Origin of the sequence: Nocardia sp. NPDC050630 (genome assembly GCF_044457245.1) — a bacterium.
Taxonomy (GTDB): domain Bacteria; phylum Actinomycetota; class Actinomycetes; order Mycobacteriales; family Mycobacteriaceae; genus Nocardia.
Window position 1 is genome coordinate 1 of the sequence record NZ_JBITGN010000008.1, and the last position, 112,161, is coordinate 112,161.

The 112,161-nt window shown below is 65.3% G+C and carries 111 protein-coding genes (1 of these 111 only partly in view); 59 read left to right on the top strand and 52 right to left on the bottom strand.

Annotation, left to right across the window (positions count from 1 at the left end; all coding sequences use genetic code 11):
- Positions 1-385 precede the first annotated feature (385 nt).
- The gene (locus tag ACIBG0_RS21095; protein WP_397034648.1) at positions 386-1,075 is read left to right on the top strand and encodes a TetR/AcrR family transcriptional regulator; all 690 of its coding nucleotides are present in this window, start codon (positions 386-388) and stop codon (positions 1,073-1,075) included.
- On the opposite strand, the gene ACIBG0_RS21100 is transcribed toward ACIBG0_RS21095, so the two are convergent.
- From ACIBG0_RS21100 to ACIBG0_RS21115, 4 genes are all read right to left on the bottom strand, one after another.
- Complete coding sequence (locus ACIBG0_RS21100; RefSeq protein ID WP_397034649.1) at positions 1,062-1,655, bottom strand: hypothetical protein; 594 nt, start codon at positions 1,653-1,655, stop codon at positions 1,062-1,064. The two genes, ACIBG0_RS21095 and ACIBG0_RS21100, sit on opposite strands and share 14 nt — an antisense overlap.
- 16 nt (positions 1,656-1,671) lie before the next feature.
- The gene (locus ACIBG0_RS21105; RefSeq protein WP_397034650.1) at positions 1,672-2,607 is read right to left on the bottom strand and encodes an NADP-dependent oxidoreductase; all 936 of its coding nucleotides are present in this window, start codon (positions 2,605-2,607) and stop codon (positions 1,672-1,674) included.
- Between the two features lie 16 nt (positions 2,608-2,623).
- Entirely contained in the window at positions 2,624-3,517 is an 894-nt protein-coding gene (locus ACIBG0_RS21110) for an SDR family oxidoreductase (protein ID WP_397034651.1), read from the bottom strand.
- 101 nt (positions 3,518-3,618) lie between these two features.
- The gene (locus ACIBG0_RS21115; RefSeq protein ID WP_397034652.1) at positions 3,619-4,320 is read right to left on the bottom strand and encodes a TetR/AcrR family transcriptional regulator; all 702 of its coding nucleotides are present in this window, start codon (positions 4,318-4,320) and stop codon (positions 3,619-3,621) included.
- Between the two features lie 243 nt (positions 4,321-4,563).
- On the opposite strand from ACIBG0_RS21115, the gene ACIBG0_RS21120 reads away from it, so the two are divergent.
- From ACIBG0_RS21120 to ACIBG0_RS21215, 20 genes are all read left to right on the top strand, one after another.
- Positions 4,564-5,538: an enoyl-CoA hydratase/isomerase family protein gene (locus tag ACIBG0_RS21120; RefSeq protein WP_397034653.1), complete on the top strand. Its 975-nt coding sequence runs from the start codon at positions 4,564-4,566 to the stop codon at positions 5,536-5,538.
- 5 nt (positions 5,539-5,543) lie between these two features.
- Complete coding sequence (locus ACIBG0_RS21125) at positions 5,544-6,482, top strand: alpha/beta hydrolase (protein WP_397034654.1); 939 nt, start codon at positions 5,544-5,546, stop codon at positions 6,480-6,482.
- A 3-nt stretch (positions 6,483-6,485) separates the two neighbouring features.
- On the top strand, positions 6,486-7,052 hold the full coding sequence (locus tag ACIBG0_RS21130; RefSeq protein WP_397034655.1) for a hypothetical protein: 567 nt from the start codon (positions 6,486-6,488) through the stop codon (positions 7,050-7,052).
- A gap of 1 nt (position 7,053) precedes the next feature.
- Complete coding sequence (locus tag ACIBG0_RS21135) at positions 7,054-8,634, top strand: hypothetical protein (protein WP_397034656.1); 1,581 nt, start codon at positions 7,054-7,056, stop codon at positions 8,632-8,634.
- Between the two features lie 25 nt (positions 8,635-8,659).
- Entirely contained in the window at positions 8,660-9,337 is a 678-nt protein-coding gene (locus ACIBG0_RS21140; protein WP_397034657.1) for a DUF169 domain-containing protein, read from the top strand.
- A gap of 97 nt (positions 9,338-9,434) precedes the next feature.
- A complete protein-coding gene (locus tag ACIBG0_RS21145; RefSeq protein WP_397034943.1) occupies positions 9,435-10,187 on the top strand; it encodes an MlaE family ABC transporter permease in 753 nt (250 codons plus the stop codon).
- Positions 10,188-10,198: 11 nt separating this feature from the next.
- A complete protein-coding gene (locus tag ACIBG0_RS21150) occupies positions 10,199-11,086 on the top strand; it encodes an MlaE family ABC transporter permease (RefSeq protein ID WP_397034658.1) in 888 nt (295 codons plus the stop codon).
- Entirely contained in the window at positions 11,083-12,249 is a 1,167-nt protein-coding gene (locus tag ACIBG0_RS21155) for an MCE family protein (protein WP_397034659.1), read from the top strand. Before ACIBG0_RS21150 ends, ACIBG0_RS21155 begins: the two co-directional genes overlap by 4 nt.
- Entirely contained in the window at positions 12,246-13,265 is a 1,020-nt protein-coding gene (locus tag ACIBG0_RS21160; RefSeq protein WP_397034660.1) for an MCE family protein, read from the top strand. Before ACIBG0_RS21155 ends, ACIBG0_RS21160 begins: the two co-directional genes overlap by 4 nt.
- A gap of 7 nt (positions 13,266-13,272) precedes the next feature.
- On the top strand, positions 13,273-14,262 hold the full coding sequence (locus ACIBG0_RS21165; protein ID WP_397034661.1) for an MCE family protein: 990 nt from the start codon (positions 13,273-13,275) through the stop codon (positions 14,260-14,262).
- Entirely contained in the window at positions 14,262-15,452 is a 1,191-nt protein-coding gene (locus ACIBG0_RS21170; protein WP_397034662.1) for an MCE family protein, read from the top strand. The genes ACIBG0_RS21165 and ACIBG0_RS21170 overlap by 1 nt, the downstream gene beginning before the upstream one ends.
- A complete protein-coding gene (locus ACIBG0_RS21175; protein ID WP_397034663.1) occupies positions 15,449-16,567 on the top strand; it encodes an MCE family protein in 1,119 nt (372 codons plus the stop codon). The genes ACIBG0_RS21170 and ACIBG0_RS21175 overlap by 4 nt, the downstream gene beginning before the upstream one ends.
- The gene (locus tag ACIBG0_RS21180; RefSeq protein WP_397034664.1) at positions 16,564-18,033 is read left to right on the top strand and encodes an MCE family protein; all 1,470 of its coding nucleotides are present in this window, start codon (positions 16,564-16,566) and stop codon (positions 18,031-18,033) included. Before ACIBG0_RS21175 ends, ACIBG0_RS21180 begins: the two co-directional genes overlap by 4 nt.
- Positions 18,009-18,596 (top strand): hypothetical protein, encoded by a 588-nt coding sequence (locus tag ACIBG0_RS21185; protein WP_397034665.1) that lies wholly within the window; start codon positions 18,009-18,011, stop codon positions 18,594-18,596. Before ACIBG0_RS21180 ends, ACIBG0_RS21185 begins: the two co-directional genes overlap by 25 nt.
- Positions 18,593-19,123, top strand: a complete 531-nt coding sequence (locus ACIBG0_RS21190) for a hypothetical protein (protein ID WP_397034666.1) — start codon at positions 18,593-18,595, stop codon at positions 19,121-19,123. The genes ACIBG0_RS21185 and ACIBG0_RS21190 overlap by 4 nt, the downstream gene beginning before the upstream one ends.
- Positions 19,124-19,576: 453 nt before the next feature.
- Entirely contained in the window at positions 19,577-21,088 is a 1,512-nt protein-coding gene (locus ACIBG0_RS21195) for a long-chain fatty acid--CoA ligase (protein ID WP_397034667.1), read from the top strand.
- Positions 21,089-21,139: 51 nt separating this feature from the next.
- Positions 21,140-21,568, top strand: a complete 429-nt coding sequence (locus ACIBG0_RS21200; protein ID WP_397034668.1) for a tautomerase family protein — start codon at positions 21,140-21,142, stop codon at positions 21,566-21,568.
- A gap of 12 nt (positions 21,569-21,580) precedes the next feature.
- Positions 21,581-22,600 (top strand): PucR family transcriptional regulator, encoded by a 1,020-nt coding sequence (locus ACIBG0_RS21205; protein ID WP_397034669.1) that lies wholly within the window; start codon positions 21,581-21,583, stop codon positions 22,598-22,600.
- A gap of 9 nt (positions 22,601-22,609) precedes the next feature.
- On the top strand, positions 22,610-23,194 hold the full coding sequence (locus ACIBG0_RS21210) for an NAD-dependent epimerase/dehydratase family protein (protein WP_397034670.1): 585 nt from the start codon (positions 22,610-22,612) through the stop codon (positions 23,192-23,194).
- Between the two features lie 222 nt (positions 23,195-23,416).
- The gene (locus ACIBG0_RS21215) at positions 23,417-23,782 is read left to right on the top strand and encodes a hypothetical protein (RefSeq protein ID WP_397034671.1); all 366 of its coding nucleotides are present in this window, start codon (positions 23,417-23,419) and stop codon (positions 23,780-23,782) included.
- 256 nt (positions 23,783-24,038) lie between these two features.
- On the opposite strand, the gene ACIBG0_RS21220 is transcribed toward ACIBG0_RS21215, so the two are convergent.
- The 6 genes from ACIBG0_RS21220 to ACIBG0_RS21245 are packed head-to-tail and all read right to left on the bottom strand — an operon-like array spanning position 24,039 to position 30,803.
- Positions 24,039-26,726: a fumarate reductase/succinate dehydrogenase flavoprotein subunit gene (locus ACIBG0_RS21220; protein ID WP_397034672.1), complete on the bottom strand. Its 2,688-nt coding sequence runs from the start codon at positions 26,724-26,726 to the stop codon at positions 24,039-24,041.
- Complete coding sequence (locus tag ACIBG0_RS21225) at positions 26,723-27,460, bottom strand: ABC transporter ATP-binding protein (RefSeq protein ID WP_397034673.1); 738 nt, start codon at positions 27,458-27,460, stop codon at positions 26,723-26,725. The genes ACIBG0_RS21220 and ACIBG0_RS21225 overlap by 4 nt, the downstream gene beginning before the upstream one ends.
- Positions 27,457-28,350 carry an ABC transporter permease gene (locus ACIBG0_RS21230; RefSeq protein ID WP_397034674.1) on the bottom strand — a complete coding sequence of 298 codons (894 nt, stop codon included), beginning with the start codon at positions 28,348-28,350 and terminating at the stop codon, positions 27,457-27,459. Before ACIBG0_RS21230 ends, ACIBG0_RS21225 begins: the two co-directional genes overlap by 4 nt.
- Positions 28,347-29,774, bottom strand: a complete 1,428-nt coding sequence (locus ACIBG0_RS21235; protein WP_397034675.1) for an ABC transporter substrate-binding protein — start codon at positions 29,772-29,774, stop codon at positions 28,347-28,349. The genes ACIBG0_RS21230 and ACIBG0_RS21235 overlap by 4 nt, the downstream gene beginning before the upstream one ends.
- Before the next feature lie 16 nt (positions 29,775-29,790).
- Positions 29,791-30,018 carry a ferredoxin family protein gene (locus tag ACIBG0_RS21240; protein ID WP_040689749.1) on the bottom strand — a complete coding sequence of 76 codons (228 nt, stop codon included), beginning with the start codon at positions 30,016-30,018 and terminating at the stop codon, positions 29,791-29,793.
- On the bottom strand, positions 30,018-30,803 hold the full coding sequence (locus ACIBG0_RS21245; RefSeq protein WP_397034676.1) for a GntR family transcriptional regulator: 786 nt from the start codon (positions 30,801-30,803) through the stop codon (positions 30,018-30,020). Before ACIBG0_RS21245 ends, ACIBG0_RS21240 begins: the two co-directional genes overlap by 1 nt.
- Before the next feature lie 595 nt (positions 30,804-31,398).
- Here ACIBG0_RS21245 and ACIBG0_RS21250 point away from each other — a divergent pair.
- The 4 genes from ACIBG0_RS21250 to ACIBG0_RS21265 are packed head-to-tail and all read left to right on the top strand — an operon-like array spanning position 31,399 to position 35,219.
- Positions 31,399-33,087 carry a hypothetical protein gene (locus ACIBG0_RS21250; RefSeq protein WP_397034677.1) on the top strand — a complete coding sequence of 563 codons (1,689 nt, stop codon included), beginning with the start codon at positions 31,399-31,401 and terminating at the stop codon, positions 33,085-33,087.
- Positions 33,084-33,524 carry a FixH family protein gene (locus tag ACIBG0_RS21255; RefSeq protein ID WP_397034678.1) on the top strand — a complete coding sequence of 147 codons (441 nt, stop codon included), beginning with the start codon at positions 33,084-33,086 and terminating at the stop codon, positions 33,522-33,524. Before ACIBG0_RS21250 ends, ACIBG0_RS21255 begins: the two co-directional genes overlap by 4 nt.
- 31 nt (positions 33,525-33,555) lie before the next feature.
- Positions 33,556-34,674, top strand: a complete 1,119-nt coding sequence (locus ACIBG0_RS21260) for a hypothetical protein (RefSeq protein WP_397034679.1) — start codon at positions 33,556-33,558, stop codon at positions 34,672-34,674.
- On the top strand, positions 34,674-35,219 hold the full coding sequence (locus ACIBG0_RS21265; RefSeq protein ID WP_397034680.1) for a hypothetical protein: 546 nt from the start codon (positions 34,674-34,676) through the stop codon (positions 35,217-35,219). The genes ACIBG0_RS21260 and ACIBG0_RS21265 overlap by 1 nt, the downstream gene beginning before the upstream one ends.
- Before the next feature lie 4 nt (positions 35,220-35,223).
- Here ACIBG0_RS21265 and ACIBG0_RS21270 read toward each other — a convergent pair whose 3' ends face one another.
- Positions 35,224-37,020 carry an acyl-CoA dehydrogenase gene (locus ACIBG0_RS21270; RefSeq protein WP_397034681.1) on the bottom strand — a complete coding sequence of 599 codons (1,797 nt, stop codon included), beginning with the start codon at positions 37,018-37,020 and terminating at the stop codon, positions 35,224-35,226.
- A 110-nt stretch (positions 37,021-37,130) separates the two neighbouring features.
- Here ACIBG0_RS21270 and ACIBG0_RS21275 point away from each other — a divergent pair, with 110 nt between their 5' ends.
- The gene (locus tag ACIBG0_RS21275) at positions 37,131-37,739 is read left to right on the top strand and encodes a QsdR family transcriptional regulator (RefSeq protein WP_397034682.1); all 609 of its coding nucleotides are present in this window, start codon (positions 37,131-37,133) and stop codon (positions 37,737-37,739) included.
- Here the strand turns inward: ACIBG0_RS21275 and ACIBG0_RS21280 are convergent.
- The 3 genes from ACIBG0_RS21280 to ACIBG0_RS21290 all read right to left on the bottom strand — a co-directional run bounded on the left by ACIBG0_RS21280 (position 37,724) and on the right by ACIBG0_RS21290 (position 39,575).
- The gene (locus ACIBG0_RS21280) at positions 37,724-38,716 is read right to left on the bottom strand and encodes a 1-aminocyclopropane-1-carboxylate deaminase/D-cysteine desulfhydrase (RefSeq protein ID WP_397034683.1); all 993 of its coding nucleotides are present in this window, start codon (positions 38,714-38,716) and stop codon (positions 37,724-37,726) included. The genes ACIBG0_RS21275 and ACIBG0_RS21280 overlap by 16 nt on opposite strands.
- A 177-nt stretch (positions 38,717-38,893) precedes the next feature.
- Entirely contained in the window at positions 38,894-39,358 is a 465-nt protein-coding gene (locus tag ACIBG0_RS21285; protein ID WP_397034684.1) for an NUDIX hydrolase, read from the bottom strand.
- Between the two features lie 22 nt (positions 39,359-39,380).
- A complete protein-coding gene (locus ACIBG0_RS21290; protein ID WP_397034685.1) occupies positions 39,381-39,575 on the bottom strand; it encodes a hypothetical protein in 195 nt (64 codons plus the stop codon).
- A 104-nt stretch (positions 39,576-39,679) separates the two neighbouring features.
- Between ACIBG0_RS21290 and ACIBG0_RS21295 the strand changes: the two genes are divergently transcribed.
- Positions 39,680-40,273 (top strand): GNAT family N-acetyltransferase, encoded by a 594-nt coding sequence (locus ACIBG0_RS21295; RefSeq protein WP_397034686.1) that lies wholly within the window; start codon positions 39,680-39,682, stop codon positions 40,271-40,273.
- A gap of 178 nt (positions 40,274-40,451) precedes the next feature.
- On the opposite strand, the gene ACIBG0_RS21300 is transcribed toward ACIBG0_RS21295, so the two are convergent.
- Positions 40,452-41,681 carry a multiprotein-bridging factor 1 family protein gene (locus tag ACIBG0_RS21300; protein WP_397034687.1) on the bottom strand — a complete coding sequence of 410 codons (1,230 nt, stop codon included), beginning with the start codon at positions 41,679-41,681 and terminating at the stop codon, positions 40,452-40,454.
- 197 nt (positions 41,682-41,878) lie between these two features.
- Here ACIBG0_RS21300 and ACIBG0_RS21305 point away from each other — a divergent pair, with 197 nt between their 5' ends.
- From ACIBG0_RS21305 to ACIBG0_RS21325, 5 genes are all read left to right on the top strand, one after another.
- Complete coding sequence (locus ACIBG0_RS21305) at positions 41,879-42,205, top strand: hypothetical protein (protein WP_397034688.1); 327 nt, start codon at positions 41,879-41,881, stop codon at positions 42,203-42,205.
- A complete protein-coding gene (locus tag ACIBG0_RS21310) occupies positions 42,202-42,474 on the top strand; it encodes a hypothetical protein (RefSeq protein WP_397034689.1) in 273 nt (90 codons plus the stop codon). The genes ACIBG0_RS21305 and ACIBG0_RS21310 overlap by 4 nt, the downstream gene beginning before the upstream one ends.
- On the top strand, positions 42,471-42,869 hold the full coding sequence (locus tag ACIBG0_RS21315) for a hypothetical protein (RefSeq protein WP_397034690.1): 399 nt from the start codon (positions 42,471-42,473) through the stop codon (positions 42,867-42,869). Before ACIBG0_RS21310 ends, ACIBG0_RS21315 begins: the two co-directional genes overlap by 4 nt.
- A 215-nt stretch (positions 42,870-43,084) precedes the next feature.
- Positions 43,085-43,723, top strand: a complete 639-nt coding sequence (locus tag ACIBG0_RS21320) for a histone-like nucleoid-structuring protein Lsr2 (protein ID WP_397034691.1) — start codon at positions 43,085-43,087, stop codon at positions 43,721-43,723.
- Between the two features lie 353 nt (positions 43,724-44,076).
- Positions 44,077-45,006, top strand: a complete 930-nt coding sequence (locus ACIBG0_RS21325) for a MerR family transcriptional regulator (protein ID WP_397034692.1) — start codon at positions 44,077-44,079, stop codon at positions 45,004-45,006.
- Here the strand turns inward: ACIBG0_RS21325 and cysC are convergent.
- The 3 genes from cysC to ACIBG0_RS21340 are packed head-to-tail and all read right to left on the bottom strand — an operon-like array spanning position 45,003 to position 48,693.
- Entirely contained in the window at positions 45,003-46,841 is a 1,839-nt protein-coding gene (cysC, locus tag ACIBG0_RS21330; protein WP_397034693.1) for an adenylyl-sulfate kinase, read from the bottom strand. The genes ACIBG0_RS21325 and cysC overlap by 4 nt on opposite strands.
- On the bottom strand, positions 46,841-47,773 hold the full coding sequence (gene cysD, locus ACIBG0_RS21335; RefSeq protein ID WP_397034694.1) for a sulfate adenylyltransferase subunit CysD: 933 nt from the start codon (positions 47,771-47,773) through the stop codon (positions 46,841-46,843). The genes cysC and cysD overlap by 1 nt, the downstream gene beginning before the upstream one ends.
- 32 nt (positions 47,774-47,805) lie before the next feature.
- Complete coding sequence (locus ACIBG0_RS21340) at positions 47,806-48,693, bottom strand: helix-turn-helix domain-containing protein (RefSeq protein WP_397034695.1); 888 nt, start codon at positions 48,691-48,693, stop codon at positions 47,806-47,808.
- An 89-nt stretch (positions 48,694-48,782) separates the two neighbouring features.
- Between ACIBG0_RS21340 and ACIBG0_RS21345 the strand changes: the two genes are divergently transcribed.
- Genes ACIBG0_RS21345 through ACIBG0_RS21355 form a run of 3 tightly spaced genes read left to right on the top strand, consistent with a single transcriptional unit; the run spans position 48,783 to position 51,895 of the window.
- On the top strand, positions 48,783-49,946 hold the full coding sequence (locus ACIBG0_RS21345; RefSeq protein ID WP_397034696.1) for a hypothetical protein: 1,164 nt from the start codon (positions 48,783-48,785) through the stop codon (positions 49,944-49,946).
- A complete protein-coding gene (locus ACIBG0_RS21350) occupies positions 49,946-50,722 on the top strand; it encodes an SDR family oxidoreductase (protein ID WP_397034697.1) in 777 nt (258 codons plus the stop codon). Before ACIBG0_RS21345 ends, ACIBG0_RS21350 begins: the two co-directional genes overlap by 1 nt.
- A gap of 9 nt (positions 50,723-50,731) precedes the next feature.
- Positions 50,732-51,895, top strand: a complete 1,164-nt coding sequence (locus tag ACIBG0_RS21355) for a sulfotransferase family protein (protein WP_397034698.1) — start codon at positions 50,732-50,734, stop codon at positions 51,893-51,895.
- 308 nt (positions 51,896-52,203) lie between these two features.
- Here ACIBG0_RS21355 and ACIBG0_RS21360 read toward each other — a convergent pair whose 3' ends face one another.
- Entirely contained in the window at positions 52,204-52,875 is a 672-nt protein-coding gene (locus ACIBG0_RS21360) for a PaaI family thioesterase (RefSeq protein WP_397034699.1), read from the bottom strand.
- Positions 52,876-52,961: 86 nt separating this feature from the next.
- Between ACIBG0_RS21360 and ACIBG0_RS21365 the strand changes: the two genes are divergently transcribed.
- Positions 52,962-53,357, top strand: a complete 396-nt coding sequence (locus ACIBG0_RS21365; RefSeq protein WP_397034700.1) for a hypothetical protein — start codon at positions 52,962-52,964, stop codon at positions 53,355-53,357.
- A 146-nt stretch (positions 53,358-53,503) separates the two neighbouring features.
- Positions 53,504-54,157, top strand: a complete 654-nt coding sequence (locus ACIBG0_RS21370; protein WP_397034701.1) for an HAD family hydrolase — start codon at positions 53,504-53,506, stop codon at positions 54,155-54,157.
- 339 nt (positions 54,158-54,496) lie between these two features.
- Here the strand turns inward: ACIBG0_RS21370 and ACIBG0_RS21375 are convergent, their stop codons facing one another.
- On the bottom strand, positions 54,497-55,090 hold the full coding sequence (locus tag ACIBG0_RS21375; protein ID WP_397034702.1) for a TetR/AcrR family transcriptional regulator: 594 nt from the start codon (positions 55,088-55,090) through the stop codon (positions 54,497-54,499).
- Between the two features lie 21 nt (positions 55,091-55,111).
- Between ACIBG0_RS21375 and ACIBG0_RS21380 the strand changes: the two genes are divergently transcribed.
- Together ACIBG0_RS21380 and ACIBG0_RS21385 are read left to right on the top strand one after the other, a co-directional pair.
- Positions 55,112-55,480 carry a hypothetical protein gene (locus ACIBG0_RS21380; RefSeq protein WP_397034703.1) on the top strand — a complete coding sequence of 123 codons (369 nt, stop codon included), beginning with the start codon at positions 55,112-55,114 and terminating at the stop codon, positions 55,478-55,480.
- A complete protein-coding gene (locus tag ACIBG0_RS21385; RefSeq protein ID WP_397034704.1) occupies positions 55,477-55,965 on the top strand; it encodes a hypothetical protein in 489 nt (162 codons plus the stop codon). Before ACIBG0_RS21380 ends, ACIBG0_RS21385 begins: the two co-directional genes overlap by 4 nt.
- Positions 55,966-55,983: 18 nt before the next feature.
- Here ACIBG0_RS21385 and ACIBG0_RS21390 read toward each other — a convergent pair whose 3' ends face one another.
- The 4 genes from ACIBG0_RS21390 to ACIBG0_RS21405 all read right to left on the bottom strand — a co-directional run bounded on the left by ACIBG0_RS21390 (position 55,984) and on the right by ACIBG0_RS21405 (position 59,202).
- Positions 55,984-57,240 (bottom strand): RNA polymerase sigma factor, encoded by a 1,257-nt coding sequence (locus tag ACIBG0_RS21390; protein WP_397034705.1) that lies wholly within the window; start codon positions 57,238-57,240, stop codon positions 55,984-55,986.
- Positions 57,241-57,248: 8 nt separating this feature from the next.
- The gene (locus ACIBG0_RS21395) at positions 57,249-57,596 is read right to left on the bottom strand and encodes a YciI family protein (RefSeq protein ID WP_397034706.1); all 348 of its coding nucleotides are present in this window, start codon (positions 57,594-57,596) and stop codon (positions 57,249-57,251) included.
- A gap of 110 nt (positions 57,597-57,706) precedes the next feature.
- Positions 57,707-58,510 carry an ABC transporter ATP-binding protein gene (locus tag ACIBG0_RS21400; RefSeq protein WP_397034707.1) on the bottom strand — a complete coding sequence of 268 codons (804 nt, stop codon included), beginning with the start codon at positions 58,508-58,510 and terminating at the stop codon, positions 57,707-57,709.
- Between the two features lie 20 nt (positions 58,511-58,530).
- Positions 58,531-59,202 carry a FadR/GntR family transcriptional regulator gene (locus ACIBG0_RS21405; protein ID WP_397034708.1) on the bottom strand — a complete coding sequence of 224 codons (672 nt, stop codon included), beginning with the start codon at positions 59,200-59,202 and terminating at the stop codon, positions 58,531-58,533.
- 240 nt (positions 59,203-59,442) lie between these two features.
- On the opposite strand from ACIBG0_RS21405, the gene ACIBG0_RS21410 reads away from it, so the two are divergent.
- Positions 59,443-61,110: a 2-isopropylmalate synthase gene (locus tag ACIBG0_RS21410; protein WP_397034944.1), complete on the top strand. Its 1,668-nt coding sequence runs from the start codon at positions 59,443-59,445 to the stop codon at positions 61,108-61,110.
- Between the two features lie 79 nt (positions 61,111-61,189).
- Positions 61,190-63,463, top strand: coding sequence for a LuxR C-terminal-related transcriptional regulator (locus tag ACIBG0_RS21415; RefSeq protein ID WP_397034709.1), 2,274 nt, complete (start codon positions 61,190-61,192; stop codon positions 63,461-63,463).
- 4 nt (positions 63,464-63,467) lie between these two features.
- Here ACIBG0_RS21415 and ACIBG0_RS21420 read toward each other — a convergent pair whose 3' ends face one another.
- The 4 genes from ACIBG0_RS21420 to ACIBG0_RS21435 all read right to left on the bottom strand — a co-directional run bounded on the left by ACIBG0_RS21420 (position 63,468) and on the right by ACIBG0_RS21435 (position 66,977).
- Positions 63,468-63,983: a DinB family protein gene (locus tag ACIBG0_RS21420; protein ID WP_397034710.1), complete on the bottom strand. Its 516-nt coding sequence runs from the start codon at positions 63,981-63,983 to the stop codon at positions 63,468-63,470.
- A gap of 94 nt (positions 63,984-64,077) precedes the next feature.
- Positions 64,078-64,926, bottom strand: coding sequence for an alpha/beta fold hydrolase (locus tag ACIBG0_RS21425; protein WP_397034711.1), 849 nt, complete (start codon positions 64,924-64,926; stop codon positions 64,078-64,080).
- On the bottom strand, positions 64,926-66,146 hold the full coding sequence (gene hsaA, locus ACIBG0_RS21430) for a 3-hydroxy-9,10-secoandrosta-1,3,5(10)-triene-9,17-dione monooxygenase oxygenase subunit (RefSeq protein WP_397034712.1): 1,221 nt from the start codon (positions 66,144-66,146) through the stop codon (positions 64,926-64,928). The genes ACIBG0_RS21425 and hsaA overlap by 1 nt, the downstream gene beginning before the upstream one ends.
- A 126-nt stretch (positions 66,147-66,272) precedes the next feature.
- Entirely contained in the window at positions 66,273-66,977 is a 705-nt protein-coding gene (locus ACIBG0_RS21435; RefSeq protein WP_397034713.1) for a response regulator transcription factor, read from the bottom strand.
- Between the two features lie 278 nt (positions 66,978-67,255).
- Between ACIBG0_RS21435 and ACIBG0_RS21440 the strand changes: the two genes are divergently transcribed.
- A complete protein-coding gene (locus ACIBG0_RS21440) occupies positions 67,256-67,897 on the top strand; it encodes a maleylpyruvate isomerase family mycothiol-dependent enzyme (protein ID WP_397034714.1) in 642 nt (213 codons plus the stop codon).
- 13 nt (positions 67,898-67,910) lie between these two features.
- Here the strand turns inward: ACIBG0_RS21440 and ACIBG0_RS21445 are convergent, their stop codons facing one another.
- Entirely contained in the window at positions 67,911-68,846 is a 936-nt protein-coding gene (locus tag ACIBG0_RS21445; RefSeq protein ID WP_397034715.1) for a tyrosine-protein phosphatase, read from the bottom strand.
- Between the two features lie 58 nt (positions 68,847-68,904).
- On the bottom strand, positions 68,905-71,322 hold the full coding sequence (locus ACIBG0_RS21450; RefSeq protein ID WP_397034716.1) for a PEP-utilizing enzyme: 2,418 nt from the start codon (positions 71,320-71,322) through the stop codon (positions 68,905-68,907).
- Positions 71,323-71,492: 170 nt separating this feature from the next.
- On the opposite strand from ACIBG0_RS21450, the gene ACIBG0_RS21455 reads away from it, so the two are divergent.
- Positions 71,493-72,968 carry an FAD-dependent oxidoreductase gene (locus ACIBG0_RS21455; protein WP_397034945.1) on the top strand — a complete coding sequence of 492 codons (1,476 nt, stop codon included), beginning with the start codon at positions 71,493-71,495 and terminating at the stop codon, positions 72,966-72,968.
- A 266-nt stretch (positions 72,969-73,234) separates the two neighbouring features.
- On the opposite strand, the gene xylB is transcribed toward ACIBG0_RS21455, so the two are convergent.
- Complete coding sequence (xylB, locus tag ACIBG0_RS21460) at positions 73,235-74,644, bottom strand: xylulokinase (protein WP_397034717.1); 1,410 nt, start codon at positions 74,642-74,644, stop codon at positions 73,235-73,237.
- Positions 74,644-75,642 carry a zinc-dependent alcohol dehydrogenase family protein gene (locus ACIBG0_RS21465; RefSeq protein ID WP_397034718.1) on the bottom strand — a complete coding sequence of 333 codons (999 nt, stop codon included), beginning with the start codon at positions 75,640-75,642 and terminating at the stop codon, positions 74,644-74,646. Before ACIBG0_RS21465 ends, xylB begins: the two co-directional genes overlap by 1 nt.
- Positions 75,643-75,727: 85 nt before the next feature.
- On the opposite strand from ACIBG0_RS21465, the gene ACIBG0_RS21470 reads away from it, so the two are divergent.
- Positions 75,728-76,222 carry a hypothetical protein gene (locus ACIBG0_RS21470; protein ID WP_397034719.1) on the top strand — a complete coding sequence of 165 codons (495 nt, stop codon included), beginning with the start codon at positions 75,728-75,730 and terminating at the stop codon, positions 76,220-76,222.
- On the opposite strand, the gene ACIBG0_RS21475 is transcribed toward ACIBG0_RS21470, so the two are convergent.
- From ACIBG0_RS21475 to ACIBG0_RS21490, 4 genes are all read right to left on the bottom strand, one after another.
- The gene (locus ACIBG0_RS21475; RefSeq protein ID WP_397034720.1) at positions 76,208-77,239 is read right to left on the bottom strand and encodes a glycoside hydrolase family 172 protein; all 1,032 of its coding nucleotides are present in this window, start codon (positions 77,237-77,239) and stop codon (positions 76,208-76,210) included. The two genes, ACIBG0_RS21470 and ACIBG0_RS21475, sit on opposite strands and share 15 nt — an antisense overlap.
- 124 nt (positions 77,240-77,363) lie before the next feature.
- Positions 77,364-78,848 carry an FGGY-family carbohydrate kinase gene (locus ACIBG0_RS21480; protein WP_397034721.1) on the bottom strand — a complete coding sequence of 495 codons (1,485 nt, stop codon included), beginning with the start codon at positions 78,846-78,848 and terminating at the stop codon, positions 77,364-77,366.
- On the bottom strand, positions 78,845-80,257 hold the full coding sequence (locus tag ACIBG0_RS21485; RefSeq protein ID WP_397034722.1) for an L-fucose/L-arabinose isomerase family protein: 1,413 nt from the start codon (positions 80,255-80,257) through the stop codon (positions 78,845-78,847). Before ACIBG0_RS21485 ends, ACIBG0_RS21480 begins: the two co-directional genes overlap by 4 nt.
- A gap of 93 nt (positions 80,258-80,350) precedes the next feature.
- Positions 80,351-81,193 carry an SDR family NAD(P)-dependent oxidoreductase gene (locus ACIBG0_RS21490; RefSeq protein WP_397034723.1) on the bottom strand — a complete coding sequence of 281 codons (843 nt, stop codon included), beginning with the start codon at positions 81,191-81,193 and terminating at the stop codon, positions 80,351-80,353.
- 107 nt (positions 81,194-81,300) lie between these two features.
- On the opposite strand from ACIBG0_RS21490, the gene ACIBG0_RS21495 reads away from it, so the two are divergent.
- Entirely contained in the window at positions 81,301-81,891 is a 591-nt protein-coding gene (locus ACIBG0_RS21495) for a TetR family transcriptional regulator (protein WP_397034724.1), read from the top strand.
- Here ACIBG0_RS21495 and ACIBG0_RS21500 read toward each other — a convergent pair.
- The 5 genes from ACIBG0_RS21500 to ACIBG0_RS21520 all read right to left on the bottom strand — a co-directional run bounded on the left by ACIBG0_RS21500 (position 81,869) and on the right by ACIBG0_RS21520 (position 88,035).
- Positions 81,869-82,750, bottom strand: a complete 882-nt coding sequence (locus tag ACIBG0_RS21500) for a glycosyl hydrolase family 32 (RefSeq protein WP_397034725.1) — start codon at positions 82,748-82,750, stop codon at positions 81,869-81,871. The two genes, ACIBG0_RS21495 and ACIBG0_RS21500, sit on opposite strands and share 23 nt — an antisense overlap.
- A gap of 209 nt (positions 82,751-82,959) precedes the next feature.
- Positions 82,960-83,760, bottom strand: a complete 801-nt coding sequence (locus tag ACIBG0_RS21505) for a hypothetical protein (protein WP_397034726.1) — start codon at positions 83,758-83,760, stop codon at positions 82,960-82,962.
- Positions 83,761-83,821: 61 nt separating this feature from the next.
- Positions 83,822-84,586 (bottom strand): tyrosine-protein phosphatase, encoded by a 765-nt coding sequence (locus ACIBG0_RS21510; RefSeq protein ID WP_397034727.1) that lies wholly within the window; start codon positions 84,584-84,586, stop codon positions 83,822-83,824.
- 4 nt (positions 84,587-84,590) lie between these two features.
- Positions 84,591-86,789, bottom strand: a complete 2,199-nt coding sequence (locus tag ACIBG0_RS21515; protein WP_397034728.1) for a pyruvate, phosphate dikinase — start codon at positions 86,787-86,789, stop codon at positions 84,591-84,593.
- A gap of 199 nt (positions 86,790-86,988) precedes the next feature.
- Positions 86,989-88,035: a zinc-binding dehydrogenase gene (locus ACIBG0_RS21520; protein WP_397034729.1), complete on the bottom strand. Its 1,047-nt coding sequence runs from the start codon at positions 88,033-88,035 to the stop codon at positions 86,989-86,991.
- A gap of 150 nt (positions 88,036-88,185) precedes the next feature.
- Here ACIBG0_RS21520 and ACIBG0_RS21525 point away from each other — a divergent pair, with 150 nt between their 5' ends.
- Both ACIBG0_RS21525 and ACIBG0_RS21530 read left to right on the top strand, forming a co-directional pair.
- On the top strand, positions 88,186-88,869 hold the full coding sequence (locus ACIBG0_RS21525; protein WP_397034730.1) for a helix-turn-helix domain-containing protein: 684 nt from the start codon (positions 88,186-88,188) through the stop codon (positions 88,867-88,869).
- 68 nt (positions 88,870-88,937) lie between these two features.
- Positions 88,938-89,708, top strand: a complete 771-nt coding sequence (locus ACIBG0_RS21530; protein WP_397034731.1) for a maleylpyruvate isomerase family mycothiol-dependent enzyme — start codon at positions 88,938-88,940, stop codon at positions 89,706-89,708.
- On the opposite strand, the gene ACIBG0_RS21535 is transcribed toward ACIBG0_RS21530, so the two are convergent.
- Positions 89,652-91,928 (bottom strand): ATP-binding cassette domain-containing protein, encoded by a 2,277-nt coding sequence (locus tag ACIBG0_RS21535; RefSeq protein ID WP_397034732.1) that lies wholly within the window; start codon positions 91,926-91,928, stop codon positions 89,652-89,654. The two genes, ACIBG0_RS21530 and ACIBG0_RS21535, sit on opposite strands and share 57 nt — an antisense overlap.
- A gap of 63 nt (positions 91,929-91,991) precedes the next feature.
- On the opposite strand from ACIBG0_RS21535, the gene ACIBG0_RS21540 reads away from it, so the two are divergent.
- The gene (locus tag ACIBG0_RS21540; RefSeq protein WP_397034733.1) at positions 91,992-92,957 is read left to right on the top strand and encodes a helix-turn-helix transcriptional regulator; all 966 of its coding nucleotides are present in this window, start codon (positions 91,992-91,994) and stop codon (positions 92,955-92,957) included.
- Positions 92,958-93,017: 60 nt separating this feature from the next.
- On the opposite strand, the gene ACIBG0_RS21545 is transcribed toward ACIBG0_RS21540, so the two are convergent.
- From ACIBG0_RS21545 to ACIBG0_RS21560, 4 genes are read right to left on the bottom strand one after another with little or no spacing between them, the layout of a single operon-like run.
- Positions 93,018-93,833, bottom strand: a complete 816-nt coding sequence (locus tag ACIBG0_RS21545; protein WP_397034734.1) for an SDR family NAD(P)-dependent oxidoreductase — start codon at positions 93,831-93,833, stop codon at positions 93,018-93,020.
- Positions 93,834-93,848: 15 nt separating this feature from the next.
- A complete protein-coding gene (locus tag ACIBG0_RS21550) occupies positions 93,849-94,580 on the bottom strand; it encodes a glucose 1-dehydrogenase (protein ID WP_397034735.1) in 732 nt (243 codons plus the stop codon).
- 1 nt (position 94,581) lies between these two features.
- Positions 94,582-96,258, bottom strand: coding sequence for a 3-oxosteroid 1-dehydrogenase (kstD, locus tag ACIBG0_RS21555; protein ID WP_397034736.1), 1,677 nt, complete (start codon positions 96,256-96,258; stop codon positions 94,582-94,584).
- A 14-nt stretch (positions 96,259-96,272) separates the two neighbouring features.
- Entirely contained in the window at positions 96,273-97,010 is a 738-nt protein-coding gene (locus ACIBG0_RS21560; RefSeq protein WP_397034737.1) for a glucose 1-dehydrogenase, read from the bottom strand.
- A 214-nt stretch (positions 97,011-97,224) separates the two neighbouring features.
- Between ACIBG0_RS21560 and ACIBG0_RS21565 the strand changes: the two genes are divergently transcribed.
- The 8 genes from ACIBG0_RS21565 (at position 97,225) to ACIBG0_RS21600 (ending at position 104,794) form a co-directional block, all read left to right on the top strand.
- On the top strand, positions 97,225-98,457 hold the full coding sequence (locus tag ACIBG0_RS21565; protein WP_397034738.1) for an LLM class flavin-dependent oxidoreductase: 1,233 nt from the start codon (positions 97,225-97,227) through the stop codon (positions 98,455-98,457).
- Between the two features lies 1 nt (position 98,458).
- Positions 98,459-99,244: a glucose 1-dehydrogenase gene (locus ACIBG0_RS21570; RefSeq protein ID WP_397034739.1), complete on the top strand. Its 786-nt coding sequence runs from the start codon at positions 98,459-98,461 to the stop codon at positions 99,242-99,244.
- A gap of 2 nt (positions 99,245-99,246) precedes the next feature.
- The gene (locus tag ACIBG0_RS21575) at positions 99,247-100,194 is read left to right on the top strand and encodes an alpha/beta hydrolase (RefSeq protein ID WP_397034740.1); all 948 of its coding nucleotides are present in this window, start codon (positions 99,247-99,249) and stop codon (positions 100,192-100,194) included.
- Positions 100,191-100,535: a hypothetical protein gene (locus ACIBG0_RS21580; RefSeq protein ID WP_397034741.1), complete on the top strand. Its 345-nt coding sequence runs from the start codon at positions 100,191-100,193 to the stop codon at positions 100,533-100,535. The genes ACIBG0_RS21575 and ACIBG0_RS21580 overlap by 4 nt, the downstream gene beginning before the upstream one ends.
- Positions 100,536-100,622: 87 nt before the next feature.
- A complete protein-coding gene (locus ACIBG0_RS21585) occupies positions 100,623-101,135 on the top strand; it encodes a hypothetical protein (RefSeq protein WP_397034742.1) in 513 nt (170 codons plus the stop codon).
- 102 nt (positions 101,136-101,237) lie between these two features.
- Positions 101,238-101,654: a nuclear transport factor 2 family protein gene (locus ACIBG0_RS21590; RefSeq protein WP_397034743.1), complete on the top strand. Its 417-nt coding sequence runs from the start codon at positions 101,238-101,240 to the stop codon at positions 101,652-101,654.
- A gap of 153 nt (positions 101,655-101,807) precedes the next feature.
- Positions 101,808-103,802, top strand: a complete 1,995-nt coding sequence (locus ACIBG0_RS21595; protein ID WP_397034946.1) for a TRAP transporter permease — start codon at positions 101,808-101,810, stop codon at positions 103,800-103,802.
- Complete coding sequence (locus ACIBG0_RS21600; protein ID WP_397034744.1) at positions 103,799-104,794, top strand: TAXI family TRAP transporter solute-binding subunit; 996 nt, start codon at positions 103,799-103,801, stop codon at positions 104,792-104,794. The genes ACIBG0_RS21595 and ACIBG0_RS21600 overlap by 4 nt, the downstream gene beginning before the upstream one ends.
- A gap of 117 nt (positions 104,795-104,911) precedes the next feature.
- Here the strand turns inward: ACIBG0_RS21600 and ACIBG0_RS21605 are convergent, their stop codons facing one another.
- Positions 104,912-105,778: a helix-turn-helix domain-containing protein gene (locus tag ACIBG0_RS21605; protein ID WP_397034745.1), complete on the bottom strand. Its 867-nt coding sequence runs from the start codon at positions 105,776-105,778 to the stop codon at positions 104,912-104,914.
- Between the two features lie 90 nt (positions 105,779-105,868).
- Here ACIBG0_RS21605 and ACIBG0_RS21610 point away from each other — a divergent pair, with 90 nt between their 5' ends.
- Together ACIBG0_RS21610 and ACIBG0_RS21615 are read left to right on the top strand one after the other, a co-directional pair.
- On the top strand, positions 105,869-106,663 hold the full coding sequence (locus ACIBG0_RS21610) for an SDR family oxidoreductase (protein WP_397034746.1): 795 nt from the start codon (positions 105,869-105,871) through the stop codon (positions 106,661-106,663).
- Positions 106,660-107,733 (top strand): diacylglycerol kinase, encoded by a 1,074-nt coding sequence (locus ACIBG0_RS21615; RefSeq protein WP_397034747.1) that lies wholly within the window; start codon positions 106,660-106,662, stop codon positions 107,731-107,733. The genes ACIBG0_RS21610 and ACIBG0_RS21615 overlap by 4 nt, the downstream gene beginning before the upstream one ends.
- Before the next feature lie 87 nt (positions 107,734-107,820).
- Here the strand turns inward: ACIBG0_RS21615 and ACIBG0_RS21620 are convergent, their stop codons facing one another.
- Both ACIBG0_RS21620 and ACIBG0_RS21625 read right to left on the bottom strand, forming a co-directional pair.
- The gene (locus tag ACIBG0_RS21620; protein ID WP_397034748.1) at positions 107,821-108,867 is read right to left on the bottom strand and encodes an aminotransferase class V-fold PLP-dependent enzyme; all 1,047 of its coding nucleotides are present in this window, start codon (positions 108,865-108,867) and stop codon (positions 107,821-107,823) included.
- A gap of 78 nt (positions 108,868-108,945) precedes the next feature.
- Entirely contained in the window at positions 108,946-109,422 is a 477-nt protein-coding gene (locus ACIBG0_RS21625) for a nuclear transport factor 2 family protein (RefSeq protein ID WP_397034749.1), read from the bottom strand.
- A 275-nt stretch (positions 109,423-109,697) separates the two neighbouring features.
- Between ACIBG0_RS21625 and ACIBG0_RS21630 the strand changes: the two genes are divergently transcribed.
- Positions 109,698-109,949 (top strand): three-helix bundle dimerization domain-containing protein, encoded by a 252-nt coding sequence (locus tag ACIBG0_RS21630; RefSeq protein WP_397034750.1) that lies wholly within the window; start codon positions 109,698-109,700, stop codon positions 109,947-109,949.
- Here the strand turns inward: ACIBG0_RS21630 and ACIBG0_RS21635 are convergent.
- From ACIBG0_RS21635 to ACIBG0_RS21645, 3 genes are all read right to left on the bottom strand, one after another.
- A complete protein-coding gene (locus ACIBG0_RS21635) occupies positions 109,946-110,908 on the bottom strand; it encodes an NAD(P)H-dependent flavin oxidoreductase (protein WP_397034751.1) in 963 nt (320 codons plus the stop codon). The genes ACIBG0_RS21630 and ACIBG0_RS21635 overlap by 4 nt on opposite strands.
- 71 nt (positions 110,909-110,979) lie before the next feature.
- On the bottom strand, positions 110,980-111,867 hold the full coding sequence (locus ACIBG0_RS21640; protein WP_397034752.1) for a VOC family protein: 888 nt from the start codon (positions 111,865-111,867) through the stop codon (positions 110,980-110,982).
- Positions 111,868-111,874: 7 nt separating this feature from the next.
- Positions 111,875-112,161, bottom strand: partial view of a 2Fe-2S iron-sulfur cluster-binding protein gene (locus tag ACIBG0_RS21645; RefSeq protein ID WP_397034753.1) — the end only. It continues 718 nt past the right edge of the window; 287 of the gene's 1,005 nt are visible here — the last part of the coding sequence; the start codon falls outside the window, past its right edge; it ends in the stop codon at positions 111,875-111,877.

Genomic DNA, 112,161 nt, shown 5'->3' on the forward strand with positions numbered 1-112,161 from the left:
AGTTCAACGAGCTGGTCGACCGCGTCACGGTTGCCATCAGCAGCCAGGTGCCGTAGTTCGTCCATATCGCCACGCTCACCAGCGAGTTCGACGAGCTCGTCAGCCGCGTCACTATCGCCGGCGGCGGCCCTGGCTCGCAGGTCGAACAGATCAGAATCGGTCATAAAAGCCACCCTATCGGTGGTTCGGATTGCTCTCCGGGGCTTCTACAACCCAACCATCGACTAGTCCGGACCACCTCCGGCGACCGCGCCAGGCCACGGGGACTGTAAGAACAACGGTGCCAATAACGAAGTTACACGACTAATATAACGAAGTTACAGGGCGGGTGGCAATAGCCATGCGCCGGTCTCGCGGCCCGGGTGGTGTGAAGTCAGGTGGAAATATGAGGAACGTGTCAGAAGATTCGACGATCGAAAGCGTGCCGGACCGACTCGTCAAGGCGACCATCGGTCTGCTGGCCGAGCAGGGCCCTTCGGCCATCAAAGCGCGGACTGTGGCGTCGGCGACCGGGCTCTCGACGATGGTGGTCTACAGCCACTTCGGCGGGATCCCCGAACTCGTTCGAGCCGTCGTCGATCAGGGATTCAAGGAACTGGACAGGGCGTTTTCCCGGATGCCGGTGACCGCGGATCCGATCGCGGATCTCTTCACGATGGCGCTGACCTGTCGGCGGGTCGCCAGGGAGAATCCACACCTCTATGACCTGATGTTCGGATTGTCCACGCGCGCGACGTACCGGCCGATGGGGGCTTCCGACATTCGGTTCAGCGGGCGATCGCCCGCCTTCCGAGATGCCTACCTGCACATGGTCGAAGCATGCCAGCGGCTCGTGGCCTCCGGCCGGATCGAGCAGCAGGATCCCGAGGTGGTCGCCGCGCAATTGTGGAGTTACGTGCACGGCTATATCACCCTCGAGCTGGCCGAGCACTTCGCCGACTTCAGCGACGCCGTTGCACAGGTGATGCTGCCGATGGGGGTCAACTTCTCGGTCGGACTCGGCGATGAGCGGGCTCGGGCCCAGTCCTCGCACGAGGCGGCCCTGCGCTGGTATGACTCGATCAATCCTCGGTGAGGATCATCGGCGTGGCCTCCATGGCGTAGTCGCGTAGCTGGTCGGCGATGGCGTCCGCCTTGTCTGTGGCCGGCGGCGTCGTATCGGGGTCGGCGATGGCACGCACCGTCACCGGCACGGTCAGGCCGAGTCGTGCACCTTCGGCGACCACCGCCGCTTCGAACGCGGCGATATAGCGCTGGTGGCGATGCAGTATTTGCGTGGTCGGATCGCTGGGCTCGTCGATTCCTGTGCGGCCGAGGACGTCCCAGAGGTTCAACTGCACGATGACCGGTGCCGTTCGACCCGGCGCCAGCCACTCGGGAGTCGCCGATTCGCCGCCTGCGAGGCCTTGGATCCAAGCCGCCTCCTTGCTGTTCGATCGCCCTGCGACGAGCCGGGCGACACTGCCGACGTTGGCAGCCACGGTTTCCAGCACACTGGCGAGGAATTCGCCGAAGTCGATCGGTTCGCCGCCGGGCTCGTACCGAACCGCCTCGGTCAGGATGTTGACGGCGGCGCCGTGCAGTTCGGCCCAGCGATCTCGGATCGGAGTCGCGGTTGCCGGGGCCAGTGGTGCGGAGTGGTTCGGGTCTGTCATTTCGGGTGTTGGTGCGTCAGGCCGCCGTGAGTACGGTCTTGCCGGGTCCGCGCTTGGTGGCGTGGGCGGAAGCAGCCTGATCGAGGGGAAAGGTCGCGGCGATGGCGGGAATGAGTTCGCCGGTGGCCGCGAATTTGGCCAGGGCGGTCATGCCGAGCCGGTCGGCCTCGACGAGCAGCCCGGCCACCCGGATGCCGCGCGCGGCCGCATCCTTTTCCAGCGGAGCGACCGAAGGCGGCAATGTCGAAACCAGGACCCCACCGGGTTCGAGAACGTCCAGGGCTCTGGCGGCATAGTCGCCGCCGATGACCTCCAGGACGACGTCGACTTCCTTGACGGCCTGGGTGAAGTCGGTTGTGGTGTAGTCGATCACCTCGTCGGCGCCCACCGCGGTGACGAAGTCGGCGTCCTGTGCCGAAGCCAATGCGATGACATGAGCGCCACGGGTTTTCGCGATCTGCACCGCGAGATGTCCGACACCTCCGGCTGCGCCGGTGATCAAGATGCGGCTGTCCTGATCGATGCGAGCCGTATCCACCAGGGCCTGCCAGGCGGTGAGCCCGGCCAGGGGGAGGGCCGCGGCCTGGATGTGTTCGAGGTGTTTGGGTTTCGCGACGAGTGTGCGGGCCGGGGCGAGGGCGTACTCGGCGTGGGCGCCGTGGCCGTGCGGGAAGGGCAGCATGCCGAACACTTCGTCGCCGACCTGATGCACGGTCACGCCCGGGCCGACAGCCGCCACGTGCCCCGAGATATCCCAACCGAGCACGAACGGCAGTGCGCTGACGAACAGACCGCTCTGCCGTGCCAACGCGTCGACCGGATTGAGCGCGGCAGCATGTACTCGGACGACGACCTCGCCGATGCCGGGCTCGGGAATCGGCAAGGTGACCAGCCTCAGCGTCTCGGGGCCGCCGAGTTCGTCCTGGCTGATGGCCCACATCGTGTCGGTCATGTCCGCCTCCTGATGGTCACGAGTGTTGTGCCGGACGGGTTTTGTCGGTACCCGGCGTGAGTTGGTCATGTCGCCCCAGTGCCGCGACCTCACGTTCCATGGTCGGAACCAGTTCGGCCGCCAAGCGCCTTGCCCAACGCCAGGTCAGCGGTGAGTTCATGGCGCCTTTCGCCCAATTGGCCACGCCGACCGCGCGCGGCACATAGACACGGGCACGTCGGCGCGCGAGTCCATCGACGATCGCGGTGGCTGCCTCGTCGACGCTCGTGGTGACATTGCCCGGATAGGGCAGCTTTTCACGTATTCCCTGGAAGGAGGGGATGTCGGCTTCCGCACCTCGGACGAGATCGGTGTCGATCCACGAGGGATGGACCACGCCGACCGTGATGCCGAGGTGCGCCACCTCTTGGCGGTAAGTCAGGGCGAGTATTTCGACTCCGGCTTTGCTCGCAGCGTAGGAGGCCATTCCTGCCAGGGGCATGAAGGATAGTGCGGACGCGATGACCAGCACGTGACCTCGGGTGCGCTCGAGATGCGGTGTCGCGTGCTTGAGGGTGCGGAAGACGCCGTTGAGGTTGATGTCCAGAACTCGATCGAACGACGCCTCGTCCATCTGCCGCACCGTCCCGTAGGCCGCTACCCCGGCATTGGCGACAAGGAAGTCGATGCCACCCATGATCTCCGCGCAGTCATCGATCGCCGACCGCAGTGCGGTGCCGTCGCGCACGTCGGCCTCCCGCCAGCATGCGGTGGGACCCAGGTCGGCAGCTAGTGCGCGCAATTTTTCGGGCTCGAGTCCGATCAAGGCCACGCGCGCGCCGCGGGCGGCGGCAAGACGTGCCACCTTCTCCCCGATGCCGCGTGCTGCCCCGGTAACTACCAGTCGTCGACCCGCCAAGCTTCGTTGCATCAGCCGAGGATAACTTCGTTATAGATGGAAGGCAATAGGACTCGGTGATTACCGCGGCATGGTTCGAAGCCGGGTGCCGCAGTCGTTCGGTGGCTGTCCGCCTATTTCGAGTCGGCGCTCAGCGAGCGCGACGCGGCGCTCTCGGAGGCTTTCGCCGACTCGGCGGTATCACCCAACCCGACCAGCAGGTTCACTGTCATTGGTTGCAGTATCCAGCGAACGGGGTCGGGGACGTGGGTGAAGGAACCGCCCAATTCCAGCGTGATGAATCCGTGCACACAACTCCACAGTTGGGTGGCGATCGCGTCGGGGTCCTCGTCGCTGCGAACGCGGCCGCTGCGCACGAGTCGAGCGCATGTCTCGACCAGATGTGCGTAGTCCGCCTGGAATTCCTTGGATCGCCTGATGGTGCCGGAGTTCGAGGTTTCCAGTGCTCGATAGCTTCCGCGTGTCGAGAGGCCGAACATCGCGTCGTAGAGGTGGGGATTGTCGTGGGCGAACCCGCGGTAGGCCAGCGCCATCGCGAACAGATCGGTGACCGGATCGTCGCTCGGTGGCACTGCGACGAGGGTTCGGCCGAGGTCTCGGAATCCTTGCTCGACGACGGCTCGGAGTAACTCGGGCACGCCACCGAGGTGGTAGTACACCGCCATCGTCGATACCTGCGCGGCCTCGGCGACCGACCGTGCCTTGATCTGCGACGGTCCCTTCTCGGCGAGCAGTCTCGTTGCCGCCTCGACCAGCCGTTGGACAATCTGATCGGGCGTCAATCGAGCGGCGGCTTCCTTGCTTGGTTTCGGCATCGGAGCCGCGCACCTCCCTGTTCGGACTGCCGTGGGTTTGTGAAACGAGGCTACCGGGCATCCGCCCAGTTCGACTCGGCGAAGGACGACGAAAAATGAGTCGGCGATCACGAGTCTTGCTCAATGTGACCTAGTGCACTATCGTCCCATAACGAAGTTCATAACGAAGTTCCAAACTTCGTTCTCGCACCCTGTCCTCGGTGCGGTTTCCCCACATCGGATAGGTAAGGAGGAGTCGGCGCCATGTCGCAGCCACGTCCCGGGGCGCAACGCATCCAGACCGAAAAACTCGACGGTGGAGTGATCGTCGCGCGTTTCGCCGGCAATGAGTTGGGCCTGTTCGGCCGCGAAGATGCTCCCGAACTGTTCGATCTCGTCGAGCGCGCCGACCGCGATTCCGAGGTTCGCGTGGTGGTGTTCACCGGGTCGCATCCGGGGCGGTTCATCAGCCATGCCGATCTGGCGTGGCTGCAGGAAGACGGTTCGGTCATACCGCCGGTGGGCCGCGGTATCACCAATGTGGTGGCGCGGATCGCCCATCAATTCGGCCGGAACAGGTTCACCAGATGGGTGGCGCGCAAGACGCCGTTGACCGGGGCGGTCCAGCTCGATCTCATGCACGAGACATTGCTGCGGATGAGCTCCAGTTCCACGATCTTCGTCGCGGCACTCAACGGGTCGGTGCTCGGTGTGGGCGCCGAGATCTCATGGGCGTGTGACCTGCGATTGATGGCCGAAGGCGACTATTTCATCGGACATCCGGAAGTTCTGCTGGGCTTTGCGCCCGGCGCCGGTGGCACCCAGCGCCTGCCTCGGCTCATCGGTTCACACCGGGCGCTGGTCGCGATCTTGGAGGGCAAGCCTTTCCCGGCCGAGGAAGCACTGGCGATCGGAGCGCTCGACGAGATCGTCCCCGCCGACCGGCTCATTTCCCGGGCCGTCGAACGGGGCACACATCTCGCGGCCCGGCCGACCGAGGCGATCGCCGCCATCAAGCGGGCGGTGAATGTCGGTGGATCGCTGTCGATGGCGCAGGGCCTACACCTCGAGCGCACCGAATTCCTGGCAGCGCTGCCGCAGCGGCAGGCACAGGAGATCATGCTGCGCTACCTGCGTGAGACCGCCGACAGCGGTGAGCTGCCGCTGTATCGGCCCGGCGGCTATGACGCGGCGCTACGGCACGGCAGTGCCGCGCTCGGTACCACATCCAGGAAGTGAAAGAAATGGCTCGCAAAGCACCTCACGCATTCGGCCGCCGCACCGTGGATTTTCCCTCCGGCGACTCCTTCTGCTCGGCTTGGTTGTACCTGCCCGATATCGCCGTCGATAAGCCAGTGCCCGTGGTTGTGATGGGGCACGGTTTGGGTGCCACTCGGGAGATGGGGCTGGCGCCCTACGCCGAGCGATTCGCCGCGGCTGGGCTGGCGGTGTTGGTGTTCACCTACCGCAATCTCGGGGACAGCGGCGGCGCACCACGCCAGGTGTTGTCGATGAGCAAGCAGCTCGCCGACTGGGATGCCGCGATCGAGTACGCGGTCAGCTTGCCGGAAGTCGATCACGCTCGGGTCGCGGTGTGGGGGAGTTCCCTCGGTGGCGGACATGCCATTTCGGTTGCCGCTCGGCATCCGGAACTTCGTGCCGCGGTCGCCCAGTGCCCATTCACCGACGGACTTGCTTCGGCGGCCGGTCTGGGTTTGGGCGAGACGCTGGCGCTGTTGCGCGTGGTGGCTCGCGACCTGCTGGCGGCGGCGCGGGATGAGGAGCCGATCTGCGTTCCGGTCGCCGCGGCACCGGGCGAGATGGCCCTGATGAACGCACCCGATGCGCTACCCGGGATGCACGCGCTGCTGCCTCCCGGCTTCCAGTGGATCAACCGTGCCGCGGCCCGCAGTGTGACGAGCATGATCCGGTATCGGCCGGGTCGATCGGCCAAGCGCATCGTCGCGCCGATCCTGATCTGTATCAGCGCGACCGATTCGGTCGCCCCGCCCAAACAGACCGAGCGCTACGCCCGCCAGGCACCGCGCGGCGATGTTCGGCTGTACGACGCAGGACATTTCGATTTCTACCTCGGAGAGGCATTCGAGCAGTTGGTGACCGATCAAACCGCGTTCTTGGTCCGCCACCTGCAACCCGCGCCGGTCATCGGGACGGTGCGGTAACCGATGTCGAACGCGGCCATGCGCCTGCTGCTGTGGTTTCTCGGGCAGTGCATCGCCCGGGGATCCCGGTTCATGCCGTCTGTGCGGTCGCAGATAACCCGCTCGCTGACCTTCGAGATGTCCGCTGGTGACGGGGTCGCCCGGCACTGGATCTTCGACACGCAATTGCGCAGGGCGACATCACATTCCGGCCATGCCGCCGCGGCGGACTGCGCGGTGCACATCGGCTCGAGTCGGCAAGCGCTGCGCATTCTCAGTTCCCCGAGGGCGGTCGACAAGCTGGTCGAAGCAAATCACCAGGGCACAGTCGAGATTCACGGCAGTGCATTCGTACTGCTGTGGTTCTTCGGCCTTACTCGGAAGTTCATCAAGATCGGGCGCTCGAGTGGACCCCGCCACCGGATCCCCGATGCCTACGTTGCCCACGACCCCGCTGCGAGCGGGGACGAGACCATCCTCATCGAGCCAGCGGTCGTGCGCCTCGATCCCGAGTGGAAGGCCGCCTGGAAAGCCAGGTCCACGTTGTGGATGGTCCGTGCCACCACCGACGAACCTATGCCGGAGCCATGAGATGACACAGCTGGCAGCAATGCCGATGACCACGACACCCGCAACCCATGCGACGACGACAACAACCGCTGCGGCGGGACTCAACGACCGATCGCTGGGCTGGCTGAGATTCATGTGGGAGAAGGCCACGACCGACGACGACTGGTCCGATCAGGGCGAGCCGCATCCGTGGTGGGATCGCTACAGCGAGCCGCCGATGTGCGCGTTCCCGCGCTTCGACCTTGCCGAGATGGGCTACGTGCTGCCCATGATGGTGGAAGCGACTCCGGCGTGGCGGGAAGGCTATACCCGCATCCTCGATGAACTGGCGCGCCGCTACGTCACCTTCTGGGGCGGTATCGATTGGAACACCCTTATCGGGCCCGACCCCAATGTCGACAAATATCCCCCTGAATGGTTGATGGTTGTACCCGAGCACCTGCGTGGCCGGTATGCCCTGCCCGGCTGGACCGGCAACGGCATCGAACCATGGGGACTGCAACCGGACCCGGTCGGCTGTGACGGGAACCTCTTCTACCGTGGCTGGCTCAATCTGCTGCTGGGCATGCGCCACTACGTCTCGGGACAGCCGACCCAAACCACTCCATTCGAGGTCTCCGGATACCAAAACCGCAAATTCACCTGGACACACCGGCGGATGGCAAAGTTCATTTCCGATCAGATGGCGGCGCGGCCTCAGGGACCGCACTGCGAGAACACCAAGATCTGGCCGTTCTGTGTGACCGCCGCCGGTCTCGGCCTCAAGATGTACGACTCACTGCTGCACACCTCGCTCAACGAACCGTTCCTGGATTGGATCGAATTCGCCAAGAAGCACTACATGGGACGGGACCGGCAAGGCCGCATCGATTGGGTGGCGTTCTTCTACGACCCGATCGAAAACGCGACGATGACCTTCCCCGGGCCGGTAAACGGCTACAGCGCGCTCACCCTTGTGCACTACATCTATCCGCAGGATCCCGAACTCGGGATCGAGCTGTATGAATCGGCGATGCGCCAGTTGGGCTGGAACAACCCCAAGGTGCCGGTCGTCCAGTTGGCCGATGACCCGCAGATGTTGTCCATCGGTCTGTGGATGGCCCGCGAAATCGGTGACACCACAACCTGGGAACGCTTGCGCGCGGTGTCCGAAAGTCAGTTCGAGCCAAGGTATTTCGGCGAAGACGACAGCCGCTTCGCGTTCTGGTGCGGGCTGGGCGAGCAATGGCCTCGCGGCCAGATCAACGCCACCATGATGATGATCGAATGCGCGGAACCCGGTGCCTGGTCCCGGGTTTTCAACTCCCCGAACACCACCATGTACGACGAGCCGACGGTCTCCGGCCTCGACTACCCGCTTATCGGTATCCGACGCACTCACAACGACATTCGGCGCCGAGTTCTCGAGATCGACACCTTCGCCGCGACCCCGTCGCGTCGGGGAGCGCCGACTTCGTTCACCGTCGACAACTTGCCGCACAAGGCGCCGGTCTCGCTCGAGGTCGACGACCGCCCCTGCGACACCTGGCGCCGTTCACAACCCGGTGCGGTGGCCATCGATCTCGACATCGATACCCACCGGGTTCGCCTCACCTACGCATGACAAACCCTTCTGAAAGGTCCTGATCATGAGCACCTACGCCGCATCGGCCCGCCGATTGTCCGAGCTTCTCGGCGTCACCGAAACACCTGTCGCGGTAAGTTTCGATGCGACCACGGATGTACCCGGTCCGGTCCCGGCCCAACCGGCCGGATGCTGTTTCTGGACACCGGCGCAGCAGCAGCGTCTCGATACTGTCGCCGCCGATCACGCACATTGCAGCGTCGGCAGCTACACCCATGGGCTGATCCCGCTCGAACAGGCCGCCGCTGGCGCGGACACCGCAGCCCTGGTGGGCAGCGGCTGGGTCGGCGAGGCCGACCTGATGGCCGCCGCGGCGTTGCAGTTCCGTCCGTCCTCGATCACCTATCAACCGCTGGCCGAGGCGGAGAACCCGGACGTGGTCCTGGTCAAACTGTCGCCAACGGCGTTGATGACCCTGCTCGGTGCCGTCCCCGATCTCACCTTGGCCCGCAAGCCGCAGTGTGTGATCGTCCCACTCGCCCAGGCCGGGCAGGTCGCGGTGAGCCCCGGCTGCGCGGTCAGCCGGACCCGAACCAACCTCCCCGAGGACGAGCTGACCTGCGCGCTTCCGGCGGGCGAGCTGGCATCGATCATCGAACGGCTGGAGGTCTCGACCGCCGCGGACCGTGCCGTCAGCGAGTTCGCGGCCGCCGATATGGCGAGCAACTTCAGCCCGGCGTGAGCGCCGGTCATCCCGGTCAGTGATTTTCGAATAATCGGAAGGTTCGACGATGGTGGACACCGGCAGCGAGATTTCCTCGCGCGGGCGATGGGACGCGATGCTGTCCGTGACGGCGGTCGCGCCGCGTGCGGTGGGGGAGTTCTTCGCAACGGTGTTGGATACCGCTCGGATGCTGCCGCGACGCCCGTTCCAATTTCGGGAGTTCGTGCACCAGGCCTGGTTCATCGCCAGTGTGTCGATCGTTCCGACCTTGCTGATCGCGATCCCGTTCTGCGTGATGGTGATCTTCCAGATCAACGTGCTGCTGAACGAGATCGGTGCCATTGATCTGTCCGGCGCGGGTGCCGGTATCGCGGTGATTCGCGAGATCGGTCCGGTGGCAACGGTTTTGGTGGTGGCGGGCGCCGGTGCGACGGCGATCTGCGCGGATCTCGGTGCCCGCACAATCCGCGAGGAGATCGATGCGATGCGGGTGCTTGGCATCGACCCGATTCAACGGCTGGTCGTGCCACGGATACTCGCCTCTACGACGGTCGCGCTATTTCTCAACGGCCTGGTCACGGCGGTGGGTTTGACCGGCGGCTACCTCTACGCGGTCTATCTGCAAGGCGCGACCCCGGGACAGTTCATCACTGCGATTCCGCTGCTCACCGGGGTACCGGATCTGCTGGTCAGTGAGCTCAAGGCCGGGATATTCGGGCTGTTGGCCGCGCTGGTGGCCTGCCATCTGGGTCTGCATGCCAAGGGTGGGCCGAAGGGAGTCGGTGACGCCGTCAATCAGACCGTCGTCTTCAGCTTCGTCTTGTTGTTCCTGGCCAACTCCCTCATAACCACGCTGTGGCTGCAATGAACGGATCGATATTGACCACCACCAGCAAAGAGCCGGGGGCCATCGAGCTGATTCGGCGAAAGTCATGGGGACGTCGGCTCACCACGACCGCGGCTCGCCCCGTCGACGCCGTCGGCGGCCTCGGCCACCAACTGTCGTTTCATCTGCACGGAATCGGCTGGATTCCGCGCACCCTGCGCCGCTACCGCGGTGAGGTGGTCCGCCTCATCGCCGAGGTGAGCCTCGGGACCGGCGCCCTGGCGGTCATCGGCGGAACCGTCGTCATCGTCGGATTCCTCACCGCCGCAGCTGGTTACGAGGTCGGCCAGCAAGGCAGCAACTCGCTGGGGCGGGTCGGTGTCGAGGCGATGTCGGGATTCATCTCCGCGTTCTTCAATACGCGGGAGGCCATTCCTGTGGTCGCCGGGGTCGCGTTGACCGCGACGGTCGGCGCCGGATTCACCGCGCAACTCGGTGCGATGCGGGTGAGCGAAGAGATCGACGCCTTGGAGGTTATGTCGATTCCCTCCGTCCCATATCTGGTGACGACCCGCATCCTGGCCGGGCTGATCGCGATCATGCCGCTGTACGGTATCGCGCTGTTCATGGGCTACGCCTCGACCCAGTTCGTGAGCATCGTCCTGTCCGGGCAGTCGCCGGGCACCTATGAGCACTACTTCAACGTCTTCCTCGTACCGAGCGACGTGCTGTGGTCACTGGTGAAAGTCATTGTGTTCTCGGTGATCATCATGTCGGTGCACTGCTACCACGGCTACCACGCCGCCGGTGGTCCCGCCGGTGTCGGGGTGGCGGTCGGCCGGGCGGTACGCACTTCGCTGATCGCGATCATGATCGTCGACCTGATCGTCGGCGTCGCGGCCTATGGCGGTGTCCACTCGACTGTGCGGGTGTCCGGATGAACGTCGAAGTCTCCCGCCGCCGTGCCGTGCTGTTCGGCATCAGCGCTCTGGTCGCGTTCGTCCTCGCCTGGACGGGCGCCATCGCTTCCTGCAGTGGCGAATTCGTCGCGAGCACCCGCGTCTACTTGGTCGCGGATCGGGCCGGGCTGCTGATGGGGCCCGGATCCGATGTCAAGGTGCACGGCGTGGTCATCGGACGGGTGAACGCCGTCGATTTCGACAACGACCGTGCGAGGCTGACCTTGGACCTGAATCCAGTTCAGGCGCACCGGATTCCGGACAACGTCGGTGCCCAGATAGCACCGACCACCCTGTTCGGACGCAAGTTCGTCACGCTGGTCTGGCCGGAGCAACCGTCGGCGACGACATTGACCGCCGGATCGGTGATCGACGACTCGAAGGCGCCCGTCGAGGTGAACGACGTATTCGAAGCGTTGCTGACCGTCCTGAAAACGATTGAACCGCAAAAGGTCAACGCGACTCTTACCGCCCTCGGGACCGCGCTGGGTGGGCACGGTACGCGATTCGGCGACCTGATGGTGTCCACGGATCGCTATCTCGGGCAGTTCAACGAGGCCATTCCGACATTGCGCCGCGACGTCCCGCTGCTCGCCGACAATCTCGACACCTTGGCAGCCGCGACACCGGATTTCATGACCACACTGCAGAACCTGTCGACCACCGGCAACACCATTGTCGAGAAGCAAGCGAGCCTGAGTGCTTTCCTGCTGTCGTTCACCGAATTCGGCAATACCGGTAAGGCATTCACGGATGCTTCGGCCACACCACTGATCGGCGCTGTCGAAGCATTGGAACCGAGCGTTCGGGTGCTCGCCGAGCAGTCGCCGTCGTTCCCGTGTCTGTTCTCGGCTCTCAACCAGGACCGCAAAATCCTCGAACGTGCGCTCGGCGGCGGACGGCCGGGCCTGAACATCCTGAGCACCCTGCTGATGGGCGACGCGCCCTACCGCTACGACAAGGATCTGCCCGTGAACGGTGCCGATAACGCACCCTCCTGCCATGGATACCCGTACACCCCGGACGGTCCCGCCCCCGGTCACACCGACTTCAACACCGGTACAACGGTTTACGGCCCGATTCGTGGTCCGGAGGATCTGCTGGGCAACCCGTTCGCGGCACTGATCTACGGACTGACCCGATGATCGCCCGTCACGCAGGCATCAAGTTGGTGGTCTTCCTAGTGATCACCTCGATCATTTCGGCCATGCTCGTCGTGCTCGTCGGCGAGTTGCGATTCGTGCCGACCCGCACCTACCGCGCGCTGTTCACCTCGGTCTCGGGGATGAAGTCCGGGAATGACGTGAAGATCGCCGGTGTCCCGGTGGGCAAGGTGAAGTCGGTGGACTTCGCACACGACCACCTCGTCGAGGTCGTTTTCACCGTCGACCGTGACATCGAGGTGCTGACCAGCTCCACCGCCGCGGTCCGATACAAGAATCTGGTCGGCGACCGGTATCTCGAGGTGGGCGTCAAACCCGACCACTCCGGGTTGCGCTCCGAAAACGATCCGATTCCGGTCACCCAGACCGCACCCGCACTCGATATCGACAGCTTGGTCAATGGATTCAAGCCGCTACTGCAGGGCCTGGATCCGGACCAGACGAACAAGCTGTCGGCATCGTTGATTGCCGTGCTCAACGGCCAGGAACAGAACATCGCCACCCTGGTGGAGCAGATCGGCGAGCTCGGCAACACGCTGGCCGATCGTGACCAGGTCATCGGTGAGACGATCGACAGCCTCGCCGCCGCCCTCGGCGTAATCCAGCAGCGCGGCACACGATTCGATCAGTTGGTGGTCGACCTGCAGCAGGTCGTCAGCGGTCTCGATGCGGACCGGACCACACTGACCACTGGTTTGGAGCGGATCGACGCGGGCACCGCGGAGGTCGCACAGCTCTTCCAGGACAATCGACCCGCCATCGGCGCCGACATCGCCGAGTTGCAGCGCTTGGCGCACAACCTCAACACCGATTCCGGCACCCTCTCGTTGCTGCTGGCGAAGCTGCCGACCACCTACAACCTGGCCGGGCGCGCCAGTAGTTACGGCAGTTTCGCCAACTTCTTCGTCTGCGGTCTCGCCATCCGGTATCCGGCGATCGGCGGCACCGGCTATCAGGACACACCGATGTTCACCGCGCCCGCCGAAAGGTGCAGGTGATTCCGCCATGAAATCGTTCTCCGAACGCGATCCCCTGCGCTTGGGGCTGGTGGGCATCGCCATCGTCGTCGCCCTGCTCGTTGGTGTGTTCAATTACGAGCGCATTCCCGAATGGCCGGGCCACAAGACCGTGGTGGCCGAATTCGCCGACGCCAGCGGACTGAACACCGGGGACGCCGTGCAGATTTCGGGCATCGAGGTGGGCAAGGTCGACAGCATCGCCCTCAGCGGCGATCACGTCGACATCGCTCTGCGGGTCGACACCCACGGACAGCACCTCGGCATGCACACCACCGCGGCGATCAAGGTCGAAACGGCTCTCGGGCGTCGCTATGTCGAGCTGCGGCCTGACGGTGACGGCGCCATCGGGGGCCGAATTCCTTTGGACCACACCAGCTCCGGCTTCGACATAACCGAATCGCTGAACCAACTGACGACCCGGTTGGCCGGCACCGACAAAAAGCAACTGACCGACGCGGTCGACAGCGTGTCGAAAGTGCTGACTTCGCTACCGGAGAATCTGCGCCCTTCGCTCGACGGTGTGTCGCGACTGTCGGAGACCATCGCCTCCCGCGACGGAGCCGTACGGGATCTGCTCGATCGCACCCAATCAGTGACCGGCATTCTCGCGCAACGAAATCAGAACCTGACCGCACTGCTGACCGACGGTGGTTCGCTGTTCGCCGCACTCAACGACCGGGCCGCCACCATTCGCACCCTGCTGGTCAACGTTCGGGCCGTCAGCGCCGAACTACACGGATTGGCCCAGGACAACAAGCAGACACTCGCACCGATGCTCGCCGAACTCGACCGGGTCTTGGGTCTGCTCAACACCAACTACGACAACATCAACGCCGCGATCACCGGCTTGAAACCGTTCGTAACCCAACTCGGTGAGGTCGTCGGCAGTGGACCGTTCTTCGGTGTACTGCTGCACAACATCGCCCCCGCAAACCTCAACGGGCAGCAGCCCGGCGGCCCCGGAGGAGGACGCTGATGGCGTCGCCACGCGCGGGCTGGTCCCGCATCCCGGTCCCTGGACGGATTCTCGCCGTCCTGATCGTCGCGGCGATCATCGGCACCGGTGCCACCTGGTGGATGACGCGAGATGCGACCGTTCGGGTCACCGCCTACTTCACCAACTCGGTTGGCCTCTATCACGGCGACCGCGTTGCGCTACGCGGTGTGCCGATCGGCGACGTCGACGACGTCACGCCGATGGGCGATCGCGTTCGCGTCACCATGCATTTCGATTCGTCGCATCCGGTGAACGCCGACACCCACGCCGTGATCGTGGCCCCCACGCTGGTGTCGGGCCGCTACATCCAGCTCATCCCGAAACGTGGATCCGAGCCGGAATTGCGCGATGGCGCCGTCATCCGGCTCGAGCGCACCGCTGTCCCGGTCGAATACGAGCAGATCAAGCAGCAGGTCACCGATCTCGCCACCCAGCTCGCGCCCAAACCCGGCGACCCGACCGGGACCTTGGCCCGATTCACCGACGCCACCGCGAAAGCACTCGAGGGTAACGGCAAAACGCTCAACGACACACTGGTCGACCTGTCCAAGGCGATGCAGACGCTGGCCGAGGGCGGACCCGATCTCTTCGCCACCGTGCGGAACCTGCAGACGGTGATTTCCGCGCTCGCCGCCAATGACACTCAGGTCCGGAACTTCATCGGTCAGCTGGCCGGGGTGTCGAATCTATTGAACGACAACCGGACTCAGCTCGACGCGGCACTACAGGCGGTCCAAGCGATGCTGCCCGAAATCCGCGGCTTCGTCGCCGACAACCGTGACGCGCTGAAATACGATGTCACATCGCTGATTCGGATCACCTCGTTGCTGGTGAACCGGGAGGACGACCTCGCCCAGATCCTGCATACCGCGCCGACCGCGCTGGACGATCTCTACAACATCATCGACCCGTCTTCGAAGTCGGTGACCGCGAATCTGATCATCCCGGATCTACCGGACCCGATGTCGCTGATCTGTGCCCTGCTCACCACGGTGGACGCGCCGAAAGCCGAATGTTCGCGTGTCAGTTCACAATTCGGTGACCTTTTCGGCGCTGCTGTGCGTGCGGCGATAGGGGCGGGCTCGGCGCCGCAGCCCACCGTGGGCCTGCCCGGGTTACCGGCCGTCCCCGGACTGACCGACCTTCTCATCCCCGGAGCCCGACGATGAAACCCTCGATACGACGCCAGGCCAGTGGCGTGCTGCTACTGGGTGCGTTGCTGAGCGCCGGTTGCCGATTCGACGGAGCCAATTCGATCCCACTGCCCGGCAACGTGATTCACCACGGCTCCTATACGGTGCGGGTGCAGCTGCGTGACACCCAGAATCTGATCGCCAACTCGCTGGTCAAAGCCGACAACGTGACCGTCGGTACGATCACCGCGATCACCGTCCGCGATTACCTCGCGGACATCACCCTCGAAATCGACAACAACGTCCGACTGCCTGCGAACAGCACCGCCCGACTCGCACAAACCAGCGTGCTCGGCGCGCAATATCTAGAGCTGAGCAGCCCCAACAGCGGTAAGTCGGACCGGCCGCTGCGTGACGGCGACGTGATCCCGCTCTCGGCGACCACGGAGTATCCCGCGACCGAGGATGTGCTCGCCGCGTTATCGTTGGTTCTCAACGGCAGTGGGCTGGAACAGATCCGGACCATCATGACCGAACTGAACGACGCGTTCGGCGGACGCGAGAACGCGATCAATCGGTCCTTCGCTCGACTGGTCACCTTCGTCGACGGCCTCGACAGCCAACGCGACAACATCGTGCGTGCCATCGACAGCCTCGACGCACTCTCGAAAGAGCTTGCCGCGCAGAAGGACACACTCGGCGCCGGGATCGAACAGATCCAACCGGCGCTGGCCGTGCTCGACGAGCAGAAGACCCAGCTGACGACCATGCTCGACCGCGTCGGCGCCTTCGGTGCGCAAGCCGCGCAGGTTCTGCACAGCAGTCGCGACGACCTCACCGCCGACCTGCACAACCTGCAGCCCACGCTCACCCAACTCGCGGCAGCGGGTTCCGATCTCGCCGGGGGACTGCTCGTCGCCCTGAGCTTCCCATTCCCGGTCACCGTCACCGACAAAGCCATCAAGGGCGACTACATCAATTTGTTCCTCACCCTCGACCTCACCGTCGAAGGCATCCAGAACAAGGTCATCGGCAGCATCCCGTTCAACCGACTGATTCCGATGTCCAACCGCGCGGTGAACCCGCTCATCGCACCGACGCAACCCGCGCCGGGCGACCTGCCCGCCGATCCGAACGGGGGACCCCGATGAGAACCCGTCTGGTCAAAGGTCAGCTCATCGTCTTCGCGATCCTGGCCGTGGTGAGCCTGGTCTACGGCTTGCTCCACTACATCGGCATCCAGCGCCTCACCGGACTCGGAACCTACACGGTCACAGCCGATTTCACAGATTCGGGTGGTCTGTACGAAGCGGCGTCGGTCACCTACCGCGGCGTGGAGATCGGCCGCGTCACCGGCATAGACCTCAACGGCGAGACCGTCCGAGTCCACATGCAGTTGCGTGACGACCACAACGTCCCAGCCTCGGCCACGGCCGCGGTCAAAAGCATGTCCGCCATCGGCGAACAGTACGTGGACCTGATACCTTCCGATGACACCGCGCCCTATCTGCGCGACGGCAGCTCGATCCCACTGTCGAAGACGACCGTGCCGATCCCGACCGTCGACGTGCTGGACAAAACGCAGACCCTGCTGAAGAGCGTGTCCACCGACTCGCTGCGAACCGCGATCGACGAGACCTTCAACGCCGTCAACGGCGCCGGGCCCGCCCTGGCCACCCTCATCGAATCCTCCGCGAAGCTGCTCGACCTCGCCCAAGCTGATATCGGCCCCACCCTCACCCTGCTCGAAGACGCTGAACCGCTGCTGCGCACCGGAAATTCGGTCCGGACCGAAATTCGTTCCACGACAAGCGATCTGGCATCCTTCACCACGCAGCTGGCACTGAACGACGCGCAGTTGCGCGATGTGCTGGATCAGGGCCCCGCCACCGCCGCCACCGTTTCCGGCACACTCGCCGACCTGACGACGCCGCTGCCGGTGCTGCTGGCCGATCTGCAGACCGTGGGACAGGTGCTGCGGGTCAATGTAGCGGGACTGCGCCAGATCCTGGTCGTGTATCCGGCGCTGGCGACCGGCTTGAACTACACCGACGCCGCCGCGGGCCTGCAGACCACCGCCGACACCAGAGGGCCGCAGCTGCCGCTGGATGTCAAATTCGGCAATACCGAGAACCCGCCACCTTGCACGGAGGGATATCAGAGCACGCAGCGCCGCGACCCATCCGACACAGGTCCCGCGCCGGTTTCATCGACGGGCGACTACTGCCGGGTCGCCCCGGACAACCCGAAAGTCATCCGCGGGGCCCGCAATACCCCCTGCGTCACCGATCCCTCGGTCCGCACCGCCGACATCGCGAATTGCCCGGGCGGACTGCCCTCGACCTGGCCGGACATGCTCGCACACCCCCGTGATCCCGATCCGGCGGCAGCCTCGCAACGCCCGGCGCCCGAACCGGTCGCGCCGACCGGACGCGCACGCACCCCCGACCCGGCCGCGTCCGCACCGGTCGCACCCGCCGCCATGACCGCACCATACGCGGAGCGCGACGGAACCTTCCATGGACCGGACGGTCTCACCTATGTCGTCGGGCAGCTGGCCCAATCGGCTGCCGAAGCAAAGGAGTACCAGGGATGGCAATCGCTATTGATCAAATAGACACCGACGAGGCCACATCCGAGTCCGCCTCGGCTTCCGACTCGGCTTCCGGCTCGGTGGACTCACCGCGCCGCCCAGGGGCACCGTGGAGGGTCTGGGCGATCACGATTGCCACCGCAGTAGTGGTGACGCTCGTCGCGGTGAGTTCGCAGCTCTGGCTGACTGTCCACCACAACCACCAGGACGACACCCGCGATCGTGCCGTGCTCGATACCGCGCGCCGTATCGCCGTCCAGTTGGTCACGCTCAGTCACGATTCGGCCAAACAGAATCTCGCTGCGATCGCCGCCGATTCGACCGGATCCTTCCGTGACCAGTGGGACAAGATTTCGGGCAACTTCGTCGCCGTACTGCAGAACGGCAAGGTCGAATCCACCGGCGAGGTCAAGGAAGCCGGGATCGTCGCGGTCGACGACGCGCATGCCACGGTGCTGACCGCTGTCACCTCCACGGTCAAGAACACCGAAGCCCCCGAGGGACAGCAGCGGGTCTACCGCATGAAGATGACCCTCGACCACACCGACGGGCGCTGGCTCGTCTCGAACGTGGAGTTCGTCGCATGAAAATCCGTCCACGCCAATGGTTCCGGCGTTTGTCAGCGATCGGCAGGCGGGCCACCATCGCCACATTCGTTGTGCTCGCGCTCATATTGGGTACGGCGATCACCACGATGGTCCTGTTCGGACGCAGTGTCTCCGACCACAGCGCGACAGCGACCGCCGCACGGGCGGCCCGGGATTCGGCACAGTCGCGAATTCCCACCGTGCTGTCCTACGACTTCAACACCATCGACACCGAATTCCCCAAGGTCACCGACAATTTGACCGGCACCTTCCGCGACGATTTCGCCAAGCTGAGCTCGAGTGTGATCATTCCTGCGGCACATCGCGATTCGATTATCACCACTGCGAAGGTCGTCGAATCCTCGGTGGTCACCGCAGCCGTCGACAAAGTCACGATGCTGGTGTTCCTCGATCAGGAGACCACCAGCAGCAAGTATCAGGGACCGCGCCTGGACGGCAGCCGCATACGAGTCACCATGACTCCGGCCGGCGACCGATGGCTCATCTCCGACATCACACCCGTCTGACATCGTTGCCCGAGGAGGCGAGAGTCCATGTCCGCCAAAAATGGTTCGCACCCGAAGGTGATGTGCACCTGCGAATCTGGATGTCCGACTTGGTCTTCAACTGTGCGGTAACCGGGGTGGCGGTGCGCAATTTTATCCACGATTGGAGGCGAAAGCCCTGGTGCGCAATCGAATTGATCGGCCACACCGCCGAGGGCGGTAGATTGCTGCCGCGCCTGCCGTGTGAGCGATCGTTCGTTGGGCCGTGACCAGCGGTGCCGAGATGTCAGCAGGTCAGGTTGATCGGCGAGTTGCGATCGAACTCGGAGTGAACCGACACACTGACGATCGGCTATCTTCAATAACAAAGTTTTAAACGAAGTTCTACGAATGCCTTGGATATGCACTATGTCCCCGGGGCGACGTGCCGACGTACCGAAGCCGGACCTTCGGCACCCGACGAAAGCAACTGAAATGAATCTCGCCGAAAATCTCGTGATCTCTGCCCACAACCGTCCCCACCATGTCGCGATTCGGCTCGACGAGACAGTCGTTTCCTACGCGCAATTGGACACGCTCAGTCAACGCGTCGCCGGTCTACTGGCCGCATACGATGTGGCACCGGGTGATCGGGTCGCGATCATGCTCCCGAACGTCCCGCATTTCGCCGCTCTCTACTACGCCATCCTGCGGGTGGGCGCGGTCGTGGTACCGATGAACCCGTTGCTCAAGGAACGTGAAGTCGCCTACTACCTGCGCGATTCCGGCGCCAAGCTGATATTCGTCTGGCCGGACTTCGCCGCCGAAGCCGCCGCGGGTGCCACGCAGGTGGGCAGTACCGCGATACCGGTTGCTCCGGCCGAATTCCTCGATCAAATGATGGCCATCGAGCCGCGAGAGGAAGTGATCGATCGCCGCCCCGACGACACCGCGGTAATCCTGTACACCTCTGGCACCACCGGCTTGCCGAAGGGCGCCGAGCTGACCCACGCCAACCTCGGGAGCAACGTCGACGTCTGCACACAGACCCTGCTCGAGCTCAGCGCCGAGGACGTGATCTTCGGCGGGCTACCGCTGTTCCATGTGTTCGGGCAGACATGCGCATTGAACGCCGCTGTGCGCGTCGGCGCGACGCTGACGCTGCTGCCGCGGTTCGACCCGGCCAAGGCATTGGAGCTACTGGTCCGGGACCAGGTGACGATCTTCGAAGGGGTGCCGACGATGTACTCGGCGCTGCTGAATCATCCGGGTGCCGCCGACATCGACCTCGGCGCGCTGCGGATCTGCGTCAGCGGCGGCTCCGCGCTGCCGGTGGAGGTGCTGCACGCCTTCGAGAAGCAGTTCGGATGCGTGGTGCTCGAAGGGTACGGGCTATCGGAGACCTCGCCCGCCGCTTGCTTCAATCACCCCGATCGGCCTCGTGTACCCGGTTCCATCGGTACCCCGGTCCGCGGCGTCGAACTACGGGTGGTCGACGACGAGGGCGGCGAGGTGGCCGACGGCACGGTCGGTGAGATCGTGATTCGCGGCGACAACATCATGAAAGGCTATTGGAACAAGCCCGAGGAGACCGCCGAGGCGATCACCGATGGCTGGTTTCACACCGGCGATCTGGGTCGGAGCGATGCGAACGGCAACTACTTCATCGTCGACCGCAAGAAGGACATGATCATTCGCGGCGGCTACAACGTCTATCCCCGCGAGGTCGAGGAGGTGCTCTACGAGCACCCCGATGTCGCCGAGGCGGCGGTCGTCGGTATCGCGGACGCCGAGCTCGGTGAGGAGGTCGCTGCCGCGGTCGCCCTCAAGCCCGGCGCATCGATTGGTGCCGACGAACTGCGTGACTTCGTCAAGGAACGCGTCGCCGCCTACAAATACCCCCGGCACCTGCACATCGTCGACGCCTTGCCGAAGGGGCCGACCGGAAAGATCCTCAAGCGCGAAATCAATCTGCATGCCGACCACGGCGGATCGACCATTCACTGACGCTCTTTGCGGAATTACGTTCGGCCGCTGATCAATTCGAAAGGAAAGCCCATGCCTTTGTATCAAGTTCTGGTTCCCGCGGGGTCGCTGGCTGAGGACCACCGCGCCGAGTTGGCCGAAGCAATCACCGCCATTCATACCTCGGTCACCGGCGCGCCTCGGGGATTCGTCAACGTTGTATTCGTCGAATACGAGCCGTCGGCGTTTTTCACCGCCGGTAAGCCCAACACGGTATCGGTGATCAGCGGAAATATCCGGGCCGGTCGGGATCGCGCATCGCGAGCCGAACTGCTCACCCAGCTGTCGGCGGCGTGGACCGCCGTCACCGGCCAGGACGCCCGAAGTCTGCTGCTCGGACTCAACGAGATGGATCCCACTTCCATCATGGAGGCGGGGCTGATCATGCCCGCTCCCGGCGAGGAAGCGGAGTGGATCGAACAGCACAGGCAGGAACTCGGCGATGTGCTGTCGACCCAATAGCTGATCGCGCATATGGGGTACCCGCGATCGACGGACCTCGCCACACAGGTCGCCGCCTGTGTGGCAGAGGTCGGCGCGGCACTGAGCCATAACCGTGCCGCCTTGATTCGCGATCTCTACCAACGACTTTCGAGCGAGATCGCGGAGTTGCGCGGCGACGAGAGTCTGCAAGCATCGCTCGTCGCGAGCATCGAGGACAACGTCGAGACCTCCCTGCCCTTCCTGCAATACGGCGTCGATATCGGCCAGGCGGAGGCGCCACCCGCGGCGATCGAATACGCCCGACGCCTCGCCCAACACGGCGTTCCGGTTCGAGCTCTCGTCCGCGCTTATCGGCTCGGCCAGGACACGGTCCTGCAGCGAGCCTTGGCAATCCTCAACACCAAGGTCAGCGACCCGTACCTGCTGACCGCCGTCGCGCAACGGCTGGCGGCGGCGAATTTCGCCTACATAGACCACGTCACCGAACAGGTACTCGAGGCCTACGAAGAAGAACGGGACCGCTGGCTACAGCACCGCAACGCGACTCGTGAGGCGTTGATCCATGAACTACTTCGCACCGACCCAGGCGACCTCGCCGGGGTGGAAGCCATACTGGGCTACCGGCTGTCCCACCGTCGACATCTCGGTCTGGTCGTTTGGACCGCCCATACCGGAAAGGCCGACCCGCAAGCCTCCAGTCTGGCCCGGTTCACCAGTGATCTCGCCGATGAACTCGGTTGCCCATATCACCCGCTGTTCCTGCCCCGCGATCAGGCCTCCGGCTGGGCCTGGCTCTCGCTGGCGCACAGTCCGACCGCCGAGACACTGGCGGCCGCGGTGCAAGTCCTCGCCCGCGGGGTCACTGTCGCGGCGGGGGAACCCGGTAACGGCGTCAAGGGATTCCGCCGCAGCCATCACCAGGCGAGCCAGGCGCACAAGGCCATGCTCGCAGCGGCGGATAGCGCACCGAGCGTGGCCACATTCGGTGAGATCGGCGCCGTTGCCCTGCTGTGCGATGACCAGCTACGCGGTACTGATGCGGGAAATTAGGGTGGGGTGATGCGGATCTATTTGGCCGGTGCGACCGGCGTCATCGGAACACGATTGTTGCCCTTGCTGATCGAGGCCGGACACGAGGTTGCGGGGATGACCCGGTCCGCGGCCAAGGCCGACCTGGTCAGCGCCGCCGGTGCGGAGCCGGTGGTCTGCGATGTGTACGACCTCGACGCGCTCACCGCGGCGGTCGTCGCCTTCCGGCCGGATCTGGTGATGCATCAGCTCACCGATTTGCCCGACGATGCCGCGCTGCTCCCGGAACTCGCCGGTGCGAATGCGCGCATCCGATCCGAGGGCACCCGCAATCTGATCGCCGCCGCGCAGGCCGCGGGCGCGAAACGCTTTCTCGCCCAGAGCATTGCGTGGGAGCCGCCCGCCGGCCGCGGTGCAGGCATCCAGGAATTCGAGGCGGCGGTACTCGGTATCGGCGGCGTGGTCGTGAAGTACGGCCAATTTTATGGTCCGGGTACATATTACGAATCCGAGTTGCCCGACCATCCGCGTGTGCACGTGGATGATGCTGCCGCGCAGACGGTTCCGCTGATCGATGCGCCCAGTGGTGTGGTTGTTATCGCGGACCCGGTCTGATCCTTGCCGCGACTCTGGACGCCATCGCATCAGGTGCGAAAACTATCAACGGCCCGGCGGTAGTGATCAGCCGCCAGCGACACTGTGTTGCCGCCGACCCGCAGCCAGGCCCGGTGACTCTGATCGGCAGATGGCCTCGGGTCATGGCCGTGCCGGTCGGTTTGGAATACGGTGGCAGGGGCGATCACCCGGATCCGCTCACATCGGCCGAAGGAGACTCGTTTGCGCAACACGCTGCTCGTCACGTCCGTACTCGGTGCCGCACTGGTGGCTATGCTGCCCGAAGGCACGGCCCGTGCTCAGGCGCCGAGCGACGGTCCGCTGAAGGTGCGAGCGAGTACCGGCACCGATCAACTGCCGGTGACGGGTGTCGGGGTCGGCATCACCACATGCGCCGCCGGTCCGGTGCTTGCCACCTTGACGACCGGCGGTGATGGAACCGCGACGCAGGCCTTCCCGAACGGCTGCTACCAGGCGCAGGTTACCTCCGTGCCCTCCGGCTGTGAGCTGGCGAGCATCGCCTACGTCCAGGTCGACGTGGCACCCGGCGCGATACCGGTCGCAAGCTTCCAATTCCGCTGCGCGTAAACCGATTTCGACTCAAAACCGGGCGATGTTGTCCGAGGTCGGGGAGGCCCGCCAGCAGGACTGACCTCCAAGGCCGGACAGCAGGATGACCAGACCTGACCCGCACATCATGGTGAGAATCCCGAAGCTGCTCGAAGTACGTCGAAGTCGGCTGATCCGATGGTGATGCGCCTACAGATCAGCCAGCACGAGGGACCCGATAGCGAGCATGTCGCAGCGCTGGTGCCCCTTGCCCGCGTCACGAAACGGTGTGCGGCTACGACAGCGGGTGTGTGCTGTCCAACGCGCGGCGCGCATACGCACGCACGTCCGCATCGGTGTCATCGATCGCCAGCTTCAGCGCATCGTGTGCCGCCCCGCTGTGCGGCCAAGTGGCCAGCGCCAGTACCGCTGCCTTGCGCACATCGAGGTGCGGATCGTGCAAGGCTTCGGAAAGCGGGTTGACGCCGAAATCGGGGTCCGCACCCGCGAGACCCCGCGCGGCACCCACCCGGACCTGCCAGGCAGAGTGTGCGAGCGCGCCGACAAGTAGCGCCATATCATCTTGTGCGACACCGAGACTCGCGAAGGCGGCCAATGCGGCGGCACGCACGAGCGGATCCGGATCCTCGGCTAGGGCGCGCGCGGTTTCGGTGCCCTGGCCGCCGATCGCCGACAACCCGTGTGCGACGGCAATGCGCACCTCGCGGTTCTCATCGGTCGCCGCGGCGGAAACGGCCCGCCAGTCATCGAGCGACACCAGCGCCCGCACGGCCTCGATGCGCACCCGGTGATCCGAATCAGTCAGCGCCGCGACGAATTGCGCCGCGGATCCGGCTCGCAGCGCGCGCAGCAGATCCACGACGGTCGCCCGGACGACGGGATCGGGGGAGTGGAGTCGATCGGCGAGACCGGTCGAATCGGGAAGCACCTCAACGAGTTCGCGCAGACTCGCCGCGGCGGCCGCGCGAACGGATGCCGCGTCATCATCGAGCGCGCCGATCAGTACCGAGGTGAATGCCTCGGGGGTGTTCTCGGTCAGGACCGACAGTGCCGCCACCCGAACACCGGCATCGGCATCGGACAGATAGGTCGAAAGGTCCTGCACGGTAGGCGAATCCAGGGCCAGCAGGCTGACCAGTCGCGGTGACGGCGGTGTGGTCGAGGCGCGGACGGTGCGCGGTGTGTCGGCCGGCGCGCGCCCACCGACGAGTTCCGGTTGCGTTACCGGGACCACGGTGCTGTCGGTAGAGGGCAGGTCATCGAGACCTGGCACCGGTACCAGATACGGCGCCACCGGCCGCTTCAGGAATTCCATCGCGCCATCGGAGTTCTTGCGCAGGTTCAGGTGATAGCGCCACTCGTTGTCGTCGCGCTGCGGTAGATCGGCCCGTTCGTGATAGAGACCCCACCGTGATTCGGTGCGGGTCAGCGAACTGCGCGCCGCCATTTCGGCGCAGTCGCGGATAAAGGAAACCTCGACCGCGCGCATGAGCTCGTGCGGTGTGCGGGCACCGATGTCGGCGATCTCGCCGCGCATCCGCTCGAAAGTCTCGACCGCGATCGACAGCTTCGCGGCCGTCTTCGGCGGCGCCACATAGTCGTTCACGAATCGGCGCAGCTTGTATTCGACCTGTGGCTGCGGCGGGCCGTCCGGCTGCCGCAGTGGCCGGTAGATAAGCTCGTGGGCCGCGGCCAGCTGGTCTTCCGGAAGGTCGGCCGGTGCAGTGACTTCCGACAGTGTGGATGCGGCATGTCCGCCCGCCAGATCGCCGAAGACGAAAGCGCCGATCATGTAGTTGTGCGGTACACATGCCAGATCACCGGCCGCATAGAGTCCGGGGACGGTGGTGCGGGCATGTTCGTCGACCCACACGCCGGACGCGGAATGTCCACCGCACAAACCGATTTCAGAGATATGCATCTCGATATCGTGGGTGCGGTAGTCATGGCCGCGGTTGGCGTGGAAGGTGCCGCGCGTCGGGCGTTCGGTGGTGTGCAGAATGCCTTCGAGGGTAGTGAGCGTCTCATCGGGCAGATGCGACACCTTGAGATAGATGGGCCCGCGCGCGGATTCGATTTCGCGCTTGACCTCCGACATCATCTGTCCCGACCAGTAATCGGAGTCGACGAAGCGTTCACCCTTGGCGTTCACCTGGTACCCGCCGAATGGATTGGCCACATAGGCGCAGGCCGGGCCGTTGTAATCCTTGATGAGCGGATTGATCTGGAAGCATTCGATACCGCTGAGCTCCGCACCGGCGTGATAGGCCATCGAATACCCATCGCCCGCATTGGTCGGGTTTTCATAGGTGCCATACAGGTAACCCGATGCGGGCAGCCCCAAGCGGCCGGACGGACCGGTCGCCAGGATCACTGCCTTGGCGGCTACCGCCACGAATTCGCCGGTGCGCGTATTCAATGCGGCCGCACCCACCGCGCGGCCCGCGTCGGTGAGCACCCGAACCGGCATGAGCCGGTTCTCGATGCGGATCTTCTCGCGCATCTTGCGTTGGCGCAGTACGCGATACAGCGCCTTCTTCACATCCTTGCCCTCGGGCATGGGCAGCACATACGACCCGGAGCGGTGCACCCGGCGCACCGCGTACTCGCCGTACTCGTCCTTCTCGAACTTCACGCCGTAGCGTTCGAGTCGCTGCACCATGGCGAAGCCGCGGGTGGCCGTCTGATATACGGTGCGCTGGTTGACGATTCCGTCATTGGCCCTGGTGATCTCGGCGACGTAGTCCTCGGGCTCGGCCTTGCCCGGAATCACCGCATTGTTGACCCCGTCCATGCCCATGGCCAACGCACCGGAGTGCCGCACATGCGCCTTCTCCAGCAGCAGTACATCGGCGCCCGCTTCGGCGGCGGTCAGTGCGGCCATGGTTCCCGCGGTGCCGCCGCCGATGACGAGCACATCGCAGTCGAGCCGGATCCGATCGGATAGCTCGGGAATATTCACAACTTCTCCAGGATTTCGGCCTTCACCGACCGGCGATCCGCCGGAGTGCGGGGTTCGGGCACATCTACCACGGTGTGCAGTACGCCGCCGCCGAGTACCGCGATGCGGTCCCCGAGCAGCAGCGCCTCGTCCAGGTCATGGGTAACGAATACGACGGTGGTGGGATGGGCGCGCCAGGTATCGATCAGCAAGCGCTGCATGGTTGTCCGGGTCTGGGTATCGAGTGCGCCGAACGGTTCGTCCATCAGCACCGCGCGCGGCGATCCGGCGAGACTGCGCGCCAACTGAACTCGCTGGCGCATACCGCCGGAGAGATCACGCGGAAGATAGTCGCCGTAACCGGTGAGCCCGACCTCCTCCACCCAATGTCGGGCGCGCGCCTTGCGTTCGCTGCGCGGGACCTTGCGCAATTGCAGTGCGAGCTCGATGTTCTGACGTACCGTGCGCCACGGCAGTAGCGCATCGTCCTGGAAGACCAGGGCGCGATCGGCCGACGGACCGGTCACCGCACTGCCGTCGGCGCGGATCAGACCCTGGTCCGGCTTGCGCAGTCCGGCGATCGCCCGCAGCAGCGTCGACTTGCCGTAGCCGGATTTGCCGACCACGACCAGGATTTCGCCGGGCGTAATGGCCAGCTCGAGGTTGTCGAGCACCGTTTTGCCGCCGTAGGCGATGCGAACTCCGTCCAGGCTCAATCGCATTCCGGTGGTGGCGGGTGCGGTTGTCGTGGTCATTCGGCGACCTCTCTCGGCAGCCAGCGGGTGATCCGACGACCGGCAAGTTCCACAATTCCGGAGGTGCCGAAGCCGAGGATGCCGATGGTGATCATGCCGACGAATACCGCCGGATAATCGACGATGGTGTAGGCCTGCCAGGTCCGGTAGCCGATACCGAGCCGCCCGGAGATCATCTCGGCCGAGATGAGGCAGATCCATGCCACGCCCATACCCACCGACAGACCACTGAATACGCCGGGCAGAATGCCTGGAAATACCACTCGCACAAGCACATCGGTGCGCGATGCGCCCAGCGTGCGTAGTGCGTCCTCCCAGATGGTCGGCAGCGCGCGCACCGCGTGCCTGGTGCTGACCAGCACCGGGAACAGCGATGCCATGAAGGTGATGAAGACGATGCCCGATTCGTCGCTCGGAAACAGCAGAATCGCCACCGGCACCAGTGCGATGGCCGGAATCGGCCGGGCCAATTCGGTGAGCGGTCCGAATACCGCGGCGAAGAGCCCGGAGCGGCCGAGGGCGATGCCCGCGACCACCCCGACCACGGCCGCGAGCCCGAATCCGGTGAGAATCCGGATCAGCGATTGCGCGACATCGACATAGAACTGGTCCGATTGCAGCTGCTTGCCGAATTCGCGGATGATCTCGGTGACCGTCGGCAGCGTGTCGAAGCGCAGCCACCACCGCACATTATCGGCGGTGAGCAGCTGCCACAGCCCGATCGCGGTCGCGACCGACGCCACTTGGAGCACTCGGGTGCGCCATACGGAACTTCCACGTACTTCAGTGGTTTCAGCACGTTCGACTACAACGGGGCTGGCCGGTGCGGTGGTGGGCTCGGCTGTTGCCCGGTCATCGGTCAGCACCGAAGCGCTGTGTGATGCGGTCATGGCCGGACTTCCGTGACGGCCTGATCGTAGGAGATCGCGGTCGCGGCCGGATGCGTCTGCCGATAGCGCTGCGCGGCGGCGGGCGTCGTGAACGGCAGGAAACTGTCCCCATCTCGCAGCCACACCGCCTTATCGGCGAACCAGCGCGTGCCGAGTTCGGCATCGGGCACATACGCGGCGCGGATCACTTTGCCCTGTGCCTTGGCGGCCTGGACCGCGCGCAGCAGGCAGGTCGGATCGGCGGCGGGCTGCGGTCGATCCGTGCCGTCGAGCCACAGCTCACCGGCCTGCGCGGCATTGCTCACCGGACGTGTGCAAATCGGATCGGTTCCGGTGACACGGCTCGGGTTGACGGTGGAGGCCACCGCCTGGTCATAGTCGCCGACGCCGTTGTCGGCGAAGGCCTTGCGCAGCGGAGCGGGGTCGACGAACTTATCGATATCGAGTTCGGCGAAGTCACCGATCGACTTCAAGTACTGCACATCGGCTTTGAACGCATCGATCAGACTGGGCTTGAGGGTGGTATCGAAAGACGTTCCGCCGGGCCCGTTGTAGAGGTAGACGACTTCCTGCGGCAATCCGGAACCGTCGGCGACGATCTTGGCGGCTTCGAACGGCTTGTCGTTCAGGAACTTCGTGGCATCGAGTTGGGCGGCGAGGAAGGCCTGCAGCACCTCGGGGTGATCGGCGGTGTAGGAGCGCCGCGCGACCACGCCATGGAAGGTGGGCACACCCAGTTCCGCACCGTCGTAGAGCAATTTCGCCTTGTTCTGGAAGACCAGCAGCCCGGGCCAGGCCACGAACTGTGCCAGCGCGCCGACCTGGTGCGATTCCAGAGCGGTCGCCCCGATCTGTGGCTGCTGGTTGAGCACCTCGACGCCCTTGGTCGGATCGACGCCCGCCCGCGAGAGCGCCTGCACCAGGGTGCCGTGTCCGGCCGAGCCGACGCTGGCCGAAATCTTCTGCCCGGCCAAGTCGCCGACCCTGGTCGCCGTCGAATCTTGCGGGACCACAACCATATTGAGCGCACCCTTGGGGTTGTAGCCGGTCACTGACACGAACGCTGTCTTCGCGCGCTCATTGGACTGGGTGCGAGATCCGTTGATCAACAGCGGATAATCGCCCATCGATCCGATATCGATCTTCTCGGCCAGCATCTGCGCGGTGATGGGCGCGCCGGTGTCGTAGTCCTGCCACTCCACCTGGTACTTGGCACCGCCGCTGTCGGTGATCTTCTGTAGCCGCTGTTCCAGATAACCCTGGGCGCGCAGCAGAGTGCCCGCGGTGACGGTGTTGATGGTCTTGGACTGGTAGCCGACGACGACCTTGACGGTTCCAGCGGGGGTGCTGTCGGAACTCTGCAGGGAGCAGCCCGCCGCGGCGAGCGCGACGGCGAGGAGCAGCGGAGCGAGGCGTTTCTTCATGGGACTTCCGGATCGTTCAGCGCAACAGATAGGGCATATTGACGGTGACGGCACCCGTGGGACACCGGGCGGCGCACGGGCCGCAGTACCAGCACTCGTCCACGTGCATGAAGGCCTTACCGTTTTCCGGATTGATGGCCAGCGAGTCGAGCGGGCAGATCTCCACGCAGAGCGTGCAACCCTGGATACATAGTGATTCGTCGATGGTCACCGGAATGTCGGTGCGTTGGTTCGCCAGTGCCATCAGATGACCTTCCATTCGGATGCGCTGCGGATCAGGCTGCCGCGCATGGTGATTCGGTCCCCGCGCATGCGGATGTACTCCAGATCCACCGGTCTGCCGTCGTCGAGCCGGGTCAGCCGTTCGAGCATCAGCAGCGCGGCGCCCTCGGGTGCTTCCAGGGTGGCGGCGGTGTGCGCGTCGGCGGTAATCGCTTCCAGCGCGAGGTCGGCCGAGCCGAGCGGTCCGCCGCTGATCTGTTCGATGAGTACGAAGATGTCGTTGGTCTCGAGATCGTGGCCGAGGATCTCGGTGCCGATATCGGGTGCCAGGTAGGTCAGATCCAGGCTCAGCGGTAGGTCGGCGAGATAGCGCAGGCGTTCGATATACACCACGCGCTCACCGGGATCGAGCCCGAGCTTGCGTGCGACGGCGGGGGGTGCGGTGATGTGCATGGCCGCGCGCACCTCGTTGCGCACGGTGCCGTGGCCCTTGAGGGTTTCCTGTAGGCCGAGCAGTGCGTCGAGCCCGTGATCGTATTTGCGCCGGGCAACCCGGGTGCCCACCTTCGGCACCCGATCGATCAACCCGTCATCCTTGAGCAGCGCGAGCGCGTCGCGCACGGTATTGCGCGACGCGTCGTATTCGGCGACCAACTCCTGCTCACTCGGCAGCACATCGTCGAACGCGCCCGCATGTATCTGATGACGCAGCACGTCGGCTATCCGGCGCGCCTGGTCGGCCCGCAACCGTCGCACGGGCGTCGCCTCGGCTCCCACCTCCGCCACCTTTCTTTCGCTGACCTGCATGGATAGCGACGATAGCTGCCGCTCGGCCGCCCAAATGCGCGCAAGTGAGCGCCCTAAATCAGCGGATGTTATTGCGCCGCCTCCTATCGCCTCTGACCTGGGCGGATGGGGCTCGGAGTGGCCATTGCGCCACCCTGTTCGCGGCCGACGAGTTTCGATCACACAGATTCGAATGCCGGGTGATCCGGGCGGAACAGTACCGTCCTCGGTTGGCCCGGGGCACTGGGTTCCCCAGCGCGGTCCGGCACCCAGGATGCGCTGACCAAGCGAGCCCACGCTGCTGGAGCAGCCACTTCTCGTTGGTATTCCCTTCGTTGTCGGGTCGAGGGCACCGTCGTCCATGGCGCCAACACCGAAGGTGAATTCGTGCACTCGCCACGGTCCGCCCGCATGGGCGTCCAGGGGCGGCGTGTCATCACCGGCGTTGTCGTGCAGCCCGGTAATCAGTTCGCGCAGTGCCTCGGTGCATGGTGCAGCGGTCAGCGCGTCCGCTGGCGGCGATTGGCGCAGCCGAAGCGCGCACCTAGATTCTGGTGCTATTGAATCAGCAGATGGCCCAGCGGTGGTTTCGGCCGTGAGCTGGGGGATTATCCGGATGCCGGTCCAGGGCGGCATCACTCCGGCGGGGGAGGCGAAATCCCCACTGGGGGTGATGTTCTGGCAGACACGCACACCTACCATGACGGGCGTGGCTGTTGTCGCCGGTGTTGGTCGCGCTCTGCTGGTAGCGGGGGTTTGTGCGTTGTTGATGGCGATCGGGGTGGGCTCGGTGTCGGCGGATTCGGCGTCCTCCGGTTCGGATATTTCGGTCGCGCAGTCGCTCGGTGATCGGGAGCTCACGATCATCTTGCGCCGGGTGACCAGTGTGCCTGGGCCATTGCGGGTGGATGTGGTCACCCATGCTGGCACCGCTGCGGGGCGGCTCACGCTCGCGGCGACGCCGACGGGGGCATCGACGCAGTCGACGCGGCCCGCACCGGGCGCGCCCACCGCCGATGCGGTTGTCGAACTCGGCGGCACTGCGGGGATGTACTCGGCGACTGTCCCGATGGACCGCGCCGGTCCGTGGGAGCTGGCCGTCGGTGACGGCACGCGGGTGACGCGGATTCCGTTCATCGTGCCCGCACAGGTGACCTCGCCGCCGGAGCGCTTGGTGTACGGCGGGTTTCTGGTGGCGGGTGTCCTGCTTCCCGTCGCCGTGGTGATCGCGATTCGTGCTCGGCGCAGCGGGTGGGCACTGGTTCCGGCCGCCGGAATGGTGGCCGGGGTGGCGGTTTCGGTGACGGCCGCACTGCTTTCGGCATCGCTACCGCTGCCGCCGCAACCCGGCGGTCAGCTCGATCCCACGCTCGACAATGTCACCGATCCCTACGCCGTGAATCAGCCATTGATTTCGGACTTTTCGCGGCCGCCGGTACTGCTCACGGTCGCCGGTGGGCCCGTGACCGCCGGACAGCCGGGCGATCTCGACCTCGTTCTGATCGATGCCGCCACCGGTGCGCTCGTCGACGATCTGGTCGTGCACGACAGTGCGCTCATGCATCTGCTGCTGGTAGGCCCGACCGGTCGCCTGTCGCATCTGCACCCGATCCGGATCGGACCAGGTCGGTACCAGGTTCATCTGGCAGCGCCCGAGCCTGGGCGATACGCGCTGTCCGCCGAGTTGGCGCGGCGCGGCGGTGGTGTGCAAATGGTGCGCGCGGCAAGTGGGTTCACAGTCTTGCCTGGTGCTGCGGCACCGGAATCGGCCAGTGCCGCAGTGCATCTCGGGGGCGGTGACAAGGCGTCGTCCGCCGTTGTCGACGGCAACCAGGTCACTGTCCGGACGACCACACCGGTCGTGGGGGTGCCGACCACCATCACCGCCGAATTCGGCGACGCCGCCGATCTGCAGCCATGGCTCGGCATGGTCGGCCATCTGATAATGGCGGGTCCGCTGCCCGACGACCCGAATATCGGTGCGGCCGTGCAGAGTTCACCGATCTGGGGGCACGGCCACTCGATGGGCGCGACGTCCATGCATGGTATGTCCGACATGCCTGGCATGGATATGCCGGGAATGGATATGACCGAGCCCGCCGCGAGCCGCGGCGCCATGCTCATGCCACCGGCCAACGGTGAAAGCGCTCCCGACGAGACGGTCGCCGCCTACGGTCCCGATGTGCCGTTCACGTACACCTTTCCCCTCCCGGGCCGCTATCGCCTCTGGATCCAGGTCGAACGCCGCTACACCGTGCTCACGGTCCCCGTCGTACTCGATGTCGCCGCGGGAGCACGGCCATGAGCGAGCAAGCGGAGAACACCGCGGCACCCCGGAAAGGTGTACTTCTCGCCGGGGGAGCGGTGGTCGTCATCGTGCTGGCCGCCATCGCCTGGTTCGTCTGGCCGCGCCCAGCTGGTCCGCTCGTATTGAAAACCGGTTCCCCGCAACATCTCGTCACCATCTCCATCGACAGCGTCCGAATCGGCAGCACCGCAATCGATATCACCGTCACCGACCGCAGTGGCGCTACGAAAGACCATGCCGCGGTGAGTATTCAGGCGAACCAGCCGCTCATGGGCCACGCCGGAGAACCGGTCGCGGCGATGGCCACCGGTCCGGGACATTTCCACGCCGCAGCGGTGCCACTGATGATGACCGGCCCGTGGGAACTTCGACTATCGATCGACGAACACGACAGCATCGACGAACTCGCGGTGCCGATCTGGGTCGGCGGCTGAAACCATGCACATATCAGGAGGAATGAGCACCATGAGCACGGCAGCACCGGTCGAAGCCGACACTGGACCCGAGATCTCGAATGACACCACCGCGGCTCGCGTCGGCGCATGGGGCGTACTACTCGGTACCGCGGTCACATTGATCGGCCTCAGCTGGGATATCGAGTGGCACGACGAAGTCGGCCCCGATACCTTCTTCACCCTCCCGCATCTGTTCCTGTACTCCGGCAGCGCGATATCCGGATTCCTCAGCCTGGCCATGGTTCTCATCGCGACCTCGGCGCAACGTGCGGGTCGGCCGGTGCCCCGCCTCGGCGGCACCCCCATCCGAGTCTTCGGCAGCAACCTCACCGCACCGCTCGGCTATATGATCGCCGGAGCCGGTGCGGCACTCTTCCTGCTCTACGGCCTGCTCGATCTGGAGTGGCATTCGATCTACGGCTTCGACGCGGTGCTCAATACCCCATCACATGTGGCGCTGTTCCTGTCCATCTTGCTCACCATGATCGGCAGCATCATCGTTTTCGCCGCGCACCGCGATCACCGCTGGGGCCGGATCGGCATCGTCGTCGCGATTCCGATCCTGATCACCTTCGCCCCGATTCCCACCAATGCGTTGAACAACCTGCATCTGCCCGTCGATCCGACCATCCTGGGCATCGTGGGGTTCGGGCCGATGCTGCTCACCCTCGGCGCGGCACTGTTGGCTCGTGCGGGCGCGGCCATCGCGATCGCGGTTTCGCTCGGTGCGATGCAGGCGTTCCTCTGGTGGTTCTCGCCCTGGGCCGCGGAAGTCTATGCGTCGGCGATCGGACTTCCGCTGCGTGACGGTCTGACCGGGCGGCCACCGGCTCTGCCCGCCATGATGCCGATGTTCCTGATCATCGCGGCGGTCGCGGTCGAAGGGTTGTTCTGGCTGGCCCGTACCCGTGGTTTCGATGCGCGCAAGATCGTCTTGGTGACCGGTGCCGTGACCGGTGTCATCATCGGCGTGACATTCCCGCTGCAGTTGAATCTGGTCCGCGCCACCTCGCATATCGCCCTCGGCGACATCGTGACGATTACGCTGCTCGGCATTCCGCTCGGCCTGCTCGCGGGATTCCTCGGCGGGCGCTTCACCACCATGCTGCCCGCGACGAAGGAAGCGTGATGACCGTACTGCGCAGGCTCGCCGTCACCGTGCTGGCCGTGCTCACCCTGTCGCTGATCGCCGTCGCCCCCGCCTCCGCCTACGCGCCGGTCGAGATTGTGCACACCGAGCCTGTCCAGGTGGGGCCGTACGGCGTGACCGTCGGCTTCTCCACCTGGCCGATCCGTGCGATGAAATCGCTGGACTTCACCTTCATGCCCGATGGCGGCATCGCCGACAAATCCGGGACGCTGCGCTTGACCGGACCAGCGATCAGGCCCGGTCGGCGCGCCGCGCCCCTGGTCCGCCATCCCCGTAAACGCGACTCGTGGGGTCTGGACGTCAGGGCCTTCGACGCCCCCGGCACCTACACCTTCACCTTCGCGATCGACGGGCCACTCGGACACGGCGAAGGGACCCTCGGCGATGTCACCGTGCTCGACCAGCCCGGACCGCCGCTGCCGCTGAGCTGGACGATCGGCACCCTGCCGCTGATCGGCCTGCTGGTCTTCCTCGTGGTGGTCTGGCGCCGCACCCGCCCGGGGCGGCGACCACTGGTCCTCTGACGGGTCAGAACCAGGCGTCGCGCATTTCCAGCGTGGTGCGGTCCATCAGCTCCAGCAGATCCAATTGCGGTGTGGTCTTGGGCAATTCGTAGCGGAAGAAGTAGCGGGCCGCGGCGCGCTTGCCGTCGTAGAAGTCGCCGTCCTTGCCGTGGGCGGCCAGTGCCTGCTCCAGCCAGATCCAGGCGACCACGACGTGGCCGAATGCCTCCAGGTAGATGCTGGAATTGGCCATGGCGGCGGCGATGTCGCCGGAGGCGAACATCCAGCCGGTGACGGTGAGCAGCCGCTGCCAGACCGCATCGAGCTGTCCGCCGAATTCGGTCCACTCGCCACCCGCCTCGCTGGCCGCGAGTACGGTCCGCTCGATCTGCGCGGCGAGCAGCCGCAGGCTCGCGCCGTCATGCTGGATCACCTTGCGGCCCAACAGATCCAGGCCCTGAATGCCGTGCGTGCCTTCGTGGATGGGATTGAGGCGGTTATCCCGGTAGTGCTGTTCGACGTCGTATTCGCGGGTGTAACCGTAGCCGCCGTGCACCTGGATGGCGAGGTTATTGGCCTCCAGACACCATTGCGACGGCCAGCTCTTCGCCACGCCGGTGAGAATTTCCAGCAGCAAGGTGTGTTCGCGTTCGGCCGCCGGATCTGTTGCGGTGCGTTCCAGATCGACGAGGCGGTTGCAGTAGAGCAGCAGAGCGAGCGCGCCTTCGACATAAGCCTTCTGCGCCAACAGCATTCGTCGTACATCGGCATGCTCGATGATCGGCGTCTGCGGCGCGGACGGATCTTTGGCGGTGACCGCGCGGCCCTGTCGGCGTTCCCGGGCATAATCGAGCGACTTCAGATATCCGGTGTAGCCCAACGCCGTCGCGCCGAGACCGACGCCGAGGCGTGCCTCGTTCATCATGTGGAACATGTAGGACAGGCCGCGATGCGGTTCGCCGACGAGGTAACCCACCGCGCCGGGCGCGCCGTCCGGACTGTGCTTGCCCTCACCAAAATTCAGCACCGTATTGGTGGTGCCCCGATATCCCATCTTGTGGTTCAAACCGGCCAGCACCACGTCGTTGCGCGGGCCCAGCGAACCATCGTCGGCCACCAGGTATTTCGGCACGATGAACAGCGAGATGCCCTTGGTTCCGGCAGGTCCGCCCGGAATCTTGGCCAGGACGAGGTGCACGATATTGTCGGTCAGCTCGTGATCGCCGCCCGAAATCCACATTTTCGAGCCGAACAGCCGGTAGGTGCCATCGGCCTGGGGTTCGGCGCGGGTGACAATATCGGCCAGCGACGAGCCCGCCTGCGGTTCGGACAGACACATCGTCCCGGTGAACCTGCCCTCGACCATGGGCTTGACGAAGCGGTCGATCTGCTCCGGGGTGCCGTGCGCGGCGAGCAGGTTGGCATTGCCGACGGTCAGGAACAGATAGCCGGTGGTGCCGACATTGGCGGCCTGGAACCAGCAGAATCCGGCGGCCTCCACGGTTGCGGGCAGCTGCAGTCCGCCGATCTGCTCATCCATCGCGGCGCCGATGAGATTGGCCTTGGTGAAGGCTTCGATCGCGGCCTTCACCTCCGGGATGATGGTGACCTTCTCGCCGTCGAAGGTCGGCTCATTGCTGTCGTTGCGCTTGTTGTGGGTGGCGAAGTGCCGGGTGGCCAGATCCTCGCAGAGGTCGAGAAAGCCGTCGAAGGTCTCCCGGGAGTGTTCGGTGAACCGGGGCAGCGCCGTGAGTTCCTCGACCCGCAGCCATTCGTAGAGCAGGAAGTCCAGGTCCCTACGGGAGATCAGGTTCGAGCGCACGGGCACATCCTCTCGCGGTGGCGGAGCACTGGCCCAGACGGGCGCGGTACTCGCTCGGGTCGGTTTGGTACATTACTACGCATGTGTCGCGAATCGACCCCAGGGCTGGGATGACCACAACCACCGGTGCCGCCCGACCTGTCGGTCGTCCCGCCGCCGCCTCCCAGGACCAGGTGCTCGCCGCGGCCAGCGCCCAGTTCCTGTCCTGTGAGCGGGTCGATGTGCAGGCGATCGCGGCGGGACTCGGTTTATCGCGCGCGACCATCTACCGCTGGTTCGGTTCGCGTGACGGTCTGCTCGGTGCGGTCATGGTGTCGGAATTCGAACGGATGGTCGTGGCGGCGCAGACCCGCGTGGACGGCACCGGCGCGCGGCGGGTGCTTGCCCTGCTGGACCAGGCGGCACAATGGCTGACGCGCAGCGAGGCATACCGCTATTTCATCGCGACCGAACAGGCCACCGCGGGCCGCATCATCACCACCAGCGACGGGCCGGTACAGCCGAAGGTGGTCGGGGTGGTCGCCGAAATTCTCGACAGCGCGATCGCGGAGGGCTACCAGAACCGGGTCGACACCCACACCTTCGCCTATGCGCTGGTCCGGCTCATCGAGGCCTTCCTGTATCAGGATGCGGTGACCGGTCTTCGCGGCGATGTGGAGCGGTTGCGCGCGGTGCTGGCGGTCATCCTGGGGCTGGATCCGGATCAGCGCGGCCCGTAGGTGTCGAGGAACAGAACGGGTCCGTTGCCGAAGTCGCCGCGGGTATCCATCGCCAGAAGTCCGGCCAAAGCCTTTGCGGTGTAGACGGTTTCCAATTCCAGCCCGTTGGTCGCGGCGAGCTCCTGCGCGGCAATGGCGGCCGGGGTTTCATAGCCGTAGCCAGGACCGAGCCAGTCACGCACCATCGTCACGTCGTCCGGGCGCAGCTCGGGCGCGGTGAATTCCGCGCCGCGTGCGCGCAGCACCCTCGCGGCGCGGTTCGCCAGCTCGACAATGTGTCGCGCGTCGAGGGGGAGCGAGTCGTTGACGACGACACCGACGACGCGGCTGTGTAGTCCGGCAAGCCGTAGACCGAGGGCCAAACCCGCTGCCGTGCCACCGGATCCGACGGCGGTCACCAGATGTGTCGGTTGCGGTAGCTCGCCAGCGCCGATCTGCGCCGCCAGTTCCAATGCGACCTCGGCATAGCCGAGCGCGCCGATCGGCGATGATCCGCCGACGGGCAGCAGATACGGTGGGGTGCGCCCGTGCATATGCCGCAGCAGCAGCCACGGTGCGGCCACCACGGTGCGCAGCTTGCTGTGCGTGAAATGCAAGGAGGCGCCAGAGTTTTCCAGTCGTCGCAGCTGCGCGCGGACGTGGTCGTCCACCGGTTGGTCGACCAGCGCCAGCGCGGTGTCGATGCCGAACTCCCGGGCGTAGAGCGCCGTCGCCAGACCCCAGTTGGTTCCGGTGCCGCCGAAGGTGAGAATGGTGCGGGCACCGCGCCGTCGGGCCTCGGGCAATAGCCACTCCAGCTTGCGAATCTTATTGCCACCCCAGCCGCCGGACCCGTACCCGCTTTCGTCCTTGCACCACACAGCGCTGTTGGTGCCGAGGTCCAGCGGGCGGACCGGCGTCGGCGCGACACCGAGCCGGGCGAACGGCAGTGTGCTGGCCAGTTCGGGGAAGCACTGGTGGAGTAGGGATTCGGTCATAGTTCGACCATTATCGGGGGTCAGCCTGCTTCGGTGAGCAGTTGGTCGAGGCGGTGTCGGGCGTGATCGCACGCGGCCAGCCGAAACCGAGAGCTTCCATGGCTGCGATTTCGGGACCGTCCGGGCGTACGCGGATGTGCTGGCTCGGTGTAATGCGGTACAACGATGTATTGGCAGCTACAGCCTCGTGAGGCCCTCACCCTTCTTGACCAGCTCGCCGATCTCGGTTGCCCAGCGGACCGCTTCGGGGATCGTCTCGATCATCGGGCTGAATGACTCCAGTTGATCCTTGGGCAGCCACAAGTAATCGGAGTATTCGTCGTTCAACTCGATCTCTCCGCCCTGGTACTCGGCGTAGAAGTGCGGCAGGATCATGCTGTTGCCGTCCTTCTTCTTGAAAAGGACGTTGTACGAGAGGGCTTCGGCGATCGCGATGATGGCCGCCTTGCCGATCTCCTCTTCCTTTTCGCGACGGATCGCATCCAGGATGGAGCCGTCGGTGGTCTCCATCTTCCCGCCGATGAGGGAGTAGACGCTGTCGTAGTCGGCTTCTCCCTTGCGCCGAGCCAGCAGGACGCTGTCGGTAACGGGGTCGATGACCACGAGCTTCTGACAGTACTGAAAGTGAGTGGTGTCGCTCATGCGGCTGTGTCCAATTCCTTTCTTACCGTAGCTTCTTCGGTTGGGTGGTGCGGCTGCCGTCCACGTATACCGTGATCCCGCTCAAGTCTGCCTGGTAGCCAGCGAGATAGGCGGCCTTGACATCGTCGGCTGTGGAACCGGCCGGGAGGTTGATCGTCTTTGCGATGGCCTCATCGGTGTAGCGTTGCAGAACTCCTTCGGTGAGTAATTGGCCCAAGCGGCGCGCAGGCCTGGGAGAGGTCGCCCATGCCGAGATGTCTGGACATGCACAGCAAGCGTGGCGGAAAGTAGGGGTCGGGCGAAGCGAGGGAGCGCATGTTGGTGAACCTGCCGGAAGTGAATCGCTGCGATACTCCGCGCGCGATGATGTTGGCGGACGCGGTGTGTGCGCTGTTCGACCGAGCATTTGCCCTTCCGCCGCATCGATGGTCGACGGCGGATTCAGCGCGGCACCGCGATGTGCTCGCATCGCTGCTCACCAGGCCAGGCTTCGTCCTGGTGACCGCCGAGATGGATGAGGTCGTGGTCGGCGCAGCTTATGGGTATCCGCTCGAGTCGGCCGACGGCTGGTGGGACAAGGTAGAGGCGCTGTCGCCCGAGTTCACGGCGGAGTCGGGCGGTCGAACCTTCCTGATAAGTGGTCTGGCAGTCGATCCGGATTGGCAGCGAAAAGGTGTTGGGCGGAAGGTGATCCAGCGCCTTCTCGCCGATCGACCTGAGCAGCGAGTTGCGTATTCGGTGCTGCCCGGGGCGACCGGTGTTCACTCACTGATCGGGCGGCCGGATACAGAACCCGTTGGCTATCGATACTTCCCGCCCGACGCGCCGATCGAATTGCTCGAGTTCTATACGCTGAGGCTACCGATCAGAGGAAACCGTGAGTTGCGAGTTCCTGGTCCAACTCCCGAACCTTGATAAATCCTGCCAGGGAGCCGAATCGGGCATTGCGCAGCCTGCGAACAGACGGCCGCTTTGGTTCTTCCTGGCCAGGTCCGCACCGACAGCGCTGCCTGGGTGTCCGACGATTCCTCCAACGTACGACCGGGGCTTCAACGCTTGCACATGGACTATGGATTCGCGGACTTCTACGGGTCTACAGAGCGACGCCAACGCTTTCGCATAGCTGGCGGACATCGTCGCGCATTCCCGACGGTGGACGTTTCAGTAGCTCGTGCAGCATCTCTCGGGCATACCCGTTGTAGCGGGTCGTTTCTGGGGCCGTCCGGAATGACTTGGCAAGCAACGCATATGCGGCGATCGGCTCGTCGCGCTGGTAGTGCGCACGGGCGACTTCGATGAAGTGGCGGCTCCGGCGTGGCAATGAGGCGATCCGGTCGGCGTCGAAACCTTCGGCCGCACGCAGCGCTTCACCGGGGCGGCGCAGCTCAACACCGAGCGTTGTTGCGTGCGCTGCCATCACCGGCATCGAGAACGACGTCTGCACGTGCCGATATCCCGGACCGAGTTGGCGCGCGACTTTGTCGGCGCGTTCCCAGTGCGCCCACGCCTGTCCGTGGCGGCCCCGCCGTGCGTGCACATAAGCGATTTCAGCCGCCAATGCTCCGACGATTCCCCGCCAGTCATCCGCCGTCTCGTCCTTCTCGACGTAGGGCTCGAGGCGAGCGATAGCGCTGCTTGCCAGCGTTATCGCCTCTTCCCAGCGTCCGGAGTCCCGCAATGCCTGCACCATTGCCCACGCGCTACAGGCGATGGTGTAAGGGTCGTCTGCCTCGTACCCTTCGTTCAGAGCCCGGTCTGCGACGAGCCAAACCAGTTCGGGCGCAGGCTGATACGCGACATAGAAGTCGGCGAGTTGGTAGACGCCAGCCAAGACACGGCGGGCCGCGCGTCGGTCGGCAACCTTTGTCCGAGCGGCGCTCTGTGCGTCCCTGATCAATCCCGGCAGCAGCGCACCGAGCTGTGTCCGGTGATCCGGGCTTGCGTGACGCACCTGCCACGCCTGCCGCAAACGCTCGGACAGATACTCGGTGCTGGCCGCGCGGTCAGGCGTTTTGAGCCGGAAATCGGTTAGCGCCGACTGCACATCGGTCAGTGCCGCGTGCCGTTCACCAGCAAAAACCGATACGGGAACCGCGTGCCCGTTGCCGGTCAACTCGGCCAAGTCGTCGAGCTCGAGCGCCCGCGCAATCCGCAACAGCATCGGCAGCCGAGGCGTCTGGAGGCGGCCGTTCTCAACAGCCTTCAGCCACTCGGTCGACTTGCCGACCAGACCCGCCAGAACCGGTCGTGACATACCGGCGCGCTCGCGCTGCCGCCTTATGCGCACGCCTACAGGCGCACTTTCGTCGGAGGTGTGCATCATGCCGAACCTCTCTCCCGCAACTTGGTTCGATGGTTCAAGCGTAGCCGGAAGGTGTGGGGTACGAAGCGTACCCGGCCACTTCGAACCACCGGCTTACGGTCATTTTCGCACCCAGCGCCGGGGTGAGCCGCACGCCTGCGAGGCCCTCGGCGCCGAGTGCACTCCAACATCGAACAACGCACCGGGGGTATCGTTCAATGCCCGCTGACCTCGTCACAGCCATGGTTGTCGCCGCCGCAGTGATGTTCTTCCTGTGGCTAGTCTTCTATGGCCTGCCTTACCTGCTCGGCTCCGGTGCCATTCCGGATGATGCGGTCCCGGCTACTGACATCCTCGAGCGCGTCACCGGTGAAACCGCGCGTATTCACCCCGCACCGCCCAGCGGATACACCGTCGAAGAAGCCGGTTACGTCATGCAAGAACACCTCGAGTGCAGCCGTGAGATCTGCGATGCCAAGAACACTGCCTACTGGATCCGCGCTGAAGCGGGGAAGCTCCAGCCAACCCGGGAGGCCGTCCGATGAGCGGCCTGATCGAATTCAGTGACGGCACTTTCGGTTTCGTCGGTGACGATGGATGGGTCGAGGAATTCGACGCCATCGAGATGCCTGCCTCCGGATGGGAAACCGCTCCCGCGTTAGAAGCGGCGTTCATCGACGTCGACGCCACCGCTGTCATCGATACCGAACTGCCGCAGCGGATCCCGTTCGTTGGGCCGCCAGCTCCGGTGGATCTGCCGGTCGAACTACTCGAGCGCATCGCAGACGCTGTCCGGGAGTGGGCCGATCAGTGAGGATTCCCGCCAACCGGATGCCGACGGCCGCCGCGTACCGGCCGGACTCACGCGATGCCGGGATCCGTCGCTACTTCGGTCTGGTCCAGTTCGCGTTGATCGTTGGTGTACCCGCGTCGAGGCTGTCCTCTTGGCGGCACGGCACCCACACCTGGGTGCCCTCACCCGACATTCAAGTCGGCGACCATCCCGGTTGGTCGATGGCCTGCATCGACGCATGGGTTCCCGGCGGCGACTCGTTCCTGCGGCCGCCAGTTGTGCAATTCGCAGACACCGCCGCCATCAGAGCCCGCTACCACGGGATGCCCACCTCCACGTTGTGGGCGTGCATCGGCGACGGCACTATCCCCCGGCCTGTCGTGTGGGTCGACAACCGACCGGGCTGGCTGTTGTGACGCGCGCCCGTCACAACTCCCGTCCCCGGTCGTGCGTGGCCGGGGACGGTTCTGATCTCTCCCGTGGAGTGCGGGAGTCAGTAGGGAGCAATGGAGGTAGTGATGAGAAATCAGGCCAGCTGGCTGACCGCAAAGCTTGGCCGTAAGGTCGCACCGTGATGACTGGAATCACGGACCTCATGCGGAGTTGCCCACCGCCCCCCGAGCCGGTCTCAGTGGACTGGGACGCCGTCGAAAGCGCCGTCGGTGTCGAGTTGCCGGCCGACTACAAGCAGCTCGCCACGGTGTACGGCCCCGGCAATTTCTGCGAGTACTTGAGGGTCTATCACCCGCACGGCCCAACCGAGTGGGTCAATCTCCTCGGCCCGATGCCAGAAACTCTGCGCCAGCAACTGCGCGAGGATCGTGATACTGGTCGTTTTCCGGGGCCGCACGCCCCGGACAGCCTGTTGGCCTGCGGGGTGACCGACAACGGCGAGTATCTTTTCTGGGTCACCGAACCCGCGGACGATCCCGACGACTGGCGTATAGCCATCAACGAAGCCCGCGGGCCGCGCTGGTACACCTTCGATGGCTGCTTGGTTGCGTTCCTCGCTGCGAGCTTCAGCGGTCGGGTCCAGGTGCCACTATTCCCCGACGGGCTCTTCGATGACGGTGTCAGCTTCTCCCGTGATTCCGAGCAGCAGCTGACGGGTTCAGACTCCACTGATCTAGGTTCCGGCGCAGCTCGGGCTGTGGATTCCCACGTCATTCGTGCGTGGGCTCGCGCCAACCAATACGACCTACCCGACAGAGGGCGCATCCCCGCCGCGATTACAGCGGCGTGGGAGCGGGCGAACATCCGATCCGACTGACCATTCCTCCTGGCTGGTGACGCGGTTCCCTCATGCGGCGTTCGGAAAACGACCGTTTACCGAACGCGAGTACCGCCACCGCCCCGGTGTGATTGTTTGAAGTCTGACCAAGCTATACCGGCGAATACCGATCACGGCCTCACCACGGGCCTTGGCGTGTCCTTCTCCCAACTCGCCTCTGCTCGTCCCCAGAGAGTGTCGTCCTCCAGTGGGCATTCGGGGAAGTCACCCAGCATCATCCGGGTGAGGAACTCGGCCATACCGCAGTTGTAGCGACGAAACAGGGCGTCACCGCGATTGAACATGACCAGCGGATTTGTGTCTCCACCAAGGGGAGACGGGAGGGTAGGGGTATGGACGGCGACACGCTCTATTCGATCGGCACCATGGCCGAACGGACCGGCCTCTCGGTCAAGACCATCCGGTTCTACGCCGACACCGGAGTCGTGCCGCCGACCACCCACAGCCCCGCCGGTTACCGGCTCTACGACGACGATGCGCTCGCCCGCCTGCAATTGGTGCGCACCCTGCGCGAACTCGGTATCGATCTGCCCGCCATCCGACAGGTACTCGACCGCAAACTGACGGTGCCCGAGGTCGCGGCCGCACATGCCGATGCGCTGGAATTCCAGATCAGCACACTGCGGGTGCGGCGCACGGTGTTACGAGCGATAGCCGAGCGGGGCTCGACCCACGAGGAGATGGAACTCATGCACAAGCTCGTCGAACTCTCCGACGCCGAAAAGCGCCGCCTCATTACCGAATTCGTCGAAGACACCTTCGGTCGTACCGATGCGAATCCGGAATTCGTCGACCTCATCCGCTCGGCAATGCCGGAACTGCCCGACGACCCGGAACCTGCCCAGGTGCGGGCCTGGGTGGAACTGGCCGAACTCACCCGGGATCCGGATTTCCGCGCATCGGTGCGCCGCATGGCCGAATACCAGGCCGCACAGCGCGCCGAAGGCGATACCACCGGTCTGCATCATGAGCTGACCGAACTCGTGCGCGAACGAGTCGGCCAGGCGCTCGCAGCCGGAACGGCACCATCGTCAGATGCCGCCCAACCGATCGTCGACGAGCTGACCGCCGCATATGCGACGACATTCGGCCGTCCCGATGACGCCGAGTTACGGAACTGGCTGCTGACCCGTCTCGAGGTCGCGGGAGACCCACGTGCCGAACGCTATTGGCAACTCCTTTCGATCATCAACGGCTGGCCGGTCCCGCCGACCCTCGGTCCGGTGTTCGACTGGTTCGGGTCCGCATTACGGGCCGATTAGTCCAGACCCGCGAGCTTGGCGAGGATGGCCGCGGCCATGGCCGCTGGATCGCCGTCCTCGGGCCGCAGTACCAGTTCGGCTCGGGTGGGCGCCTCGTAGGGATCGTCGATGCCGGTGAAACCGCGGATTTCACCGGCACGGGCCTTGGCATACATGCCCTTGGGGTCGCGGGCTTCGCAGATCTCCAGTGGCGTATCCACGAAGATTTCGACGAAGGGGATGCCCGCCGCCTCGTGCGCGGCACGGACCTTATTGCGGTCGGCGGAGTAGGGGCTGATCAAGGAAACCACCGCGACCACACCGGCTTCGGCGAACAGTCGAGCCACTTCGCCGACGCGGCGGATATTCTCCACCCGATCAGCCGCGCCGAAGCCGAGGTCGGCATTGAGGCCGTGGCGCAGATTGTCACCGTCGAGCAGGAAGGCCGGACGGCCCGCCGCGACCAGGCGACGCTCCAGTTCCACTGCGACGGAGGACTTTCCGGAGCCGGACAGGCCGGTCAACCAGACTGTCAGCCCTGTTGTCGGGCGTTCGTCGCGACCGACGGCGGTGGCATGCCAGACGACACGAGAGGAGGGCAGGGTCGGTCCGGTGATCATGCCAGCGCCGACAGTGTTGTTGGTGGTGTCGTCGACGAGGATGAAGCTGCCCGTGATGCGGTTGCGGCGGTACGGATCGAACAGCAGCGGCTGGCGGGTGCGCAGCTGGATCCGTCCGATTTCGTTGAGCGACAACGAATTCGCGCTCTCATCGCGGTGCAGGGTATTGACGTCGAGGCGATAGTCCAGGCTGCGCACTTCGGCGGTCGCGGTGCGGGTGGTGTGCCGGATGGTGTAGGTGGCGCCGGGGGTGAGTTCGGAATCCTCGGCGAACCAGCACACCATCGCGTCCAGATCGCGTCCGACATGAGGCCGGTTCGCCGGGCGGCAGATCAGATCGCCACGGGAGACATCGAGGTGGTCGGTGAGCTGGATGGTAACGGCCTGTGGCGGAAAGGCTTCCGCGATCGGCGTTCCGCCCGGACCCCAGATCGCCTCGACCGTGGTGGTGAATCCCGAAGGCAGCACCGCGACTTCATCACCCGGCTTGAAGACGCCACCGGACACGGTACCCGCGTAGCCCCGGAAATCCGCTGCGTGCCTACGGGTTACATATTGCACCGGGAATCGCGCATCGATCAGATTGCGGTCGGAGGCGATATGCACCTCCTCGAGGTGGTGCAGCAGGGGCGAGCCCTCGTACCATGGCATGCTCGCGCCGCGGTGCACGATATTGTCCCCGTGCAGCGCCGACATCGGGATGAAACTCAGATCGACGACATCGAGTTTCGTTGCGAAACCGGCGAATTCCTCGCGGATCTCCTCGAACCGGTCCTGCGACCAATCGGCCAGGTCCATCTTGTTCACACACAGCACCAAGTGCGGGATGCCGAGCAGGCTGGCCAGGAAGGCATGCCGCCGTGTCTGTTCCACAATGCCCTTGCGTGCGTCCACCAGGATCAGCGCGAGATCGGCGGTGGAGGCGCCGGTGACCATATTGCGCGTGTACTGAATGTGGCCAGGCGTGTCGGCGATAATGAATTTGCGTCGGGGCGTGGCGAAGTAGCGGTGCGCCACATCGATCGTGATGCCCTGTTCGCGTTCGGCGCGCAGGCCATCGGTGAGCAGCGCCAGATCCGGATAGTCGTCACCGCGCGCCTTACTGGTCCGCTCCACCGCGGCGAGCTGATCGGTGAAGATCGTCTTGGAGTCGAACAGCAGACGGCCGATCAGCGTCGACTTACCATCGTCGACGCTGCCCGCGGTGGCCAGGCGCAACAGGGTGGTGGTGGTCATCAGAAATACCCTTCCCGTTTGCGGTCTTCCATGCCTGCCTCGGAAATACGGTCGTCGGCGCGGGTGGCACCGCGCTCGGTGACCCTGGTGGCGGCGACTTCGGCGACCACATCGGCCGGGGTCGCGGCGGTCGATTCCACACAACCGGTGCACGTCGCATCGCCGACCGTCCGGAACCGCACCGTACTGTCATACGGTTGCTCACCGTCGAGCAGCGTGAGAAATCGCGTGTGCGCCAACAACATTCCGTCGCGCTGCACCACCTTTCGGCGATGTGCGTAGTAGAGCGGCGGCAACTCGATATCCTCGGCGGCGATGTAATGCCAGATATCGAGCTCGGTCCAATTGGACAGCGGGAACACCCGGATGTGTTCGCCCCTGTTGTGGCGACCGTTATACAGATTCCACAGTTCCGGTCGCTGATTGCGCGGATCCCACTGCCCGTATTCGTCGCGGAAGCTGAATACGCGCTCCTTGGCGCGCGCCTTCTCCTCGTCCCGGCGCGCGCCGCCGAATACCGCGTCATATCCGCCCTCGCGGATCGAGCGCAGCAACGTGGCTGTCTGCAAACGGTTTCGGGAGGCACGCGGTCCGGTCTCCTCCTTCACCCGGCCCGCGTCTATATCATCCTGCACACTCGCGACCACGAGTCGCAGACCGAGCCGCTCGACGGTGCGGTCGCGGTATTCGATGACCTCGTCGAAATTGTGTCCGGTATCGATATGCAGGACCGGGAACGGCAGCGGCGCCGGCCAGAAGGCCTTGGCCGCGAGGTGCAGCATGACCACCGAATCCTTGCCGCCGGAGAACAGCAGCACCGGCCGTTCGAAGGTCGCGGCGACTTCCCGGAATATATGTGCCGACTCGGCCTCGAGCGCGTCCAGATGTGGCAACTCGTAGGTGCTCGCCGTCGACTTCGCGTACTGGCTCACGCCCCAAAACTAGAACACGTTTCGGTCATTGGTCAATGGTTGGAATCCGGCTTGTGACCCCCGGATTCGGCGGTCACCCGATCTGCGGCGGCCACGAGCGCCATTCCGCGACGATCGATCTCGGCGCCGGTGATGGAAGTTCCGACATACATCGTCAGCACCATGTTCTGCCTGCCGTCGCCGCCGTAGGTGGGTGCCGCGAGCAGGCTGACCGGATGTTCCTTGCGTGGGCGCAGATCGGTGCCCAGATAGACCCGCTCCCCGAGGCTGGTCACCAGTTCGCCGACGAGTTCGCGCACCTCATTGGGCAGATCGCTGGCCGCGACCCCGGCCAGCAAAGCGTACAGTCGCCGACCCGCCGCGGTCAGGCTTTCGACCAGGTAGCCGCGCTCGCGGCACTCCGCGACGATCCGGCGCAGCCGGGCCTCGTCCTGGCGCAGCGGCACCGTCGGCGGCTTGCGCAACCAGGCATCGAAGGCCGCGTCGGTATCCCAGAGCACATACATCAGGCCGACCGGCGGTGCGAAATGATAAGCCGCACCCACCTTGACCAGGCCAGGACCGGTGCTCTCCAGCACCATGATCTGCTCGCCGACCACCGCCGATGCGGTACAGGTCGTGCGGTAGAGCGCGGTGAGTTTCTCCAGTTCGCCGCGCGCGATGGAGGCGATGGCGAAGCTGTCCTGCGCGACCCGTCCCGCGGCGATAAGCGCAGGTCCGAGGCCGTAGGTGCGGGTGCTGGGATCGCGCATGAGATAGCCGCCCGCGGTCAGTTCGGTGAGTATGCCGAGGCAGGTCGGTTTGGCGAGGTCGAGTTCGCGGGCCAGTTCGGAGAGTCCGAAGCGTTTGCCGCGCCGCTCGACGAAGAAATCCAGCACTTGAACCACCCGTGCGGTCGGGGCGGATCTGCGGGCAACCATGGACAACTCCTAGAACAGGTTCTAATCTTGCTCATATCGAAATGTACCAGAGTGGTACATATTTGGAACAGCTACTTCGGAGAAGCCTCTTGCTGACACAGCCGTTCGCGGAAGCCATCGCCGCCGCCGAGGAAATAATCACCGGCGCACCGCATATTCGGACCGAACAGGACCTCGTCGAGGGCTACGACTACCTCGCGGGCAGTATTCGCGCCTCTATCCAGATGGCGTGGGCCTTCGAGCGGGACTTTCCGTTCTTCGTCATGTCCACCGGGCCGTATACGAAGATGGGTCTGGACAACCCCGACACCCTCTACTTCCATTCATATCTGCGCCCTGACGCCGAGTATGTGGTGACCGGAACCCGCGGCACCACCCGCGACCTCAGCTTCCAGGTGCTCAACGGCAACTACTCGCCGGTGGACGTCCCCGATAGTGAGACCGCCTTCGACGCCCGCGCCCTCGATATCGCGGCCGACGGCTCCTACGAGCTCCGTCTCGGCCCCGGCGAGACGCGCCCCGGCTATGTCCATCTCGCGCCCGATTCCGCCATGATCGTGGTTCGCGAGGTGTACAGCGACTGGGCCACCGAGAAGGCGGGAACGATTCGCATTCAACGTGTGGACACGATCGGCGCCGCACCGCCGCCGCTGACCAGGGATCTGATGAGCAAGCGCTATGACATCGCGGGGAAAATGCTGGTCTCGCGGCTCAATACCTTCCTGGCGTTCCCGAAGTGGTTCTATCTCAACCTGCCGGTCAACACGATGACCGAACCGCGCTCCACCCCGGGCGGGCTCACCACCCAGTTCTCCTCCGTCGGCCACTACGAACTCGACGACGATCAAGCGATGATCCTCACCGTGCCGAAGTCGGATGCGCCTTACCAGGGTTTCCAACTCGGCAGCATGTGGTACCTGTCGTTGGACTACATCAACCACCAGACCAGCCTCACCGCCGACCAGGCGCGCGTGGATCCGGACGGGATGATCCGGCTGGTCATCAGCGAGTGGAACCCCGGACTCACCAACTGGATCGAGCGCACCGGGCATGCGCGGGGGTACCTGCAGTTCCGCTGGCAACAGCTGTCGCGGGATCTGAAGCCCGAGGACGGGCCGACGGTGGAGGTGGTATCGCTCGCCGAATTGCCCGAGCGGCTGCCGTACTACCAGGAAGCTCGGATCACACCCGAGGATTGGCAGGCGCGGATCGCGGCGCGTCAGGTTGCTGTGGCGGAAAGGATGCTCGGCTGATGTTGTTGCAGGACAAGGTGGTTGTCGTCTCCGGCGTCGGTCCGGGACTCGGCCGAGCCATCGCCGTGCAGAGTGCGCGAGCCGGAGCCGATGTGGTGCTGGCCTCGCGTACCGAATCGCGGCTGACCGAGGTGGCCAAGGAGATCACCGAACTCGGCAGGCGCGCGGTGGTGGTGCCGACCGATATCAATGATGAAGCCGCCGTCACGAATCTGGTCGAGACGGCGCAGAGCGCGTTCGGCCGTGTCGACACCCTGGTGAACAATGCGTTCGCGATTCCGCCGATCACCGATCTGGCCGATGTCGACCTCGATGACGTGCGCGCCGGTTTCGAGACGAATGTGCTTGCCGCACTGCGTTTGACGCGTCTGTTCGTGCCCGCGCTCACCGAGTCGAAAGGTTCGGTGATCATGATCAATTCGGCGGTGCTGCGGCATTCGCGCCGCACCTTCGGGCCGTACAAGATGGCCAAGGCGAGTCTGCTCGCGCTGGCCCAGAGCCTGGCCACCGAACTCGGGCCGAAGGGCATTCGAGTGAATACCATTGCGCCCGGCTACATTTGGGCCGATAACTTGAAGTGGTACTTCAACTATCAGGCCAAGCAGCGCGGGATCACTCCCGAAGAGGTGTACGCCGAGACCGCCGAGACCATCGATCTACGCAAGCTGCCCGAACCCGATGAGATCGCCGATGCCGTGGTCTTTTTCGCCTCGCATCTGGCACGGGCGATCACCGGCGCTTGTCTGGATGTCAACGGCGGCGAATACCACCACTAGGAGATGACTGTGATCGGCAGAGACGACGTCGGCACCATCGACGATCTGCACGCCTCGGCGACCAAGGTTGTCGGATTGAGCGATTTCGGCGACGACGGCTACCGCGAGGGGCTGGCGGTACTGCTCGAGTCCTATGCCAAGGAAGCCGAGCTGACGCCCTTCGGCAATAAGGTCAATCGGGCCTTCCTGCGCGGTGCGCTGATCGCCCGGCTGCTGAGTGAGGCCGCGTGGCAACGCTTTCCGGAACATGCCGAGGTCGCGATCGAGCGTCCGATCTTCGTGACCGGGCTGCCGCGTTCGGGTACGACGGCGGTGCATCGGCTGCTCAACGCGGATCCGGCGCATCAGGGCCTGGAAATGTGGCTCACCGAAATGCCGCAGCCGCGTCCGCCGCGCGAGACCTGGGCGGATAATCCGGTGTACCAGCGGATCGAGGCGGCCTTCGAACAGCACCATGTGGAACATCCGGAATTCATGGGCGTGCACCATATTTCGGCGGACCAGGTGGAGGAGTGCTGGCAGCTGCTGCGGCAGTCGTTGATGTCGGTATCCTACGAATGCCTCGGCTATGTGCCCGGATATTCCGAATGGTTGCGCGAACAGGACTGGACCGATGCCTATCGCAGGCATCGGCGCAACCTGCAGTTGATCGGGCTGCCCGATGCCGACCGGCGCTGGGTTTTGAAGAACCCGAGTCATCTGTTCGCGCTGGATGCGATCTTCGAGGTGTGTCCGGATGCGCTGGTGATCCAGATGCACCGGGATCCGCGCACGATTATCGCGTCGGTGTGCAGTCTGAACGAGCAGGCCACGGCAGGGTGGTCGGAGAAGTTCCGCGGCCCGGTCGTCGGTGCGGGGCAGTTGGATCTGTGGGCCAGGGGTGCGGATAAGTTCCTCGCGGATCGCAAGCGGCACAATGCCGCTCAGTTCTGCGATGTGTACTACGACGATTTCGTCGCGGACCCGATCGGCACCGTTGGATCGATCTACCAGCACTTCGATATCGAGCTGAGCCCAGCGGCCGAAGCCGCGATGACGGCATTGCATGCGGAGAGCACCACGGGGGCGGCCCGTCCCGTGCATCGCTACACGCTCGAGGACTTCGGCCTCACTGCTGATCAGGTCGACGCTCGCTTCGCCGAATACCGCAACAAGCACTTCCCGACGAGTTAGTGCCCTCCGGATGGCTTCTGCCGTATAGAGCCTCGTTCGGAGGATCAGGCGGTAGCCCCGCTGCATGCCTACATCCACATCCTGGTCGAGGGCGTCGCCGATGATCTGGATCGGGTGGAGGCACCATCGAGTCCTAGCTCAAAGACTGGGAGGGTTCTGTCGAACGCGGTCGAATGGTGGTCGCCCATGCCGCATTCGACCGCCGTATCACTACGCTCGTCGAGCAGTCGGAGCGGGTGGCGCAGTCGATCTGCCTGGATGAGGTGCTAGGGGGACTCGAGATCAGGTGTACTCACCTGACTCGGTTCTCACTGCTGACCCGGTTTGAGCACGATGAACAGCCCCTTCGCCTCGGCGCAGAGGCGTTCGCCGTCGTGCAGGGTGGCCCGGACATAGACCTTGCGGCCTTCCTGCCGTTCGGTCCAAGCGTGCACCCGCAGTTCGGTATCGAGCGGGGTGATGGAGCGGTAGTCGACGGTGAGCGAGGCGGTGCGGGTCACCTCGCCCGCGTGCATTGCCGCGGCCATGCCGAGTAGATCGTCGAAAGCGACCGCGACCTGTCCGCCGTGGGCGGCCTTATTGCCGCCCAGGTGGAAGGTGCGGAAGGTGATGCGGGCATCGACCCCGTCCCGGCTGGCTTTGTCGACGGTGAACGGTGGGAGGGTGATATTGCCCCGGGATGGCAGGTCGGCCCGGGTCCAGGTCGGGGCGGACCATTCGTCGACCATGGCGGCGTCCAGCTTGTCGTTGAGCTGTTTGAGGACGCCGATCGTCTCCAGCGCGATCTCATCGGTCGGACAGGCCAGTCGGGCGCGATCCATCAGGCTGCGCACCTGTTCGATGAATGCGCCGTAGTGCGGGCCGCCGCGCGAAATATCGAGGTCGTCCAGCTGCGCGTTGATCAGCTCCGACATCGGCCGGAACCCGCCCTCGTGGTGCTCCTCGCTCGGCAGCGAGTTGCCGACCTGCTCTTCGTTCATATAGAACACGTTATCGGTTGCCGGTCGAATGCTCGTTCGGTGGGGCCGCGCTATGCCCTGACGCGGTGCGCGGCGGCCGGTAGGCCGTGCCCGCGACGGTGGCCAGCGCACTGACCGTCACCATGGACAGCCAACCGATTCGGAACTCGGCTCACGCCGTCGCGCGCAATATGGTGGTGCCGCCGCATCGCGCGGGTGGACAGGCGCGGTATCTGGAGTCGCCTCTGCCCGCCTACGCCGGTGATTCTGGACTCGCCGCGACGCTGCAGTGGGCACTGGACCACCTCGCCGAACTACTGACCGTCGCCGATCTGGCCAAGCGCGCGAACCCGAGCGAGCGAACACTGGCGCGTCGGTTCCATGCCGAACTCGGCGGTACGCCGTTGCAGTGGGTATTGGCCCAAGGGCTGATCGGCGCAAGCGAATTCCTCGAGGGCCGCGATCCGCCGGTCGATGTGGGCGGGTTCCGGCTCGCGATATGACGGTGGGGTGCGGGTGGGGGATGTGCTGGCCTAGTGTGGGTACACGTTCTTCATCAGGTCTTCCGAAACCCCCACCGCGGGGCGGGTCGATGGGTCGGTCATCGGGTCGTCGCCGAACGGTGTCGCCGCGAAAGGCTTTGTCCCGTATGCACATTGCTGCAGTTGTTTTCGATATGGACGGCGTTCTGATCGACTCCGAGCCAGTGTGGGAGCAGGTGCGCCGCGCGTATGTGGCCGAGAAGGGCGGACGCTGGCTACCCGATACGCAGCAGCGGTTGATGGGGATGAGTACGGGGGAGTGGTCGGACTATCTCAGCGGTGAACTCGGTGTCGGTGCGCCGCCCGATACCGTGGCCAATGATGTGATCGAGCGGATGGCGCAGCACTACGAGCAGTCGGTGCCGCTGCTGCCGGGGGCGGTCGAGGCGGTGCAGCGCATCAGCGAACACTGGCCGCTCGCGGTGGCCAGTTCGTCGCCGCGCAGCTTGATAGATACGGTGCTCGGCCGCACCGGACTGATCGAATTCTTCGGCGTCACCTTCTCGACCGAGGAGGTCGACCGAGGTAAGCCCGCACCGGATGTGTACGTGGCGACCGCTGCCTTCATGCGGCACAAGTCCACCGAATGTGCCGCCGTCGAGGATTCGAGCAATGGACTGCGCGCGGCACACGCCGCGGGGATGCGTGTTGTCGCCGTGCCGCGCCCGGAATATCCGCCTGCGCCCGACGCCCTTGCCCTGGCCGCCGAGGTGATCGACACCCTCGACAAACTCACCCCCGAAATCGTCGCCGGAGGGTGAGACCGACTCGCCGATCATCTACACCGGCGAGGTCTTCCAGTGCGGGCGCATGCGTCCCCGTGTCGGCGATCGGGTTCGATTCCACTGCGATTCGGAGCGGAAAACCATCGCCACAGCCTGCAGCGGCAGCACCAGCGCCGGGCCGAATTCAGAGTCCGCCGCTGTGCCGCGACATCGTCACGGGCTGTCGGCATACGCGACCGTGTGGTCGCCGTCGGCGCCCGCAGAACCGCTTGGTTATCGAGTTCATCGACACTTGCCGGTAGACGCGGCGTCGCGGTGTGCGCTCTGAACCCGCTTCCATGCGGGGCTGTAAGAGGCGAGGATCCTGAGGCAGGGTCAGGGCTGGTAAGACTCGAGCAGGGCGCGGGCGGCGGCGGTGAGGTCGGCTTCGAGCCAGTCGGGGAGGGCGGGCGCTTGGGCGTGGCGGCGCAGCGCGGCGTAGGGCAGGTCAACTACGGCGCGGCTGATGGCGTCGATTTCGCGGTCGCCGTCGCGGCCGAAGCGGGCAGCGGCGATGCGGCGCAGGTGGTCGATGAGTGGTGCGTTCATTTCGTCGAGCCGGGCACGGAACTGCGCATCCGGTCCGCCGTCGAGCAGATCGCTGGGGCGCAGGTTCAGCAACAGCCTCGCGTCGTCGGGTAATTCGCGACCGAAGTGAATGCTCGCCACCGCCATCGCGACACCGGCCTCGACCGGATCGGGTTCGGCGGCGGCGGCCCTGACGCGGTCCTGGAATCGTTCGAGCGCGCGCAGCCAGGCCGCGGTCAGCACACCGTTGCGGTTGCCGAAGCGGTGATAGAGCGTGCCTACGGGCGCCCCACTGGCCGCGGCGATGGCCGCGACGCTGGCGGCGCGGGGTCCGTCGGTGAGGACGAGGGTGCGCGCTGCGTCGAGGATCACGTCGGTGTCGTGCTTGCGGGGAGGCGCCATGTACTAGTACGTTCCTTCTATATGGAGCGATTGCCCTACATAGATGAGCATGCCAGATCGGTGGACGCGAATCGCGATCGGGCGTGGAAAGCCTTGCTAAAAGTTGTCTGCAAGGACCCGAACGATCCATCGAAGACGCCGACCGGCTTCGTGCTCGACGCCGCCGAGGAGCCCGCTCGGCTGGCACTGCGTGGGCGGCACTGGTTTTCGCGCTATGCGCTGGTCTTCGAGTTGGACGAGCAGGGGCCCAGCCGGACATTGGTGCGGGCGCGCAGCTGGGCCGAATTTCCGGGTTTGCACGGAAAGATATACCGCGCGTTGGTCATCGGCACCGGCGCCCACAAGATAGTTGTGCGCGATATGCTCCGCCGAATCGCGGCCGCGGCATGATCCCGGGGTTGGTCTGGGGTGCCACCGAGGCCGAATGCGAGCTCCCCCTGCCGTGTGACGAAGTGCAACCCGGTGGGGTGCAGGCAGATCGGGCGATCAGCATCGATGCACCACCCAGCGTGGTGTACGGCTGGCTGTGCCAATTGCGGGTCGCGCCCTACAGTTACGACCTGCTCGACAACTTCGGCACGCGCAGCCCGCGCCACCGCGATCCGGCGCTGACCGAACTCGAGGTGGGACAGCGGTTCATGTCCGCGTTCACCCTCGTCTCCTTCGTCCTGTGTCGCCATATCACCCTGGTCTCCGGCAAGGTCTGCGTCACCTACGCGGTGCGACCCGAAGCGCACGGCACCCGCCTGACGGTCCGAATGCATTGCGGCGCACCGTGGCTCATCGCCCGGGTGCTCGCTCTCGGCGACGTGCTCATGATGCGCAAGCAGTTGTTGACGTTGAAGGAGTTGGCCGAGGCCGAGGTATCGCGATAGCCGAGCCAGGCGCGGCGGTTACTCACATCCGGCCATGCGGTCCAGTAGCAGCGCCTGTTCGGCATTGTTCCCGGTCAGCTCCGCCGCACGGGCGAATTCGGCACGCGCTTCCTCCGGTCGACCGAGCCGGTCGAGCAGGTCGCCGCGGACGGCGGGGAGCAGGTGGTAGTTGTCCAATGCGCCGGTAGCGACGAGCGCGTCGACGAGTTCGAGACCCGCGGCGGGCCCGTGCACCATGCTGACCGCGACGGCCCGATTCAATTCGACGATCGGGGACGGAAAGCGTTCGGCGAGAACCGCATACAGGCCTGTGATGCGCCGCCAGTCGGTCTCCTCGGCGCTGGGAGCCATGGCATGCAAGGTGGCGATCGCGGCTTGCAACGCGTAGCGACCCGGCCGCAACCCGCGATTGCGGCCGGCCGCATGGGCCCGGCCGAGCGCTGCGAAACCACGTCGGATCAGCAGCTGATCCCACCGGGAACGCTCCTGATCCGCGAGCAGGACAGCGGTTTTCGTCGGGCTCATTCGTGCGGCCGAGCGCGAGGCCTGCAATTCCAGCAGTGCGGCGAGGCCGTGTGTTTCCGGTTCATCGGGCAGCAGATTCGCCAGCATCCGCGCCAATCGCAAGGCGTCCTCACACAATTCGACGCGGATCCAATCATCGCCCGCGGTCGCCGAATAGCCTTCGTTGAAGATCAGGTAGACGACCTCCAGCACCGAATCCAAACGCCTGGTCAGCTCCTCACCGTGCGGTACCGCATACGGCACGCGCCTAGCGGTGATGGTGCGTTTGGCTCGCACAATGCGTTGAGCGACAGTCGATTCCGGTACGACGAAGGCGCGAGCGATCTCCTCGGTGGTCAATCCGCCGAGTAACCGCAGCGTCAATGCCACCCGGGCCGGTTGTGACAACACCGGATGGCAGGCCGTGAAGATCATGCGCAGCAGATCGTCTTCGATATCCTGGGCCGCCTCCGGTTCTGGAGCGGTCCGCAGTTCATGGCCGACCAGCGTCAACTTGCGTGCGAGGTTCTGATTGCGCCGCACCCGATCGATTGCCTGATGTTTCGCGGTGAGCATGAGCCAGCCGCCCGGATTCGGTGGCACACCGTCGCGCGGCCACTGCTCCAGGGCCGCGACCAGCGCGTCCTGGGCGAGTTCCTCGGCGGTATCGATATCGCCGACGATCCGGGTCAGACCGGCGACCAGGCGCGGCCATTCCATCCGCCAGACGGTTTCAACGGAATCGCGGATCTGCTCGGGCGACCGGCTCATCTATCGGATCAGCCCTCGGCGAGCTGGCGAAGCTCCACCTCGATATTCCACTCCGGTCCGTGCACGCTCAGGAAGCGCGAGGTCCATTCCACCGCCTCCTGCTTCGTCTTCGTCTGCAGCAGGCAGTACCCGCCGACGACTTCCTTCGATTCGGTGAACGGTCCATCGAGCACAGTCTGCTTGCCACCGCTCTGGTTGATCTTGGTGGCCTCGGTGACCGAATGCAAACCGGCGGTATCCAACAGCACCCCGGCCTTGGTCATCTCCTCGATCACCTTGTTGACCTGCTCGATCAGCGCCTCGTCGGGAACCGGCGCATCCGTCGGATCGACTCGGATCAGCATCATGTGTCGCATCTGGCCATCCTTGGTTCAGTGGTCGGCTTGTCCGACCCTCACTCAACGCATCGAACGGCGTCGCCTCGAATCGACATTCTCGGCGAAAATTCTTCCGAAAGCCACATTGGTCACGCGGGCCAGGCGCGCACGGCGGCCCGCGCGGTCCAGCGGCCGTCGTCGTAGCGGACCGCGACCGGATGGTCGAAGGCCGCGCTCACGTTCTCGGTCGTGACCGTCTCGGCGGCGGGACCAGCGGCAACGGTCCGGCCATCGGCGATCAGCAGTGCGTGGGTCGTGGTGCTCGGCAACTCTTCCAGGTGATGGGTGACCAGGATCGAGGCGACCTCGGGATGGCTTTCGCCGAGCGCGTCGATGGTCTCCAGGAGTTGTTCACGAGCCGCCACATCGAGTCCGGTAGACGGCTCGTCGAACAGCAGCAGCCGCGGCTCGGCGATGAGTGCGCGCGCGATCAGGGTTCGGCCGCGTTCGCCCTGGGACAGCGTCGGCCAGATCTCCTCCGCCTTACCTTTGAGGCCGACGGTTTCGATCATGGCGTCGGCGCGGCGCAGCTCCTCCGGTGTCGGCGTCCAGCGCATCGGAGTATCGATAGTGGCAGTGATACCAGTGAGCACGACCTCGCGGACGGTCAGCGGATACCGCAGTGGGTGGCGCGGATTCACGTGGCCGATCGAGTGGCGCAATGGGGCCAGATCGACTCGGCCCATCCGCTGACCGAGGATGTCGACGGTGCCCGAGCTCGGGAAGGTGACCGCGGCGCAGAAACCGAGCAGGGTGCTCTTGCCCGCGCCATTGGGCCCGAGCAGTGCCCAGTGCTCGCCCGCATGGACGGTGAGCGAGATGTGGTCGATGATCTGTTTGCCTTCGCGGCGGAAGGTGACGTCGGTCAGTCGCAGTACCGGGGTTGCGGGCACGGGAGATCTCCGTTCAGTCATCAGGTGAACGCGTCTTTCAAAGCGGTCAGGTGCTTTCGGCTGAATTCCGCTGCGGCACTGGGATTTCGATGTGCGATCGCATCCGTGAGCCGAATATGCGCATCGTGGTCGGCGGGCTCCGAGGGGACCGGGCGGATCTTCAGCATATCGATCATCGCCACCCGGAGCCGGGGGAGGAAGCTGTCGAAGAGTTGGGTGAGCACATCGTTGTGGGCCGCGACGATGACGGCGCGATGGAATGCCATATCGGCATCGACGTGGTCGGCGATCGGTTCGCCGTGTGCCTCCCGCGCGGCCAGGGCCCGGCGGATGGCGCGCAGGTCGGCCGGGGTGCGGCGTTGGGCGGCCAGGGCGGCGGCCTCGGCCTCGATCGCGATGCGGGCCTCGATGACGGCGGCGATGGTGGCGCGGCGAAGCACCACGTCCCAGTCCTCGGTGACATCCAGCGCGGTCACGAAAACCCCCGCGCCCTGACGACTGTCGAGCACGCCCTTACCCGCCAATTCGCGGATCGCCTCGCGCAGCGTCGAGCGGCCGACGCCGAGCTGGGCGGCGAGCGTCGTTTCACCCGGAAGGCGATGTCCCAGTGGCCATTCCCCGTTCCGGATCCGGGTGAGCAGCAGTTCCGCCGCCTGTGCGGCGAGCGGATGCCGCCGAACCTGCGAGACCATCCGAACCTCTCTACTTGTCTGAGGAGTTGTGTATAGTCTAGCAATCATGCGCACCATGCTTCTGCTTAGCCGCCACGGCGGGGCCTAACGACCGGCCCCCCGCCGTGGGGCTTCGTCGTGGCCGGTCACCGTTCTGTGACGGCCACGAAAGGCCAGGAAGCAGTAATCATGACCACGTTCCCCACCATCGCCACGCCCGCCGGTGCCGTCTCGGCCTGGAACAGGCAGCGGCATTCGCAGATGCCCTCGCACCGCTACCGCAGTGTCTACGATCGGGTGCAAGTGCCACTCGCCGAACGCGATTGGCCGAATGCCCGGCTCGGCCATGCGCCGCTGTGGGTGCCGGTCGATCTGCGGGACGGCAACCAGGCGCTGGCCGAACCCATGGATCCAGCACGCAAGCAGCGGTTCTTCGAGTTGCTGGTCGCCATGGGCTACAAGGAGATCGAGGTCGGCTACCCGTCCGCGTCGCAGACCGATTTCGATTTCGTCCGCCTGATCGCGCGCACCGATATCGCGCCGGAGGATGTCACGATCGTGGTATTCACTCCGGCCCGACGCGATCTCATCGAGCGCACGGTGGAGTCGGTGCGCGGAATCCGCAATGAGGTCGTCATCCACATGTACACCGCGACAGCGCCCGTGTGGCGAAACGTGGTGCTGGGCAAGGACACCGATGAACTGCGCGAGCTGATCGTGTCCGGCGGCCGCCAAGTGCTCGAATCCGCCGGTGATCTGCCGAATGTGCGATTCGAATTCTCGCCCGAGGTATTCAACCTGACCGAACCGGACTTCGTACTCGACATCTGCGACCGCATGACGACCGTATGGGAAGCCACCCCGCAGCGGCCGGTGATCCTGAATCTGCCTGCCACGGTGGAGGTTGCGACACCGAACGTCTACGCCGACCAGATCGAGTACATGCACAAGAATCTGGCCCGGCGCGACAGTGTCATCTTGTCCGTGCATCCGCACAATGACCGGGGGACCGGTATCGCGTGCGCGGAGCTGGCGGTACTCGCGGGAGCTCAACGTGTGGAGGGCTGTGTCTTCGGCAATGGTGAACGCACCGGCAATGTCGATATCGCCACACTGGCGTTGAATCTGCATGCGCAGGGCATCGATCCGATGATCGACTTCTCCGATATCGACGAGATCCGCAGGACCGTCGAGTACTGCACGCGCATGCCGATCCACGAAAGGCATCCCTACGTGGGCGATCTCGTACACACCGCGTTCTCCGGCACCCATCAGGACGCGATCAAGAAGGGCATAGCCGAACATCGTGAACGGGCGGCCGCGACCGGTATGGACGAGCGTGAACTCGATTGGCATGTCCCATATCTGCCGATCGATCCGACCGATATCGGGCGCGACTATGACGCGGTGATCCGGGTGAATTCCCAGTCCGGCAAGGGCGGCATCGCCTATCTGCTGGAGTCCGAATACGGTCTGGAACTGCCGCGTCGACTGCAGATCGATTTCGCGCGGCATGTGCAGACGCGCACCGATGACACCGGTCTGGAGATCACCGCCGCCGAATTGTTCGAGCTGTTCGAGGCGACCTATCTGTACACCCCGGCGGGATCGGTCGAGTTGACGCGATGGCGCACGACCGACGCGTCCACCGAGATCACACTGAGCATCGGCGGTGTCGTCGAGCGCAGCGAACATCGCGATATCGGTCCCATCGAGGCGCTCACCGTGGCACTGGCGCGGGTGGGGCATCCGGTTGAGGTGCTCGGCTTGACTCAGCAGTCGATCGGAGCGGGCAACGACGGGACCGCGATCACCTACCTCGAATACCGCATCGGTGCGCGGACCGGATGGGTCTGCGGACGCAGCGATTCGGTTCTCACCGCATCGCTGGCCGCCGTCATCCGAGCCGCGAACGCGATAGTCTCCTAACGGGTACTACTACGACATCTCGGTCGAAATGCCCGAGACGGCGGCCGCGCATGAAAAGGTATGCAGCGTGGTGCGGCACGTGACAGGGAACCTCCCCGCTGAGGTGACGAGCTTCGTTGGTCGTGACGCCGAGGTCGCCACGGCGCGCAAGCTGCTGTCCAGCACCCGGCTGCTCACCCTGACCGGACCGGGCGGCGTCGGGAAGACCCGGCTCAGCCGACGGGTGGGGGAGACAGTGCGTCGCGCCTTTCCCGACGGTGTGTGGCTGGTCGAGGTGGCGCATGTGCACGATGGGGATTTGGTGGCGTTGAGCGTCGCGCAGGCGCTCGGCCTGCGCGACGACACCACTTCCCCCGTTATCGGCCTGACCGAATTCCTGGCCGACAAGAGCCTGCTGCTGATCCTGGACAACTGCGAGCATTTGATCGGCGCGTGTGCCGAACTCGTGGACCGGTTGATTCCGGCGACCATCGACCTACGGATCCTCGCGACCAGTCGTGAGTCGCTCGGGGTCGCCGGGGAACAGGTCATGCCGGTACTGCCGCTCGCGGTTCCGGAGGTGGATGAGGACGAGGCACGCCCGGCGCACATCGACAGCGATGCGCTGCGGCTGCTGATCGACCGGGCGGTCGCGGCGAATCCCGATTTCCAGGTGACCGACGCCAATCGGCGGGTGCTCGCGGCGATCTGTCGTCGCCTCGACGGCATACCGCTGGCACTCGAACTGGCGGCATTGCGGTTGCGGATGTTCACGCCGGATCAGGTGCTCGCGCGCCTGGACGATGCGATGCGGCTGCTCACCGCCGGATTGCGTACCGCGCCGGAGCGGCAGCAGACCCTGGAGGCCGCGATCCGGTGGAGTTATGACCTCTGCACGCCCGACGAACAGCGTCTGTGGGAACAGCTGTCGGTCTTCGCGGGTGGATTCGATCTGGACGCCGCGGAGGCGGTCTGCACGGTCCCGGACGCGCTGTTGGACGCGTTGACCGGTTTGGTGGACAAGTCGGTACTCGGCCACCGGCAGAACAGCGACGGTACCGGGCGCTACACCATGCTCGAACCATTGCGTCAGTTCGCCTTGGCGCGATTGGTCGCCCACGGTGGTGAGCGGGCGGTGCGGCTGCGTCATCGCGACTACTATCACGGAATCGCCGCGCGGGGACGCACCGCGTACTGGGGCAGCGAGGATATCACCTGGTTCCGTGATGTCACCCGCGAACATCCGAATCTGCGTGCGGCACTGCAGTTCTCGCTCGCCGATCCGGAAAGCACCCATCGCGCACTGGAGATCGCGACGGAACTGCGCCCGTTCTGGGAGCACTACCGCTTCCTGCTGGAGGGCTATCGCTGGCTCCTGGAAGCGCTGGAGAAGGATCACGACCATACGAAGGATCGGGCGCGCGCACTCGCGGCGGCCTCGGTGATCGCCGCCATGCTCTCGGATCCCCGGACCGCGACGCGATTCGCGGACGAATGTCTAGCAATCGCCATCGAACTCGATGCCGAAGACGTGCTCGTCGAACATGCCCTGCTCGCGGCACTACTGGCATTCGCCAACGACGAACCGAGACAGGCACTCGATATCGCCGAGGCCGCATCCGACCGCGCGCGTGCCTGCGCCCACCACGGCGTCGAGATGGAGAGTCTGGCCTTCGCCTATGTGTGTGCGCTGGTGTTGGACGACGAACGCGCGGGCGCGATCGCGGATCGCTTTCTCGCCAAGACCCGAGACTACGGCTCGCACCTGTTGGGCGGGCTGGGGCATTGGGCGGTGGGTACCGATCGCTGGCGTAAAGGCGAACAGGACGAGGCGATCGCGGAACTGCGCAAGGCGGTCGAGCTGTTCAGCCTGTTCGACCGGTGCGTGTGGACGGCGTCCGGTTTCGATGGATTGGCGTGGGTGGCGACGGCCGATGGCGATCTGAACCGTGCGGCACGCCTGATGGGCGCGGCGTCGACGGTGCGGCGCGGCAGTACCCAGCGGCTCGCGCACGAGATGACCGAATTCGTGGGGGACAAGGTGCGTCTACAGGTGCGTGATGCGATGGGCGAGAAGGAGTTCCAGGCGGCATTCGATGCGGGTGCGGCCTTGGGGTTGGAGTCGGCAGTAGCTTTCGCGCTCGGCACCGCGCCGCCTGCCGCGCCGGTGAAAACTGTTGCGGCAGACGAACTTACTCGCCGCGAACGAGAAGTCGCGCGGTTGATCGGGGCGGGTTACAGCAATAAGAGCATCGCGAGTGAGTTGGTGATTTCGATTCGCACCGTCGAGAGTCACGTCGACCACATTCTCACCAAATTGGGCTTCACCTCGCGGACGCAGATCGCCGCATGGGTCAGCCGGAATCAGATCTGACGCCTCAGTCGCCGGTCGCGCCGTCGATGCGTTCGCGCAGGAAGTCGGCGTGACCGTTGTGTCGCGCGTATTCCTCGATCATGTGCACATAGACCCAGCGCAAGCTGAATTCGGTACCGCGATGAGTGAAAACGTGGTCCAGGGGTAGGTCCGCGACGGCGGCGTCGGCCGACTTGATCTCCGCGTGCAGCGTCGCCAGATCCGCGGCGGCATCGGCATTGGCGATATCGTCGAAATCGCCGTCCGGATTGTCTTCGCTGCAGTACAGATAATCCAGCGGTTCGCCGCAGGTGGCGATGCGGAACCAGCCGCGTTCGCATTCGGCGAGGTGGCGGACCAGCCCGAGCAGCGACAGCGTCGAGGGTGCGACGCAGCGCCGCTTCAGCTGTTCGGCCTCGAGCCCGGCGCATTTCCACAGTAAGGTGCGGCGGTGCAGGTCCAGCCAGGTCCGCAGCATGGTCCGCTCATCGGCGACCAGTGGCGGCTTGGTTCTGGTGATCTCGGGTGCGGTCCACGTCACCGGCCGACTGTAACTCCGAAGCCGCAGCCGGATCTCACGAATTGATGCGACATCGTCCGGACATAGTGATGCCTATGTCGCCTCGGCATCGGCGCTAGATACCGGAGTTGAGGAAGTCGATGACCGCGCGCTCGAAGGCATCCTTGCGCTCGATCTGCACCCAGTGTCCGCAGCGCCCGAACAGCCGCAGATCGGCATTCGGCAGCTGACGTGACGGCAGCAGCGCACCCTCGACCGGGGTGACCCGATCATCGCGGCCCCACAGCAGTAACACCTCATTGCGCAGTGTCTGCAGGCGCGCCCACAGCGGAATCGGTTCCGTAAAGGCCGGATTCGCGAAGGTCGCATAGGCATCGCGGATCGCCGCGATGGCGGCCGGATCCGCTGCCGCGGCCCAACGGTTCTCGATGAGTTCGTCGGTGAGTACCGCCTCGTCGAAGACCATCGTCCGCAGCCAGGCGAGTACGCGGTCGCGGGTCGGCTCACCGGTGAAGTCGAGCAGCCGTCGAATCCCTTCGGACGGCTCGGGTCCGAGTACGTTGACGCCCACACCACCCGGTGCCATGAGCACCAGTCGATCGATGCGCTGGCCGTGTTCCAGCGCCACGAGCGTCGCCACCGCACCACCCATCGAGTTGCCGAGTAGATGCACCGTCGGTAGTTCGAGTTGATCCAGCAATCCGAGCACCGCGTCGGCGGCGATGCGCAGATAGTTGCGCTGGTACACCTCCGGGCGTTCGCTGGCGCCGAAGCCCGGCTGGTCCAGGATCAGGCAGCGGAAGTGTTCGGCGAGCACCGGCAGGTTCGCGCCGAAGTTGGCCCAGCCCGACACACCGGGGCCGGAGCCGTGCAGCAGCACGAGCGGCGGACCCGAACCCGCCTCGTGGTAGCGAAGTTTCAGGCCGTCGACGGTGATGTGGCGACCGGTATCCGCCGCGTCCATCAGACCATCCGATCTTCGACCGGAAGCCCGAATTCACCGCGGCCGAACATGGCCAGGGCACGCTCGACATCGTTGATGACGTGCACACTGCCCGCGTGTGCGTCGCGCCAGTGCCGTTCGATCGGATTGGGTTTGCGGATCGAGTGGCCACCGGAGTTGTCGAACAGCAGCTCGATCGCCTGGATCGCGCGCTCGGTTCCGCGCACTTGATCGCGGCGGGTGCGCAGCCGGACTTCGTACGGAATCTCTTCGCCCGCTTCGGCATAACGCAGTTGCTCGCCGATGTTGTGTTCCATTTGCAGGATGGCCGCGTCGATTTCGGAGCCCGCGCGGGCGACCCGTACGTGTGCGAACGCGTCCTCGGCCACCTTCTGGCCGCCGTAGGACAGCCGGACTCGCTCGCGCATCCGCTCGATATGCGCCTCGTACGCGCCCTGTGCGGCTCCGATAATGGGTGCGGTAATGGTGTTGGAGAAGACACCCGCGAACGGAATCCGATACAGCGCAGCAGGATTGGCCTCCTGCCCCGGGCCGCGCAACTGCGACTGTTCGGTGGCGCTATAGGCGCGGTGATGCGGAACGAAAGCTTTCTCGATGACGATATCGTTGCTGCCGGTGCCGGACAGGCCGACCACATGCCAGACGTCGTCGATGCGATAGTCGTTGCGCGGCACCAGGATTGTCAGATAGTCCTTGGGGTTGCCGTGCTCGTCCGGAGCCAGTGCGCCCAGGAATGCCCACTGGGCATGGTCGCAGCCGGAGGAGAAACTCCACCGTCCGCTGACCTCGTAACCGCCGTCGACCGGCGTGAGGCGACCCGTCGGCGCGTACGACGAGGAGATGAGCGTGTCGGAATCCTCGCCCCATACCTCTTCCTGCGCCTGCAATGGGAAAAGTGCCAACTGCCAGGGGTGCACGCCGAGCACTGAGGAAACCCAGCCGGTGGACGGGCACGCCGAGGCGATCGTGCGAATGACCTCGTAGAACGTCACCGGGGAGGCTTCGTCGCCGCCGAAACGCGACGGCTGCAGCATGCGGAACACCCCCGCCTCGGTCAGTTCCCCGATGCTCGCCACCGGAACCCGACGCTGCAGATCGGTGTCCGCGGCTCGCTCCCGGATCGCCGGGAGCAGATCCCGAACCCGATCGAGCACCTTATTGGGCCCACCACTCACCCGGCCACTACCCCTCATCGAATCGCTGGGCGATGCTGGCCCCATGGGGTCTCCTCCTATGTTCTGATTCCGCGACCGGTGTGCCGGACGACGCCATAGTTGTGACGCTATGGCGGCCGTGACCGCGCGTCGGGAACAAGTCCCGGTGATCGGAACGCTCGGAGGGGGTGTCTATACCGCGTGCAGCAAATTCGATTCGGCGGTGTTTTCGTAAGGATCCGGACCCCAGCGATAGCCATAACCGCGAATATTCGTGATCAGCCCGGGGCGGTCCAACTTCGCGCGCAAAGAGGCCATATGCACATACAGTTTCCGCGATACCGCCAGCATCGAGTCGCCCCAGACGCAGTCCATCAATTGCTCTCGGCTGACGGCGATTCCGGGCCGCTCGACCAACACGCGCAGCAACTCGAACTCCAGCCGGGTGAGTGGAACCACTTCCCCGGCCACCTCGACCCGCCGGGCCGCGAGATCCACGCGAACGTCCTCACTGGTCACGGTCTTACCCCGGGCGATACTGGCAACGCCGACCCGGCGCGTGACCGCCTCCAGTCGCGCGGCCAACTCACCGATGCGCGCGGGTTTGACCAAGTAATCGTCGGCGCCGCTGTGCAGCCCGAGCACAATCGAACGCTCATCGGCATGTTCGCCGAGAATTACCACCGGCACCGAGCTCACCTCGCGCAATTTGCGCAAAACTTGCAACCCGTCCATATCCGGCAGACCCATATCGAGGATAACGGCGTGATAGCCCTGATGCGCCAGGAGTAGATCCGCCCCACGATGCTTACGCTCCACCTGATGCCCGTGCAATTCGAGTCCGTGCGCCAGGGCGTCGCCGCCATCGGCATCATCATCGATCATGACCAGCCGCATCCGTCTCACCTTCCCGCACGATCCGCCCAAGAGCAGCGAACAAGCATGGTTGCCGCCGACGCCCCACCGCGCAAAGTTATTCCCTTGCCACCCTTGGGAAACCGGGCTCCGCCCCCCGGTTGGACAAGTGATCACGGTTGAAACTGTGGCGGCAAAACGCGACTTGGCTCGCCACCGTGCCACCTGATCTTGATCGATTCTCCCGGCGACCGATGAGTTTCGGACGTGGGGTTCGTCGTAGGAGGTGGAGGGGCTGGCTATGGGTTGGAGGAGATGCGATGACCGAGATCGAAGTGCGGGCGGCGATCGAGGCGGAGCGGGGTGAGTTGGCGGAACTGCTGGCCGGGCTGGAGGACGAGCAGTGGGATGAGCCGACGTTGTGTGCCGGATGGCGGGTGCGGGAGGTGGTCGCGCATATCACCATGCCGTTTCGGATGTCCACGCCGCGATTTGCGCTCGAAATGCTCAAGGCGCGTGGGAATTTCAACAAGATGGCGGATAAGGGTGCGCGGGCGGATGCGGCAGCGCTGACCGCCGAGGAGCTGGTTGCCGCGGTGCGCGACAATGTGAATCATCCGTGGAAGCCGCCGGGTGGCGGATACGCGGGTGCGCTGAGTCACGATGTCATCCACGGTTTGGATATCACCGTCGCGCTCGGGCTCGACCGTGTCGTCCCGGCCGAGCGCATGCGAATCGTGCTCGGCGCGCTCTCGCCGAGGAGCGTCAACTTCTTCGGCGTCGATCTGGACGGGATCGAGCTGCGGGCCGACGATCTCGACTTCGTTTACGGCTCGGGATCGGTACTCGCGGGCTCGGCTCAGCATCTGCTGCTGGTGTTGTGTGGCCGGACGCTGCCCGCGGGGAGTCTGCGGGGCGAGGCGGCCGAGAGATTCACCGAGCCGGTGCCACCTTCGCGGTGACACCGGCACGAACTCAGTGCTTGGTCAGCAACTTCGCTTTCAGCGCGTCGAGTGTCGCGCCGTCGATCCCGAGACCATCGCTGAGGAAGCGGTCGAACGAGCCGTAGGAAGTCTGGACCTGGTCGAAGGCAGCGTCCAGGAATTCGCGCTGTACACCGAGGATCGGCTCCCACAGTGCACGATCGGTCACCAAGCCATGGGCGACGAGTCCGTCCAACAGCGCCTTGTTCCCGGCCGCCAAGTTGTCGTTGGAGTCCAGGAAGTCGTTGTAGATCTGGCCCTTCGGCACATCCAGCGCACTCATCAGGATCGCGGTCATCCAACCGGTGCGGTCCTTACCGGCCGTGCAGTGGTACAGCACCGCACCGTGCGCGGTCGCGATGTCGGTGAAGGCCTTGGCGAACTGGGCGCGCGCAGTGGGATTCGAAACGAACCAGGCGTAGTAGTCGCGCATGATCTCGGCGGCTTTGCCGTTGCCGAGCGCCTCCTGCTGCGCGGCCGGTCCGGCCTGGATCAGGCGCGCCACCATGAGGTAGAAGTCATTGGCCGGATCGTAGACCGGCTGTTCGGTGCGGCGAATCGATGCCGGGAGTCGATCTGGATCGCGTCCGGTTTCGATGGGGCTGCGGAAGTCGATGACCTGAGTGATGTTGAGCGACACCAGCTTCTGCTGTTCGCTCGCATCGAGTTTGGCCAGCGCGTCGGAGCGGTACACGACACCGGTCGCGACCGAACTACCGCCCTTGGCCGGATAGCCGCCGATATCGCGGGCATTCGGCGCATGCGCCAGACCCAGCGGCCGATCGGCCTGGCCCGGAGACCGCAGCACCGGTGCCGGCCCCGAAAGTGCCGGACCCGCCGATGCCGGTCCGGCGAGCGCCGGGAAAACGCCGACCAGCACTACGGCCGCGGCCGCGATCGTGCCGCGGAAAGCGCGCGAAGTCTTCACGAGGGTGTTCCTTTCATCAAGGGCCGCATATGGTCGGCGGCCCAAGTTGGGGCCGTGCTCAGTCGGCCAGCAGCGTGACCGTCCCGGCCGCGCCGTCCACGCGCACGCGCTGACCGTCGGCGAGGCTGGTCGTCGCGGTCTTGGTGTCGACCACGCAGGGAATGCCGAATTCGCGGGCGACGATCGCGGCATGGGATGCGGACCCGCCGATATCGGTGATCACGGCGGCGGCATAGGCGAACATGGCGGTGTGGCCGGTGTCGGTCACCGCGGCGACCAGGATGTCGCCGGGCTCGATATCGTCGTCCAGCGACAGCACCACCTTCACCCGGCCCTCGACGACACCGGCGCAGACGCCGATACCGGTCAGACTCTCGTCGGCGGTGAGGGCCGGCGCACCGGGGACCGGTTCCCATTGTCCAGCAATGACATCGGGCATTCTGATGGTTTGCAACCGAGTGCGTTCCGCGCGCCTGCGGGCCACCTTGTCGGCCGCATCCGCTGGAAGACAGAAGATTTCGTCCAGCGTGAGGTAGCAGGCGTCGTCGAGTTCGCGCAGTCGACCGGCGCGCACGAGCCGATCGGCCCGCTCGCGTACGGCGAGTCGCAGGCAATTGGTGATCCGGACGACGCCGTCACGTGCACGTTCCCTGGCCACGGTGGCTCCCGCGGCCATTCGGGCGGTGCGACTCGGCGACGGGTCCACGGATTCGCGCTTGGGCGCTGGCATTTGCGCGGCGCGGGCGGCGGCGCTCACCAAGAGGGCTGGGCGATCACCGAATGTGGGGTTGATCAGCTCGCATTCACCGGGACCTCGGTGCCCCACCTTCGCCAGCTCTTCGTCGAGCGCGGCGGCGAAGGCGGGGGACATCGCCCGGGCCGCATCGATATCACCGGCACGTGCAAGGTCGGCGAGATCGGCATCGGCGCGGCAGAATTCGGCCAGCCGTTCCACCGCGAGCATGGGTTTCGCCGACTCCAACCGAGTCAGGTCGATCGCGACCTCGCCCGCGTCCTTGCCGCGTGCGTGGATGGCGGTGGCGGCGCCGGTCATCATCACACCGATCGCCGCGGCCTGCCACGCCTGGTGCAGGCGGTCGCGCCACAGTAGGGCACGAACGTGCAACTGCTCATCGGCGAGTGCGCGAATTTCCTTTGCGTTCAATGCTTCCGCGTGCGATGCGGCGTTGATCAGTTCGGCCGTCTTGCCGAAGCGGCGGGCGGTTGCGATGACTCGCGACGTCGCACGCGCCGTTGCCAGCGTGCTGGCCAGTCCGGTCGGCATCGGCGGCTTGCCGTGCGGCTGCAGGGCGATTGCGGCCGGGATATTGCCGTAGGCATCGCGTCGGATGCTCTCCTCATCCCAGCCCGGCATATTCTCGGCGGCGAGCACCCCGATCGAGGCATTGATGTAGATGTGGTGGCCGAGCACGGTGGTGACCCGACTCGTCCAGTGTTCCAAGGCGATTCCGTCGAGTGCGATCATCTCGCCCATGGCTTCGTTACTGAGGCGGATGGCACCGGCCTGCAGATCGATGGTCAAGGGTGTCATCGGGCCGGGGAGCGCTTCGGAGGTATTGGTCGCGGTGTGGACCGGGTAGCGCTGATCGACTCGATCATCGAATTCACCCTCGAGACCCTCGGGGGCGATATCGGTGAGCGGGTGGTTGTCCGAGGTCGCGGCACGCGATGGAATCACGTGTGACGGCAGCGGGATTGCGCCCCGAGGGCTGCGGAAGCCGCCGCCGGCCGGCTTGCGACCGATCATGCCACGCACCAGATCGGCCGCCACCTCGCGCGCGGTCCAACCACAGTGGAAGCCCCACTTCTGCTGTGCGACAGTGGGATCCAGCAGCGGTTGGCGGCCGGACCAGCCAGGCACCCAGACCGAATAGTGGACGCCCGCTTCGCGCATCATGCGGCGCACTTGCGCGGTGGTGACCACGCCGGGGGCCGCGAGTTCGACGATCTCGAGCCCATCGTCGCTGTGACCGGACGGTAGTGCGGTGGCGGCCGACACCAGGAAGCGGTCCAGGTCGTCGCTGTGCAGAAGTTGGAATCCATCGCCGGACTTCGAGCCGAGGATCGGCTCCAGTGCACGGCGGGTTTCGGGTCCGATCCGGCGACCGGCAATCGGCGCGGTGCGCACCAGCACGCTGTCCGCCCCCGAGGCTCGCAGCACCGCCACGGCCTCGGCATCGGCACGTCGCGCCGAGTGGGGACCGACCGGAACCACCACGCGCGCACCGATTCCGCGCGCCTCGGCGGCAATTTCGGCGAGTCCGTGTGCGGCCAGATGGATGATGCTCGCACAGCCCTCGACAGCGGCGGTGCGGTCGGTCGTGAACCGCACCCGCGGATCGATATAGCGATGCCACCGCTGGTCCAGTCCGGCCACTTCGTGCCCGGCGGCCAACAACATGCGCGCCACCGCGCGACCGCTCGGCTCGGTGATTCCGGTGACAAGGACCCGCATCGATTTCCTCTCCTCAGTGGCGCCGGGATAGGCAAACGTGACGCCGTTCACACACCATCGCGACTGCGGGACGCGGCGATCGGCCCCAGTCCCACTGAACGGGAGCACTCGGCTCGACCAGCGAGATGATCGCTTCCTTCATCCGGTGGACCCGCGGCAACCTCGATGCCATGACGGTCCGCAAATCGGTCGCGCCGCGTGCCGCCGCCGAGGTGAAGTCCTATGACATCGAGACCGACGTGCTGGTTGTCGGGTACGGCAGTGCGGGGGCTTGTGCCGCATTCGAGGCCGCCACGGCGGGTGCCGAGGTTTTGGTGCTGGATCGGGCGGGTGGTCCGGGTGGTGCGTCGGCGTTGTCGGGTGGGGAGATCTACCTCGGCGGCGGTACGCCGATTCAGCAGGCGTGCGGGTTCGACGACAGTCCCGAGCAGATGGCGGCATTTCTGGTGGCGGCGCTCGGACCGGGCGCGGATGTGGCGAAGATCGTGCACTACAGCGAGCACAGCGTGGCGCACTTCCACTGGCTCGTCGAGCGCGGCGTGCCATTCAAACCCAGTCTCTGGGATGCTCCCGCCTGGGTGCCGCCGACCGATGACGGGCTCATGTGGCTCGGCGAAAACAGTTGGCCGTTCACCGAAATCGCGCTTCCCGCCCCGCGCGGGCATCGGCCCACCGCGAACGATTTCGGCGGTAGATTGCTGCTGGACTGTCTGGTGGCGGCGGCCGAATCCGCGGGTGTCACAGCACAATACGACACCTATGCGACGAATCTGATCCTGGGCGAGGATGGTTCGGTGGTTGGTTCGGTGGCCCGACGGTACGGCACGGAGCTCACCATTCGGGCACGACGCGGATGCGTACTCACCACCGGTGGTTTCGTCGACAACGACGAGATGCTCGCCGCCAACGCGCCGCGACTACTGGGCCACACCAAGGTGAGCGCGGGCACCGACGACGGCAGCGGCATCCGCATCGCACAGGCCGCCGGGGCCGCGGTACGGCATATGTCGGCCGGTCAGGTCGGCGCTTCCCTGATTCCGGGTTTCGCCGCGCGCGGCATGATCGTCAACCGTCGCGGCCAACGGTTCGTCAACGAGGACACCTATCCCGGCCGCATCGGCCAAGCCGCGCTGTTCGGTCAGGATATGAATGTGTGGGTGGTGCTCGACGAACAGGGCTACGAGGAGGTGCCCGAACGCGAACGCTGGGGTGTGCGCCCGACCCACGTCGCGGAATCCATCGACGAACTCGACGAACTACTCGCCCTGCCACCCGGCGCACTCGCGGCCACCATCACGCGCTATAACGAATTCGCCTCGCGCGGAATCGATCCCGACTTCCACAAGGCACCGCGCTGGCTGCGCCCACTGACACCCCCGCTGGCCGCCATCGACGTGAAAGCGGGCGTTCGCCCGCCCGCGGAATCCGGGGACCGCCGCGGCACCGGCGCTTCCGTCTTCACCCTCGGCGGCCTCCACACCACCCTGGATGGCCAAGTCCTCGACCTCGACGGCCTCCCCATCCCCGGCCTCTTCGCCGCGGGCCGCGCCACCTCCGGCCTCCACGGCGAGGGCTACATCAGCGGCACCTCCCTCGGCGACGCCACCTTCTTCGGCCGCAAAGCTGGCACCACCGCCGCGCACTGACGCAATCAAGATCAGGTGGCCATGGTGGCGGGGCTTCTCGGCGTTTGCCGCCATGGTTTCCCCGTGATCAGAGGTCCAGACTGGGGTGGGGGCGCGAATGTGGGTGGGGGAGTGGGACTGAGGTGCGCGTGTGGATGTGGTTGGAAATACCGGGGTCGGGGCGTCCCCTGTATGGGCGGTCGAAAATGGTCATGCGACCTCGAGTGCTGTGTGGGTCGCTACGAGCATTTCGGCCATGGTGCCGAGGCCTGGCATCGGCACCCTATTCATCGAGCGTAGAGGGCCTGTCGGGCGCTTTCGTACGCCGCTCGGATCCGCTTGCCGATCTCACTGTCTTTTGGAGCGCCGACCTCGGCGACGGTGCGCGTGGGCCAACTCGGTGGCTGTGCGGTGCCGCTGAGGGCCCAAGCCGCCTGCCGGGCGGCGCCGAGCGCGACGTATTCGTTCGGCTCCGGGACCGCGACCGTGAGCCCGAATATCTGGGCGGCGACCTCGGCGACCAGGGCGGAGCGGGCCGCGCCGCCGATCAGCAGGACACGCTGGATCGGGATTCCAGCGGTGCGTAGGTGGTCGAGTGCGTCGGCCATATTGCAGAGCATGCCTTCGACGGCGGCGCGCGCAATATGGCTGGGGCGCAAGGTTTCCGGTCGCAGACCATGCAGACTGCCGGTGGCATGCGGCAGGTTCGGGGTGCGTTCGCCGGAGAGGTAGGGGAGCATGACGACGCCTTCGGATCCCGACGGGGCCTGGCGCGCAAGGGTCTCCATCCCCGCGCTGTCGACGCCGAGTAGTTCGGCAGTGGCGTCCAATACGCGGGCGGCATTGAGTGTGCAGGCTAGCGGCAGGAACGCACCGGTCGCGTCGGCGAATCCGGCAATGGCCCCGGTGGCATCGGCGCTGGGTACGGCGGCGCGCGTGTAGGCGGTGCCGCTGGTGCCGAGCGAGATGACGACATCACCGTTCGCAATGCCCAAACCCATTGCGGCACCGGCATTATCGCCGGTACCAGCCGCGACGATCGCGCCCGCGGGTGTGCGTCCGACCACTTCGGCGGGTGCTGCGACGCGGGGAAGTTCGGGTGTCCGACCCCGGAAGGCGTGGGCGAGTATGTCTCTGCGATACAGACCGGTCGTTGGCGACCAATAGCCAGTACCCGATGCGTCGCCGCGATCAGTGGTCGGTTCGACCGCAGAATCGGATGGACCACCTCGTAACCGCCAGGTCAAATAGTCGTGCGGAAGCAGCACCCGGTGTGTGCGGTCGGCATGCTCGGGTTCGTGATCGGCCAGCCACCGCAGCTTCGCGACGGTGAATGCGGCCAGGGGCACACTGCCGACCGCATCGGCCCATACCTGCGGGCCGCCGAGTTCGGCGATCAACTCTTCGGCCGCTGCTGCCGATCGGATATCGTTCCACAGCAACGCGTCCCGGACCGGCCGACCATCGGCGTCGAGTGCGACCAACCCGTGCTGCTGGCCCGCGATCGCCACCGCATCGGCCCGATCCAAAAGCCCGTCACCCGCCGCACACAATGCCCGCCACCAGGATTCCGCGGGCACCGCGGTGCCCGCCGGGTGCGGGGCGCGCGCTTCGTCCAGAATTTCGCCCGTATCGGCATCGCACAGCACGACCTTGCACGACTGGGTGGAGCTGTCCACTCCTGCGACGGTGGCCATCAGGCTTCCGGCCTGAGCTGGATCTTGCGGCCGGTACCAGCGCGGAAGGTCTGCAGTGCGTCAGTGAATTCGTCCAGTCCGAAGCTATGGGTGATCATCGTGTCCGCATCGATGACGCCCTTGCCCATCAGTTCCACCGCGCGGCCGAAGCTGTGCAGCACCGCCATCGAACCCACGATGGTGATCTCGTCGTTGTAGATACGGAACGGTGAAATCGACGCGGTCGCCGCACCCGGCGCCACCCCGAACTGCTGGAACACCCCGCCTCGGCGTACCCGGCCGAGTCCGTCCTCGATGGCGGCGATCGCGCCCGTACAGTCGATGACCACCTCCCACCCCTGCGGGCGGTCGAACTCCTCGGCAGTGGTCGCGGCCGCATCCGCGCCGAGCTCGACGGCCACGGCGAGTCGTGCGGTATTGATATCGACCACCGACACCGACGCGGCCCCGGCGACTCGCGCCAGCTGCAACATCAGCAGACTCATGGTGCCCGCGCCGTACAGCAGATAGTGCGCGCCGAGCGCACGCGGCAGTACGTCGAACGCATGGACCGCGCACGACAACGGCTCGACAAGCGCACCATGCGTAGTCGGCAGCGTCTCGGGCAGCCGATAGCAATTCGCGGCGGGCACCGCGACGTATTCGGCCATCGCGCCGTCGACGGTATCGCCGATCGCGCCCCACCGTTCGCACAGATTCCCGCGTCCGATCGCGCAGTAATGACACGCGCCGCAGAACAACGAAGGATCCACCGCGACTGTATCGCCGACCTGGACGCCATCGGCCTCGACGCCCAGTGCCACCACCGAACCGGCGAACTCGTGACCGGGCACGATCGGGTAGGGCGTCGGCGGGAACTCGCCGTCGGCAATATGCACATCGGTGCCGCATATCCCGACCGCATCCACCCGCACCACGACCTCACCGGGCCCCGGCGTCGGATCCAGCACATACTGGACGGCGAATTTCCCAGGCGTCTCGATCACGACCGCGCGCATAGCACTACCTTGCACCCGAACCCCGCCGCACCGCCGCATTTCGCCCCGCCGCATGGCGGATTTCCGGATGCGGCAGACTGGCGCGGTGAGCGACGACCCGGATCGGCACGCCGATGTGCACGTCCGCACGGGCGACGGAACCACACTGCCCGCCCTGACCGATCCGCTGCTGGACGATCTGCTGCGCGAACCACCCGACCCGGAATATCCGGCGATCGTGGTCGAACGCGGCGAGCACGCTTACATCCAGGCTCGCCTGCTTCCCGACGGCGTGTACGAACTCGAGCACCGCGCCGCCGAATCGGATGAGTGCTTCCAGATGTACACCCCCGATGCCGTGCTGGTGCGCGCTGTCATGTGGGCGTGGATCGACGAAAACGCTTGGTGGCATGAGAGTGTCGGGTGGTATCGCATCGATCCGGCGGTCGCGGAATTGGAAGCCGCCCGCCGCGAGTTGTCCGATCTGCTGGACGGACTTTCGGTCATGGACGGCATCGAGTCGGCGATGGACGATGCGTTGCACCGCGCGGATGAGCTACTCGCCATGGAATTCCCGGATGAGGAGTTAGGCCGCGATTAGGTGGCTCTGGTACCACAGCGCCGTCGTCGCGATATCGGCTTCGGTCAGCGGTAGATAGGTGCCGTCATGATGCCAGCCGAGGGCCTGAATCGTCACGCGCAACTCCTGCTGGAAGCAGATCGGATCGCGAATATGCCAGCGGTACATCCCGAATCGCTGATGCGGCTGGTAGATCTCATCGGGCGGCACGACTTGGTGCAGGCCGAGATAGGGCGTGGAATATGTGTGGTAAGCGCCGTCGAGATCGAAATTCCATGCGCCACCGAAGTAATCCTCGGTGCCGGTGCCGCACAGCGTTGGATGGGTGGTGTCGCCGTCGAGGTAGAACTTCAGCTCGCCCTCGCCCCACCAGCCCGGTGCGCCGGGGCGAATCGCCAGGTAGGTGCCGACGTATCGGCCCGGACCCGGTACCGTGTCGAGAATTGTGTGGACGGCGGGCGCGCCGAGTGGCGTGCTATGGCGGCGTAGCGCGTGCAGATACCCGGCGGAGTCGGGGACATCCTGCTCGGTATAGGTGAATTGGTAGTAGACCGGCACCGCGCGGTCACTGCCGTTGTGCAGTGTGATCCTGGCGTGCGCGCGAAAAGGCATGGGCCAGAAGCTGTTCAGTCCACCGGCGGGAGCGACGACCACCATCTCGGATTGCACCAATGCCAACTCGTCCCAGCCGTTGCAGAAGAAATCGCCGAGTGGCAGGTCGATCGACGGCTCGGGCTCGTTATCCCAGTGCATGCGGAGCGTGAGCTGTCGCAGCGCCGTGCGGTCGGTGGTGAGCCAGCAGTGGGTCAGCACACCGGAGCCGGAAATGTCTGCCAGCGTCGCGGTTTCGCCCGCATCGAGGTGAATTGACGGGGAGATTTTCCACCCCGGGCCCAGCAGTCGCGCCGCATGTGCGCCGGTGCCCTCGATCGCGCGAGCTCCGGCACCGGGGGAGCCGGTCGGATTCTCCGCGCTGATCGAGCGGGTCCGTGCGGCGTCGAGCCGCCAGAGTTCCGATGCCGAACCCGGGACGTTCACAGCCCCGGCCAGCCGTATCGGTCGGTGACGGCGGCATGGCCCGCGCGCTTCAGGTAAGAGATGGTGATTGTCGGCATCGAAGTCCTCGTGATAACTGCCTGGCATCCTGGCATAGGCGGCGGCTCTATTGCAGGTGAGCGGATCGGTGTTGCTCCGCTGCGAGAAAATGAGCGATATCCACGGTGGATTCGTATAGCTCGCGGTAGCGGCGGTAATACGACGCATAGATCGCGCCGCGATCCGCATCGGGCTGCACCACCCCGATGACCGGGTTCCAGCCTGCGGTATCGACACCCACGGCCTCCGCCGCGAGCAGTGCGTCACCGAGGCAGGCGCCGACGGTGTCGGCCGGTTGTTGCTGCGGAAGTCCGGTCACATCGCTGACGATCTGGGTCCACAACCCGCCCTTCGTCCCGCCGCCGACCGCGACCAGCCGCGGGGTATGTCCGCCCGCCATCGCTTCGAGGTTGTGCCGCACCCCGTAGGCGATGCCCTCCAGCACCGCGCGGTAGAGCTCGGCACGCCCGTGGCCAAGGGTCAGGCCCGCGATAATGCCCCTGGCATCCGGATCGAACAGTGGCGTGCGCTCGCCCGCGAAGTACGGGAGCGCGAGCAGGCCGCGACTGCCGGCCGGGACTTCGGCGGCCTCGGCCACCAGGCCGGCGAAGTCGCCGCCGACGATGTTGCGCAGCCAATCGGTGACCGCGCCGGAGGTTGCCATGCCCGCCGCCGATGTATAGGTGCCGGGCCAGGCACCGCAGGTGAGCCAGAGGCCGGGATGCGGGCGTGGCTCGGTCAGCACATTGACGAGGAACATGGTTGTGCCGTACATGATCATCGCGTCGCCGGGTGTTCGAACGCCGACGCTGGCGGCCTCGGCCCAGGCATCGGTGGTTCCGGTGGTGACCGGTAGTCCCGTGGGGAGCCCGGTCGCCGAGGCGGCCGTCGCACTCACTTTGCCGACAACTTCGGTGGGCCAGGCCAATTCGGGCAGCGGCAGACCGGGCGCAACCGCTGCGGCCCAGTCGTACGCCCAATCGCAGTGGCGCAGGTCGTACATCGGGACGCACTGGCTGGCCGATTGATGATCGAGCACATAGCGCCCGGTGAGTCGGTGCACGAGAAATGAACTCGCCATCAACAGCATCTGGGTACCCGCCGCGATCTGCGGCTCGTGCCGGGCCAGCCAGCGCAACTTCGGGCCGACGGCCTGGCTGGTCAACGGTGAACCGCCGCGCTGGAGTACCGCTGCGGCACCGAATTCGTTGTTCAATTCGGCGATTTCGGTGGTAGCCCTGGTGTCGACGCCGTAGAGGATGGCCGGGCGCAGCGGTTTTCCGGCGGCATCGGCGGGCAGCAGACACGGGCCGATGCCGGATACCGCGAGTGCGTCGAGAGTCGTGCCGTCGGCCGCAGCGAGGAGTTCGCCGATGATCGCACGGAACTCCGCCCACCAGATCTGTTCGGCATCGTGTTCGAACCAGCCTGGTCGCGGAGTCGAAACACCATGCGTCCGTTCGGATCTAGCGATAACAGTACCGTCCGACCGGACCAGCACTCCCTTGGAGCTGGAGGTCCCGATATCGACACCGAGAAATGCGCTCGTCATCGGGTGAACTCGTCGAGAGTGATATCGAGCAGATCGCAGGCCGCCCGGACAGTGGCCCGATGGTCACCCGGGACGGCGTGAATATGGTTGGCGCCGAAGCGGGACAGGAAATCGTCGGCGTGTGCGTCCAACCGGGCAAAGGCATGCGGCCATTCCCAAGTGGACTGTTTCATCAGCGCCTCGTTGGTCGCCTGGTCATAGGTCTCGAAATCGCCAAGCATCAACTGCATTCGGTAGTCACCGCCCTTGCGGGTGAGGCGAGCCAGGGTCATGCGGCCGGGTGCGGCGAGATGATGCACCGACGCACCACCCGCCGGGAAGAAGAACACCTCCGGATAGAGATGTACGTTGGCGAGATTCTCCGTCGGTTCGTCGCTGCGGGCCGCGAACCAGGTGGCGTGCTGGCCCGAATTGCACAGATCCCAGATATCGCGGTCCGCGTGATAGTGCCGAACATCGGCGAAAAGCACCGGGGTACCGGCGATCTGGTGCAGCAGCCGCATGGTGAGTGCGCCGTCCATATCGGCTTCGGTCGCACACACATGGGGTCGTTTGGGGCCGTTCCAATCGTAGGGGTCATTGAGGAACGCCTCGGTGATATCCATGGTGGCGAAATACTGGGTGAGCTCGGGCTGGCCCTTGATACCCGAGAAGTCCAGCCGCCATTCCTCGATCAGCTCACGCACGGCGAGATACGAGCGAATCTGGCGTTCCAGCAATTCCGGAGTGAGCTTCACACCGTCGTAGTGCACACCAGCGGTATTGTGCTCCAACCACTCTCGCGCACCCTTCGCCTCACCGGCGTCGGCCTGTTCCGCTCGGCGGACGATCTCCCACTGGTCGATCTCCTCGACGTCGATGCCGAACAGGCGTTGCCACTGATCGGTATTGGCGACGGCCGTATTCATCCCCATCGGCCGACCGCCGAAGCGCCCGAAAGTGCTGCCGCGCAAACTCGATACCGCGGCCGCCGCGCTCGCCCGAGTACCGATCGTCTCGATCAACTCGGTATCGGCCGGATCGCCCCACAATCGAGTGTGCGCGCGGCCGATCTGGTCCAGCGCACCGCCCGCGGCCAGCATGCCGACCATGCCGGGTTGCACCGGATCGATATTGGACAGCAACAGCAGCGGCCCCGGCGTCGCACCCGCGGCCAGCATGGTGAAGTGCGGGAACGCCCAGACCGCATAATGCAGCACCGTGAGATCGACACCGGCGGCCGCCACTTCACGTGCCACCGATCCGGCCAGTGCGTTGGTACTGATCTGGGCCGAGCCGCGGATAACCTCGTGCCCGGCCGCCCGCAACGCGGTGACCAGCCGATCCTCGGCCGACCCGATGAACTCGGCGATCCCGGCGTGCACATAATCACGCCCATCGGACACGCTCATGACCCCGATCCGCGCCATCCCGACTGCCTCCCAACGCGCAGGCCCCCTCCAGGATTATCTATCCGAAGGGGGCCGCCGGTGGTCGGCTTCGGGCGAGCGGGTTCGATGTCGTTATCCGCCGGTGACCCGGCTGTCGACCAACTCGGCGGTGATCGCGTCGAGCCGCCGGGCACGCTCGGGATCGAAATCCTTGCCCGCCAAGGCGAGTCGCGTGCGGCGCCGGAAAGCGGCGACCGGTTCGGTCGGTGGATGGTCGATCAGTTCGGCGATGGGGACGATGGCCTTGCGCACCGGTTGACCGGCGAGCAGGAGCCACGTCTTGGTGACGATGCGGTGCGCTGTCGGCAGCGGGTCGGCCATGGCGGTACGCACCATGAGCGGGTTGTACAGCACATATCGTGTGCGGGCTCCCGGGTGACGTTGCGCGAATGCCACGCCGAGCAGGTCGATGCAGCGCGAGGACTGCATGGCCGCGCGCATGCCGCGAAAACCGGTTCGTAGCTGTAGATCGTCCCATTCGATGCTGCCCGGCAGTCCGCCCGGACCCGCGATATTCATGATGACCGGGGCTTCGGCGCGTTCGAGTGCGTCGAAGAGTCCGTGTCCGATGACATAGCGGCTCAGGTAGGCCAGGGCGAAGGTGTATTCGAAGCCATCGGCGGTCTGCTGACGTTCGGACCGGAAGTTCTGCGCACCGAAGACGACACCATCGACGGTATCGGTGACCGCCGCGGCTTCCGCGATGACCTTGTGCATTCCCGCGAGCGTGCTCAGGTCGGCCTGGATGAAGCTGGCCCGGTCGGCGGCGCCGAGGTCGGCGGCCTCGCGCAGGAATCGGGCGCCCTTCACCGCGCCGCTGGCCACCGCGAGCACACGGTCGCCGCGGCCGAGGAAGTGCAGGCCGAGACCCTTGCCCATGCCGTCGGTACCGCCGGTTATCACGTAGGTGCGCATCGAATCGCGTCTCCTGGAATCGTTTGCGGATGAGTCATCGGCCGATGACATCGAGGCTAGGAGGGTTGCGAGACGCAAGTCAACAATTGGTGACTTATGCTGACTAGATGACCGAAACCGCAGCGCCGGGCCGTCGGCGCGACCGTGCCGCCACCCGATCCGCACTCTTGGATGCCGCCCGGATGCGGTTCGCCACGACCGGATTCGACCGCACCGGAGTCCGCGATATCGCCGGTGATGTGGGCGTCGATCCGGCGCTGGTGTTCCGGTACTTCGGTTCCAAGGAAAAGCTCTACGCCGAGGCGATGCATATCGAGATTCCGAAAGGGGTTGCGGCCGACCGGCATCGACCCGTTGTCTCGATCGCGGATGCCCTTCTGCGCGATGTCGTGTTCGATGACTGGCCCGAATTCGGCGGTGAGCATCCCCTGGTTGCGGGGCTGCGATCGGCCGGTCATGACGTGGTGCGCGACCAGTTGCGCGCGCAACTCTGCGATGGTTATCTGCGCGAGATGGCCACGCGCCTGGGCGGTGCGGACGGTGACTTGCGTGCGGAACTGATCGGTGCGCTGCTGCTCGGGCTGGGGGTCATGCGCACGGTGGTCAACGCACCGGCGGTATCCGAAGCGTCGTTCGAGCAGACCAGGGTGCTGGTGGCCGGTATGGTGCGAGCGCTCAGCGGGGAACGTCCGCGGTGACGGAACGCTGGGTGGGGAAGGTGAGTGGTGCGAGGTGTACGCCGCCCTGGGCCCAGCCCGCGCTGGTGATCCACCAGCGGTCGTCGTCCCACACGAGTTCGGCGGCGTGGGCGGCGATATGGCCGATCTTGTCGCCGATGCGGAACCGAAAGGGGGTGTCGCTGCGGAATACGTCGGTGCCGACGTAGTGCGGGCGTGGACCGACGAACAGATACCACCAGCCGCCGTGCTGCGCCACGAAGGGTGATTCGGTATTGCCCGCTCCAGTGCCGATGGTGGGGTCGGTGTATGCGATGTGGCGGTCGCCCCAGTGCCAGAGATCGCCGCTGGTCCGATAGGCGACGACGTGGTGTCCACCGCTCGGTGTGCTAGTGGCGCAGTAGTACATGACCCATTTTTCGCCGATGCGTAAGACCATCGGATCTCTCGCGTCGTAGCCGTCACGGAACAGCGGTCCGGCTCGACCGCGGGTCCAGCGGAACAGATCGGTCGAGGTGGCGAGGTTGATGGTGGCGGCGGTGCGATCGGGGCCGCCGCCCGCGTAGAACATGTAGTAGCGGCCATCGACGCCGATGACATGCGGTGCCCACAGATGGGTTTCGCCGTAATCCGGATCGACGGTCAGGGCTGGAGCTCGCTTGGTCCACGGTCCCTGGAGTTGGTGTGCGGTGGCGTGGGCGAATTCCGTTTCGTGGAACGGGTCTGCCGGTTCCGGATGGGTGATGCCGAACAGATGCCAGCGGCCGAATTCATCGCGGACGATGGTGTGGTCGTTGATGTACCAGGGGTGTGTTTCCCCGTCGCCCGGGTCGTAGATCCTCGTGAACGCGCCTGCTCTCACTACCTCGCGCGTCGCCATAAGGCTCATGATGACGTGCGCTGACCTCATTGAGGTCGGGTCTGAGACATTCAGATGGCGGGGTGAGGGGTTGGCGGCTGCTTCCGGGTCTTTTCGGGGATTCGGATGATGGTGTCGTCAGCTGCTCCGAGTTGGCTCGGGAGCCGTGGACGCGCGTGTCGTCGCAGCGGCGGTAATCGGTTCGGCAGCGGTGTCTGGGGCGTGGCTGGTCAGGGCTTTTTTAGCTCGGCCGTCGTTGGTTCGGGAGCGGTCGACCCGGATGTTGTCGCCTCGTGCGTTGTGGACGCGGGTGTCGTCGCCCCCGGGGCTGTCGGCTCAGGTGCCGATGGCTCGGTAGCTGCTGATTGGGGGTTCGCTGGTCCAGGTGCCGTTGGCTCGGAGGTTGCGGTCTGGGGTGATTCGAGCTGGTCCGCAGTCGGGCGAGGAGCAGTGGACTGAGCTGCTGGGGACTGGGGAGCCGACGGCTGAGATGCCAATGGTTGGGGCGTTGGTGGTTGAGACGCCGGTGATTGGGGTGCGGGTGGCGACGTTTCCGTCACGGGTGGTGTCGCCTGGGTCGCGGCAGCCCGCTGCTGGTTACGGCGCAGCACTGCCTGGCTGAAACTCGTACTGCTGAAATGCGTTCCGTAGACGCCGAGCGCGACCACTCCGGCCGCGATCACCGCGACACCCGCGCTCCAGTCGATATGCCAGAATGCCGCGACGACGCCGACGAGCGAGCTGAGCAAGGCGATGGCCTTGGCCGCCTCATCGGTCATGCTCGGGCTCGGCGCTTGTTCGCCCGACTGCCATTCGTCGAGCATCAGCAGCACCGCGAGCAGTGGCAGCGAGATCGCGAAGGCGATCATGGAGATCCGGCCGGATGTGCCCAGCGGCGAGGCCGTGAGGAAGCCCTGGAGGATGACGACGCCGATGGCGATCAGTCCGCCGTACATCAAGCTGTTCTGCTTGGCCAATTTCTTCTTCTCGGCTGGGCTGACCAGCTTGGTGTAGTCGACATCGTCGTGCACGCTGGTGACCATACTGGACCTTCGGCGGTAATTCCGGGTGAACAGTCGCCACTGCGGGGGACTAGCCGACGAGCACCGCGCGGAGCTGGGCCAGCTCAGCGCCGGATAGTCCATTGGTGCGCAGCCATTCGGCCGATCCGCCTTGGTCGCGGTGCAATTCGTCGAGGAACCGGATGATGACATCCGGATCGACCGCGAGGATGCCGGTGCGGACTGGTGGCAGCCCGTGATAGGAGGGCAGCGCGTCCAAGCGTTCACGGATGCGTTCCAGGCGTTCACCGGTGAGCGCGTAATCGGCGGCGATGGCCTCCGCGGGGACACCCACCGCGTCCAGCACCACGGCCGCGAGGATGCCGGTGCGGTCTTTGCCTGCGGCGCAATGGAAAACGACCGAGTGCCGCTGGGCATCGGCGATCAGCCGGGCTGCCGACACAATGGATTCGCCACTGCCGAAGAGGAGTTCGCGATAGAGCGCGACCAGGTCGTATTGTCTGCCGTCGGGAACCAGATCGGCGGGGGTCGCGACGACGTCGGTCGCCTTGCGCACCGGAAGATTGACCATCCGCACCGTCGCGCTGCCGGTTAGCAGGCCATAGCCCTCGCGTAGTACCTCGTCCGGATTGCGCAGGTCGATCAGCGTGCGCAAGCCGACCGGGCCGGTCAGCCGGGCCAGATCGTCCCGGGTGAGATGCTGGGGGGTGCTGGAGCGGTAGACGACGCCGAATCGGGTTGTGCCGCCGCCGATCACCGGAAGTCCGCCGAGGTCGCGGACATTGTCGATCTGGGCGAATTCCACCCATCGCCGCCGGGCGCTATCGATGAACATCGCGCTAGTGGGCTCGGCCCGCGGCGGCCTCATCGGCGCGGCTCAGGCCGCATAGACCGATGAGGTCCTCGTGCAATTCGAACCACACCGTGTGATAGCTGTCCATGATCGGCCGTGCCACCCAGCTGTGGTCGCCGCCGTTCATCCGCTCCACGGCGCGGGTCAGGCGACCGCTGTAGGGCGCCAGGCGCGGCGCGATGGCGCCGATGCGTCGGACGAGGGGTGTGACGCCGTGGTGCAGTGTGGTCAAGCGCGCTAAAACCGCTGCGTCATAGGTGTCGTCGGAATGATCGTTCACCGTGCTCGCGTCCTTCATCTGCCAGGCCGTGATGACGGCCTTCAGCTCGGCGTTGAACTCGCAGAATTCATCGTAGGCCGCGGCGAGGTCGCTACGGTCGAGATCGGCGCGCTCGTGTTCGAGAAGTTGGGCGAGTTGTTCGCGGCCCTGCGGGGTCAGGCGAACGCCGACAGGCGTGCTGGCGCATAGCCCGCGTTCCACGAAATCTGCAGTGTGCGACGCGGCTTCGGTCTCCGAAATTGTGAGGCTTGCGGCGATGGCGTCCGGCTCGACTCGACCTTTGATGGCGATCAGGCGCAGGACGGCGAGTTCGGAGACCTTGTTGCCGTTGCTATCTTGCGGAACCCGCGCTGCATCGAAACCCGTTGCCGCTGAACGTTCTTCGTTCCGTCTCGACAGGAACGCGGGCAGCTCGGCCGAATCGACCTGTGCCCACTGTGCGAGTCGCTCGACATCCTCGATTACCGAGGCATCCACCGCCTTACCGCTCACTCGGCCCGGCCACACGGTACCGGCCCCACCATCGACCGTGACGATGCGACCGGCCAATGCCGCGACAACCCCGGCGCCGCAGCCGACTACGCACGGCCGGCCCAGCTCCCGGCTGACCAGAGCGGCGTGCGAGGTAGCTCCGCCGAGTTCGGTGACGATGGCCTGCGCCGCGATCATCCCGTGCAGATCGTCCGGACTGGTGGTCGGACGTGCCAAGATCACCTGCTCGCCTGCGGCCGAACGGGTTTCGGCTTCGTCGGAATCGGTGACCACAACGCCGGAGGCGAGTCCGGGACAAGCGGATTCGCCCTCGGCCAGCGGGATCAACCCGGTGTCTTCGCCCGATGCGGGCCGTAGGACGGCACGCACCTGGTCGGCCTCGACCCGGCGCAGTGCCTCGTCGGCATCGATGAGCCCCTCGTCGACCATAGCGACGGCGGCGCGAACCGCCGCACGCGCCGAACGTTTCGCCGGGCGAGACTGCAGTAGCCACAAGCGTCCGGATTCGACGGTGAACTCGATGTCCTGGATATCGCGACCGTCGCGTTCGAGCAGTTCAGCGGCGGTGAGCAATTGGCCGTGCACCTCCGGTAGCGCCACCGCGAGTTCGTCGAGTGGGCGCGGCGTGGTGCGCCCCGAGACGACATCCTCGCCCTGCCCACCCACCAACCATTCGCCGAAGGCCATACGCGCACCGGTATTCGGATTGCGGCTGAACAGCACGCCGGTCCCCGATAGCGCGTCGAGGTTCCCGAAAACCATGGCCTGCACCGTGACCGCCGTGCCGAGTGCATCGGAAACACCCCGGGTGCGGCGATAGGTCTTGGCCCGTGCGGAATCCCACGAACGGAATACCGCGGTGATCGCGCCACGCAACTGCTCCCACGGATCTTCCGGCACGATGCCATTCGGGTCACCGAGCACGATCTCCCGATACTGGGTGCGGAACCGCCGCCGAGTATCGCTGGCATATCCCGGATTTCGAGTCTCGGCGGTCAGCGCTGCCTCGACCGAATCGTTCATCCCCAGGTTCAGAACGGTATCCATCATCCCCGGCATACTCACCGCCGCCCCGGACCGCACCGACACCAGCAACGGATGGTTAGTGGCACCGAAGCCCCGCCCCGTCCCGCGCTCCAACGCGGCGATACCGTCTTGCACACCCGCCCAGATCTGCGCATCCAGCAGCCCACCGTTGGTCCCGAACTCCGCCCAGGCCTCGGTCGTCAGCACAAATGCGGGTGGCACCGGCAATCCCAACCCCCGCATATGATCAACGCTCCACGCCTTCCCCCCGATTCGCTCCCGCGAAAGCCCGCACGCCCCATCGAGTTCCACCACGACCGAACCATCTGCGCCCGCCCTTCCGAAGGCGGCCTCCGGTCGTCGCACAGGCTCCACTCCGATCGTCATAACACTCCTTCGGTCATCGACAGCCACCGCGCAACCAGCCATGACAAGGACGGCTCACCGGCCGCTGGCACGGCCCGAACGTCCAGGCAAATGGCGCAACCCCGCAGTGCGCTCACCGCGGGAAGCCCGATTTCAGCCTGCCGCCTCGACCCGGGATCGGTGTACCGGCCGTCTCGGTCAGCAGGATGCCAGCAGGATGCTAGGGCACCACGACAACCTTCCCGCTGGCTTGGTTGTTCTCCATGTAGCGGTGAGCCGCGACGATGTCGTCCAGGCCGAAGACACGGTCGATATTGGGTCGACAGACGCCCGCCTCGACCTGGTCGATGACGCGCTGCAAGACGCTCGTGCCCGCGCTGCCCTTGAAGTTGTCGCTGTGGAAAGCCGTGAGCTTGGCGCCGGAGGGGATCATCGCGATCGGTTCGAAATCTCGGATCAGCCAACCGCTGAGCGAGCCCGATACACACACCGTCCCGCCACGACGGACCAGGCGCAACGAGTCCAGCGCCGTGCTCGTCCCGATAAGATCCAGAACGTAGTCCGGTCCCTCGGGCCATACCGCGTGCACGCGTGCCGTCAGCGATTCACCGGTGTCGAGGAGCGGGTGGTCGACGCCAGCCGCGGTCAATGCGTCGATCTTGCCTGGTCGCCGAGTCGTGGCCGCGATCTCGAGCCCGTAGCCGGACGCGATCGACGCGGCGGCCATCCCTACCGATGAGGTCCCGCCGCGGATCAGCAGCCGTCCCGTGTTGCCCGGCGCCACCCCCAACGCGTCCAGCGAGCCCTGTGCGGTCAAGTAGGTTTCGGGTAGCGCGGCCAACGCATCCCAGGGCAACGTGGTCGTGACGGGCATGAGCAGCGAGTTCGGCACCAACGCGTACTCGGCATAGCCGCCGTCGAACTCTCGGCCCATCTCGCCCATCACCGCCGCGACGGTCGTCCCCTCCGGCAATGTGGGATCGGTCGAGGCCGCCACGGTTCCCACACATTCGATTCCGAGCACACGCGGGAACCGCACGTTCGGGGAATGCCCCTGACGGGTCCGCAGCTCAGATCGGTTCAAGCCCACGCCCTTGACCTGCACCAGACTCCAGCCCGCCCGAAGCGCCGGTACTGGAAGCTCACGAATCTCCAGCACTTCCGGGCCACCGGCCCTGACACAGACCGCGGCTCGCATTGTCGTACTCGGTGCGGCTGTCGGAACTATCGCTTCGCCCGTGACGGCTGTGTGGAGGTCATCATGCATGCGTTAACTGTGGCCAGGAGGCGCTATGGCTGGCTACCGGTAGAATGCCAACATATGCCCGTTGGCCGCCAACTTCGCCCGTCCGGTCCGACGTCACGTCTATGGCCCTCCGGAGGTGTCCATCTCTGGCCGTCGGGGGGAACGAGCACGGTGCATTCCCATCCGCGTGGACACCTGGTGTACGCGGCCCGTGGCGTCCTGTCGGTGCACACCGAACGTGGCACATCGATCGTTCCGGCCAATCGAGTCGCGTGGACCCCTGCCGGTTTCACGCACTATCACCGCGCGCACAGCCACACCGATATGCGGGTCCTGTTCCTCCCCGCATCCCTGGCCCGGCTCGCACCGGAGCGGCCTGCGGTGTTCATGGTCTCCGACCTCGCCCGTGAAATCCTGCTAACCCTCACGGGCCCACGCGAATTCGATCGCGCCGCGCTCGCTCGCCTGCGCCGAGTTCTGGTCGATGAACTCCGCGAAGCACACGAGCAGCCGTTACAGCTGCCAGAACCCCGCGACGATCGGTTGCAAGCCATTGCGCGACTGCTCTACCAGCAACCTGCGGACAACAGCTCACTCGCCGAACTCGGGCAACAGATCGGAGCCAGCGCACGCACGCTCAGCAGACTGTTCCACAACGAACTCGGCATGACCTTCTATCAGTGGCGTACCCAACTACGCACCTATCACGCACTAGTCCTGCTCGCGGACGGCCACGACACGACCCACGTCGCCCACGCATGCGGCTGGGCGAACCCGAGCGGCTTCATCACCGCGTTCACCAACATCATCGGCACCACCCCGGGCCGGTATCGAACCAGTCGCGCCACGACATGACATGAGCAATACGTCCTCGCGACGCGACACGACCTTGAGTTGGTCAGCCTATCTGACTATAGTAGTCAGTGAAGCTGACTAAAGTATCGGAGGCCGCGATGGACCGGGATGCGCAGTGGCGGGTCATCGAGCAGCACCGACGTGCCGTCGCCGATGTACTCGACGACCTCGCGCCGAATGAGTGGGAGCTGCCGTCGCTATGTGCGAACTGGCGGATTCGGGATGTGGCCGCGCATATCGCATTGGCGCCGCAACCGCCCGGTCCGGTGGATATGGTTCGCGAAGGGTTGCGGGCGCGCGGGCGGTTCCATCGGATGAATCACGATGTGTCCGTTCGGTATGCCGACGCGAAACATGACCTCGCCGCGGAGATCCGCGCGCATGCGGCATCGCGAAAGTTGCCGCTGGTCACCAACTATCGCAATATCCTCTTCGACATCATGGTGCACGGTCAGGACATCGCGATCCCGACCGGCAGGCGGCTCGAACTGCCGATCGAAGCCGCGGCGACGGCGGCCGTCCGGGTGTGGACGATGGGGTGGCCGTTCTGGGCGAAGCACCGGCTCGAGGGCTTTCGGCTCGTCGCGACCGACGCCGACTGGGCGGTCGGCGCCGGAGACGAGGTATGTGGCCGCATCGCCGACCTGCTGTTGCTGACGACGGGCCGCTCGGTTGTCATGCCGCGCTTGTCCGGCGCCGGTGTGGGCAAGCTCTGGATGCGCTTGTCGTATCGAAATCTCGTCCGCGGCGGTGCGGTCGCATCGAGGAGCCGCGACCGGGCATCATGCGACGCTGCGTCGCAGATAATCGGCGGTAATGGAGCGCTGATCGTCGAGTAGCGCCGAAGGTGTTCCGGTGAAGACGATTTCGCCACCGTGCTTGCCGCCGTCCGGTCCTAGATCGATCACCCAGTCGGCCCGTTTGACCACCTCGAGATCGTGTTCGATGACGATGACCGTATTGCCCGCGTCGACCAGCCGGTCCAGCAGGGCGATCAGCGCGTCGACATCGGCCATGTGCAGTCCGGTGGTCGGCTCGTCGAGAATGTATATGCCGCCGCTTCGGTGCAGGTGATCGGCGAGTTTGATCCGTTGACGTTCACCGCCGGACAGTGAACTCAGCGAGCGACCGAGCGTCAGATAGCCGAGACCCACCTCATTCAATGCCCGCAACGGTGCCCGAATCTTGGTGCCAGCATTGCCATTCCAGAAGTCGAGAGCCTGCTCCGCGGTCATATCCAACACATCGGCAATGGATGCACCGCGCACGACATAGCTCAATACTTCGGGACGGTAGCGGCGTCCGCGGCAGCTCTGGCACACCGCGGTGATCGGATCCATATACGCCAGATCAGTGAAAATGACACCCGCACCGCCGCATTCGGTGCACGCACCCTCGGAATTGAAGCTGAACAGTCCGGGCTTGACGCCGTGCTCCTTGGCGAAAACCTGCCGCATCGGGTCCATGATGCCGACATAGGTGGCGGGGCTCGAGCGTCGGGAGGCGGCGATGGCGGACTGGTCCACCGCGATCGCCTGCGGGTAGGCCTGCGCGAACGCGCCGGATACCAATGTGCTCTTGCCCGAACCCGCCACACCCGTGACCGCGGTGAGCACGCCGGTCGGGAACCGTGCGGTGAGATTCTTCAGGTTGTACGAGTCCGCGCCGGTGACTGTGAGCCAGCCGGTCGGTGTGCGGCTCGCGCTTTTGACCGGTTGCACCCGCCGTAGCCGCTCACCGGTCGACGTGCCCGACGTGCGCAGCTTGTCGACGGTGCCCTGGAAGACGATCTGACCACCGTGTCCGCCCGCGCCCGGCCCCATATCCACGATGTGGTCGGCGACGGCGATGACATCGGGGGAGTGTTCGACCACCAACACCGTATTGCCCTTGTCGCGCAACTGGATCAGCAACTTGTTCAAACGGCCGATATCACGCGGATGCATGCCGACGCTGGGTTCGTCGAAGATGTAGGTCATCCCGGTGAGGCTGGAGCCGAGATGCCGAACGACCTTGAGTCGCTGTGCTTCACCGCCGGAAAGCGTGGCTGTCTCGCGATCCAGCGAGAGATAACCGAGACCGACCTCCTCGATCCGGCGCAGCCGGGCGATGGCGGCATCGGCGATCGGTGCGGCGGCGGTCTTATCGAGCTCCCCGAGCACTTCGATGAGATCGGATACCTCCATGCGGCCGAAGTCGGCGATGCCGAGCCCATTGATCCGGCTCGCGAGTGCGGCGGAATTCAACCGAGCGCCGCCGCATTCGGGACAGGTCCGGGCATGTACCACCTCCATCGCCGCTGCGCGAATCTTGTCGCTCAGCGCACCGAGGTCGCGTTTGATGTATAGCCGGTCGAAGCGCTCCAACAGTCCCTCGTAGGCATTGCTGCCCATCGAACCGGTCTTGTTCGGACGTGGCACCCGGAATCCATTGCCGCGCAGGAACAACTGCCACTCATCCGGGGTGAAGTCGCGTAAGGGCTTGTCCGGATCGAAGAGGCCGGACTCCGCGTAGATCTGCCACTGAAATGTCCCCACCGCGAACGGCGGAAAGTTGATGGCACCCTCGTTGAGTGTTTTCGCGGTATCGAGCAGCTTGTCCAGATCCGGTCGCACGACCTGGCCCAGCCCGCCACACTCCGGACACATGCCCAGCGGGTCGTTGAACGAATATCGCGTTGCCTCACCGGCACTCGGCTCACTGTATCGCGAGAACAACACCCGAATGATGGACTGGATATCGGTCATGGTGCCGACCGTGGAGCGGGAATTTCCGCCGATGGGCTTCTGGTCGACCACCACCGCGGGAGCCAGATTGTCGATCACATCGGCCTCGGGCCGCTCGTACTTGGGTAGTCGATTGCGGATGAACCAGGTGAAGGTCTCATTGAGCTGACGCTGCGATTCAACGGCCACGGTGCCGAAGACCACCGACGATTTGCCCGATCCGGATACGCCGGTGAAGACGACGATCTTGCCTTTGGGGATGGCCAGGGAGATATTGCGCAGGTTGTTCGCGCGGGCCCCGATGATCTGGATGGTGTCTCGGTCTGCGTTCACAATCGCCACGGTAGGTGTGAATGAGGTCGGATTCGGTCCTCATTCGGGCGGATACTGGAGTCTGTGACCGAGACCGCCGCCCGCCTGCTGCAACTGCTCTCCCTGTTGCAGACCCGCCGCGAATGGACCGGCCCCGAGCTGGCCGAACGCCTCGGCGTGACGGTCCGGACGGTGCGCCGCGATATCGAGCGGCTGCGCGAACTGGAATATCCGGTGCACGCCAGCCTCGGTTCGATCGGCGGCTACCGACTGGAGGCCGGTACCGCATTGCCGCCGCTGCTGCTCGATGACGAAGAGGCCGTCGCGATCACGCTCGGGCTGCGCAATGCGGCGCTGGGCGCGGTCGAGGGGATCGACGAGTCATCGGCGCGGGCGCTGGTGAAGCTGCAACAGGTGCTGCCCGCCCGCCTGCGCCACCGAGTCGAGGCGGTGCGGTCGGCAACGGTATCGCTGGGCGGCCCGGCCGCTGGACCCATGGTCGACCCGGAAACCCTGGTCGTTTTGGCCGCCGCCTGCCGTGACCGCGAACGTATCCGCTTCCACTACCGCGATAAAGGCGACACCGAAACCCGCCGCCTCACCGAACCGCACAGCCTCGTCTCCGCGGGCCGGCGCTGGTATCTGGTCGCCTGGGATATCGACCGCGCCGACTGGCGCACCTTCCGCGTGGACCGCATCGATTCTCCGCAACCGATCGGAATACGCAGTGCCCCAGGGCAATTACCCACCGAAGACGCCGCCGCCTTCGTCACTCAGTCCCTGGCCCGATCCCGCCCGCTGCGCCGAGTCGTCTTCCTCGTCCACGCCCCGGCCACGCAGCTGATCGAAACCTTCCGGGTTCGCCCTGAGGAAATCGAGCCCATCGACGACAAATCCTGCCTGCTCCGCACCACCGCCGATTCGCTGGAATGGACTGCGGTACGAATCGTCCATCTGGGCCTGGAATTCGAGGTCAGGGAACCGCCGGAGATGGCGGAAATGTTGGCTGATCTCGGCGCGAAACTACTGCGCGCCGCCGGAGCGAGTTGAACGCAGGTGGCAGCTGGGCCGGACTCGCACCCGCACACTGGATTCGCCGTGCCGACCGGTCTATACCTCGTTGCGCATCTGGGCGGTAATGATGCGCTGGTAGCCGGAACCGAAGATCCTCGGCAGCAAATCGATGACGCGAGCATCGGCGCCGATGAGGATCTTGGCCTTATCCTTTCGAATACCCCGCAGGATGGTCTTCGCCGCGGATTCGGGTGTGGTTTTTGCCAGTCTGTCGAAGTTGGCGGCCAGCGCATCGCGGTCACGATCTCCGCCCGCGCGGGCCTTCCATGCGATCTCGGTCTTGATCATGCCGGGATGGACGCTGCTGACCCCGACCGGGTGGCCCGCGATCTTCATCTCCTGGCGCAGCGCGTCGGTGAAGCCGCGAATGCCGAATTTGGTTGCGTTGTATGCGGCTTGGCTCGGGCAGGCGGCCAGGCCGAACATGCTGGAGACGTTGGCGATATGACCGTCACCGGAGGCGATCACCTGTGCCAGAAAGGCTTTCGTGCCGTACATGACGCCCCAGAAGTTGATATCGACGATCCACTCGAAGTCCTCCCAGGTCAACTCCTCGATATTGGCGGTGAGCGAGACGCCCGCATTGTTGACCACGAGATTGGCCGGGCCGAAGTCGGATCGAACCTCGTCGGCATGGGCGTAGACGGCGGCACGGTCGGTGACGTCCAGTGTGTAGGCCCGCGCCTTGGCGCCCGCCTTCTCGCACAACGCGGCGGTTTCGGCGACATTGGCCAGGTTTCGGCCGGACAATGCCAGCCTCGCGCCGTGGTCGGCGAGCTCGAGCGCGAGTGCGCGGCCGATGCCCGCGCCCGCGCCGGTAATGACGACGACCTTGTCCTCAAAGTTCTTCACAGCAGGTGTCCTTGGCTATTTGGTGGTGTAGCCGCCGTCGGCGACGAATTCGGAGCCCGTGCAGAAACTCGCCTCATCGGAGATGAGGAACAGCACGAGATCGGCCAGCTCGCCCGGTGCCGCCGCGCGGGGCAGCGGCTGGTCGTGCACCATCGAGTGCGAGCGATCGGAGTCGGCGGTCATTTCGGTGGCCACGACGCCGGGATGTACCGAGTTGACCCGGATGCCGTCGGCGCCGAACTCCTGGGCGGCGGCCTTGGTCATCCCGCGCACCGCCCATTTGGAGGCGACATAGCCGAGGATATTGCTGAATGCGATGATGCCGCCGATCGAGGAGATATTGACGATCGAGCCGCCGCCCGCCCGGCGCATCGACGGCACAACGGCTTTCATGCCGAGGAACACCCCGACCTGGTTCACATCGATCACCCGGCGGTAATCCGCTTCGGCGAGCCGCTCGATCGGGTCGACGTGCACGATGCCCGCATTATTGACCAGTCCGGAGACGGGCCCGAAGCTGCGCTCCGCCTCGGCAACCACTGTGGCCCAGGCGGATTCGTCGGTGACGTTGAGGGGACAGAATATTGCCTGGTCGCCTAGCCCGGCTGCCACCGCCTTGCCCTCGTCGAGGAGCACATCCGCAACGACCACCGATGCGCCCTCGCTGACCAGCCGACGGGCGAATGCCGCGCCCATACCGCGCGCACCACCGGTCACGATGACTGTCTTGCCATTCACTCGGTCCACGTCATGCTCCAGGGGTTTCGAGTTCGGCGATGTGATTGGCGGCGATATAACCGAAAACCATGGCGGGTCCGATGGTCGCGCCGGCGCCCGCGTAGCTATTGCCCATGACAGCGGCTGAATTGTTGCCCGCCGCATAGAGTCCGGCGATCGGCGCGCCATCTTCGTGCAGCACCCTCGAGTGTTCGTCGGTGACCAGGCCGCCCTTGGTGCCGAGATCGCCCGGCACCATCTCCACCGCGTAGAACGGTCCCTGATCAATAGGTGCCAGACAGGGATTCGGTCGCACAGTGGGGTCGCCGTAATAGCGGTCGTAAGCGGATTCACCGCGATGGAAGTCCTCGTCGCGTCCGGCACGTGCGAAGCCGTTGAACCGCTGTACCGTTGCGTTCAGGGAATCGGCCGGAACACCGATCTTGGTGGCGAGTTCGGCAAGGGTGTCGGCCTTTTTGATGATCCCGGCATCGAAATACTTCTGCGGGATGGCCTGTTTCGGGAAGGTACCGAGGAACAGGTATCGATCGCGAAAGCGCTGATCCATGATGAAGTGCGCGGGCACATGACCGACACCGGTCGCGTGTCGCTCGTACATGGTGTGCACCACGTCGACATAGCTGGCCGATTCGTTGGTGAACCGCTCGCCCGCATCGTTGACCATGATCGCGCCGGGCTGGGATCGCTCGGCCAGGCAGAAGAACGGCGGACCGTCCGGATTGCGGACCGACGGTCCCCACCAGGCATCGTCCATCAAATCCAGTGCGGCGCCGAGCTTTTCACCGGCGCGGATGCCGTCACCGACGTTCTCGGTCGCGCCTACGGTCCAATCGGTGCTGACCGGCCCGGTGAAGAACTGTTTGCGCATCTGCAGATTGTGCTCGAAACCGCCAGCGGCGAGCACCACACCGCGCCGCGCGCGGATGACGATCGGAACACCATCGCGTTCGGCGCGCACTCCGACCACCGTGTCGTCGGCGGTAATCAGCTCGGTGAGTGGAGTATTCAGCCAGATCGGCACCTCCGCATCGCGCAGCGCCAACCACAGCCGGGCCACCAGCGCCTTGCCCAAACTCAGTGGATGCCGTCCCCGGATCCGGTTCAGCACCGCCTTGGCACCGACCTTCACCGCGGTGCGCTTACCCTTCCAGGTCCGCGCGATCATATTCAGATCGTGGAAGTCGCTGACGGTGAAGGCGATGCCCTTCGGCCCGGACATGGTCGGCCGGTTGATGAGCTCCAGATCCTTGCCGAGCAGGCGGCCGTCGATAATCGCTGGCTCGATGCTGCGCCCCTGCGCGAGCCCGCCGGGAAGTTCCGGGTGGTAGTCGGAATAGCCGCGGTCGTAAACGAATTGGAGGTGGTTGGTGCGTGCGCCGAGATAGGTCATCATGCGCGGGCCGTTGTCGAGGAATGCGTCCTGTTTGGCCTGCGGAACTCGGTCGCCGACAATGGATTTCAGATAGACCCGGGCAAGATCCGGACTGTCGGGCACGCCCTCGCGCACGAGCACCGGATTGTTCGGAATCCATACGCCGCCGCCCGAGCGGGCGGTGGAACCGCCGAAGCTGGCGCTCTTCTCGATCAGCACCACCGAAAGTCCGCGATAGGCGGCGGTGAGTGCGGCGGTCATACCCGCCGCACCCGAGCCGACGACCACGACGTCGTAGGTATATTCCTCGGACATCTGGCTCTCTTTCCCTAGTACCCGGCGCCGGTGAGCATGCCGCCGTCGATGACGACCTCGGTTCCGGTGCAATAGCTCGCGGCATCCGAGGCCAGGAAGACGGCCGCCTCGGAGACCTCGCCGGGCTGTCCCCAGCGCGGAATGGGCAATCCGGCGAAGAAGGTATTGCCGTCGACGCCGGAGCCCGCCGCGGCCGTCATCGGTGTCGCGATGCCGCCGGGATGGATGGAGTTGACCCGGATTCCGTTCGCACCGAGCTCGCGCGCGGCCGATTTGGTCAGTCCGCGAATCGCGAATTTGCTTGCGCTGTAGGCCGAGAGGCCCGCGGCGCCGACGAATCCCTCGACCGAGGAGATATTCACGATCGCGCCACCGCCGGTCATCGCGGGCGCGGCGGATTTGATGCCGAGCCAGGTGCCGGTGACATTCACCGTCATGATCGTGGTGAAGTCGGCCAGGCTCATCTCGGCGATGCGCTGGAACCGCAGCAGACCGGCGTTGTTGACGAGCACATCGAGCCTGCCGAACTCCTCCACCGCGGTCCGCACCGTGGTCGCCCAGTCCGCCTCGCTGGTCACATCGTGGTGCAGGTAGCGCGCGCCGGTTTCGGCGGCCAACTGTTCGCCCTGTTCGTCGAGGACATCGCCGAATACCACTCGCGCACCCTCGGCAATGAAGCGGCGAACATGTTCGGCGCCCATTCCGCGTGCTGCGCCGGTGATCAGCGCGACCTTGTCATCGAGTCGACCCACGTCAGGTCCGTCCTTTCTCCGGCGTCGGTTCGAACGCCGTGTGCGATATCGACGCTATGGGCGCGCGGGCGGGGCGAACCGGAATAGTCCCATCCACCGAGACATGCAGCTGACCTCAACAAGAGCATCGGAAATATTTCTACTAGGCATAGTGAAATAGGAAATGGCAGCCGACGAAGTCGGTGGGGTGGGAAGAACAGAGTGGAGGCAATGCATGAAGTTCTCGATGATCTTCGAGGCGCAGATGACCGATCCGTCGGCCGATCACGAACGGCAGGTATTGCGCGACTGTGTCGAGCAGGCGGTGCTGGCCGAGGAGATGGGTTTCGATACCGTCTGGGCGGTCGAACACCATGGCTTGAAGTGGTACGCGCATATGAGTGCCCCGGAGATCTTCCTGACCTGGGTGGCCGCGCGCACCGAGCGGATCAGGATCGGCCACGGCGTGGTGTGTATGCCGTTCAATTTCAATCACCCGGTGCGCGCGGCTGAACGCGCGGCCATGCTCGATGTGCTCTCGAACGGGCGGGTGAATCTCGGCGCGGGCCGCGGGGCCACCCCGCAGGAAACCTCGATGTGCGGTGTCGATCCCGACCGCACCTATCAGGAGGTCGAGGAGTCGCTGCGCATTATCGGTAGGGCCTGGCAGGATCCGGAGGGCGAATTCGAATGGCACGGTGAGCTGCTCGATATCGATCCGCATCCGATGCTGCCGCGTCCGGTGCAGCTGCCGCATCCGCCGCTATTCATGGCGTGCACCAAGAAGGACACGCTGAAGCTGGCCGCCGACTACGGGATCGGCGCGCTGGTACTGGGTTTCGCGGGTGTGGAGGAGATCGCCGAACTGCGCCGCACTTATGACGCGGCCATTGCCGAGCGGACGGGGGAGAAGTTCGTCTCCACGGTCGTCAACGACCACTTCGCCGCGCTGTGCCCGACGATCGTGCTGAACGACCGGGCGAAGGCACAGCAGATCGGCGCGCGTGGGCAGCGGTTCTTCGCGCAGTCCATCAAGCACTGGTACGGCGCGGGCCCGGTGCCGGACGAAGCAATCGATCCGACGGTGGACGAGGTGGCCAGGATTCGCGAAGCCGCCGATGAGCATGTGGCGTATCTGCACGAAGCGAAGATTCCCGTGAAGGCCGGGGCCACTTCGGTTTTCCATGCCGAGCACGCGTACGGCAGCCCGGAGGACGCCATCGCCTATGTCGAGCGGCTGCAGGCGGCCGGCGCCGACGAGATCCTGTGCCTGATCCAGATGGGGACGGTGCCGCAGGAGGCGTGCCTGGAGACCATTCGGCACTGGGGCGAGAAGGTCATTCCGCACTTCCGGGGAGCGGAGCGAGCCGGAGACATCGGGCAGAGCCGGGGAGCGGAGCGAGCCGGAAACCTCGGGCAGAGCCGGGCAGCCGAAGGCGCCGAGACAACTGAATTCGTAGGAGCTTGAGATGATCGATCTCACTGGCAAAGTCGCCCTCATCACCGGTGCCGCACGTGGCCAGGGCGAGCAGGAAGCCCGGTTGTTCGCCGCCGCGGGTGCACGCGTCGTCCTCACTGATGTGCTGGAATCCGAAGGCAAGGCGGTCGCCGAATCCATCGGTGATTCCGCCCGTTTCGCCCCGCACGATGTCAGCAGCGCCACCGACTGGGCCGCCGCCGTCGAGACCGCGGTCGTCGAATTCGGTGGCATCGATGTGCTGGTGAACAATGCGGCGATCTACACTGCCAAACCGCTTGTCGAAACCTCCGCTGCCGAGCTCGAACGCATTCTGCGCATCAACCTGATCGGTTCCTTCCTCGGTATCCAGGCCGTCGTGGATCCGATGCGGGCGACGGGTGGTTCGATCGTGAATATCTCGTCGCAGGCCGGATTACAGGGGCTGATGGGGCATTCCGCCTACGGTGCGTCCAAATGGGCGCTGCGCGGGTTGACGAAGACGGCCGCGCTCGAGTTGGGACCGCTCGGAATCCGGGTGAACTCGGTGCATCCGGGTCCGATCGCGACACCGATGATCGGGCATCTCGGGCTGAGCACCGGGCCGGGTAGCTTTCCCTCGCTACCGCTTGGTCGCGTCGGATTGCCTTCGGAGGTGGCGGATTTGGTGGCATTCCTCGCCTCCGATGCCGCGGCGTTCATCACTGGTGCGGAATTGGCCATCGACGGCGGGTTGTCGGCGGGACAATTCATCCCCCCGGATGCGCTGCCGCCGGTCGGAGCCGTGGGCGAGGGATAGGCATGCCCCTGAAGCCTGAAGCCCAGGTGATCGTCGATCTCGCCTCGGCGGCGTTTCCCGCGCTGGGCACCGAAGTGCTCGATGCCGCTGAGGCGCGTCGGATACTTGCCGCGCGTCCGGCGGCCCAGGTCGATGTGATTGCGGTGGGGCGGGTCGCGGAGCGTTCGGTACCGGGACCTGCTGGGGTGGAGCAGGTTCGGGTCCGTATGTATTGGCCCGCCGAGCCCGGTGCCGACCTGCCGGTGGTTTTGTTCTGCCATGGCGGGGGTTTCGTGATCTGTGATCTGGACAGCCACGATCAGCTGTGTCGCGCGATGAGTAATGGTGTCGGTGCGATCGTGGTTTCGGTCGACTATCGGCAGGCCCCCGAAAATAGATTCCCGGCCGCTGCTGAAGATGCGTTCGCAGTCCTGAAATGGATTGTGGCCCAGGCCGCTTCCTTCGGTGGCGATCCCGCTCGCATCGCGGTGGCCGGTGACAGTTCCGGCGGCAACCTGGCCGCCGTCACGGCATTGATGGCCCGGGATCACGCCGGCCCGGCCATCGCCCATCAATTGCTCATCTACCCGATGCTCGATCCGGCCCGTGACACCGCCTCGTATCGGGAGAATGCTCACGGTTACTTCGTCACCGACGACCATTTGCGCTGGTATTGGGAGCAATATCTCGCCTCGGCCGCCGATGCCGAAAATCCCTACGCCGCACCACCGCATGCGACGGACCTGTCCGGACTCCCGCCCGCCTACATCATCACCGCCGAATTCGATCCACTCCGTGATGAGGGCGAGGCCTACGGGCAGCGGCTGCGCGATGCGGGAGTCGAGGCCGTCACGATCCGTTACAACGGGCAATTCCACGGTTTCTTCAGCATGGCCGATAACCTCTCGGATGCCAAAGACGCCGCCGACCAAGCGTTTTCGGCCATGCGCCGAGCGTTGGAGCAGCCATGACCGTCGAACGTCTCGCCACCCTATTCCCTGCCGACAATCTCACCGCCGCAATAGATCTGCTCACCGCGGTACTCGGCAGGACCGCAACGTTCGTCGATGGTGATCGGTGGGCGCAATTCGATATCGGACCGACCCGGGTCATGCTCGCCGGTGCCGACGAACGCGACATCCCGTCGCTCGCTGTGAAGGTCGGCGACCTCGACGAGACCCTCGCGCGCCTGCGTACCGCTGGGTTTGCGGCCGAGGATCCGGTGATCGGTCCGCACGAACGGCGTACCTCGGTCCGCCCTTCCGTCGAATCGCCATGGGCGATCGTCCTGTACGAGCCCGCTGTCGGATAACGGCCAGTGTGGCTCGGATAACTTCGCGTGTCGTCTTCCATACGCTACCGTATGGGTGTTCCATACGGTAGCGAATGGAGATGGGTCATGGTTCGAAATATCCACCAGCGGGAGTACCCGGTGCCTGCGGATCAGCTCGGCGCGTTGCTTGCCAGGGCGGCGGAACCGGACAGTCCGGTGTGGCCGCCCGGTTGGCCCGCACTGGTCCTCGACCGGCCGCTCGGGGTCGGTGCCGACGGCGGACACGGCGTCATCCGGTATCGGTGTACCGAGTGGGTGCCGGGCCGCCGCATCGAGTTCACCGTCGCGCCCGGATCCTTCCTGGTCGGTACGCACAGCCTCGAGGTGCTGGACGGTCCGTGGCCGGACAGCAGCATCCTGCGCCACGAGATCGACTGCCGCCTGCGCGGTATCGGCTACCTGCTGTGGCCGCTGGCCATCCGCTGGATTCACGACGCGATGATCGAGGCGCTGCTCGACCGAACCGCGGTCTCCCTCGGCCACCCGCCCGTAACCCCGGCCCGCCCATCCCTATGGGTCAATTTCCTGCGGTGGATCATGAAGCGCCGCCCATCGGCACGGACCGCCGCGCCCGCATAGCCGGATAAGGCGGCAGCGTAAGCGGTCACTCGTCGGTTACTGTCGCGGATAACCGGACTAGCCCTCATTTTCGGCGGGAAAGTGGGGCGGCAGGAGGATTTCATGGCGTTGTCGGCGCAGGATCGGTTCGACATCGGTGAGCTGATCGCGCTGCACGGTCATCTGATGGATGCGGGTGAGCTCGATCGGATGGATGAGCTGTTCACCGCGGAAATCGTCTACGACCTCAGCGATTTCGGGGCTGGTGAGCTACGCGGGATTCCGGCGCTGCAGGAGGCCGCGGTCGCGCTGGGCGATGGAAATCCGGTCGGGCATCACATTACGAATGTGATCACCGCCGAGGTGGACGGTGTGGTTCGGGTGCGGTCGAAGGGGATCGGAATCTATGCCGACGGGACCAGCGGCAGCATCGAATACGACGATACGGTCGTGCGTGCGGCAACCGGCTGGCGCATCTCCTATCGCCGAGTGATCGCGCACCGGGCCGCACTGGGTGGGCGGGCGACCAGATCGGTGTAGGGCGACAAACCGACCGCTTCTCTACTTTTCTCGACTACATATTTGTTAGCCGTATGCGGACGATGGTGCGTTGATATCGTCGCGGCCATGTCGGATATGCGGGACGCTCATCTCGGAGCCGAGCCTCCCACCGACCGCCGGGCGCGGCCCGGGATGGACCCGGAGCGGGCACTGCCGGACAAGATCGAGGTCGACGACGAGGAGAAGCCCGCGCGGATATTGCGCGGACGGACCGAGTGGGTGGTGGCGACGGCCGTGTTCGCGGTCGCGTTGCTGGTGCTGTGGCAGGTCTTTCGGCCGCTGGCGCAGGGGAGTCAGTACTATCTCGTGATCTTCCTCGCCGGGACTTTGCCGGTGGTGTTTCTGGCCTACCGGTCCGGGCTGCGATGGTTCGATCGACGGGATGGTCCCGGTCCGCTCGACTGGTTGCTGGCGGTGGTCGCCCTGGTGGTGTGCCTGTATCCGGTGCTGCCGATGGCGATCGGTTCCGGCGGTGGCGGGTACAACGCATTCCTGGACCGGCAGGGTCTCTTCGATTCCGTCGATATCGCCATGGGCACGGTGCTGTTGGTCTTGGTGCTCGAGGCCTGTCGGCGCACCACGGGCTGGGTATTGCCCGCGGTGTGCCTGGTATTTCTCGCTTACGGCTACTACGGCGGGTATCTGCCACAGCACTGGACCATCGCGCACGCCGGACTCGACTTCGGGCAGATCATCGATGCGCTCTACAACTCCGGTAGCGGGTTCTACGGCACGCCATTGGATGTCGCGGCCAGCTACATCGTGCTGTTCACCCTTTATGGCGCGGTACTCGAATTCTCCGGTGCGGCACAGTTCTTCGTCGATCTGTCGGTCGCGGCCTTCCGGCGCTCGCGCGGCGCGGCCGGACGCACCGCCGTGGCATCGGGGTTCCTGCTCGGCACCGTCTCGGGATCGGGCACCGCGACCGCGGTGACGGTCGGCGCGGTCACCTGGCCGATACTGCGGCGCGCCGGATATCCACCTGAACAGGCGGCGGGTGTGCTCGCGGCGGCAGGTGTCGGCGCGATCCTGTCACCGCCGACGTTGGGTGTCGCCGCCTTCATCGTCGCCGAATATCTCGATGTCTCTTATGTGACAGTGCTCGGGTGGGCGATGATCCCAACCCTGCTGTACTACTTGGGAATCCTGCTCGCGGTGGAGATCGATGCGCGCCGGCTCGGTGCCGAGTCCGTCGAGATCAGCACCACCTCGGTGTGGCGGCTGCTTGCCCGATTCGGCTACCACTTCCTGTCTTTGATCGCGATCGTGGTGCTGCTGCTGATCGGCATGAGCGCCGCCCGCGCCGTGGTGTACGCCAGCGCACTGGCTTTCGTGCTCGCCTTCCTCGATGCGCGCATCCGCGCCGAGGCTCGCTCACCGCGACGGATCTTCCAGATGCTCGGCAGCGGTGTGCGTTCGGCGCTGCCGGTGGTCGCCGTGTGCACGTCGGCGGGGGTGATCACCGCGATCGCCACCAAGACGGGACTCGGCGCGCAACTGGCAGCACTGCTGGTGAGTGCGGGAAAGGCGCTATCGGACAATCACACCGTGGTGTTGGCGTGCACCGTGCTGTTGGCCGCGCTCGCACTCGCGCTGCTCGGACTCGCCGTTCCGGTGACCGCATCGTTCATCATCGGCTGGGCGATCATCGGTCCGGCGCTGCTCGCACTCGATGTATCCCCATCCGCCTCGGCGATGTTCGTCTTCTACTACTCGGTGCTATCCGAGGTGACGCCACCGACCGCACTGGCCGCGGTGGGCGCGGCGGCCATCACCGGTGCGCGTGCGTTGCCGACCATGTGGCAGGCATTGAAATACGCGCTGCCCGCCTTCCTGGTGCCGATTGTGTTCGTGCTCAGCGGTCCCGGCGAATATCTGCTCGGACATGGTTCGGTGCTCGGTGTGCTCTGGACGACGATCGTGGCCGGGGTCGGCGTTGCCGCATTGGCCGCCGCGACCGGCGGCTGGATCCTCGGCATAGGTCCGGCCGGACTCCCGGCCCGGCTGCTCGCCGCGATAGCCGGACTGGCACTGCTGTATCTGGAACCCGGCGCGCTCGTCGTCGGTCTTGCCGCGCTGACCGCGGCCGTCGGGCTAACGCTGCTCTCACGAAGGAGGACGACTTGAGAAGAGTTGCCATAGGATTCGCCGTCGCCGTGGTGTCGGCCGGATTGCTGACCGGATGTGGGGGCCGCCGCGACACACCGCAGTCCGACACCGGCGGTGAGGTCACCTGCGAGGTCACTAGCGACACCCGTGTCGGCATCGCGACGGGCAATTCGACCGGGGTGTACTTCGCCCTCGGCAATGCCTACGCCGACCAGATTTCGCAGGCCACCGGCGGCAAGGTGAAGGCGACGGCCGCCGAAACCGGTGCTTCGGTGCAGAATATCCAGCAATTGGTGGCAGGCACCTATCAGGTCGCATTCGCGCTAGCCGATACCGCCGCCGACGCAGTGCTCGGTAATGCCAGCTTCGACGGGAAAAAGCAACCGGTGCAGGCTCTTTCGCGGCTCTACCCGAATTACACCCAGGTGATCGTGCGCACCGACGCCGATATCGAATCGGTCGCGGATCTGCGCGGTAAGCGGGTCTCCACCGGGTCGCCCAAGTCCGGCACCGAGGTGATCGCCCAGCGGATACTGCAGGCGGCGGGGCTGAACCCGGACCACGATATCGAGGCCCAGCGCCTGGATCTCACCAAGACCGTGGACGGTATGAAGGATGGCTCCATCGACGCCATGTTCTTCTCCGGCGGCCTGCCGACCCCCGGTATCACCGATCTGTTGACATCGGCCACGGGCAAGGTGCGTTTCCTCGATATCCCCGAACTCACCGGCAGTATGCACGCGGTGAATTCGGTCTACGAGGAGGGCACGATTCCGGCCACCGTCTACGGGCTGTCCGCCGATGTGAAGACCATTGTCGTGCCGAATCTGCTGCTGGTGCGCGATGATCTGGACGCCGATCTGGCGTGCGTCCTCACCAAGACACTGTTCGATCGCAAACCCCAACTGGAACAGGCCAATTCCGCGGCGAAAGGGATCAGCCGCGACTCCGCGACGATTACCGCACCGGTGCCCTTGCATCGCGGCGCGGCGCACGCCTTGACGAAGTAGTGCCGCATCGAGCCTTGGCGGGTTCCGCCGAACGCAGTCGAATGGTGGTCGCCCACGCCGCATTCGACCGCCAAATCACTACGCTCGGCGAGCCGAGCTATTTGGATGGGAAGTGGCTCAGGAGGCCAATGCTTGCGTTAATGACTGCGCGGTATCGACTGTGGCGGATATGAATTCGTCGCGTTCGGGTTTGGTGGTCGATGCTCGCAGCGGCCCGGATTGGACTTCGTACGCGGCTGTACCTTTCGCATCGAAAACCGGTGCGGCAAGGTAGCTCAGCGGGAGTTCGGCATCGGAGTCGAGTTCGGCCTTGGTGAATGGCCGCGAGGTGAGGAATGCGAGGCGACGCAGGGCCCGCGTGCGCAGGTGTGGTCGCACGAGTTCGGTCCCCATCGCGCCGAGTATGTCGGCGAGGAGTTCGACCGTGCCCGCATCGTCGGTGCGTGGACGGAACAGCGCAACGCCGCGATCACGCACGAGGGTGAGCAGTCCGCTCGCGATGCGGCGGTCGGAGTCGGGTGCGGTGGCAAGCCAGGTGTTCTGCTCGGCCGCCGATCGCCACGGCATCACACTGGCACCGGCCGGAAATTGCATCGGAATGCGATGTCCGACGGGTATGCCGGGGACGACGCGTTCGGGCCCGTGACGCACATCGAGCACGGTGAGGTGGTCGGGTTCGATGCGACTCAATGTCGCGCCGTAGCCGGTCCGGACGGTGAGTTCGGCCAGGATATCGCCGAGTGCGTGCGGAAGGACGGGGCCGTGCAGATTCGCCAGTGTCGGACCGAGCCGGTATCCGCGGCTCGAATCGCGTCGCACCCAGCCCGCCGAATCCAGTTCGGCCAGAATTGCCGTTGCGGTCGCGCGGGCGATATCGAGCCGGTCCGCGATGCCCGCGACGCTGATCGGCTCCGGTGTCGCGGCGAGCAGCGACACGATATCGATGACGCGGCGAGTCGGCGGGGACGGGGACCGGTCGGACATGTGCAACCCCTTGTGCGGTTCAACAGGACAGCTCTACTATGACGAATATTACGACAACTTGCCGTCGAATACTCGACAGTTGGAGCGCGCATGATCCTGGACAGATTCCGAATCGACGGACAGGTCGCCGTTGTCACCGGCGCGGGGCGCGGCCTCGGTGCGGCGATCGCGGTGGCCTTCGCGGAGGCCGGTGCGGATGTCGTCATCGCATCCCGCACCAAGAGTCAGCTGGACGAGGTCGCCGAACAGGTGACGGCGGTGGGCCGCCAGGCCCACGTGGTGCCCGCGGATCTCAGCGATATCGAGGCGACCGCCGGACTGGCCGCCGCGGCCGTCGAACGGTTCGGTCGGCTCGACATCGTGGTGAACAATGTCGGCGGTGCGCTGCCGTGCCCGCTGCTCGATACCACCCCGGATGCGCTGGTGGAGGCATTCAATTTCAACGTCACCAACGCGCACGCGCTGGTCCGCTCGGCGGTGCCGAAGATCCTCGAAACAGCCGGTGGTGGTTCGATTCTCAATATCACCTCGACCATGGGCCGCCTGCCCGGCCGCGCTTTCCTCTCCTACGGAACGGCGAAAGCGGCACTAGCGCACTACACCCGGTTGGCGGCGATGGATCTGAATCCGCACGTTCGGGTCAATGCCATTGCGCCCGGCTCGATTCTGACTTCGGCGTTGGAGATCGTCGCGGGCAATGATGCGATGCGCATGGAGTTGGAGGCCAAGACGCCGCTGCACCGCATCGGTGAGCCCGAGGATATCGCCGCGGCGGCGCTGTATTTGGTGTCGCCCGCCGGAAAGTACGTCACGGGCAAGGTGCTCGAACCCGACGGCGGCCTGATCGCACCGAATCTCGATCTCCCACTTCCGGATCTGTCATGAGCTACCGCGTAGTCCAATGGGGCACCGGAAATGTCGGCGCCCATGCGCTGGCGGGTGTCATCGCGAATCCGGATCTCGAGCTGGTCGGAGTGTGGGTGTCGGGTCCGAAAAAGGACGGGCTCGATGCGGGAACCATTGCCGGACTCGAGCATCCGGTCGGGGTGAGCGCGACAACCGATACCGAGGCGATCCTGGCCGCGAAACCCGACTGTGTCGTCTACTGCTCGATGACCGACAATCGCCTGTTGGAGGCGGTCGAGGACCTGCGCAGGTTGCTGAGCGCGGGCATCAATGTGGTGGCGTGTGCGCCGGTGTTCTTCCAGTATCCATACGGCGTGCTGCCCGACGAACTGCTGAAGCCGATCCAAGAGGCTGCGGTGCAAGGGAATTCGTCGCTGTGGGTCAATGGCATCGATCCCGGGTTCGCCAATGATCTGCTGCCGCTCGCGCTCGCGGGCACCTGTCTGCGCATCGACCAACTGCGGTGTCTGGAGATCGTCGACTACGCCAGCTACGACAACCGTGAGGTCATGTTCGACATCATGGGCTTCGGCAAACCGCTGGACGAAATCCCGATGTTGTTGCAGCCCGGGGTATTATCGCTCGCCTGGGGCGGCACCGTGCGCCAGCTGGCGGCGGGTATCGGTATCACCCTCGATGCCGTCACTGAGACCTATGAGCGCATCCCCGCGCCCGAATCCTTCGATATCGCCACCGGCCATATCACCGAAGGTAGCGCTGCCGCTCTGCGTTTCGAGGTGCGCGGCATGGTCGGCGACGAGCCCGTGACGGTTCTCGAGCACGTCACGCGGCTACGCCCGGATCTGTGCCCCGACTGGCCGCAACCCGCCCACCATGAGGGCTCTTACCGCGTCGAGATCACCGGCGAGCCGAGTTACGCGATGGACCTGGTCACCTCGAGTCGCAATGGTGACCACAACCACGCCACCCTCCTGGCGACTGCCATGCGCATCGTCAACGCGGTCCCGGCTGTGGTGCAGGCGCCAGCGGGTATCCTCACCGCCCTCGATCTCCCACTCATCACCGCGCCGGCTACTCGCCCGACGTAGTCGTCCGGGGATTCGCACACGCGGTGGGCACCCACGACGGATGTGAATCCCCATAAGGGCGTTACTGGACTCGGGCTCTCAGGCGTGTCACCGGGCAAGGGCGGTCAAGGCGCGGTCCACGTCGGCGGCGCTGTTGTACAGGTGGAACGAGAAGCGCAGGCCGCCGCCCCGGGCGGAGGTGAGCACGCCTGCCTCTTCCAGACGCGGTGCCGCATCGCCCGCACCCGACACGGCGACAATCGCCGAATCGGCAGGTACGGACTGAAAACCCAGCTCCACCAATCCCTTTCGGAATCGAGTTGCGAGCTCGCGATTGTGCGCGCCGATCTTGTCGACGGTCAGCTCTTCGATCAACGACAGCGCGGACAGCGCGGCAATGACGCCGAGCCAGTCCGGTGTCGAATCGAAACGCCGAGCGGTGGTCGGCAGCGCGACCGGTTCGTACAGCTCGGCCCAGCGGTCGGCGGCCGCGTACCAACCGGGGCTGATCGGGCGCAGCCGCGCGGCCGCTTCCGGCGGTGCGGCGAAGAAGGCCACGCTGCGTGCGCCGATCAGCCACTTGAATGTCGCGCACACCCAGTAGTCGGCATCGACGAAACGCAGCGGCACCCACCCGGCGGCCTGGGTGGCATCGGCGAGCAGCCGGGCATCATGCGCCAGCGTCGCCGCGCGCAGTGTCGGCAGATCAACGGTCCGGCCGTCCTTCGACTGGACAACGCTGACCGCGACCAACGCGGTTTCGGGCCGGACCTCGTCGGCGATACGCTCCAACGGCACGAACCGGACATTCAGATCGCCACGGTGCACGAAAGGCATGGAGACAGAGGAGAATTCGCCTTCGGCGAGCAATACCTGCGCCCCCGGCGGCAGTGCGGCGACTACCGGCGCGATCAATCCGGCCACGGTACCGCCCAGCGCGATATCGTCGGCCGAAGCGCCCGCGAGCAGTCGCGCGAATCCGGCGCGCAATTCGGGTACCAGATAGTCCCGCGTCGTCGGGGCGGCACGGCCCGCCGCCCATAGTGCGTTGAACTCCTGCAATGCCGCCAATGTTCGCGCGGCGGGCAACCCATGGGAAGCGGTGTTCAGATAGGCGGTTTCGGGCGTGAATTCAGCGGGCGCGAGCGAGGACATGCTCCCACCATCCGCCGCCGATGCGGCTCCGGTCGAGTGCCACCCGCCAGATAGTGGCCTCAAATCCGGCGCGCTGTCCTATTTGGGTGTCGCCCACATGTTGGTCAGCAACTGGTAGCTGGGAGTGTCGGCGAGGGCCTGCATCGATTCGTAGATGCGTTGGTAGCTGGTCGAGGAGATGCGCCAGTGGCCGTCCGGGTCGAGTCGGTAGGTGTCGGAGTAGTAACCCGCGCCGCGGATGAGGATGCCGTATTCGGTGGCGATCACGGTGTCCTCGAAAGCCCATGAGCCCGTTGCGGTATCGCCGTTCACGGTGATCTCCGGATGGTTCGCGATATGGGTTGTGACTACGGACGGCCCGAGGTTCTCGCGCATGAAGGCGGTGATGGCGTCGCGGCCGTCGAGGGTCAGCGGTTCACCGAGGGCGTGGGTGCCATACCGACCGGCGACGTCGACGGCGAGGGTATCCCCGAAGTCGTCCCATTGTTTGAGATCGAGGGTCCGGAAGTAGCGGTACTTGAGCTGACGGACGGCTTCGATGGCGGCGAGATCCATCCGTTCAGCTTGGCATTTGCCGGGCCCACAGACAAGAACCTGTTCTACTTTGCTCGGATTCGGCGGCATGGTTCGCCAGTGCGTCCTGTATGGGTATCCGGTTGGCAGGCGCCTCGATATCCATCGCGATCGCATCCGGGGTCGCAGCGACGAAGTCTGACGGTAGTCCTGGGTGCGTCCATGTGTGTTCGCCGCTGCGCCATCGGGTACTCGATCGAGTGGCGACGGTTTTCGACCGCGTCCTTGCACCGGAAGTTCCCGACCAGGAGTCCGCAATGACCGAAGGTCCAGTTACGCACCCGCCCCTGCACCAACCATCCCTCGATCAACAGTTCGCGCTGAAGGCCGCCGCGCGCCGCCTGGAACGCGAATTCGAAAGCACCCGCGACGAAGCCATCGAAGGATGGCTGTACTCCGCATACGACTACCTCGCGGACCATGCCACCATCGACAACTTCCTACCGCTACTCGCCGAGCGCTACACCCGTGAACTGCTGCGCGCCTCGGCCGAGCAAAACGCCGACTAGTCGCACCGCGCCGCAGCTCGGCGCAATACCTGTTCGGCGTCGGTGCTGATGCGACGCACCAGGTCGGCGGCGGATTCGAGACTGTCGATGAGGTCGATATTCTCCCCCGCCCAGATCGGGGCACAGTCGAGGTCACCCTGCTCGGCCGCCTCCCGATAGCGTTGCCGGGCAACGGGATCGGCCGCGAGTTCGGACTCACGTCCGGCCCATTCGTCGAGGAAGCGGTTGCGCAGCGTGCGTGCGGTGTACTCGGCGGGCCACGGGGATTCGCGGGCGATATCGATAATGCGATTGCGTTCGGTATCGCCGCCCCGTGCGGCGATGATCGCCTTGGCCTCCTCGGCCGAGAGCAACGATTCGTGCGTCGCCTCGAAGCGAGTGCCGATCAGCGCGCCCGCCGCACCGAGCACGAGGGCGGCCGCGAGTCCGCGCCCGTCGGCTATCCCACCCGCGGCCAGCACCGGCTTGCCCGCCGCCATATCGACGACCGCGGGTACGAAGGGCAGAGTCGCGCGCGCACCGCCGTGCCCGCCCGCCTCCGCACCCTGGGCGATCAGCACGTCGGCCCCGGCCGCCAACGCGCGTGCCGCCTCGTCCGTCGTGGTGACCTGGACCAGCAGCGGAATCCCCGATTCCCGGACCACGGCGGCAAACGGGGTGGGATCGCCGAAGGACAGCAGGATCGCATGCGGTCGGCGCGCCACCGTCCTTCGTACGGTATCGAGATCGATGGCCCAGCTCAACAGACCAATGCCCCAGGGCTTTTCGGTGCGAGCGGTGAGCAACGCACATTCTTGATCGAGTAGCTTCTCGTCACCGCCTCCGCCACCGATCAGACCGAGTCCACCGGCCTCGGAGACCGCCGCGGCCAGTTCACCGCCCGCGACGCCACCCATCGGTGCGAGGACTATCGGATGCTCGATGTCGAACAGGTCGGTGAACTCGGTGCGCAGTGCCATCGAAAACCCCTTCCGTCGCTATCGACGATAGTCAAGGGGTATCGGACCGCTGCTCGCCACCCGTGATCTTGTCAGCTTCGGTCCCAGTCGTGCCCCCAATAGCTATCGGCGGTCATTTCCTCCGCGGTATAGGTGTTCTCATCGACCAGCACACCCTCGGTGCCGAATTCGAGATCCCAGCCGCCGGGTGTGCGGACATAGAAGGAGATCATTTTGTCGTTGGTGTGGCGGCCAAGCGTCGAGGACAGGTGATATCCGGCCTTGTTCACCCGGTCGAGCGCGCGGCCGACGTCGTCGAGACTGTCGACTTCGACCATGACGTGCACCAGGCCCGAACCCTCCTTACCGCCGGAAGGGATCAGCGCCAGGCTGTGGTGGCGCTGATTCACGCCGAGGAAGCGGATGCGCACCGGACCGTATTCGGGCGGTGCGGGGAGCCGGAACGCGCCGCGCGGCAGGAATCCGAGTACATCGGCATAGAAACCGAAGGCGCCGTCGAGATCGGGGACCGGCAGCACCGCGTGGCCGAGGCCGAGTCCCGCAGTGACGAAACGGTTTCCGTACTTGCCGACCACCGGGCTGTGGTCCAGGACCGGTCCATGGAAGATTTCGACGGTGGTACCCGCGGGGTCGCCGAAGGTGATCGCCTCTTCTATGCTGCGGGCATCGGCCTGCGCCACGGTGAGTGCGGTGACCTCTATTCCGGCTTTCTCCACGGCTTCGCGTGCCGCGGCGAGTGCGCGATGGTCGCGGACCTCCCAGCCGATGGCGAGCACCCGATCCGTCTCGCCGGGCACCAGGACCAACCGTGCGACGTGCTCATCCATGCGCAGATAGATGGCGTCCGGATCCGGACCGATGCCCTCGGCGAATCCGATCACATCGAAGGCGAAGGTGCGCCAGGCGTCCGGGTCGCTGACCGCCACCCGCACATAACCGAGCGAGCTGATGATTGTCATATTCTCCTCATTCATAGGTGACCCGGACCGCATCGGTGACCGGCACCGCCTGGCATGCCAGCACATAGCCGTCGGCCAAGTCTTCACATTCCAGAACTTCGTTGCGCAGCAACTTCACCTCGCCCTCGAGGACACGACAGACGCAGGCGCTGCAGGCTCCTTCGCGGCACGAATACGGAGCTTCCATCCCGCGCGCGAGTAGTACGTCGAGTAACACGGTATTGCGCGGCCATGCGAATTCGCTTGTCGTGCCGTCGAGCTCGACCTCGACCCTGGCGGCGTCGTCGGTGTCTT

What these genes read in the sequence shown, in the direction of transcription:
- ACIBG0_RS21095 (WP_397034648.1), top strand. Translation starts at nt 386, where the DNA reads ATGAGGAACGTGTCAGAAGATTCGACGATCGAAAGCGTGCCGGACCGA.
- ACIBG0_RS21285 (WP_397034684.1), bottom strand. Translation starts at nt 39,358, where the DNA reads ATGAGCGACACCACTCACTTTCAGTACTGTCAGAAGCTCGTGGTCATC.
- xylB (WP_397034717.1), bottom strand. Translation starts at nt 74,644, where the DNA reads ATGGCCACCGTCGCAGGAGTGGACAGCTCCACCCAGTCGTGCAAGGTC.
- hsaA (WP_397034712.1), bottom strand. Translation starts at nt 66,146, where the DNA reads ATGGGGCCAGCATCGCCCAGCGATTCGATGAGGGGTAGTGGCCGGGTG.
- ACIBG0_RS21435 (WP_397034713.1), bottom strand. Translation starts at nt 66,977, where the DNA reads ATGCGGCTGGTCATGATCGATGATGATGCCGATGGCGGCGACGCCCTG.
- ACIBG0_RS21605 (WP_397034745.1), bottom strand. Translation starts at nt 105,778, where the DNA reads ATGTCCGACCGGTCCCCGTCCCCGCCGACTCGCCGCGTCATCGATATC.
- ACIBG0_RS21325 (WP_397034692.1), top strand. Translation starts at nt 44,077, where the DNA reads ATGGACGGCGACACGCTCTATTCGATCGGCACCATGGCCGAACGGACC.
- ACIBG0_RS21425 (WP_397034711.1), bottom strand. Translation starts at nt 64,926, where the DNA reads ATGGACGCGGCGGATACCGGTCGCCACATCACCGTCGACGGCCTGAAA.
- ACIBG0_RS21120 (WP_397034653.1), top strand. Translation starts at nt 4,564, where the DNA reads ATGTCGCAGCCACGTCCCGGGGCGCAACGCATCCAGACCGAAAAACTC.
- ACIBG0_RS21300 (WP_397034687.1), bottom strand. Translation starts at nt 41,681, where the DNA reads ATGATGCACACCTCCGACGAAAGTGCGCCTGTAGGCGTGCGCATAAGG.
- ACIBG0_RS21485 (WP_397034722.1), bottom strand. Translation starts at nt 80,257, where the DNA reads ATGGCGCGGATCGGGGTCATGAGCGTGTCCGATGGGCGTGATTATGTG.
- ACIBG0_RS21585 (WP_397034742.1), top strand. Translation starts at nt 100,623, where the DNA reads ATGGTTCGAAATATCCACCAGCGGGAGTACCCGGTGCCTGCGGATCAG.
- ACIBG0_RS21140 (WP_397034657.1), top strand. Translation starts at nt 8,660, where the DNA reads ATGAGCACCTACGCCGCATCGGCCCGCCGATTGTCCGAGCTTCTCGGC.
- kstD (WP_397034736.1), bottom strand. Translation starts at nt 96,258, where the DNA reads ATGTCCGAGGAATATACCTACGACGTCGTGGTCGTCGGCTCGGGTGCG.
- ACIBG0_RS21490 (WP_397034723.1), bottom strand. Translation starts at nt 81,193, where the DNA reads ATGCGCACCTACGTGATAACCGGCGGTACCGACGGCATGGGCAAGGGT.
- ACIBG0_RS21615 (WP_397034747.1), top strand. Translation starts at nt 106,660, where the DNA reads ATGAGCTACCGCGTAGTCCAATGGGGCACCGGAAATGTCGGCGCCCAT.
- ACIBG0_RS21155 (WP_397034659.1), top strand. Translation starts at nt 11,083, where the DNA reads ATGAACGTCGAAGTCTCCCGCCGCCGTGCCGTGCTGTTCGGCATCAGC.
- ACIBG0_RS21145 (WP_397034943.1), top strand. Translation starts at nt 9,435, where the DNA reads ATGCTGTCCGTGACGGCGGTCGCGCCGCGTGCGGTGGGGGAGTTCTTC.
- ACIBG0_RS21205 (WP_397034669.1), top strand. Translation starts at nt 21,581, where the DNA reads ATGGGGTACCCGCGATCGACGGACCTCGCCACACAGGTCGCCGCCTGT.
- ACIBG0_RS21360 (WP_397034699.1), bottom strand. Translation starts at nt 52,875, where the DNA reads ATGAACGAAGAGCAGGTCGGCAACTCGCTGCCGAGCGAGGAGCACCAC.
- ACIBG0_RS21265 (WP_397034680.1), top strand. Translation starts at nt 34,674, where the DNA reads ATGACCGTACTGCGCAGGCTCGCCGTCACCGTGCTGGCCGTGCTCACC.
- ACIBG0_RS21380 (WP_397034703.1), top strand. Translation starts at nt 55,112, where the DNA reads ATGGAGCGATTGCCCTACATAGATGAGCATGCCAGATCGGTGGACGCG.
- ACIBG0_RS21130 (WP_397034655.1), top strand. Translation starts at nt 6,486, where the DNA reads ATGTCGAACGCGGCCATGCGCCTGCTGCTGTGGTTTCTCGGGCAGTGC.
- ACIBG0_RS21640 (WP_397034752.1), bottom strand. Translation starts at nt 111,867, where the DNA reads ATGACAATCATCAGCTCGCTCGGTTATGTGCGGGTGGCGGTCAGCGAC.
- ACIBG0_RS21225 (WP_397034673.1), bottom strand. Translation starts at nt 27,460, where the DNA reads ATGACCACGACAACCGCACCCGCCACCACCGGAATGCGATTGAGCCTG.
- ACIBG0_RS21350 (WP_397034697.1), top strand. Translation starts at nt 49,946, where the DNA reads ATGTTGTTGCAGGACAAGGTGGTTGTCGTCTCCGGCGTCGGTCCGGGA.
- ACIBG0_RS21100 (WP_397034649.1), bottom strand. Translation starts at nt 1,655, where the DNA reads ATGACAGACCCGAACCACTCCGCACCACTGGCCCCGGCAACCGCGACT.
- ACIBG0_RS21590 (WP_397034743.1), top strand. Translation starts at nt 101,238, where the DNA reads ATGGCGTTGTCGGCGCAGGATCGGTTCGACATCGGTGAGCTGATCGCG.
- ACIBG0_RS21515 (WP_397034728.1), bottom strand. Translation starts at nt 86,789, where the DNA reads ATGACGATCGGAGTGGAGCCTGTGCGACGACCGGAGGCCGCCTTCGGA.
- ACIBG0_RS21580 (WP_397034741.1), top strand. Translation starts at nt 100,191, where the DNA reads ATGACCGTCGAACGTCTCGCCACCCTATTCCCTGCCGACAATCTCACC.
- ACIBG0_RS21115 (WP_397034652.1), bottom strand. Translation starts at nt 4,320, where the DNA reads ATGCCGAAACCAAGCAAGGAAGCCGCCGCTCGATTGACGCCCGATCAG.
- ACIBG0_RS21635 (WP_397034751.1), bottom strand. Translation starts at nt 110,908, where the DNA reads ATGGCACTGCGCACCGAGTTCACCGACCTGTTCGACATCGAGCATCCG.
- ACIBG0_RS21440 (WP_397034714.1), top strand. Translation starts at nt 67,256, where the DNA reads ATGACCGAGATCGAAGTGCGGGCGGCGATCGAGGCGGAGCGGGGTGAG.
- ACIBG0_RS21395 (WP_397034706.1), bottom strand. Translation starts at nt 57,596, where the DNA reads ATGCGACACATGATGCTGATCCGAGTCGATCCGACGGATGCGCCGGTT.
- ACIBG0_RS21255 (WP_397034678.1), top strand. Translation starts at nt 33,084, where the DNA reads ATGAGCGAGCAAGCGGAGAACACCGCGGCACCCCGGAAAGGTGTACTT.
- ACIBG0_RS21450 (WP_397034716.1), bottom strand. Translation starts at nt 71,322, where the DNA reads ATGCGGGTCCTTGTCACCGGAATCACCGAGCCGAGCGGTCGCGCGGTG.
- ACIBG0_RS21200 (WP_397034668.1), top strand. Translation starts at nt 21,140, where the DNA reads ATGCCTTTGTATCAAGTTCTGGTTCCCGCGGGGTCGCTGGCTGAGGAC.
- ACIBG0_RS21260 (WP_397034679.1), top strand. Translation starts at nt 33,556, where the DNA reads ATGAGCACGGCAGCACCGGTCGAAGCCGACACTGGACCCGAGATCTCG.
- ACIBG0_RS21480 (WP_397034721.1), bottom strand. Translation starts at nt 78,848, where the DNA reads ATGACGAGCGCATTTCTCGGTGTCGATATCGGGACCTCCAGCTCCAAG.
- ACIBG0_RS21125 (WP_397034654.1), top strand. Translation starts at nt 5,544, where the DNA reads ATGGCTCGCAAAGCACCTCACGCATTCGGCCGCCGCACCGTGGATTTT.
- ACIBG0_RS21175 (WP_397034663.1), top strand. Translation starts at nt 15,449, where the DNA reads ATGAAACCCTCGATACGACGCCAGGCCAGTGGCGTGCTGCTACTGGGT.
- ACIBG0_RS21575 (WP_397034740.1), top strand. Translation starts at nt 99,247, where the DNA reads ATGCCCCTGAAGCCTGAAGCCCAGGTGATCGTCGATCTCGCCTCGGCG.
- ACIBG0_RS21190 (WP_397034666.1), top strand. Translation starts at nt 18,593, where the DNA reads ATGAAAATCCGTCCACGCCAATGGTTCCGGCGTTTGTCAGCGATCGGC.
- ACIBG0_RS21170 (WP_397034662.1), top strand. Translation starts at nt 14,262, where the DNA reads ATGGCGTCGCCACGCGCGGGCTGGTCCCGCATCCCGGTCCCTGGACGG.
- ACIBG0_RS21210 (WP_397034670.1), top strand. Translation starts at nt 22,610, where the DNA reads ATGCGGATCTATTTGGCCGGTGCGACCGGCGTCATCGGAACACGATTG.
- ACIBG0_RS21340 (WP_397034695.1), bottom strand. Translation starts at nt 48,693, where the DNA reads ATGGTTGCCCGCAGATCCGCCCCGACCGCACGGGTGGTTCAAGTGCTG.
- ACIBG0_RS21410 (WP_397034944.1), top strand. Translation starts at nt 59,443, where the DNA reads ATGCCCTCGCACCGCTACCGCAGTGTCTACGATCGGGTGCAAGTGCCA.
- ACIBG0_RS21165 (WP_397034661.1), top strand. Translation starts at nt 13,273, where the DNA reads ATGAAATCGTTCTCCGAACGCGATCCCCTGCGCTTGGGGCTGGTGGGC.
- ACIBG0_RS21570 (WP_397034739.1), top strand. Translation starts at nt 98,459, where the DNA reads ATGATCGATCTCACTGGCAAAGTCGCCCTCATCACCGGTGCCGCACGT.
- ACIBG0_RS21245 (WP_397034676.1), bottom strand. Translation starts at nt 30,803, where the DNA reads ATGCAGGTCAGCGAAAGAAAGGTGGCGGAGGTGGGAGCCGAGGCGACG.
- cysC (WP_397034693.1), bottom strand. Translation starts at nt 46,841, where the DNA reads ATGACCACCACCACCCTGTTGCGCCTGGCCACCGCGGGCAGCGTCGAC.
- ACIBG0_RS21160 (WP_397034660.1), top strand. Translation starts at nt 12,246, where the DNA reads ATGATCGCCCGTCACGCAGGCATCAAGTTGGTGGTCTTCCTAGTGATC.
- ACIBG0_RS21630 (WP_397034750.1), top strand. Translation starts at nt 109,698, where the DNA reads ATGACCGAAGGTCCAGTTACGCACCCGCCCCTGCACCAACCATCCCTC.
- ACIBG0_RS21230 (WP_397034674.1), bottom strand. Translation starts at nt 28,350, where the DNA reads ATGACCGCATCACACAGCGCTTCGGTGCTGACCGATGACCGGGCAACA.
- ACIBG0_RS21620 (WP_397034748.1), bottom strand. Translation starts at nt 108,867, where the DNA reads ATGTCCTCGCTCGCGCCCGCTGAATTCACGCCCGAAACCGCCTATCTG.
- ACIBG0_RS21595 (WP_397034946.1), top strand. Translation starts at nt 101,808, where the DNA reads ATGGACCCGGAGCGGGCACTGCCGGACAAGATCGAGGTCGACGACGAG.
- ACIBG0_RS21185 (WP_397034665.1), top strand. Translation starts at nt 18,009, where the DNA reads ATGGCAATCGCTATTGATCAAATAGACACCGACGAGGCCACATCCGAG.
- ACIBG0_RS21610 (WP_397034746.1), top strand. Translation starts at nt 105,869, where the DNA reads ATGATCCTGGACAGATTCCGAATCGACGGACAGGTCGCCGTTGTCACC.
- ACIBG0_RS21135 (WP_397034656.1), top strand. Translation starts at nt 7,054, where the DNA reads ATGACACAGCTGGCAGCAATGCCGATGACCACGACACCCGCAACCCAT.
- ACIBG0_RS21275 (WP_397034682.1), top strand. Translation starts at nt 37,131, where the DNA reads ATGACCACAACCACCGGTGCCGCCCGACCTGTCGGTCGTCCCGCCGCC.
- ACIBG0_RS21180 (WP_397034664.1), top strand. Translation starts at nt 16,564, where the DNA reads ATGAGAACCCGTCTGGTCAAAGGTCAGCTCATCGTCTTCGCGATCCTG.
- ACIBG0_RS21500 (WP_397034725.1), bottom strand. Translation starts at nt 82,750, where the DNA reads ATGGCGACGCGCGAGGTAGTGAGAGCAGGCGCGTTCACGAGGATCTAC.
- ACIBG0_RS21455 (WP_397034945.1), top strand. Translation starts at nt 71,493, where the DNA reads ATGACGGTCCGCAAATCGGTCGCGCCGCGTGCCGCCGCCGAGGTGAAG.
- ACIBG0_RS21405 (WP_397034708.1), bottom strand. Translation starts at nt 59,202, where the DNA reads ATGGTCTCGCAGGTTCGGCGGCATCCGCTCGCCGCACAGGCGGCGGAA.
- ACIBG0_RS21520 (WP_397034729.1), bottom strand. Translation starts at nt 88,035, where the DNA reads ATGCATGATGACCTCCACACAGCCGTCACGGGCGAAGCGATAGTTCCG.
- ACIBG0_RS21510 (WP_397034727.1), bottom strand. Translation starts at nt 84,586, where the DNA reads ATGTTCATCGATAGCGCCCGGCGGCGATGGGTGGAATTCGCCCAGATC.
- ACIBG0_RS21250 (WP_397034677.1), top strand. Translation starts at nt 31,399, where the DNA reads ATGCCGGTCCAGGGCGGCATCACTCCGGCGGGGGAGGCGAAATCCCCA.
- ACIBG0_RS21235 (WP_397034675.1), bottom strand. Translation starts at nt 29,774, where the DNA reads ATGAAGAAACGCCTCGCTCCGCTGCTCCTCGCCGTCGCGCTCGCCGCG.
- ACIBG0_RS21565 (WP_397034738.1), top strand. Translation starts at nt 97,225, where the DNA reads ATGAAGTTCTCGATGATCTTCGAGGCGCAGATGACCGATCCGTCGGCC.
- ACIBG0_RS21305 (WP_397034688.1), top strand. Translation starts at nt 41,879, where the DNA reads ATGCCCGCTGACCTCGTCACAGCCATGGTTGTCGCCGCCGCAGTGATG.
- ACIBG0_RS21240 (WP_040689749.1), bottom strand. Translation starts at nt 30,018, where the DNA reads ATGGCACTGGCGAACCAACGCACCGACATTCCGGTGACCATCGACGAA.
- ACIBG0_RS21390 (WP_397034705.1), bottom strand. Translation starts at nt 57,240, where the DNA reads ATGAGCCGGTCGCCCGAGCAGATCCGCGATTCCGTTGAAACCGTCTGG.
- ACIBG0_RS21495 (WP_397034724.1), top strand. Translation starts at nt 81,301, where the DNA reads ATGACCGAAACCGCAGCGCCGGGCCGTCGGCGCGACCGTGCCGCCACC.
- ACIBG0_RS21280 (WP_397034683.1), bottom strand. Translation starts at nt 38,716, where the DNA reads ATGACCGAATCCCTACTCCACCAGTGCTTCCCCGAACTGGCCAGCACA.
- ACIBG0_RS21370 (WP_397034701.1), top strand. Translation starts at nt 53,504, where the DNA reads ATGCACATTGCTGCAGTTGTTTTCGATATGGACGGCGTTCTGATCGAC.
- ACIBG0_RS21385 (WP_397034704.1), top strand. Translation starts at nt 55,477, where the DNA reads ATGATCCCGGGGTTGGTCTGGGGTGCCACCGAGGCCGAATGCGAGCTC.
- ACIBG0_RS21310 (WP_397034689.1), top strand. Translation starts at nt 42,202, where the DNA reads ATGAGCGGCCTGATCGAATTCAGTGACGGCACTTTCGGTTTCGTCGGT.
- ACIBG0_RS21465 (WP_397034718.1), bottom strand. Translation starts at nt 75,642, where the DNA reads ATGCGCGCGGTCGTGATCGAGACGCCTGGGAAATTCGCCGTCCAGTAT.
- ACIBG0_RS21195 (WP_397034667.1), top strand. Translation starts at nt 19,577, where the DNA reads ATGAATCTCGCCGAAAATCTCGTGATCTCTGCCCACAACCGTCCCCAC.
- ACIBG0_RS21105 (WP_397034650.1), bottom strand. Translation starts at nt 2,607, where the DNA reads ATGACCGACACGATGTGGGCCATCAGCCAGGACGAACTCGGCGGCCCC.
- ACIBG0_RS21375 (WP_397034702.1), bottom strand. Translation starts at nt 55,090, where the DNA reads ATGGCGCCTCCCCGCAAGCACGACACCGACGTGATCCTCGACGCAGCG.
- ACIBG0_RS21110 (WP_397034651.1), bottom strand. Translation starts at nt 3,517, where the DNA reads ATGCAACGAAGCTTGGCGGGTCGACGACTGGTAGTTACCGGGGCAGCA.
- ACIBG0_RS21625 (WP_397034749.1), bottom strand. Translation starts at nt 109,422, where the DNA reads ATGGATCTCGCCGCCATCGAAGCCGTCCGTCAGCTCAAGTACCGCTAC.